This is a genomic window from Nioella nitratireducens, from assembly GCF_001879715.1.
Lineage (GTDB): Bacteria > Pseudomonadota > Alphaproteobacteria > Rhodobacterales > Rhodobacteraceae > Nioella > Nioella nitratireducens.
On the sequence record NZ_MNBW01000003.1, the window covers coordinates 1 to 110281 of the forward strand.

General features: G+C 63.8%; 113 protein-coding genes and 1 tRNA gene (1 of these 114 cut by a window edge). 61 read left to right on the forward strand and 53 right to left on the reverse strand.

Translation table 11 applies throughout. The features are described from left to right. The 5 genes from BKY27_RS02930 to BKY27_RS02950 form a co-directional block, all read right to left on the reverse strand. Positions 1 to 451, reverse strand: a 451-nt coding sequence (locus BKY27_RS02930; protein WP_146636155.1) for a helix-turn-helix domain-containing protein, incomplete at its 3' end; no start/stop codon positions are given. A gap of 215 nt (positions 452 to 666) precedes the next feature. Continuing rightward, the gene (locus BKY27_RS02935) at positions 667 to 1014 is read right to left on the reverse strand and encodes an SH3 domain-containing protein (protein WP_071672953.1); all 348 of its coding nucleotides are present in this window, start codon (positions 1012 to 1014) and stop codon (positions 667 to 669) included. Beyond that, positions 995 to 2383: a dihydrolipoyl dehydrogenase gene (lpdA, locus tag BKY27_RS02940; RefSeq protein WP_071672954.1), complete on the reverse strand. Its 1389-nt coding sequence runs from the start codon at positions 2381 to 2383 to the stop codon at positions 995 to 997. The genes BKY27_RS02935 and lpdA overlap by 20 nt, the downstream gene beginning before the upstream one ends. A gap of 163 nt (positions 2384 to 2546) precedes the next feature. Further along, on the reverse strand, positions 2547 to 3554 hold the full coding sequence (locus tag BKY27_RS02945) for a glycosyltransferase family 2 protein (protein ID WP_071672955.1): 1008 nt from the start codon (positions 3552 to 3554) through the stop codon (positions 2547 to 2549). Continuing rightward, the gene (locus BKY27_RS02950; RefSeq protein ID WP_071672956.1) at positions 3551 to 4558 is read right to left on the reverse strand and encodes a glycosyltransferase family 2 protein; all 1008 of its coding nucleotides are present in this window, start codon (positions 4556 to 4558) and stop codon (positions 3551 to 3553) included. Before BKY27_RS02950 ends, BKY27_RS02945 begins: the two co-directional genes overlap by 4 nt. Before the next feature lie 360 nt (positions 4559 to 4918). On the opposite strand from BKY27_RS02950, the gene BKY27_RS02955 reads away from it, so the two are divergent. Beyond that, positions 4919 to 5512, forward strand: coding sequence for a hypothetical protein (locus BKY27_RS02955; protein ID WP_146636157.1), 594 nt, complete (start codon positions 4919 to 4921; stop codon positions 5510 to 5512). Here the strand turns inward: BKY27_RS02955 and BKY27_RS02960 are convergent. The 7 genes from BKY27_RS02960 to mdh form a co-directional block, all read right to left on the reverse strand. Beyond that, positions 5454 to 5864, reverse strand: a complete 411-nt coding sequence (locus BKY27_RS02960; RefSeq protein WP_071672958.1) for an MAPEG family protein — start codon at positions 5862 to 5864, stop codon at positions 5454 to 5456. The genes BKY27_RS02955 and BKY27_RS02960 overlap by 59 nt on opposite strands. Then, a complete protein-coding gene (locus tag BKY27_RS02965; protein ID WP_071672959.1) occupies positions 5861 to 6247 on the reverse strand; it encodes an MAPEG family protein in 387 nt (128 codons plus the stop codon). The genes BKY27_RS02960 and BKY27_RS02965 overlap by 4 nt, the downstream gene beginning before the upstream one ends. Positions 6248 to 6331: 84 nt before the next feature. Continuing rightward, on the reverse strand, positions 6332 to 7831 hold the full coding sequence (odhB, locus tag BKY27_RS02970; protein ID WP_071672960.1) for a 2-oxoglutarate dehydrogenase complex dihydrolipoyllysine-residue succinyltransferase: 1500 nt from the start codon (positions 7829 to 7831) through the stop codon (positions 6332 to 6334). A gap of 3 nt (positions 7832 to 7834) precedes the next feature. After that, a complete protein-coding gene (locus tag BKY27_RS02975; protein ID WP_071672961.1) occupies positions 7835 to 10798 on the reverse strand; it encodes a 2-oxoglutarate dehydrogenase E1 component in 2964 nt (987 codons plus the stop codon). 141 nt (positions 10799 to 10939) lie between these two features. Then, a complete protein-coding gene (gene sucD / locus BKY27_RS02980) occupies positions 10940 to 11824 on the reverse strand; it encodes a succinate--CoA ligase subunit alpha (RefSeq protein WP_071672962.1) in 885 nt (294 codons plus the stop codon). Positions 11825 to 11828: 4 nt separating this feature from the next. Then, a complete protein-coding gene (sucC, locus tag BKY27_RS02985) occupies positions 11829 to 13022 on the reverse strand; it encodes an ADP-forming succinate--CoA ligase subunit beta (protein WP_071672963.1) in 1194 nt (397 codons plus the stop codon). Between the two features lie 255 nt (positions 13023 to 13277). Beyond that, positions 13278 to 14240: a malate dehydrogenase gene (mdh, locus tag BKY27_RS02990; RefSeq protein ID WP_071672964.1), complete on the reverse strand. Its 963-nt coding sequence runs from the start codon at positions 14238 to 14240 to the stop codon at positions 13278 to 13280. 422 nt (positions 14241 to 14662) lie between these two features. Here mdh and BKY27_RS02995 point away from each other — a divergent pair, with 422 nt between their 5' ends. The 14 genes from BKY27_RS02995 (at position 14663) to BKY27_RS03055 (ending at position 26678) form a co-directional block, all read left to right on the forward strand. Beyond that, positions 14663 to 15520 carry an HpcH/HpaI aldolase/citrate lyase family protein gene (locus tag BKY27_RS02995; RefSeq protein ID WP_071672965.1) on the forward strand — a complete coding sequence of 286 codons (858 nt, stop codon included), beginning with the start codon at positions 14663 to 14665 and terminating at the stop codon, positions 15518 to 15520. Positions 15521 to 15556: 36 nt separating this feature from the next. Further along, complete coding sequence (locus BKY27_RS03000) at positions 15557 to 16108, forward strand: NnrU family protein (RefSeq protein ID WP_071672966.1); 552 nt, start codon at positions 15557 to 15559, stop codon at positions 16106 to 16108. 4 nt (positions 16109 to 16112) lie between these two features. Next, positions 16113 to 16316, forward strand: a complete 204-nt coding sequence (locus BKY27_RS03005; RefSeq protein WP_071672967.1) for a DUF1737 domain-containing protein — start codon at positions 16113 to 16115, stop codon at positions 16314 to 16316. Positions 16317 to 16319: 3 nt separating this feature from the next. Continuing rightward, entirely contained in the window at positions 16320 to 17351 is a 1032-nt protein-coding gene (locus tag BKY27_RS03010; RefSeq protein WP_071672968.1) for a MaoC family dehydratase, read from the forward strand. Positions 17352 to 17588: 237 nt separating this feature from the next. After that, complete coding sequence (locus tag BKY27_RS03015) at positions 17589 to 17999, forward strand: hypothetical protein (RefSeq protein ID WP_071672969.1); 411 nt, start codon at positions 17589 to 17591, stop codon at positions 17997 to 17999. A gap of 171 nt (positions 18000 to 18170) precedes the next feature. Then, positions 18171 to 18554: a succinate dehydrogenase, cytochrome b556 subunit gene (sdhC, locus tag BKY27_RS03020; protein ID WP_071672970.1), complete on the forward strand. Its 384-nt coding sequence runs from the start codon at positions 18171 to 18173 to the stop codon at positions 18552 to 18554. Positions 18555 to 18568: 14 nt separating this feature from the next. Further along, positions 18569 to 18940: a succinate dehydrogenase, hydrophobic membrane anchor protein gene (gene sdhD / locus BKY27_RS03025; RefSeq protein ID WP_071672971.1), complete on the forward strand. Its 372-nt coding sequence runs from the start codon at positions 18569 to 18571 to the stop codon at positions 18938 to 18940. Positions 18941 to 18964: 24 nt separating this feature from the next. Next, positions 18965 to 20773: a succinate dehydrogenase flavoprotein subunit gene (gene sdhA / locus BKY27_RS03030; protein ID WP_071672972.1), complete on the forward strand. Its 1809-nt coding sequence runs from the start codon at positions 18965 to 18967 to the stop codon at positions 20771 to 20773. A gap of 12 nt (positions 20774 to 20785) precedes the next feature. Then, a complete protein-coding gene (locus BKY27_RS03035) occupies positions 20786 to 21565 on the forward strand; it encodes a succinate dehydrogenase iron-sulfur subunit (protein ID WP_071672973.1) in 780 nt (259 codons plus the stop codon). 540 nt (positions 21566 to 22105) lie between these two features. Next, the gene (locus BKY27_RS03040; protein WP_071672974.1) at positions 22106 to 22831 is read left to right on the forward strand and encodes a ZIP family metal transporter; all 726 of its coding nucleotides are present in this window, start codon (positions 22106 to 22108) and stop codon (positions 22829 to 22831) included. Positions 22832 to 22958: 127 nt separating this feature from the next. Next, positions 22959 to 23102: a hypothetical protein gene (locus tag BKY27_RS20090; RefSeq protein WP_158514955.1), complete on the forward strand. Its 144-nt coding sequence runs from the start codon at positions 22959 to 22961 to the stop codon at positions 23100 to 23102. A 174-nt stretch (positions 23103 to 23276) separates the two neighbouring features. Beyond that, on the forward strand, positions 23277 to 24425 hold the full coding sequence (locus BKY27_RS03045) for a WD40/YVTN/BNR-like repeat-containing protein (RefSeq protein ID WP_071672975.1): 1149 nt from the start codon (positions 23277 to 23279) through the stop codon (positions 24423 to 24425). A 75-nt stretch (positions 24426 to 24500) separates the two neighbouring features. Beyond that, positions 24501 to 26120 (forward strand): FAD-binding dehydrogenase, encoded by a 1620-nt coding sequence (locus tag BKY27_RS03050; RefSeq protein WP_071672976.1) that lies wholly within the window; start codon positions 24501 to 24503, stop codon positions 26118 to 26120. A gap of 111 nt (positions 26121 to 26231) precedes the next feature. Then, positions 26232 to 26678 carry a YtoQ family protein gene (locus BKY27_RS03055; RefSeq protein WP_071672977.1) on the forward strand — a complete coding sequence of 149 codons (447 nt, stop codon included), beginning with the start codon at positions 26232 to 26234 and terminating at the stop codon, positions 26676 to 26678. Here BKY27_RS03055 and BKY27_RS03060 read toward each other — a convergent pair whose 3' ends face one another. Continuing rightward, a complete protein-coding gene (locus tag BKY27_RS03060; RefSeq protein ID WP_071672978.1) occupies positions 26679 to 27377 on the reverse strand; it encodes a glutathione S-transferase family protein in 699 nt (232 codons plus the stop codon). Between the two features lie 121 nt (positions 27378 to 27498). Here BKY27_RS03060 and mscL point away from each other — a divergent pair, with 121 nt between their 5' ends. After that, a complete protein-coding gene (gene mscL, locus BKY27_RS03065; protein WP_071672979.1) occupies positions 27499 to 27930 on the forward strand; it encodes a large conductance mechanosensitive channel protein MscL in 432 nt (143 codons plus the stop codon). Here the strand turns inward: mscL and BKY27_RS03070 are convergent. Then, positions 27927 to 28259: an AzlD domain-containing protein gene (locus BKY27_RS03070; protein ID WP_071672980.1), complete on the reverse strand. Its 333-nt coding sequence runs from the start codon at positions 28257 to 28259 to the stop codon at positions 27927 to 27929. The two genes, mscL and BKY27_RS03070, sit on opposite strands and share 4 nt — an antisense overlap. After that, the gene (locus tag BKY27_RS03075; protein WP_071672981.1) at positions 28256 to 28957 is read right to left on the reverse strand and encodes an AzlC family ABC transporter permease; all 702 of its coding nucleotides are present in this window, start codon (positions 28955 to 28957) and stop codon (positions 28256 to 28258) included. The genes BKY27_RS03070 and BKY27_RS03075 overlap by 4 nt, the downstream gene beginning before the upstream one ends. A gap of 109 nt (positions 28958 to 29066) precedes the next feature. Between BKY27_RS03075 and mobA the strand changes: the two genes are divergently transcribed. Beyond that, the gene (gene mobA, locus BKY27_RS03080) at positions 29067 to 29675 is read left to right on the forward strand and encodes a molybdenum cofactor guanylyltransferase MobA (RefSeq protein ID WP_071672982.1); all 609 of its coding nucleotides are present in this window, start codon (positions 29067 to 29069) and stop codon (positions 29673 to 29675) included. A 146-nt stretch (positions 29676 to 29821) separates the two neighbouring features. Here the strand turns inward: mobA and BKY27_RS03085 are convergent, their stop codons facing one another. From BKY27_RS03085 to argH, 4 genes are all read right to left on the reverse strand, one after another. Next, the gene (locus BKY27_RS03085; protein WP_071672983.1) at positions 29822 to 30856 is read right to left on the reverse strand and encodes a hypothetical protein; all 1035 of its coding nucleotides are present in this window, start codon (positions 30854 to 30856) and stop codon (positions 29822 to 29824) included. A 36-nt stretch (positions 30857 to 30892) separates the two neighbouring features. Beyond that, positions 30893 to 31363 (reverse strand): transcription elongation factor GreA, encoded by a 471-nt coding sequence (gene greA, locus BKY27_RS03090; protein WP_071672984.1) that lies wholly within the window; start codon positions 31361 to 31363, stop codon positions 30893 to 30895. A 113-nt stretch (positions 31364 to 31476) separates the two neighbouring features. Next, the gene (locus tag BKY27_RS03095) at positions 31477 to 31632 is read right to left on the reverse strand and encodes an argininosuccinate lyase (protein ID WP_071672985.1); all 156 of its coding nucleotides are present in this window, start codon (positions 31630 to 31632) and stop codon (positions 31477 to 31479) included. Further along, positions 31629 to 33020 (reverse strand): argininosuccinate lyase, encoded by a 1392-nt coding sequence (gene argH, locus BKY27_RS03100; protein ID WP_071672986.1) that lies wholly within the window; start codon positions 33018 to 33020, stop codon positions 31629 to 31631. Before argH ends, BKY27_RS03095 begins: the two co-directional genes overlap by 4 nt. Positions 33021 to 33049: 29 nt before the next feature. On the opposite strand from argH, the gene BKY27_RS03105 reads away from it, so the two are divergent. Next, positions 33050 to 33607 carry a TlpA family protein disulfide reductase gene (locus BKY27_RS03105; protein WP_071672987.1) on the forward strand — a complete coding sequence of 186 codons (558 nt, stop codon included), beginning with the start codon at positions 33050 to 33052 and terminating at the stop codon, positions 33605 to 33607. 5 nt (positions 33608 to 33612) lie between these two features. Here the strand turns inward: BKY27_RS03105 and BKY27_RS03110 are convergent, their stop codons facing one another. Beyond that, the gene (locus BKY27_RS03110) at positions 33613 to 34185 is read right to left on the reverse strand and encodes a DNA-3-methyladenine glycosylase I (RefSeq protein ID WP_071672988.1); all 573 of its coding nucleotides are present in this window, start codon (positions 34183 to 34185) and stop codon (positions 33613 to 33615) included. A gap of 128 nt (positions 34186 to 34313) precedes the next feature. Here BKY27_RS03110 and BKY27_RS03115 point away from each other — a divergent pair, with 128 nt between their 5' ends. The 3 genes from BKY27_RS03115 to phbB all read left to right on the forward strand — a co-directional run bounded on the left by BKY27_RS03115 (position 34314) and on the right by phbB (position 37371). Beyond that, on the forward strand, positions 34314 to 35153 hold the full coding sequence (locus tag BKY27_RS03115; RefSeq protein ID WP_071672989.1) for an EAL domain-containing protein: 840 nt from the start codon (positions 34314 to 34316) through the stop codon (positions 35151 to 35153). 157 nt (positions 35154 to 35310) lie between these two features. Continuing rightward, positions 35311 to 36486, forward strand: coding sequence for an acetyl-CoA C-acetyltransferase (locus BKY27_RS03120; RefSeq protein ID WP_071672990.1), 1176 nt, complete (start codon positions 35311 to 35313; stop codon positions 36484 to 36486). A gap of 162 nt (positions 36487 to 36648) precedes the next feature. After that, a complete protein-coding gene (gene phbB / locus BKY27_RS03125; protein ID WP_071672991.1) occupies positions 36649 to 37371 on the forward strand; it encodes an acetoacetyl-CoA reductase in 723 nt (240 codons plus the stop codon). 227 nt (positions 37372 to 37598) lie between these two features. Here phbB and BKY27_RS03130 read toward each other — a convergent pair whose 3' ends face one another. The 3 genes from BKY27_RS03130 to BKY27_RS03140 all read right to left on the reverse strand — a co-directional run bounded on the left by BKY27_RS03130 (position 37599) and on the right by BKY27_RS03140 (position 38848). Further along, the gene (locus tag BKY27_RS03130) at positions 37599 to 37763 is read right to left on the reverse strand and encodes a YdcH family protein (RefSeq protein WP_071672992.1); all 165 of its coding nucleotides are present in this window, start codon (positions 37761 to 37763) and stop codon (positions 37599 to 37601) included. Between the two features lie 114 nt (positions 37764 to 37877). Next, positions 37878 to 38630, reverse strand: coding sequence for a tRNA1(Val) (adenine(37)-N6)-methyltransferase (locus BKY27_RS03135; protein WP_071672993.1), 753 nt, complete (start codon positions 38628 to 38630; stop codon positions 37878 to 37880). Continuing rightward, positions 38630 to 38848, reverse strand: coding sequence for a putative signal transducing protein (locus BKY27_RS03140; RefSeq protein WP_071672994.1), 219 nt, complete (start codon positions 38846 to 38848; stop codon positions 38630 to 38632). The genes BKY27_RS03135 and BKY27_RS03140 overlap by 1 nt, the downstream gene beginning before the upstream one ends. 56 nt (positions 38849 to 38904) lie before the next feature. On the opposite strand from BKY27_RS03140, the gene BKY27_RS03145 reads away from it, so the two are divergent. Then, positions 38905 to 39906 carry a polyprenyl synthetase family protein gene (locus BKY27_RS03145; RefSeq protein WP_071672995.1) on the forward strand — a complete coding sequence of 334 codons (1002 nt, stop codon included), beginning with the start codon at positions 38905 to 38907 and terminating at the stop codon, positions 39904 to 39906. A 74-nt stretch (positions 39907 to 39980) separates the two neighbouring features. Here the strand turns inward: BKY27_RS03145 and BKY27_RS03150 are convergent, their stop codons facing one another. The 3 genes from BKY27_RS03150 to BKY27_RS03160 all read right to left on the reverse strand — a co-directional run bounded on the left by BKY27_RS03150 (position 39981) and on the right by BKY27_RS03160 (position 44269). Beyond that, on the reverse strand, positions 39981 to 40814 hold the full coding sequence (locus BKY27_RS03150) for a 4-(cytidine 5'-diphospho)-2-C-methyl-D-erythritol kinase (RefSeq protein ID WP_071672996.1): 834 nt from the start codon (positions 40812 to 40814) through the stop codon (positions 39981 to 39983). Further along, positions 40811 to 42511, reverse strand: coding sequence for a tetratricopeptide repeat protein (locus tag BKY27_RS03155; RefSeq protein WP_084667833.1), 1701 nt, complete (start codon positions 42509 to 42511; stop codon positions 40811 to 40813). Before BKY27_RS03155 ends, BKY27_RS03150 begins: the two co-directional genes overlap by 4 nt. 108 nt (positions 42512 to 42619) lie before the next feature. Next, positions 42620 to 44269 carry an electron transfer flavoprotein-ubiquinone oxidoreductase gene (locus tag BKY27_RS03160; RefSeq protein ID WP_071672997.1) on the reverse strand — a complete coding sequence of 550 codons (1650 nt, stop codon included), beginning with the start codon at positions 44267 to 44269 and terminating at the stop codon, positions 42620 to 42622. A gap of 185 nt (positions 44270 to 44454) precedes the next feature. Here BKY27_RS03160 and BKY27_RS03165 point away from each other — a divergent pair, with 185 nt between their 5' ends. Continuing rightward, on the forward strand, positions 44455 to 44757 hold the full coding sequence (locus tag BKY27_RS03165) for a DUF2834 domain-containing protein (protein ID WP_071672998.1): 303 nt from the start codon (positions 44455 to 44457) through the stop codon (positions 44755 to 44757). Positions 44758 to 44901: 144 nt separating this feature from the next. Here the strand turns inward: BKY27_RS03165 and BKY27_RS03170 are convergent, their stop codons facing one another. Then, entirely contained in the window at positions 44902 to 45879 is a 978-nt protein-coding gene (locus tag BKY27_RS03170) for a quinone oxidoreductase family protein (RefSeq protein ID WP_071672999.1), read from the reverse strand. Positions 45880 to 46016: 137 nt separating this feature from the next. Between BKY27_RS03170 and lysA the strand changes: the two genes are divergently transcribed. Together lysA and BKY27_RS03180 are read left to right on the forward strand one after the other, a co-directional pair. After that, the gene (lysA, locus tag BKY27_RS03175) at positions 46017 to 47282 is read left to right on the forward strand and encodes a diaminopimelate decarboxylase (RefSeq protein WP_071673000.1); all 1266 of its coding nucleotides are present in this window, start codon (positions 46017 to 46019) and stop codon (positions 47280 to 47282) included. A gap of 132 nt (positions 47283 to 47414) precedes the next feature. Further along, positions 47415 to 49946: a TIGR02302 family protein gene (locus BKY27_RS03180; protein WP_071673001.1), complete on the forward strand. Its 2532-nt coding sequence runs from the start codon at positions 47415 to 47417 to the stop codon at positions 49944 to 49946. A gap of 118 nt (positions 49947 to 50064) precedes the next feature. Here BKY27_RS03180 and BKY27_RS03185 read toward each other — a convergent pair whose 3' ends face one another. Beyond that, positions 50065 to 50817 (reverse strand): zinc-ribbon domain-containing protein, encoded by a 753-nt coding sequence (locus BKY27_RS03185; RefSeq protein ID WP_071673002.1) that lies wholly within the window; start codon positions 50815 to 50817, stop codon positions 50065 to 50067. Between the two features lie 296 nt (positions 50818 to 51113). Here BKY27_RS03185 and BKY27_RS03190 point away from each other — a divergent pair, with 296 nt between their 5' ends. The 4 genes from BKY27_RS03190 to BKY27_RS03205 are packed head-to-tail and all read left to right on the forward strand — an operon-like array spanning position 51114 to position 54023. Further along, entirely contained in the window at positions 51114 to 51791 is a 678-nt protein-coding gene (locus BKY27_RS03190) for a cell division ATP-binding protein FtsE (protein ID WP_071673003.1), read from the forward strand. Then, entirely contained in the window at positions 51788 to 52690 is a 903-nt protein-coding gene (locus tag BKY27_RS03195; RefSeq protein ID WP_071673004.1) for a cell division protein FtsX, read from the forward strand. The genes BKY27_RS03190 and BKY27_RS03195 overlap by 4 nt, the downstream gene beginning before the upstream one ends. Beyond that, positions 52687 to 53418 carry a lysophospholipid acyltransferase family protein gene (locus BKY27_RS03200; RefSeq protein WP_071673005.1) on the forward strand — a complete coding sequence of 244 codons (732 nt, stop codon included), beginning with the start codon at positions 52687 to 52689 and terminating at the stop codon, positions 53416 to 53418. The genes BKY27_RS03195 and BKY27_RS03200 overlap by 4 nt, the downstream gene beginning before the upstream one ends. Beyond that, complete coding sequence (locus BKY27_RS03205) at positions 53415 to 54023, forward strand: pyridoxamine 5'-phosphate oxidase family protein (RefSeq protein WP_071673006.1); 609 nt, start codon at positions 53415 to 53417, stop codon at positions 54021 to 54023. Before BKY27_RS03200 ends, BKY27_RS03205 begins: the two co-directional genes overlap by 4 nt. Positions 54024 to 54140: 117 nt before the next feature. Here the strand turns inward: BKY27_RS03205 and BKY27_RS03210 are convergent, their stop codons facing one another. The 13 genes from BKY27_RS03210 to BKY27_RS03270 all read right to left on the reverse strand — a co-directional run bounded on the left by BKY27_RS03210 (position 54141) and on the right by BKY27_RS03270 (position 66473). Beyond that, a complete protein-coding gene (locus BKY27_RS03210; protein WP_071673007.1) occupies positions 54141 to 54536 on the reverse strand; it encodes a DUF2147 domain-containing protein in 396 nt (131 codons plus the stop codon). A gap of 29 nt (positions 54537 to 54565) precedes the next feature. Next, positions 54566 to 55426 (reverse strand): TauD/TfdA family dioxygenase, encoded by an 861-nt coding sequence (locus tag BKY27_RS03215; RefSeq protein WP_084667835.1) that lies wholly within the window; start codon positions 55424 to 55426, stop codon positions 54566 to 54568. An 11-nt stretch (positions 55427 to 55437) separates the two neighbouring features. Further along, positions 55438 to 56244 (reverse strand): SDR family NAD(P)-dependent oxidoreductase, encoded by an 807-nt coding sequence (locus tag BKY27_RS03220; RefSeq protein WP_071673008.1) that lies wholly within the window; start codon positions 56242 to 56244, stop codon positions 55438 to 55440. Then, positions 56241 to 57665 carry an AMP-binding protein gene (locus tag BKY27_RS03225; RefSeq protein WP_071673009.1) on the reverse strand — a complete coding sequence of 475 codons (1425 nt, stop codon included), beginning with the start codon at positions 57663 to 57665 and terminating at the stop codon, positions 56241 to 56243. Before BKY27_RS03225 ends, BKY27_RS03220 begins: the two co-directional genes overlap by 4 nt. Beyond that, complete coding sequence (locus BKY27_RS03230; protein ID WP_084667836.1) at positions 57665 to 58300, reverse strand: thermostable hemolysin; 636 nt, start codon at positions 58298 to 58300, stop codon at positions 57665 to 57667. Before BKY27_RS03230 ends, BKY27_RS03225 begins: the two co-directional genes overlap by 1 nt. Positions 58301 to 58753: 453 nt before the next feature. Continuing rightward, a tRNA-Gln gene (locus BKY27_RS03235) sits at positions 58754 to 58828 on the reverse strand. 73 nt (positions 58829 to 58901) lie between these two features. Next, complete coding sequence (locus BKY27_RS03240) at positions 58902 to 60230, reverse strand: mechanosensitive ion channel domain-containing protein (RefSeq protein ID WP_071673011.1); 1329 nt, start codon at positions 60228 to 60230, stop codon at positions 58902 to 58904. A 202-nt stretch (positions 60231 to 60432) separates the two neighbouring features. Next, entirely contained in the window at positions 60433 to 61266 is an 834-nt protein-coding gene (gene kdsA, locus BKY27_RS03245) for a 3-deoxy-8-phosphooctulonate synthase (RefSeq protein ID WP_071673012.1), read from the reverse strand. 3 nt (positions 61267 to 61269) lie between these two features. Beyond that, on the reverse strand, positions 61270 to 62937 hold the full coding sequence (locus BKY27_RS03250) for a capsule biosynthesis protein (RefSeq protein ID WP_071673013.1): 1668 nt from the start codon (positions 62935 to 62937) through the stop codon (positions 61270 to 61272). Continuing rightward, positions 62915 to 63574 carry an ABC transporter ATP-binding protein gene (locus BKY27_RS03255; protein WP_071673014.1) on the reverse strand — a complete coding sequence of 220 codons (660 nt, stop codon included), beginning with the start codon at positions 63572 to 63574 and terminating at the stop codon, positions 62915 to 62917. The genes BKY27_RS03250 and BKY27_RS03255 overlap by 23 nt, the downstream gene beginning before the upstream one ends. A 212-nt stretch (positions 63575 to 63786) precedes the next feature. Beyond that, the gene (locus BKY27_RS03260; RefSeq protein WP_071673015.1) at positions 63787 to 65049 is read right to left on the reverse strand and encodes a Na+/H+ antiporter NhaA; all 1263 of its coding nucleotides are present in this window, start codon (positions 65047 to 65049) and stop codon (positions 63787 to 63789) included. 60 nt (positions 65050 to 65109) lie between these two features. Beyond that, a complete protein-coding gene (locus BKY27_RS03265; RefSeq protein WP_071673016.1) occupies positions 65110 to 66141 on the reverse strand; it encodes a permease in 1032 nt (343 codons plus the stop codon). Continuing rightward, positions 66138 to 66473, reverse strand: a complete 336-nt coding sequence (locus BKY27_RS03270) for an ArsR/SmtB family transcription factor (RefSeq protein ID WP_071673017.1) — start codon at positions 66471 to 66473, stop codon at positions 66138 to 66140. Before BKY27_RS03270 ends, BKY27_RS03265 begins: the two co-directional genes overlap by 4 nt. 162 nt (positions 66474 to 66635) lie before the next feature. Here BKY27_RS03270 and BKY27_RS03275 point away from each other — a divergent pair, with 162 nt between their 5' ends. Together BKY27_RS03275 and BKY27_RS03280 are read left to right on the forward strand one after the other, a co-directional pair. Then, positions 66636 to 67229, forward strand: coding sequence for a uracil-DNA glycosylase family protein (locus BKY27_RS03275; protein WP_071673018.1), 594 nt, complete (start codon positions 66636 to 66638; stop codon positions 67227 to 67229). After that, on the forward strand, positions 67226 to 68014 hold the full coding sequence (locus BKY27_RS03280) for an SseB family protein (RefSeq protein ID WP_071673019.1): 789 nt from the start codon (positions 67226 to 67228) through the stop codon (positions 68012 to 68014). Before BKY27_RS03275 ends, BKY27_RS03280 begins: the two co-directional genes overlap by 4 nt. Positions 68015 to 68127: 113 nt before the next feature. On the opposite strand, the gene BKY27_RS03285 is transcribed toward BKY27_RS03280, so the two are convergent. From BKY27_RS03285 to BKY27_RS03310, 6 genes are read right to left on the reverse strand one after another with little or no spacing between them, the layout of a single operon-like run. After that, positions 68128 to 69060 (reverse strand): 2-hydroxyacid dehydrogenase, encoded by a 933-nt coding sequence (locus tag BKY27_RS03285; RefSeq protein WP_071673020.1) that lies wholly within the window; start codon positions 69058 to 69060, stop codon positions 68128 to 68130. 10 nt (positions 69061 to 69070) lie between these two features. Further along, complete coding sequence (gene rodA, locus BKY27_RS03290) at positions 69071 to 70210, reverse strand: rod shape-determining protein RodA (RefSeq protein WP_071673021.1); 1140 nt, start codon at positions 70208 to 70210, stop codon at positions 69071 to 69073. Next, complete coding sequence (gene mrdA / locus BKY27_RS03295; RefSeq protein WP_071673022.1) at positions 70207 to 72153, reverse strand: penicillin-binding protein 2; 1947 nt, start codon at positions 72151 to 72153, stop codon at positions 70207 to 70209. The genes rodA and mrdA overlap by 4 nt, the downstream gene beginning before the upstream one ends. Next, positions 72150 to 72683 (reverse strand): hypothetical protein, encoded by a 534-nt coding sequence (locus BKY27_RS03300; RefSeq protein ID WP_071673023.1) that lies wholly within the window; start codon positions 72681 to 72683, stop codon positions 72150 to 72152. The genes mrdA and BKY27_RS03300 overlap by 4 nt, the downstream gene beginning before the upstream one ends. After that, a complete protein-coding gene (gene mreC / locus BKY27_RS03305) occupies positions 72676 to 73608 on the reverse strand; it encodes a rod shape-determining protein MreC (RefSeq protein WP_071673024.1) in 933 nt (310 codons plus the stop codon). The genes BKY27_RS03300 and mreC overlap by 8 nt, the downstream gene beginning before the upstream one ends. A gap of 39 nt (positions 73609 to 73647) precedes the next feature. Then, complete coding sequence (locus tag BKY27_RS03310; protein WP_071673025.1) at positions 73648 to 74688, reverse strand: rod shape-determining protein; 1041 nt, start codon at positions 74686 to 74688, stop codon at positions 73648 to 73650. 291 nt (positions 74689 to 74979) lie between these two features. On the opposite strand from BKY27_RS03310, the gene BKY27_RS03315 reads away from it, so the two are divergent. Next, complete coding sequence (locus tag BKY27_RS03315) at positions 74980 to 75957, forward strand: acyltransferase family protein (protein WP_084667837.1); 978 nt, start codon at positions 74980 to 74982, stop codon at positions 75955 to 75957. An 88-nt stretch (positions 75958 to 76045) separates the two neighbouring features. Here BKY27_RS03315 and BKY27_RS03320 read toward each other — a convergent pair whose 3' ends face one another. After that, positions 76046 to 77617: a 2-isopropylmalate synthase gene (locus tag BKY27_RS03320; protein WP_071673027.1), complete on the reverse strand. Its 1572-nt coding sequence runs from the start codon at positions 77615 to 77617 to the stop codon at positions 76046 to 76048. 272 nt (positions 77618 to 77889) lie between these two features. On the opposite strand from BKY27_RS03320, the gene BKY27_RS03325 reads away from it, so the two are divergent. Both BKY27_RS03325 and BKY27_RS03330 read left to right on the forward strand, forming a co-directional pair. Continuing rightward, entirely contained in the window at positions 77890 to 78561 is a 672-nt protein-coding gene (locus BKY27_RS03325) for an SDR family NAD(P)-dependent oxidoreductase (protein WP_071673028.1), read from the forward strand. Next, positions 78558 to 80087, forward strand: coding sequence for a cryptochrome/photolyase family protein (locus BKY27_RS03330; RefSeq protein WP_146636158.1), 1530 nt, complete (start codon positions 78558 to 78560; stop codon positions 80085 to 80087). The genes BKY27_RS03325 and BKY27_RS03330 overlap by 4 nt, the downstream gene beginning before the upstream one ends. A 1-nt stretch (position 80088) precedes the next feature. On the opposite strand, the gene BKY27_RS03335 is transcribed toward BKY27_RS03330, so the two are convergent. Continuing rightward, complete coding sequence (locus BKY27_RS03335) at positions 80089 to 81552, reverse strand: 2-isopropylmalate synthase (protein ID WP_071673029.1); 1464 nt, start codon at positions 81550 to 81552, stop codon at positions 80089 to 80091. Positions 81553 to 81782: 230 nt separating this feature from the next. On the opposite strand from BKY27_RS03335, the gene BKY27_RS03340 reads away from it, so the two are divergent. The 6 genes from BKY27_RS03340 (at position 81783) to BKY27_RS03365 (ending at position 87948) form a co-directional block, all read left to right on the forward strand. Beyond that, positions 81783 to 83444, forward strand: a complete 1662-nt coding sequence (locus BKY27_RS03340; protein WP_071673030.1) for an NAD+ synthase — start codon at positions 81783 to 81785, stop codon at positions 83442 to 83444. Further along, positions 83431 to 84018, forward strand: a complete 588-nt coding sequence (locus BKY27_RS03345; protein WP_071673031.1) for a hypothetical protein — start codon at positions 83431 to 83433, stop codon at positions 84016 to 84018. The genes BKY27_RS03340 and BKY27_RS03345 overlap by 14 nt, the downstream gene beginning before the upstream one ends. A gap of 210 nt (positions 84019 to 84228) precedes the next feature. Next, complete coding sequence (locus BKY27_RS03350) at positions 84229 to 84780, forward strand: 2OG-Fe(II) oxygenase (protein ID WP_071673032.1); 552 nt, start codon at positions 84229 to 84231, stop codon at positions 84778 to 84780. Positions 84781 to 84869: 89 nt separating this feature from the next. Then, on the forward strand, positions 84870 to 85313 hold the full coding sequence (locus tag BKY27_RS03355; RefSeq protein WP_071673033.1) for a MarR family winged helix-turn-helix transcriptional regulator: 444 nt from the start codon (positions 84870 to 84872) through the stop codon (positions 85311 to 85313). Beyond that, entirely contained in the window at positions 85310 to 86410 is a 1101-nt protein-coding gene (locus BKY27_RS03360) for an HlyD family secretion protein (RefSeq protein ID WP_071673034.1), read from the forward strand. Before BKY27_RS03355 ends, BKY27_RS03360 begins: the two co-directional genes overlap by 4 nt. Next, positions 86407 to 87948, forward strand: a complete 1542-nt coding sequence (locus BKY27_RS03365; protein WP_071673035.1) for a DHA2 family efflux MFS transporter permease subunit — start codon at positions 86407 to 86409, stop codon at positions 87946 to 87948. The genes BKY27_RS03360 and BKY27_RS03365 overlap by 4 nt, the downstream gene beginning before the upstream one ends. Positions 87949 to 87951: 3 nt before the next feature. On the opposite strand, the gene soxR is transcribed toward BKY27_RS03365, so the two are convergent. After that, complete coding sequence (soxR, locus tag BKY27_RS03370) at positions 87952 to 88401, reverse strand: redox-sensitive transcriptional activator SoxR (RefSeq protein ID WP_071673036.1); 450 nt, start codon at positions 88399 to 88401, stop codon at positions 87952 to 87954. A gap of 79 nt (positions 88402 to 88480) precedes the next feature. Here soxR and BKY27_RS03375 point away from each other — a divergent pair, with 79 nt between their 5' ends. After that, positions 88481 to 88861: a VOC family protein gene (locus tag BKY27_RS03375; RefSeq protein ID WP_071673037.1), complete on the forward strand. Its 381-nt coding sequence runs from the start codon at positions 88481 to 88483 to the stop codon at positions 88859 to 88861. 19 nt (positions 88862 to 88880) lie between these two features. On the opposite strand, the gene BKY27_RS03380 is transcribed toward BKY27_RS03375, so the two are convergent. Together BKY27_RS03380 and BKY27_RS03385 are read right to left on the reverse strand one after the other, a co-directional pair. After that, the gene (locus BKY27_RS03380; protein ID WP_071673038.1) at positions 88881 to 89288 is read right to left on the reverse strand and encodes a metallopeptidase family protein; all 408 of its coding nucleotides are present in this window, start codon (positions 89286 to 89288) and stop codon (positions 88881 to 88883) included. 40 nt (positions 89289 to 89328) lie between these two features. Continuing rightward, a complete protein-coding gene (locus BKY27_RS03385; RefSeq protein ID WP_071673039.1) occupies positions 89329 to 90246 on the reverse strand; it encodes an MBL fold metallo-hydrolase in 918 nt (305 codons plus the stop codon). 124 nt (positions 90247 to 90370) lie between these two features. Between BKY27_RS03385 and BKY27_RS03390 the strand changes: the two genes are divergently transcribed. From BKY27_RS03390 to BKY27_RS03400, 3 genes are all read left to right on the forward strand, one after another. Further along, positions 90371 to 91633, forward strand: coding sequence for a SulP family inorganic anion transporter (locus tag BKY27_RS03390; protein ID WP_071673040.1), 1263 nt, complete (start codon positions 90371 to 90373; stop codon positions 91631 to 91633). A 72-nt stretch (positions 91634 to 91705) separates the two neighbouring features. Next, positions 91706 to 93028, forward strand: coding sequence for a glutamate--tRNA ligase (gltX, locus tag BKY27_RS03395; RefSeq protein WP_071673041.1), 1323 nt, complete (start codon positions 91706 to 91708; stop codon positions 93026 to 93028). Positions 93029 to 93114: 86 nt separating this feature from the next. Next, on the forward strand, positions 93115 to 94512 hold the full coding sequence (locus BKY27_RS03400; protein WP_071673042.1) for an MATE family efflux transporter: 1398 nt from the start codon (positions 93115 to 93117) through the stop codon (positions 94510 to 94512). A 105-nt stretch (positions 94513 to 94617) separates the two neighbouring features. Here BKY27_RS03400 and BKY27_RS03405 read toward each other — a convergent pair whose 3' ends face one another. Continuing rightward, complete coding sequence (locus BKY27_RS03405) at positions 94618 to 95103, reverse strand: GFA family protein (protein WP_071673043.1); 486 nt, start codon at positions 95101 to 95103, stop codon at positions 94618 to 94620. A 224-nt stretch (positions 95104 to 95327) separates the two neighbouring features. On the opposite strand from BKY27_RS03405, the gene rplO reads away from it, so the two are divergent. The 17 genes from rplO to BKY27_RS03490 form a co-directional block, all read left to right on the forward strand. Beyond that, positions 95328 to 95801 carry a 50S ribosomal protein L15 gene (gene rplO / locus BKY27_RS03410; protein WP_071673044.1) on the forward strand — a complete coding sequence of 158 codons (474 nt, stop codon included), beginning with the start codon at positions 95328 to 95330 and terminating at the stop codon, positions 95799 to 95801. A 129-nt stretch (positions 95802 to 95930) separates the two neighbouring features. Continuing rightward, positions 95931 to 97301, forward strand: a complete 1371-nt coding sequence (gene secY, locus BKY27_RS03415; protein ID WP_071673045.1) for a preprotein translocase subunit SecY — start codon at positions 95931 to 95933, stop codon at positions 97299 to 97301. Then, complete coding sequence (locus BKY27_RS03420) at positions 97298 to 97939, forward strand: adenylate kinase (protein WP_071673046.1); 642 nt, start codon at positions 97298 to 97300, stop codon at positions 97937 to 97939. The genes secY and BKY27_RS03420 overlap by 4 nt, the downstream gene beginning before the upstream one ends. Before the next feature lie 271 nt (positions 97940 to 98210). Further along, entirely contained in the window at positions 98211 to 98579 is a 369-nt protein-coding gene (rpsM, locus tag BKY27_RS03425; protein WP_071673047.1) for a 30S ribosomal protein S13, read from the forward strand. A gap of 15 nt (positions 98580 to 98594) precedes the next feature. Next, positions 98595 to 98984 (forward strand): 30S ribosomal protein S11, encoded by a 390-nt coding sequence (rpsK, locus tag BKY27_RS03430; RefSeq protein WP_071673048.1) that lies wholly within the window; start codon positions 98595 to 98597, stop codon positions 98982 to 98984. A 113-nt stretch (positions 98985 to 99097) separates the two neighbouring features. Next, complete coding sequence (locus BKY27_RS03435; protein WP_071673049.1) at positions 99098 to 100114, forward strand: DNA-directed RNA polymerase subunit alpha; 1017 nt, start codon at positions 99098 to 99100, stop codon at positions 100112 to 100114. Between the two features lie 134 nt (positions 100115 to 100248). Further along, complete coding sequence (rplQ, locus tag BKY27_RS03440) at positions 100249 to 100665, forward strand: 50S ribosomal protein L17 (protein WP_071673050.1); 417 nt, start codon at positions 100249 to 100251, stop codon at positions 100663 to 100665. Positions 100666 to 100996: 331 nt separating this feature from the next. Continuing rightward, positions 100997 to 101608, forward strand: coding sequence for an autoinducer binding domain-containing protein (locus BKY27_RS03445; RefSeq protein ID WP_071673051.1), 612 nt, complete (start codon positions 100997 to 100999; stop codon positions 101606 to 101608). 60 nt (positions 101609 to 101668) lie between these two features. Further along, positions 101669 to 102256 (forward strand): acyl-homoserine-lactone synthase, encoded by a 588-nt coding sequence (locus BKY27_RS03450; protein ID WP_071673052.1) that lies wholly within the window; start codon positions 101669 to 101671, stop codon positions 102254 to 102256. A gap of 59 nt (positions 102257 to 102315) precedes the next feature. Further along, positions 102316 to 103632, forward strand: coding sequence for a replication-associated recombination protein A (locus BKY27_RS03455; RefSeq protein WP_071673053.1), 1317 nt, complete (start codon positions 102316 to 102318; stop codon positions 103630 to 103632). Positions 103633 to 103663: 31 nt separating this feature from the next. Beyond that, positions 103664 to 104044 carry a fluoride efflux transporter CrcB gene (gene crcB / locus BKY27_RS03460; RefSeq protein WP_071673054.1) on the forward strand — a complete coding sequence of 127 codons (381 nt, stop codon included), beginning with the start codon at positions 103664 to 103666 and terminating at the stop codon, positions 104042 to 104044. Continuing rightward, positions 104041 to 105090, forward strand: coding sequence for an RluA family pseudouridine synthase (locus BKY27_RS03465; RefSeq protein WP_071673055.1), 1050 nt, complete (start codon positions 104041 to 104043; stop codon positions 105088 to 105090). The genes crcB and BKY27_RS03465 overlap by 4 nt, the downstream gene beginning before the upstream one ends. Continuing rightward, complete coding sequence (locus BKY27_RS03470; protein ID WP_071673056.1) at positions 105087 to 105770, forward strand: HAD-IA family hydrolase; 684 nt, start codon at positions 105087 to 105089, stop codon at positions 105768 to 105770. The genes BKY27_RS03465 and BKY27_RS03470 overlap by 4 nt, the downstream gene beginning before the upstream one ends. Next, positions 105767 to 106480 carry an ATP12 family chaperone protein gene (locus BKY27_RS03475; protein WP_071673057.1) on the forward strand — a complete coding sequence of 238 codons (714 nt, stop codon included), beginning with the start codon at positions 105767 to 105769 and terminating at the stop codon, positions 106478 to 106480. Before BKY27_RS03470 ends, BKY27_RS03475 begins: the two co-directional genes overlap by 4 nt. Positions 106481 to 106714: 234 nt before the next feature. Beyond that, positions 106715 to 107731, forward strand: a complete 1017-nt coding sequence (locus BKY27_RS03480) for an amino acid ABC transporter substrate-binding protein (RefSeq protein WP_071673058.1) — start codon at positions 106715 to 106717, stop codon at positions 107729 to 107731. A gap of 149 nt (positions 107732 to 107880) precedes the next feature. Then, the gene (locus BKY27_RS03485) at positions 107881 to 109419 is read left to right on the forward strand and encodes an amino acid ABC transporter permease (protein WP_071673059.1); all 1539 of its coding nucleotides are present in this window, start codon (positions 107881 to 107883) and stop codon (positions 109417 to 109419) included. Position 109420: 1 nt separating this feature from the next. Beyond that, positions 109421 to 110281 carry the 5' portion of an amino acid ABC transporter permease gene (locus tag BKY27_RS03490; protein WP_071673060.1) on the forward strand. Its footprint extends 444 nt past the window's final position, so the window shows 861 of its 1305 coding nt (coding positions 1-861); its start codon is at positions 109421 to 109423; the stop codon falls past the right edge of the window.

Below are 110281 nucleotides of genomic sequence, written 5' to 3' on the forward strand. Positions count from 1 at the left end.
GATGGCCGGTGCGCTCGAACTTGCCGAGGCGTTTGATATCGAGGTGGATCATGTCGCCGGGATGCTCACGTTCATAGCGCCGCACCGGCTCGGCAGGCTCCAGATCGCGCAGGCGGCTGAGGCCCGCCCGGCGCAGCACCCGGCTCACCGTCGCAGGCGAAACGCCGGTCTTGGCAGCAATATGCGCCCCCGTCAGGCGTTCACGGCGCAAGGAAATGATCCGCTCCGCGACATCCTCAGGCGTCGGATTGCGCAGAGAATGCGGCCGCGACCGGCGGTCCCGCAAACCGCTTCGGCCCTCCTGTTCATATCGTCGCCACCACTTCGCAGCGGTCTTGGCAGAACAGCCGCAGACGGCCCCGGCTTGCGAAAAGGCCATCCCGGCTGCGATCATCCCAACAAGCCGCTCTCGACCCAAAGGCGTCAGTCTGGTATTCTGATGCACGTTCATTCGATCCCTCCGAACAGTGTTGAAGCTTGGTAACTCCAACCAACTCGGTCAGGATCGAATGGACAACCTGTTGAAAGCTCACATCTAGAGCATGTCGCGCAAATGTGGGGACAGGTATTGCGCTCCTCTGACCCGCTGATCAACCGGACACGGCCACATAGCCGGACGCCGCAAACTCCCTCGGCGTCCGGCTTCTTTTTGGGAACGGGGCACAGTCAAAACGGGGCCAGGCACATGTCGGGCACCCAGCCCTCTTGCCCGCTGGCCATTCGGCAGCGCGACCAACCCAGCCGATGAGCGAGCGGCGACAGCGAGTCGCCGGGGACCACAGTCAATTCGGTCGTGTCGAAGTCTTCGGTGATGGTGCCGCCCGCGACGATCTGCGCCGGAACCCATCCGCCAAGGCCATTTGCGGCCACGACCCATTGCCAGCCGGGGTATTCGTCATCGACCCGACCGGGGGTGACCCGCTGCCCGGCAGTGACGGACAGCGCGGGGGAGTAGGTCGCGCGCCAAGGCTTGATGACGCGCAACCGGGGGGTATCAGGCGTGGATTGCGCCATCGCCACAGGCCAGTGCCGCTTCACGCACCGCCTCGGAGAAGGTCGGGTGGGCATGGCAGGTCAGGGCCACGTCCTGCGCAGAGGCGCCGAATTCCATCGCAACGCAGATTTCGTGGATCAGGTCGCCCGCCGCCGGGCCAATGATGTGGCAGCCCAGAATCCGGTCGGTTTCCTTGTCGGCGAGGATCTTGACGAAGCCTTCGCCCTGGAAAACGGCCTTGGCGCGGCCATTGCCCATGAAGGAGAACTTGCCGACCTTGTAGGCGCGGCCCTCGTTCTTGAGCTCTTCTTCCGTCTTGCCGACGGTGGCCACCTCTGGCGCGGTATAGATCACGCCGGGGATCACGCCGTAATTCACATGGCCATGCTTGCCTGCCAGAACCTCGGCCACTGCCATGCCTTCATCTTCGGCCTTGTGGGCCAGCATCGGGCCGGGGACGGCATCGCCGATGGCATAGATGCCCGCGATGTTGGTCGCCCAGTGGTCGTTGATCTTGATCTGGCCGCGCTCGGTCTTTTCGATGCCAAGGGCGTCGAGGCCCAGACCCTCGGTATAGGGTTTGCGACCAGTTGCGACCAGAACAACGTCGGCATCGACCTGATGGTCGCTGTCATCCTTGCGCAGCTTGTAGTTGACCTTGGCCTTGGTCTTGAGCGTTTCGACGGACTGCACGGCGGCGCCCATGATGAAATTGAGGCCCTGCTTTTTCAGGATACGCTGGAAGCTCTTGGCCACTTCGGCGTCCATGCCGGGGGTGATGTTGTCGAGGAATTCGATCACCGTCACCTCGGCCCCGAGGCGGGCATAGACCGAACCGAGTTCAAGGCCGATGACGCCCGCGCCGATCACCACCATTTTCTTGGGTGTTTTGGGCAGGGCCAGCGCGCCGGTGGAGGTGACGACGATTTTCTCGTCGATTTCCACGCCGGGCAGCGAGGTGGGTTCTGACCCGGATGCGATCACGATATTCTTGGCCTCGTGCACATCGTCACCGACCTTGACCTTGCCAGCCTCGGGGATGGTGGCCCAGCCCTTGATCCAGTCGACCTTGTTCTTCTTGAACAGGAACTCGATGCCCTTGGTGTTCTGGCCGATCACGTCATCCTTGTAGGCCAGCATCTGGTCCCAATCGACGGAGGGGGATTTGCCCTTGAGGCCCATCTTGGCGAAGTTGTGCTCGGCCTCGTGCAACTGGTGGCTGGCATGGAGCAGCGCCTTGGAGGGGATGCAGCCCACGTTCAGGCAGGTGCCGCCAAGCGCGTCGCGGCCTTCGACGCAGGCGGTCTTGAGGCCCAGTTGCGCACAGCGGATCGCGGACACGTAGCCGCCGGGGCCGCCGCCGATGATGATCACGTCATAACTTGCCATATTGAACCTCCTTGGGTGTCTTTCCGGGCATGTTCCCCTAGGGAATGAGGGCCAAACCCCGCCACGTCAACCGTAAAGAAAAAACGGCCCCAAAAAACGGGTCGGTTTTTCGGGCACATTTTCGAGAGGCCGCAATTTTGTGATCACAAAGCGATATTCGTGATTATTCGGCCGCATCGGCGGCGTCTTCCTCGAATGGCGGGGCTGTCCATTCCGCGATTTTCTCGGGCGTGAGTATCCGGTCGCGCCGGTCGTAGAACCAATGCAGGGCGGCCTGTTCGAGATGGTAGAGGATCAAGTCCTCGCGCAGTTCCTCCAACTCTTCCCCTACCTTGGGCAGAAGCCGAAGGATCGAGGTGTCTTCGACTTCGTTGCGGTTGCAGCGGTGGTAGAAGATCGAGTCCTTGAAGTATTTGCCGAGACCTTGCGTATTCGCTGCGCCCCGGTCGTTCTTCATCAGGAAGGTATCGTCGGAGCGGATGGCGTAGTGATTGATCTGGGCGTTGTCCCAGGTCAGTTCGGTCCGGTCCATCTTGCGGTGGCGTTCATGCGGTGGCTTGAAAAGCGAGTCGGACGTGATCTGCACCCCGCGCGTGTTGTGGTTGCGCACCTTGGGGTGGGTGGGATGTTTCGGCATGTGGATCGACACGGCGGAGAATTTGCGCGCCTTGAACATCGCCTTGTGCAGGCAGGAGTTCCACGCCGGTTCCGCCTTGGCCATGGTGAAATTCTCGGTCACCAGCCCGCCGGGCCATGTCTGGTGCCCGTTATTGCCGAAGAGGCGCCAGGCGATGGCGATGGATTCCGTGGGGGGGATCAGGTCGAGCAGGTCATCGACATGCCCCTCGCCGCAGGTGACGTCGAGAAATTCGTCGCTGTCCACATGCAGGCACCATTCGGCGAGCACCAGATCATCGACGTCTTCGCGCGCGATGCGAAGGGATTCCATCTGGGGCCGCCCCGCCCCGCGCCAGTCGTTGCGCAGGTGGCGGACATAGCCCATCTGTTCCAGCCGATCGAGCATCAGGTCGGTGCCGTCGGTGCAGTTGTTGGTCACGATCACCGCCTTGTCGAAGCCGATCACGCGGTAATAGGCGATCCATTCCAGCAGAAACATGCCCTCGTTGCGCATACAGGACAGGACGACCTTGTCGCCGTGGCGGCTGGTCATGCGGCGGCCCTTCCTTGTGCGGCACCCTCTTGGGGGAGGGTCCATTCGGCGATGCGTTCTGGCGTCAGCACGCGGGTGCGGCGATTGTCCCACCATATCTGGGCGGCGCGTTCCAGCGTCGCCAGCAGGGGGTCTGTGCGCATGTCATCCAGCCGGTCCTGCACTTCGGGCAAGTGGCGCAGGATCGACTGATCCTCGCGCCGGTTGGTGTTGTACCGGCGATGGAAGGTCGAGTTGAGATAGCGCTTGGTGCCGCCCCGGTCGGCCCCGTCGCCACGGTCGTTCTTGAGCAGGAAGATATCTTCGGACTTGACCGAGTAGTGATTCACGCAGGCGCCGTCCCATGTCAGTTTGGTCCGGTCCATGCCCCGGTGGCGTTCATGCGCCATGGTGAACAGCGCGGTGGTGTCGATGGCCTCGCCCAGTGCGTTGCACTGGCTGGCGTCGGGACGCAGGGGATGCTTGGGCATATGCACCGTCATCGCCTGAAACTTGCGCGGCTGGAACAGGGCCTTGTGAAAGGCGGTGGACCAGAAGGGTTTCTTGTCACAGGCAGTGAAGCGTTCCAGCACGTTGCCGCCGGGCCAGACCTTGTGGCCGTTGTCACCGAAGGGGCGCCACGCGATGGCGCAGGCGTCGAAGGGATGCACCACCTCGATCAGGTCGTCGATCCGGTGTTGGCCGTGAAAGATGTTGAGAAATTCGTCACTGTCCACATGCAACAGCCAGTCGGCCCCGGCGACTTCGGGGATGTCTTCCTTGGCCATGCGCAACCCGTGGATCTGCGGGCTTTCCTTGCCGTAGCGATCGTTGCGGAAATGGGTGACGTGGCCCAGTTCCTGCAAGCGATCGAGCATCAGGTCGGTGCCGTCGGTGCAATCGTTGGTCAGGACCACGAGGTGATCGAAGCCGAGGCTGCGGTAAAAGGCGACCCATTCCAACAGGAAGAGCCCCTCGTTGCGCATACAGGACATGACGGTGCGGGTGCCGAAGCGGCTGTTCATGGGCGTCGCCCCCAAAATGACTGCTCTTGTCGCGCTCTAGCAGGCGCTTTGGGCAAGAGTATGCCGATTGGGTGACGAAAGGGCAAACGAAAGCGGATTGTTTCCCGTGGGTAAATTATATTTCGCAAATTTGCATTTTCTCGCAATTTGATTAGTATCTATGGCGTTTTGTGTGGGGGCGAAATGCGCCATATTGAAAGTAACTGTGTGTGCCTGTGTCCGGCCCGAATTGCGCGGGGCCTTTTTCTGGCGACGGGGGCGATGGTTCTGCTGGGGTTGGGGGCGGATCTGGTTTTTCTATCAGATCCACGTAACCCATTGATCTTGCTTGCAATGGAATTGTTCAACCCGGACCGTGAGATGAATATATTTTCATGGTACAATACCGGGCTATTGCTGCTGAACGGGGTATTCCTGTTCGTTGTTGCGGCCTTGTGGCGGCGGAATGACCGCATGTTGGCACGCGGGTTGACCCTGTTGGGGGGACTGTTCCTGTTGATGTCGCTGGATGAAATGGTGTCGATCCATGAGCGGGTCGGACGAGAGCTGGGCATGCTGCTGTTGGGCCGCGAGGTGGTGTACCTGTGGCTGTTTCCGGCGGCTGTGGTCGTGGTCATCACCGTGGCGATCCTGCTGCCGATGCTGTGGCGTATGCCCCGCCGGGTGATGACGATCATGGGGATCAGCGGCGTGGTCTATTTGCTTGGCGCCATGGGCATGGAGGCGTTCGGCTGGCACCTGATAGAAAGCCGGGGACAATGGGGGATCGACTACCTGTTCTCGACATGGGTCGAAGAAAGCCTAGAAATCACGGGGCTGACCATCTTCCTTTTCGCGCAGACCCTTGCGGGGGCGGCGTCGGGCCATTCGCTGGTCTTCGGGTCGCGGGTGGCCCTCAGGCTAGAGCCGCAAGCAGCATCAGCACCGTCGCGCCAAGGCCAACCGCCCAAATGATCGAACGTCCCGGCACCCAACCAAAGGCATAGGCGGGGACGTAGAGGATGCGGGCGGCAAGGTAGACCCATGCACAGGTTTGGGTGAGCAGCGAGGATTGCCCGCCGCGTGTCACCACGAGGACGGCGATGGTGAACAGGATAAGCCCCTCGAAATGGTTGCTCATGGCGCGATGCAGGCGGCCGGTGCGGGGGCTGACCTGATCCATCAACGGTTTTTGCAGGTGCTCGGGGTCACGGGGGGAGAGGGTCTTGGCGGTGCCGAGTTCAAGGTTCGCGGGGATCGCCATGAGGACGATCTGCACGACCTGCCAGAGCGCGGCGAGGGCGAGGACGGTGAGTTCGGGGGTCATAGCAACTGAATGAGCATAAGCCCGAGGCCGGAGAGCGAGACAAAGAAAACGACAGATCTGATCAGAGGAACACCCGAAACATAGACCGGGATATAGACAACGCGCGCCCAGAACCAAACCGCCGCGCCAAGCGCCGTCGTTTCATTTCCTGCATCTGCGACGGTCACGGCCAGGGCAAGGGCAACGAAGGCGACATAGGTTTCCAGATAGTTTCGCAGCGCCTTTTGGAGGCGTTCCGCCAAAGGGTTTTGTTCGCGATCCTCATCGCGAGGGCCAAGCGCCCATCCGATCCCCTTGGACAGGTCCGAAAAAGTAGCCTGCACAAGGACATGGGCAATCAACAGAACGACCGAGTAAGCGAGATATGTAAGTTCGGGGGTCATGACGGTGCCTATCAACAAAGGAGGGCGGGGAACCCCCCGCCCTTGCAATAGATAGATAAGGGGTGATGACAGTCCACCCTTCTCTTACAAATCCATCAGCAACCGCCGCGGATCTTCCAGCGCTTCTTTCACCCGCACAAGGAACGTCACCGCGCCTTTGCCGTCGACGATGCGGTGATCGTAGGACAGGGCCAGATACATCATCGGGCGGATCACGATCTCTCCGTTCACGACCATCGGGCGGTCCTGGATCTTGTGCATCCCGAGGATACCCGATTGCGGCGGGTTCAGGATCGGCGAGGACATGAGCGAACCGTAAACGCCGCCGTTCGAGATGGTGAAGGTGCCGCCCTGCATTTCTGCCATGGACAGTTTGCCGTCACGGGCGCGGCGGCCTTTTTCACCGATGGCCTTCTCGATCTCGGCAAAGGACATGCTGTCGGCATCGCGGATCACCGGCACGACCAGACCCTGCGGGGTGCCGGCGGCGACGCCCATGTGAACGAAGTTCTTATAGACGATGTCGGTGCCGTCGATTTCGGCATTGACCTCGGGCACCTCTTTCAGCGCGTGGCAGCAGGCCTTGGTGAAGAAGGACATGAAGCCCAACCGCACGCCGTGCTTCTTCTCGAACTGGTCCTTGTACTGGTTGCGCAGGGCCATCACCTCGGTCATGTCCACCTCGTTATAGGTGGTCAGGATCGCGGCGGCGTTCTGCGCGTCCTTGAGGCGCCGGGCGATGGTCTGGCGCAGGCGGGTCATCTTGACCCGTTCCTCGCGCGAGGCATCTTCGGCGGCGACGGGCGCGCGCGGGGCGGCTGCCGGGGCCGGGGCCGATGCGGCGGGGGCCGGGGCGGCGACGGCCTTGAGCACGTCTTCCTTCATCACGCGGCCATCGCGGCCCGTACCCTGAACCTGATCGGGCGAGAGACCCTTTTCAGCCATCAGCTTTTCCGCCGAAGGCGCGTTTTTCACGTCGCCGTCCGATGCGGCAGCAGCCGGGGCCGGGGCTTCGGCTGCCGGGGCAGAGGCCGACGCGCCACCGATCACGGCCAGCTTGGCCGAGGCATCCACAGTGGTGCCTTCGGGGGCCACGATTTCCGACAGCACGCCCGAGGCAGGGGCCGGAACCTCGACCGACACCTTATCGGTTTCCAGTTCGCACAGCATTTCGTCCTGGGAGACGCTATCGCCAACCTTCTTGAACCATGTCGAGACGGTCGCCTCGGTCACGGACTCGCCAAGCGTCGGCACCATCACGTCGACGGCATCGCCACCACCCTGTTCAGCGGGCGCAGCCGCCGGGGCAGCCCTGGATGTGGTGGCGGGGGCGGGCGCAGCGCCCTCCCCGGATGACAGTGTGGCCAGCAGAGCATCGACGCCGACGGTTTCGCCCTCGGCGGCCACGATCTCGGCAAGGGTTCCGGCGGAGGGCGATGGCACTTCGACCGTCACCTTGTCGGTTTCCAGCTCGCACAGCATTTCATCGACGGCCACGGCATCGCCCGGCTTCTTGAACCAGGTGGCGACGGTGGCCTCGGTGACACTTTCGCCCAGTGTGGGCACGCGGACTTCTACGGACATTCCTTATTTCCCCTCGATGGTAAGCGCGTCATTCACGAGCGCGGCTTGCTGTGCTTTGTGCTGGCTGGCCAGACCCGTCGCGGGCGAGGCCGAGGCGTTGCGCCCGGCATAGATCGGTCGCTTGTGATCGGCGCCGATCCGGCCGAGCACCCATTCGATATTCGGCTCGACGAAGGTCCAGGCGCCCTGGTTCTTCGGCTCTTCCTGGCACCAGACGACCTCGGCCTGCTTGAAGCGCTCCAGTTCCTTGACCAGCGAGAGCGCGGGGAAGGGATAGAATTGCTCCAGACGCATCAGGTAAACGTCGTCCAGACCACGCGCGTCACGCTCTTCCAGCAGGTCGAAATAGACCTTGCCCGAACACATCACCACGCGCTTGATCTTGTCATCGGACACCAGTTCGGTGTCCGAGTTGCCATATTGCGCATCGTCCCACAGCACGCGGTGGAAGCTGGACCCGGTGGTCATCTCTTCTGCCTTGGACACGGCCATCTTGTGGCGCAGCAGCGATTTCGGCGTCATCAGCACCAGCGGCTTGCGATAATCACGATGCATCTGGCGGCGCAGGATGTGGAAGTAGTTGGCCGGCGTCGTGCAGTTGGCGACGATCCAGTTGTCTTCGGCGCACATCTGAAGGAAGCGTTCCAAACGGGCCGAACTGTGTTCCGGCCCCTGACCTTCAAAGCCGTGCGGCAGCAGGCAGACAAGGCCCGACATCCGCAGCCATTTGCGTTCGCCCGAGCTGATGAACTGATCGAACATGATCTGCGCGCCGTTGGCGAAATCGCCGAACTGGGCTTCCCACAGGACCAGAGCGTTCGGTTCGGCCAGCGAATAGCCGTATTCGAAGCCGAGCACAGCGTATTCCGACAGCATCGAGTCGATGACGTCGTAATGCGCCTGCCCCTCGCGGATATGGTTGAGCGGGTAGTAGCGGTTTTCGGTTTCCTGGTCGATCAGGCCAGAGTGGCGCTGGCTGAACGTGCCGCGGGTCGAGTCCTGCCCGGCCAGCCGCACCGGGTAGCCCTCGGTCAGCAGGCTGCCGAAGGCGATCGCCTCGGCGGTGGCCCAGTCAAAGCCCTCGCCGGTTTCGAACATCTGCTTCTTGCTGTCCAGAAGTCGCCCGACCGTTTTGTGCAGGTTGAAGCCATCGGGCGCGGTGGTCAGCGCGCGGCCCACTGCGGCCAGCGTTTCCGGCTTGATGGCGGTTTCGCCACGCTGGTATTCCTCGCCCTGTTTGTCGAGATGCGACCAGCGTCCGTCCAGCCAGTCGGCCTTGTTGGGCTTGAATTCCTTGCCGGCCTCGAACTCTTCGTTCAGGTGGCTCTGGAAAGCGGCCTTCATGTCCTCGATCTCGCCCTCGGGGATCAGGCCGTCCTTGACCAGCCGGTCGGTGTAGATCTGAAGCGTGGTCTTCTGTTTCTTGATCTTCTTGTACATGATCGGGTTGGTGAACATGGGCTCGTCGCCCTCGTTGTGACCAAACCGGCGGTAACAGAAGATGTCGATGACCACGTCCTTGTGGAATTTCTGGCGGAACTCGGTGGCGACCTTGGCGGCGTGAACCACGGCCTCGGGGTCGTCGCCGTTGACGTGGAAGATCGGCGCCTCGACCATCAACGCGATGTCCGTCGGGTAGGGCGACGAGCGCGAGAAGTGTGGTGCGGTGGTAAAGCCGATCTGGTTGTTCACGATGATATGCATGGTGCCGCCGGTGCGGTGCCCCCGCAGACCCGACAGGCCAAAGCCCTCGGCCACAACGCCCTGACCGGCAAAGGCCGCGTCGCCGTGCAACAGCACCGGCAGAACCGACATGCGATCGGGGTCGTTCAACTGGTCCTGCTTGGCGCGGGCCTTGCCCAGAACCACCGGGTTCACCGCCTCAAGGTGCGAGGGGTTGGCGGTTAGCGAGAGGTGCACCGAATTGCCGTCGAATTCGCGGTCGCTGGAGGCGCCGAGGTGGTATTTCACGTCACCCGAGCCATCGACGTCCTCGGGCTTGAAACTGCCGCCCTGAAATTCGTTGAAGATCGCGCGATAGGGCTTTTGCATCACGTTGGCCAGCACCGACAGGCGGCCCCGGTGCGGCATGCCGATGACGATTTCCTTGATGCCCAGATTGCCGCCACGCTTGATGATCTGCTCCATCGCGGGGATCAGGCTTTCGCCGCCGTCAAGGCCGAAGCGCTTGGTGCCCATGTATTTGACGTGCAGGAATTTCTCGAAGCCCTCGGCCTCGACCAGCTTGTTCAGGATCGCCTTTCGCCCCTCGCGGGTAAAGCGGATTTCCTTGTCGAAGCCCTCGATCCGCTCCTTGAGCCACCCAGCCTCTTCGGGGTTCGAGATATGCATGTATTGCAGCGCGAAGGTGCCGCAATAGGTGCGCTTGACGATGTCGACGATCTGGCGCAGCGAGGCGACTTGCAGCCCCAGCACATTGTCGATGAAGATCGGACGGTCCATGTCGGACTCGGTGAAACCGTAGGATTTCGGGTCGAGTTCCGGGTGCTTGGAGGGATCGCGCATCCCCAGCGGGTCCAGGTCGGCGGCCAGATGGCCCCGGATCCGGTAGGCGCGGATCAGCATCAGCGCGCGCAGGCTGTCCAGAACCGCCCGCTTGATCGCCTCGTCCGAAACCTCGACGCCCTTTTCCGCGGCCTTGTCCTTGATCTTCTTGCCCGCGCTCTTGGCCTCTTCCGGCTCGGGCGCCCATTCGCCGGTCAGCGCGCCGGTCAGGTCGTCGTTGGGTTGTGGCGGCCAGTCACGGCGCATCCAAGATGGCCCGGCGGCCTCGGCCTGCACATCCGATCCGGTATCGCCAAGCGCGCGGAAAAACTCCTGCCACGCCTGATCGACCGCGTTGGGGTCGTTGGCATACTGGGCGTAGAGCTGTTCCAGATATTCCGCGTTGGCCCCTTGCATGAAGGAAGAGGCGTGGAAGAGGTCATTGGGGCTTTGGTCGGTCATGATCTTACCTCTGTCGGGTTGGGACCGTGCGAATGGCCGGTGGAGGGCTTGAGGCAGGAGCGGCGGCGCATCCACTCATCGTCCGGCCTTTATCTTTGTTGTCCGTCGGGCGAGGACAAGGCCCCCGCCCGGCGCGGCCAATCAACCTTTGATCGCTTCCAGCACAGCCTCACCCAGCGTCGCGGGGCTTTCGGCCACCACGATGCCTGCGCGCTGCATGGCTTCGATCTTGTCCTCGGCGCCGCCCTTGCCACCGGCGACGATGGCGCCCGCGTGGCCCATGCGGCGGCCCGGAGGTGCGGTGCGGCCAGCGATGAACCCGGCGGTCGGCTTCCAGCGGCCCTTCTTCTTCTCATCGGCCAGGAACTGCGCCGCGTCTTCTTCTGCCGCGCCGCCGATTTCACCGATCATGATGATCGAATGGGTCTCGTCATCGGCCAGGAACCATTCCAGCACGTCGATATGCTCGGTGCCTTTAATGGGGTCGCCGCCGATGCCGACGCAGGTGGACTGGCCGAGGCCCACATCGGTGGTCTGCTTGACCGCCTCGTAGGTCAGCGTGCCCGAGCGCGATACGACGCCGACCGAGCCACGCTTGTGGATGTGGCCGGGCATGATGCCGATCTTGCAGGCGTCGGGGGTGATGATGCCGGGGCAGTTGGGGCCGATGAGGCGGGACTTGGAGCCTTCCAGCGCGCGCTTGACCTTCATCATGTCGAGCACCGGGATGCCCTCGGTGATGCACACGATCAATTCCATCTCGGCGTCGATGGCTTCAAGGATCGAGTCGGCGGCGAAGGGCGGCGGCACGTAGATGACGGAGGCATTGGCTTCCGTGACGTGCTTGGCCTCATGGACCGAGTCGAACACGGGCAGGTCCAGATGCGTCTGGCCGCCCTTGCCGGGGGTCACGCCGCCGACCATTTTGGTGCCATAGGCAATGGCCTGTTCGGAGTGGAAAGTGCCTTGGCTGCCGGTGAAACCCTGACAGATCACTTTGGTGTTTTCGTCTACGAGGACTGCCATTGATTTACCCTTTCACCGCTTTCACGATCTTCTGCGCGCCATCTTTCAGGTCGTCCGCAGCGATCACGTTCAGGCCCGAGGAGCTGATGATTTCCTTGCCCTTGTCCACGTTGGTGCCTTCCAGACGGACCACCAGCGGAACTTGCAGGCCGACCTCTTTCACCGCGGCGATGACGCCCTCGGCGATGATGTCGCAACGCATGATGCCGCCGAAGATGTTCACCAGAATGCCCTTCACGTTGGGGTCGCTGGTGATGATCTTGAAGGCTTCGGTCACTTTCTCTTTCGTGGCGCCGCCGCCGACGTCGAGGAAGTTGGCCGGTTCCGCGCCGTAGAGCTTGATGATGTCCATCGTCGCCATGGCCAGGCCCGCGCCGTTGACCATGCAGCCGATCTCGCCATCCAGCGCGATGTAGTTGAGATCGTACTTGGAGGCGGCGAGTTCCTTGGGGTCTTCCTCGGTCTCGTCACGCAGGTTGGCGATGTCGGGGTGGCGATAGATGGCGTTGCCATCGAAGCCGAGCTTGGCGTCCAAAAGCTTGAGGTTGCCGTCTTCCATCACGATCAGCGGGTTGATCTCCAGCATCTCCATGTCCTTCTCGACGAAGGCCTTGTAGAGCTGGCCGAGCAGTTGCACGCACTGCTTTACCTGCGGGCCGGTCAGGCCGAGCGAGAACGCGACGCGGCGGCCATGGTAGGGCATGTAGCCGGTGGCCGGGTCGATGGAGAAGCTGAGGATTTTCTCGGGCGTGGAGGCCGCCACTTCTTCGATGTCCATGCCGCCTTCGGTCGAGGCGACGATCGAGATGCGGCTGCTGCCACGGTCGACGAGGAAGGCGAGGTAAAGCTCGCGCTCGATGTCCGAGCCGTCTTCGATATAGATGCGGTTGACTTGCTTGCCCGCCGGGCCGGTCTGGTGCGTGACCAGCGTCTTGCCCAGCATCTTCTTGGCTTCTTCGGCGGCTTCCTCGACCGATTTGGCAAGGCGGACACCGCCCTTTTCGCCGGCCTCAAGCTCTTTGAAGCTGCCCTTGCCGCGGCCACCTGCGTGGATCTGGGCCTTGACCACCCACAGCGGGCCATCGAGTTGCCCTGCGGCGTTCTTTGCGTCTTCGGCCTTGACGACCACGCGGCCATCGCTGACCGGGGCGCCGTATTCGCGAAGCAGTGCCTTCGCCTGGTATTCATGAATGTTCATGAAACTGTCCCATATTGCTACTAGGTCGGGACCGTCTAAGCACAAGTATTGCGTGTAAAGAAACGTCATTCTGCCGCATCTGCGGGCGAGAGCGGAAAAAAGCGCATTTTGTGATCACAGGGCGAAAATGTGTGATCACAAAATGCAAATCCTTGTTCGCAAGGGCGTTCGTCGCCCGAATCAGTCGCAAACAGGCCCTTTCATTACAAACGGGCGGCCCAAGGGCCGCCCGCAAAACTCAGGTCTAGGCCTTGCTCAGGCCAGCGTGTCGTCGATGGCCTTGCAGGCATCGACAAGCCCCTTCACCGCGTCAACCGACTTGGTGAACATCGCCTGTTCTTCCTTCGACAGTTTGATGTCAACGATGCGTTCGACACCGCCGGCACCAATGATGGTGGGCACGCCGACATAGAAACCGTCGAGGCCGAATTCACCGTCACACCACGCCGCGCAGGGCAGCAGGCGCTTTTGGTCTTTCAGGTAGGCTTCGGCCATTTCGATGGCCGAGGTGGCGGGCGCGTAGTAGGCCGAGCCGGTCTTGAGCAGACCAACGATTTCGGCGCCGCCGTCACGGGTGCGCTGCACGATGGCGTCCAGCTTGTCCTGCGTCGTCCAGCCCATGGCCACCAGATCGGGCAGCGGAATGCCGCCAACGGTCGAATAGCGGACCGACGGCACCATGGTGTCGCCGTGGCCGCCGAGAACGAAGGCGGTGACGTCGCGCATGGACACATTGAATTCCACCGACAGGAAGTGGCGGAAGCGGGCGGAGTCGAGAACCCCGGCCATGCCGACAACCTTGTTCGCGGGCAAGCCCGAGAACTGCTGCAGCGCCCAGACCATCGCGTCGAGCGGATTGGTGATGCAGATCACGAAGGCGTCGGGGGCGTTGTCGCGGATGCCTTCGCCGACCGACTTCATGACTTTCAGGTTGATGCCGAGCAGGTCGTCGCGGCTCATCCCCGGTTTGCGGGGCACGCCGGCGGTCACGATGATGACGTCTGCGCCCGCGATGTCGGCGTAGTCGGTGGTGCCTTTCATCGCAGCATCGAACCCTTCGGAGGGGCCGGATTCAGCGATGTCGAGTGCCTTGCCCTGCGGGGTGCCGTCGGCGATGTCGAACAGGACAACGTCGCCGAGTTCCTTGATTGCGGCGAGATGGGCGAGCGTGCCGCCGATTTGACCTGCGCCGATGAGGGCAATCTTGGGTCTGGCCATGAGAATTCGTCTCCGAGCTCAGTTGAAATCGAGGTTGGCCTAGCCTCAGCAGGGGAGTCGCGCAAGGGTATAGCTGCGCGGCGGAAAGACCCATGCGGGCGGTGGGTGGCGCGGGAATCCTGTAACATGTTGAAATGTGGCTATATCTCGCCACAATGCGGCATGTTAAATTGTATGCGACCGTATGCTGAACGGAACATTTCTGCGTGAGACACGCTGAAAACGCGGGCTCGGGCAGCGGAACATGGGGATTTACAGAGGGGCGCCCCCCCTGGCGACATGCTGAAGGCACGGTCTTCGGCAGGCATTCCTGAAAGCGACGCGCGCAACAAAGTTTCGCTACAGCGCGGCACAAAGCAACTTGCATTCGCAGCATTCTTTGTGTTTGGGTGCGCCGGACCTCGGACAGAAGGACGTTTTTCATGGAACAGACCGCGCCCCCCTATCGTTCCGTTCTCTACATTCCCGGCTCGAAAGAGCGTGCGCTGGAGAAGGCCAAGACCCTGCCCGTCGATGCGATCATCTTCGATCTCGAAGATGCGGTCGCGGTGGAGGAAAAGGCCAATGCCCGCGCGACGCTTGCCAATGCGCTGGCGGCCGGGGGCTTTGGTGCGCGCATGCGGATCGTGCGGATCAACGGGCTTGACACCCAGTGGGGCGATGCCGACGCCAAGGCGGTCGCCAAAATGGATTGCGACGCAGTACTGTTGCCCAAGGTGGAAAGCGCGCGCCAGGTCGATGCGCTGGCGGCTCTTGTGGGGGGCAAGCCGATCTGGGCGATGATGGAAACCCCGCGCGGCATGTTGAACGCGGCTGAAATTGCCGCCCATCCGCAGATGCAGGGCTTTGTCATGGGAACGAATGACCTTGCCAAGGAAATGAACACCCGGTTCCGGGCCGACCGGTTGCCGATGATGGCGGGGCTTGGCCTTAGCCTGCTGGCGGCCAAGGCGGAAGGCATCGTGATCGTCGACGGCGTCTACAATGCATTCAAGGATGATGAGGGGCTGGCGGCCGAATGCGCGCAGGGCCGCGACATGGGATTTGACGGCAAGACCCTGATCCACCCCGCGCAGGTTGCCATCGCCAACGCCGCCTTTGGCCCGTCCGAGGCCGAGGTCGATCTGGCCCGCCGCCAGATCGCCGCCTTTGAAGAGGCCGAGGCATCGGGGCAGGGTGTCGCGGTTGTCGATGGCAAGATCGTCGAGAACTTGCATGTGGTCACCGCCAAGTCCACTTTGGCCAAAGCGGAGGCCATTGCCCTGATCGAGGCTGGCTGACGCGATAACCCAGCCAGCTTTCACGGAGACGCGCGCATGTATTTTACCCTCTTGGTCCTTGGCCTTGCCCTGTGGTGGGCGGCCCACCTTTTCAAACGAATTGCCCCTGACGCCCGAGCCAAGCTGGGCAATGGCGGCAAGGGTCTGGTCGCGCTGGTGCTGCTGGCCAGCGTCGTGCTGATGGTCATCGGCTTTCGCGGAACGCCCTATGTCAACGTCTGGATGCCGCCCGCGTTCGCCACGCATATCAACAACCTGCTGGTTCTGGTCGCGCTTTTCCTGTTCGCGGCAGGCGACGCCAAGGCGGCGATCACCAAGAACATGCGCCACCCGATGCTGGCCGGCATGAAGACATGGGCCGTCGCCCACCTGATCGTGAATGGCGATCTGGCCTCGATCATCCTTTTTGGCGGCCTGCTGGCCTGGGCCGTGGTCGAAGTCATCACCATCAACCGGGCAGAGCCTGAATGGGCGGGGCGCGAGGGCACCTCGATGAAGGGCAATATAATCGCGCTCGTGGGCGCCATCGTCGTGATGGGCATCATCGGCTTCATCCACACCTGGCTCGGCCATCCGCCGTTCGGGTGATCGGATGCGGCTGTACCGTCTGTTGACCGGCAAGCGTAGCTCGGTCTTTGGCCACACGGTCACGGCGGCTTTGAAAGCGGGGTGGTCGCTGCGTGGTGACCCCTCTTACGCCTTTCACGCGGCGGCGGGCGTGATGCTTTGCGCCCACGCCGTGGTGAAAGTCGCCCCCGGCCCCTATTCCCCCGACCCCAAGCTTGGAGACCAGTAAGCGATGGCCAAGACAAACCCCGGTAATTTTTTCGAGGATTATTTCATTGGTCAGCGGATCGACCACGCGGTGCCGCGCACCGTGTCGGGGGGCGAGCGGGCGCTTTATCATGCGCTCTACCCCGCCCGTCACGCGCTGCACTCCTCGGATGAGTTTGCCCGGGCTTGCGGTCTGGCCGCCTCGCCGCTGGATGATCTGGCCGCGTTTCACGTGGTCTTCGGCAAGACGGTGCCGGACGTGTCGCTGAATGCGGTGGCCAATCTGGGCTATGCCGAAGGGCGGTTTCGCAAACCGGTCTATCCCGGTGACACGCTGCGGTCGGTGTCAAAGGTGATCGGGCTCAAGCAGAATTCCAACGGAAAATCCGGCGTGGTCCATGTCCGAACCGAGGGCCTGAACCAGCGGGACGAGGTGGTGCTGGACTATGTGCGTTGGGTGATGGTGCGAAAGAACGACCCGAACGCCCCGGCCCCGGAAACGGTGATCCCCGACCTGGACAAGGTGGTTCCGGCCGAGAGCCTCGTGATCCCGGAAGGCCTCGATTTCACCAACTACGACTTTACCCTCGCGGGTGAGCCGCATCGGTGGGGCGATTACGAGGTGGGCGAGATCATCGACCACGTGGACGGCGTCACCATGGAAGAGGCCGAGCACATGATCGCCACGCGCCTGTGGCAGAACACCGCCAAGGTTCATTTCGACGCCACCTTCCGCCCCGATGGCCAGCGGCTTATCTATGGCGGGCATGTCATTTCGATGGTGCGGGCGCTGTCCTTCAACGGGCTGGCCAATGCGCAAATCATCGCGGGGATCAACGCGGGTGCCCATGCCAACCCCTGTTTCGCGGGCGACACCGTCAAGGCGTGGACAGAGGTGCTGGACAAGGCCGAGACGCCCGCCCCCGGTGTTGGCGCGCTGCGGCTGCGGCTGGTGGCGACCAAGGGCGGCACGCCGGGGCAGTTGCGCGGCGAGGATGGGAAATACCTGCCCGAGGTGTTGCTGGATCTGGATTACTGGGTGCTGATGCCGGTCTGATGCGACCTGCCCGCCAATCCTGCCCTTTGCGAGTGATGGTTTGCGTCGCCCCGCAATCGCCGCGGGGCGGGGGCGATTCTGGCAGCAGTATGACCCTGCGCGGGAATTTTGCCGGAAACGGGGCGGGCGTCGAGACCCAGAGTGTTGCCCGCATCGCAACATATGCGGCGCATTAATGATTGATTAGTGGATGAGTTTCGTTAACCTATCCAAAAGGACAGGTTAAAGGGCCCCTCCATGTATTCGCTTTCTGTCGCACTCTATTATCTGGCGGCCTTGGGGACCATTTTCATGGCTTCCCGCTATCTGTTTGGCACCTTGCCCACGCCGTATCATCAGGAAATCATGCGCAGGTCGGCGGGGGAAATGCCCCAGATCGTCGATACGATCCTGCAATCGCACGGGCGAGCGCTTGGCGCTGCCCTGCTGGCCAGTGGCGTGTCGATCTATCTGTTCGCGGACATGATCCAGCCAGACTCCAGTTTCATTGTCCGGGTGCGCCCGGTGCTGGTCGGACTGATCATCGGAACGCCGATCACCGTCTATACCCGGCGGCTGGAAGTGCAGACCGGTGTCACCGCGCCATGGCGGGTCTCTTTGGTTCTTCTGGCGGTGCTGCTGGCGGGATTTGCGGTTTCGTTTTTGTGATCACACTAGGAAATTTCGTGATCACAAAATGAGTTTCTGCGTCGATTAGACCCAAAAAACTGTCCCGTCTGGCCGACCTTTTCACGTCTGGGCAGGTGACTCTGCGAAAAATCCCGCTATGCATATAGGGTAAGAAGCATTCACCTAGCACAACCTGAAAGGGTGTTCGCCATGGCTGACGTGAACCGGGGCAACCGGCCCCTGTCCCCGCACCTCCAGATCTATCGCAAGCAGCTCAACTCTGTGACCTCCATCATCAACCGTCTGACCGGTATCTCCCTGCTCGGGGGTGCGCTGCTGGTGGTCTGGTGGCTGATGGCAGCGGCCTCGAGCGCTGAATATTTCGCCTTCGTCGACGGGCTGATGACTTCGGTCCTCGGCGACATCGTGATGACGCTCTCGCTGTTGGCGCTGTGGTATCACGCGCTGGCCGGTGTGCGGCACCTCGTATGGGACATGGGCTTTGGCCTTGACCCCGAGGCGTCCGACAAAATGGGCTGGGGCATCATCATCGGCACCGTCGCCTTCACCTTCCTGACCATCATCGCGATCTGAGGAGGCCCGATCCAATGGCATTCATGACCGACCGCAAACGCGTGATTGGCCTCGGCTCGGCCAAATCGGGCACCGATCACTTCTGGAAGACCACCGTGACCTCGGTCGCGCTGCTTGTTGTCGTCCCGATGTTCCTGTTCACGTTCGGGCCGCTGCTTGGCGCCCCCTATGAAGAGGTGATCGCCACCCTGTCGCGTCCCTTCCCCGCCGTCTCGGCAGCCCTGATGCTGATCGCCGGCTTCTACCATTTCCGTTTGGGCATCCAGATGGTGATCGAAGACTACATGGAGGGCCTTTCGCGAAAGGTCGCCATCGTCGTCATGGCCTGCGTCAGCTACGGGCTGATGGCCCTTGGCCTCGTATCGCTCGCCCAGATCGCGCTTTAATTCAGGGACAGGAGATCAGAAAGAATGACCGCGTCCTACGACATTACCCATCACACCTATGACGTCGTGGTGATCGGCGCTGGCGGCTCGGGCCTCCGCGCGACCCTCGGCATGGCAGAACAGGGGCTCAAGACCGCCTGTATCTCCAAGGTGTTCCCGACCCGCTCGCACACCGTGGCGGCACAGGGCGGAATCGCCGCGTCACTGTCCAACATGGGCCCCGACCATTGGCAGTGGCACATGTACGACACCGTGAAAGGCTCGGACTGGCTGGGCGATACCGACGCCATGGAATACCTCGCCCGCGAAGCCCCCAAGGCGGTGTATGAACTGGAGCATTACGGCGTTCCGTTCAGCCGCACCGAAGATGGTACGATCTACCAGCGTCCCTTCGGCGGCCACACCACCGAGTTCGGCGAAGGCCCCCCGGTGCAACGCACCTGCGCCGCCGCCGACCGCACCGGCCACGCCATCCTGCACACGCTTTATGGCCAGTCGCTCAAGCATAACGCGGAATTCTACATCGAGTATTTCGCCACGGACCTGATCATGTCCGAAGATGGCCAGTGCCAAGGCGTCGTAGCGTGGAAGCTTGACGATGGCACCATGCATGTCTTTTCGGCCAAGATGGTGGTTCTGGCGACCGGCGGCTACGGCCGCGCTTATTTCTCGGCCACCTCCGCGCACACTTGCACCGGCGACGGCGGTGGCATGGTGGCCCGCGCGGGCCTGCCGCTTCAGGACATGGAATTCGTGCAGTTCCACCCGACCGGCATCTACGGCTCGGGCTGCCTGATCACCGAGGGCGCCCGTGGCGAAGGCGGCTACCTGACCAACTCGGAGGGCGAGCGGTTCATGGAACGCTACGCGCCGACCTACAAGGATCTGGCGTCGCGCGACGTGGTTAGCCGTTGCATCACCATCGAGATCCGCGAAGGGCGCGGCGTAGGGCCGAACAAGGACCACATGCACCTGCACCTCAACCACCTGCCGCCCGAGGCGTTGGCCGAACGGCTGCCGGGTATCTCGGAATCGGCCCGGATCTTCGCCGGTGTCGATGTCACCAAGGAACCGATCCCGATCCTGCCCACCGTGCACTACAACATGGGCGGTATCCCCACGAACTACTGGGGCGAGGTTCTGAACCCCTCCGCCGACGAACCCGACGCCGTGGTGCCCGGCCTGATGGCCGTGGGCGAGGCCGGTTGCGCGTCGGTGCACGGGGCCAACCGCCTCGGCTCCAACTCGTTGATTGACCTCGTGGTCTTTGGCCGGGCCGCCGCGATCCGCGCTGGCAAGGTGGTCGATCCCGAGGCGGCGAACCCGACCTTGAACCAGGCCTCCATCGACAAGGCCCTTGGCCGGTTCGACGGTATCCGCTACGCCAACGGCTCAACCCCGACCGCTGAACTGCGGCTGGAGATGCAAAAGACCATGCAGGCCGACGCCGCCGTCTTCCGCACAGACAAGACGCTGGCCGAAGGCGTCGAGAAGATGACCGCCGTGGCGGGCAAGCTTAACGACATCAAGGTCACCGACCGGTCGCTGGTCTGGAACTCTGACCTGATGGAAACGCTGGAACTGACCAACCTGATGCCGAACGCATTGGCCACCATCACCGGGGCCGAGGCGCGCAAGGAATCCCGCGGCGCCCACGCGCACGAGGATTACCCCGACCGCGACGACAAGGCATGGCGGGTCCACACGATTTCCCGTGTCGATGGCAATCGGGTCGATCTCAGCTATCGCCCGGTGCACCTTGATCCGCTGTCCACGGCGGAAGAGGGTGGCATTGATCTCAAGAAAATCGCGCCCAAGGCGCGGGTCTATTAAGGAGACGGAGACATGGTTCAATTCACGCTTCCGAGAAACTCCAAGATCATCACCGGCAAGACCTGGCCCAAGCCGGACGGTGCCACCAATGTTCGCAAGTTCCAGATCTATCGCTGGAACCCGGATGATGGCAAGAACCCGCAGGTCGATACGTATTTCGTCGACATGGACGCTTGCGGGCCGATGGTTCTGGACGCGCTGATCAAGATCAAGAACGAGATCGACCCGACGCTGACCTTCCGCCGGTCCTGCCGCGAAGGCATCTGCGGATCTTGTGCGATGAATATCGACGGGATCAACACGCTGGCCTGTATCTACGGCATGGATGAGATCAAGGGCGACGTGAAGATCTACCCGCTGCCGCATATGCCGGTCGTCAAAGACCTGATCCCCGATCTGACCCATTTCTATGCGCAGCATGAATCGATCATGCCGTGGCTGGAAACCAAGACCTCGGCCCCGGAACATGAATGGCGCCAATCCATCGAGGACCGCAAGAAGCTCGACGGGCTTTATGAATGCGTGATGTGCGCGTGCTGTTCGACGTCGTGCCCGAGCTACTGGTGGAATGGCGACCGCTACCTTGGCCCCGCCGCGCTGCTGCACGCGTATCGCTGGATCATCGACAGCCGCGATGAGGCAACCGGCGAGCGTTTGGACGATCTGGAAGATCCGTTCAAGCTGTATCGCTGCCACACCATCATGAACTGCGCCAAGACTTGCCCCAAGGGCCTGAACCCGGCCAAGGCCATCGCGTCGATCAAGAAGATGATGGTCGAGCGTCAGCTTTGATCGCATCGCATGTGTGAAGAGGGGCCGGCGAATACGCTTTGCCGGCCCCTTTTTCATGGTCCATCAGAGGCGTGGTATGGGGCCCCTTGCCCCTGCGCGGACCTGGGATATCCTGCGGGTCCATGACCGGAAGCGATGCATATCTGCCAAATTGGGTACGGGATGTCCTGCCGCAGCAGGATCCGCTTGTTGCAGCGGGGCTGGCCCTGTTCGCTACAGCGCTTTGGCTTGGCATCGGTTGGTGGCTGCTGCGGCGGGGTCGCCGAAAACCGCGCCTGACCAGCGTCGAGACGACATCTCGGCAAGCTGCAATACCGCAGGGTCCGCGTGCTTGTCATTGGGCGGTCGACCCAAGCCGTAGACTGGCTCGCCACCCGCTTTGGGTCTGTTCAGCCTGTGGCGCCGAAGCCTTCACTCAGGACGGTCAGCCGCCGAAAGAATGCAAACGCGGCCTCATGCCTTCAGCTTTGTAAGGCCAGCGCTTGTGGTCTTTCCCATCTCTTGCCTATAAATTGAATCCACCCCTCTTGGACGCATGAAATGCCCCAGATTACCGACAGCCTGACCCTCGCGCTCCTCTATTCCACGCTGGCGGGCATGGCGATTCCGCTTGGCGGTTTTCTGGCACAGATCGAACATATCCGGCCCCGCTGGATGGAAAACGAACTGCGCCACTCCGTGATTGCCTTTGGCGGCGGGGCGCTCGTGTCCGGGGTAGCCCTGGTGCTGGTTCCCGAGGGGGCGTTACATCTGGCCCCCGGCCACAGCATTGCGTTGTTCGGGATTGGCGGGATTGCCTTTGCCGGGCTCGACGTGATGCTGGCCCGCAGGGGTGGCGGGTCGTCCCAATTGGTGGCCATGCTGCTCGATTTCCTGCCCGAGTCGCTGGCACTTGGCGCTTTGCTGGCCACGGGGTCGGAAACCGCCTTGGTGCTGGCCGGGATCATCTTTTTGCAAAACCTGCCGGAAGGGTTCAACGCCTATCGCGAAATCACCACTGTTTCCCGCCTGCGCCCGCGCCGGGTGCTGCTGTTCTTTTGCCTGCTGGTCCCGATCGGACCTTTGGCCGCGACTCTTGGGCATATCGTGCTGGTCGATGCGCCCGGAACGCTTGGTGGGATCATGCTCTTTGCGGCGGGGGGCATCCTCTATCTGGTGTTCGAGGATATCGCCCCTCAGGCCGTTCTGGCAAACCGTCACGCGCCGCCGCTTGGGGCCGTGGCCGGATTCATGCTGGGGCTGGCAGGGCATCTCACGGTCGGATGACCATGCGTAACCCGTTGAGCGCCATGCAAATCCTGCAACGGGCGTTTGCCGAAACAGGGGGTGTGCCGCGCTGTGGCGAGGTCTATCTTCTGCGTCAAGGGAGGACAGTTTGACGATGAGAAACCCGATGTCCCAGACCTCTGACGCCCCCGCCCAGTTCGACGCCGACGAAGCCCTGCGTCTTCTTGAAGAGTCCCTGTCCTATTACAGCCCCGTCGCGCCCCGGAAAGTGGCGAAGGTGGAATACGAAGACCTGCCGCTCGCCGCGTGATCGGCTCCTACAGCGTGTCCAAGGATCGCTAAGCCGGTTCTCCATTTTGCCCGACATGCACTAGGTTCAGCAAAAGGCGCCCCCCCCCGTGGGGGCGTTTTCGTGTCATCGGGCTAGGGGTGGTGCACAACCAATGGTATAGTGGGGGCCGTGTCCAAAGCGCGGAGCGTATCCATGACGACCACCCTTCTTGTCGGCACCACCAAGGGCGCCTTCCTGATTTCAGCCGATCCCGACCGGCAGGACTGGACTGTCACCGGACCGCATTGCGATCTTTGGCCTATCAACCATGTGGTCGGCGACCCGGAAATCGGCACGATCTGGGCCGGTGGCGGGGGCGAGTGGCAGGGCGCGGGCGTCTGGCGGTCGACCGATGGCGGCGCGACATGGACACTTGCCAAGCTTTCCACCGGACAGCTCGACCAGTGGGCCGCGAACGATGCCGGGTTCGCCGAGATGATCGGCTGGACGGATGAGCCCGTCCCCTTCGGGGACGAATTGCACTCGGTCTGGTCCCTTCATCATGCGCACGGACGCCTTCATGCCGGTGTGAAACCCGGCACGCTGTTGCACAGCCGCGATGGCGGCGAAAGCTGGACCCGGAACGAGGCGCTCGCCAACCACCCCGACCGCGAGGGGTTCACCCCCGGTGCGGCGGGGCTGACACTGCACACGATTCTCACGGATCCGGGCGCGCCGGGGAAAATCTGGCTGGGTATCTCTGCGGCGGGCGTTTTCGCGTCGGACGATGGCGGAACAAGCTGGGACCGTCGCAACCGTCTGTCGAACGCCGAGGCCTGCGGGCCCCACGACCATCCCGCCGCCCCGCGTGACGGGCAGACCGGGTTTTGCGTGCATAACATGGTGCGCGCGGGCGACAGCGGCACGCTCTACCAGCAAAACCACCACGGTGTTTTTCGCAGCCGCGACGGGGGGCGCTCGTGGGATGATATCACCGAGGGGTTGCCCTCGACCTTCGGATTCCCCATCGCGGTAAACCCGCAAGACCCCGAGATGATCTGGACCTTCCCGCTCAACGGCGACATGGCGGGCCGCTACCCGCCCGATGCCGCCGCCGCGGTCTGGCGCTCCTGCGATGGCGGCGCGACATGGCAGGCCACCCGCAATGGCCTGCCGCAAGAGGCGTGCTTTTTTACCGTGCTGCGTCAGGCGATGGCCACAGACACCGAGGATCGGCCGGGCGTCTATTTTGGCACCAACAGCGGCTCGGTCTTTGGCTCGACCGATACCGGAGAGACTTGGGTCGAGGTCGCCCGCCACCTGCCCACGGTCCTGTCGGTCGAGACCCTGACCACCGGGTGACGCAAGGACGCGTTTTGCCTGTGGCGCCGCCCGCGTTAGCCTGCCCGTCAGGGAGGATGCAGCACGGACGCGGATTTGATCATCGTCGGCGCAGGCCTGTCAGGCCTTGTCGCGGCGTGGCACGCGGCGGAACGGGGCCGCAAGGTGTTGCTCCTGGATCAGGAAGGGCCGCAATCGCTTGGCGGGCAAGCGTGGTGGAGCCTTGGTGGCCTTTTCATGGTCGACACCCCCGAACAGCGCCGCCTTGGTCTGAAGGACAGCCGTGCATTGGCCGGGGCCGACTGGATGGGATCGGCCGGGTTCGACCGGCCCGAGGATGACCTGCCCCGGAAATGGGCCGAGGCCTATCTCGACTTCGCCGCCGGTCCGATGCGCGCCTATCTGCACGGGCTGGGGATGCGCTGGTTTCCAGTGGTCGGATGGGCGGAACGGGGTGGGGCGCTGGCCACCGGCCACGGCAATTCGATTCCGCGCTTTCACATCACATGGGGCACCGGACCGGGGGTCGTGCGCCCCTTTGCAGATCGTGTGCGGAGCCATCCCAACATTGCGCTCGCCTTTCGCCACCGGGTGACCGACCTGCTGATCGAGGCAGGCCGCGTGGTGGGCGTGCGTGGCGAAGAGTTGGAACCCGACAGCGCGCGGCGCGGCGCCTCGACCACCCGCGCGGTCGCAGGCGGCTTCACCTACCGGGCGGGCACCGTGGCCGTCACAAGCGGCGGTATCGGCGGCAACCATGATCTTGTGCGCGCGACTTGGCCGGTCGATCGCCTCGGGCCGCCGCCCCAAGCCATGGTGTCGGGCGTGCCGGACTATGTGGATGGCCAGATGCAGCAGATCGCCGCCCGCGCCGGCGGGGCCACGATCAACACCGACCGCATGTGGCACTACACCGAGGGGCTGCGGAATTGGGACCCGATCTGGCCCAACCATGGCATCCGCATCCTGCCGGGGCCGTCCTCTCTGTGGTTCGATGCCTTGGGGCAGCGGATGGAGGCACCCTTCTTCCCCGGCTTCGACACGCTCGGCACCCTGCGCCGCATCCTGTCCACCGGCCACGCGCATAGCTGGTTCATCCTGACCCAGAAGATCATCGAGAAGGAGTTTGCCCTGTCAGGGTCGGAACAGAACCCTGACCTGACCTCGGCCCGCTGGTCGGCGGTTCTGCGCGAGCGGCTGGGGAAAGGGGCTACGCGGGCGGTTGAGGCGTTCAAGGCAGAGGGCGACGATTTCGTGGTGGCTGACAATCTGGCCGATCTGGTTTCGGGCATGAACCGGATCAATCCGGGTCCGGACCTGTCCGTTGACCACATCCGGGCGCAGATCGAGGCGCGCGATGCGCAGTTGGAAAACCGGGTCAGCAAGGATGCGCAGGTGACGGCGATGCGCGGTGCGCGGGCCTATCTGGGCGACAAGCTGATCCGCACCGCCAAACCCCACCGTATCCTCGCCCCCAAGGCCGGGCCGCTCATCGGCGTGCGGCTCAACATCCTGACGCGCAAATCGCTCGGCGGTCTCTGGACCGATCTGACCGGGCAGGTCCTGCGCGCGGATGGCCAGCCGCTACCCGGCCTCTTCGCGGCGGGCGAGGCGGCGGGGTTCGGCGGTGGTGGATACCATGGCTACAACGCGCTTGAGGGCACTTTCCTTGGTGGCTGCATCTTTTCCGGCAAGACCGTGGGCGAGGCGGTGTGATGGCGGGCCTGTCGCGGCCCACGCCGACCGATCCTACGCCCCGGCAGGGTGGCCCCGTGGCCGCAAGCCGGGTATGACACGGGAAAACGCAAGATCACGAGGGGAATAGAGATGCTCAAGGTGTACCTGTCCGGTGAGATCCACACCGATTGGCGCGATCAGATCGTTGCGGGCGCAGAGGGGCTGGATGTCACCTTTTCGGCCCCCGTCACCGATCACGGGGCCAGCGACGATTGTGGCGTGGCGATCATGGGCGCCGAGGCCGACAAATTCTGGCACGACAACAAGGGCGCGAAGCTCAATGCCATCCGCACCCGCAAGGGTATCGCCGAGGCTGACGTTGTCGTGGTGCGCTTCGGCGACAAGTACAAACAGTGGAACGCGGCCTTCGACGCGGGCTATGCGGCGGCGCTTGGCAAATCGCTGGTCGTCATGCACGGCCCCGACCACCAGCACGCGCTGAAAGAGGTCGATGCGGCGGCGCTGGCCGTTGTCGAGCAGCCCGAACAGGTGGTGCAGATCCTTCGCTATGTGCTGACCGGCACCCTGCCGGGCTAGTCAGTCTCGGGGTGGGGTGACAAGCCCCACCTTCACGGCCGGGCGCGCAAGGAACTGCTGCATGTAGCGCTGGCAATTGGGCAGGTCGGCCCAATGCACCGCCTCGCAGGCGCCGTAGACGTCCAGAACGCGCAGCCATGGGGCGGTGGCGATATCGGCGATCGAGTAGTCGTCGCAAAGCCATTCCCGCCCGTCCAGACGATCTTCTATGATCGCCAGCAGTCGCCGCGCCTCGGCCAGATACCGGTCGCGCGGGCGGTGGTCGGGAATGTCGGCCCCAGCGAATTTGTAGAAAAAGCCGAGTTGGCCGAACATCGGCCCGATGCCCCCCATCTGGAACATCAACCATTGCAGAATGTCGTATTTCTGCGCCGGGCTGCTGCCGATCAGATGCCCTGTCTTCTCGGCCAGGTAGATCAGGATCGCGCCGCTTTCGAACAGGCCGACGGGCTGGCCGTCCGGCCCGTCAGGGTCGATGATTGCAGGGATTTTGCCATTTGGATTGAGCGACCGGAAGGCCGGGCTTTTCACCTCCTCGGGCGTCAGCGTCACCTTGTGCGCCTCGTAGGGCAGGCCGAGCTCTTCCAGCGCGATCGAGATTTTCACGCCATTGGGTGTGGGGAAGGCATATAGCTGGATCGCCTGCCGATCGGTGGCGGGCCAGCGGGCGGTGATCGGGAAAGCGGAAAGGTCTGCCATATCGTGTCCTGTAGCGTCAGCCTGTCCCACGCAGTTTTCAAAAGACAGCCGGGGTGGCTTTGTGGCTAAACTTTCCTGCGGGCAGCCGCTGACTGCAACAGGACAAAGGGAACCAGGCACCATGTTACAGGAATTTCAGAAATTCATCTCTCGTGGCAACGTGATGGATATGGCCGTCGGCATCATTGTCGGCGCGGCCTTTACCGCGATCGTGAAATCGCTGGTCGATGATTTGATCCGTCCCCTGATCGGGGTCTTCACCGGTGGGATCGACTTCTCCAACCTGTTCTACACAATCGGTGGCGGCGACTATGACACGCTCGACGCCGCGCGAGAGGCCGGGGCCGCGACCTTTGCCTATGGGGCTTTCATCATGGCAGTGATCAATTTCTTCCTCATTGCCTTCGTCGTGTTCCTGCTGGTGCGGGGGATCAACAAGATCAAGGACGCGGCCAAGGCCAAGGAAGAGGCGACGGAAGAGCCCGCGCCCGCGCCCGGCCCGAGCGAGTTGGACATCCTGATCGAAATCCGGGACTCTTTGAAAAAGGCCTAAACCCCGACCGCTTGCAGCAGGAACAGCGTGCCAAGGCCCGAGACGATGGTCACGATGGCGTCCTTGGTCAAATAGCCTGCCGAAAGGGCGACCAGCGCCGCAGTCAGGCGGGCCGGATCGGTCTGGCCGTCTGTGGCGTCGGGCCATAGTACCATGGGCGTGATCAGCGCGGGCAGAATGCCCACGGCGGTGTAGCGCAGGTGGCGCAGCACCCATTCCGGAAGGTCGCGGTTGCCCAGAAGCCCGAGGAAGGAATAGCGGATCGCGAATGTGCCGAGGCCAAGGCCGACGACAACGACCCAGATGGCGGTGTCGCTCCACCCGGTCATTGCGCCAGCCTCCGTTCCACTTCCGCGCCTACGATCATCGCGCCGGCCCCCGCCAGCAAGATCCACAGGTTATGCGGCACCCATTGCAGCGAGACCGCCAGCACGATCGAGGCCAAGGCAGCCGCGATATGGGCAGGGGTGCGTAGCGCCGGGGCGAAGAACGAAATGAAGGCAATGGGCACTGCGAAATCGAGCGACAAGCCCGCCGGGATCGCATTGCCCAGAACCGCGCCGATCCATGTCACCACATACCACGGCAGGCAGATGACAGTGGCCGTCCCCATGTAATAGGCGACCTTCTGGGGCAATGGCTGGGACGGGTTGCGCTCGTATTCGAGATGCGACAGCGCATAGGTGGCATCGACATTGAAATAGGCGATGAAGATGCGTTGCCAGCTTGGCGCAGGCCCCAGATGGGGGGCGAGCGAGGCCGCATACATCGCCATGCGCAGGTTGACCGCAAGGGCCGAGGCCAGAACGATGATTGTCGGCGCCTGATCCTGCATCAGTTGCACTGCGGTGAACTGCGCCGCGCCCGCGATGACCACGACCGAAAACCCCATTGTCTGCGCCAGGTCCAGCCCAGCATCCCGAGCGACCACGCCGAAGAGCATCCCGAAGGGCAACACGACCAAAAGGAACGGGAGCGATTGTCTCAGACCGCGAAAATACGCGGCGCGGGGGGAAGAGCTGGACATGAGGGGGCCTTGCGATAGAACCTGTCTACGCCCTTAGACCGCCCGACCGGGGGATGCAAATGACTGTTCTGGATGATGAACCATCACGATTGGTGATGGGGGGACTGCCATGAAGCAGCCTCTTGGGCTCATTCTGGCGGGCGGTCGGGCGACCCGCATGGGCGGCGGCGACAAGGGGCGGCTGATGCTAGGGCAACGCACGTTGTTTGCGCGCGTGATCGAGCGGATCGGGCCGCAGGTGGCGGCGCTGGCGCTGAATGCAAACGGCGAGGTGGCGCGGTTCGCAGATCTGGGGCTGCCGGTCCTGCCCGATGGCCTTGCCGGGTTTCCGGGGCCGCTGGCAGGGGTGCTGGCGGGGTTGGATTGGGCTGCCGTTCAGGGGGCCTCACATATCGTGACGGTGGCCGCGGATACCCCGTTCTTTCCCGAAGACCTTGTGCCGCGCCTGTTGTTGGCGTCCGAGACAGAGGGCCAGCCGATCGCCCTGGCTGCAAGCGAGGCAGAGGGTCGTGCGCTGATGCAGCCCACCTTCGGCCTCTGGCCCGTGGCGCTGCGCCAAGACCTGCGGGCCAGCCTGGCACAGGGCGAGCGCAAGGTGCGCCGATGGGCCGGGGGGCATGGTGTTGCGCTGGCACCGTTCCCGGCGGGACGGGTCGACCCGTTCTTCAACATCAACACGCCCGAGGATCTGGCCCGGGCAGAGGCAATGCTGGGGTGAGCCGGTATCAACGGGACGGCGGCGACACCCTGTCGGCATTGCATGGATGCCGCAGGCCAGTCCCCTGACCGGCTTCGTTTGACCTGTTGAACTTTGGCAAAAACGACCGTTTTCGTGACACTCCGAGCGGTGCACACAAGCCGATCCTAATCGAACATTCCCGTCACGCGGCCCATCAGCATAAAGGCGCGGGCGGTGCGAGTGTCGGACATCAGGGCGATTTCCTCGTCGGTGGCGTTCTGCTCGAACTCCACCAGCGTCTTGTCGAACTGCCGCAGGAAGTGGTGCACCGCGTCGCGGAAGACCGGGTCTTGCTTCATCCGACCGGCCGACAGCGCCAGCGAGGATCGGTCGCGGATGCCACCGAGGGCCGCGACGGTCTTGCCCCGGTCGCCCTTGGCAAAACGCCGCCACAGCTCGGGCTTGGCGCGGTCCGGGCGCAGGTCGTCCATGTAGATGCCGTCCTGGCTGAGCAAGGTCAGCACATCCTGCGCCGACCGGATCAGTTTCTTGGTCGAGGGATCGTTCAAGGCCCGGCGCAGAGTGCGGAAGCCTTCCTTGTCGTGCTCGTTCTCGGGAAAATTCAGCGACTTGATGAAATCGGCGATCGAGATCGGATCGGACAGGTCGTCGGCGGGCGCGCCAAGGCCCAGAAGGCTGGGTTGCGGCGGCTCTTCGGTGGCGGTTGCGGCCTGTTTGACCACGGCGGCGCGGTCTTCGGCACTCTCGGACGGGCGGCGCAGGCTGGTGAAGGTCGCCAGCGCCGTCTGGGTGGAACGCTGCGCCTCTGCCAACTCGTTCAGACGTGCGGCCACGGCGGGTTTCATTTCCACCGCGCTACGCTGCTGCTGCACGACATAGGCCGCGCGCATCGCGTCAATCGCGCTTTGCAGGCGGGCCGATTCCTCGCGCATGATCCGGGCGGTCTTGGCCGCCGAGGCCGCGACCCAAATGAGCGCGATCGGCATGAAGGTCGCCAGCATCAGCATGGTGACCTGCAAGGTCGCGCTGTCGCCCATGTCGGCGGCCAGATCGGTGCCGAAAAAGACCCAGCCGACAATCGCCAGCCAGCCCGCCGTCAGCACCAGCGCCACGATTTCCACCGCAGTGATCCGGGGGGTGCCCTGTTCCTGTGAATAAATGCCAAGCTCTAACGAGCCGGGGTGCTTGTCGTCTGCCATAACCACCAAGTTCCGCGTGCAGGCAGACCCACTATACTAGATGTAGGAGACCTTGACGATCTCATAATCCTTGCTGCCCCCGGGTGTCTTCACATCGACACTGTCACCTTCCTCTTTCCCGATCAAGGCGCGGGCGAGGGGCGAGTTGATGTTGAGCAGGCCTTTTTCGATGTTGGCTTCGGCTTCGCCAACGATCTGATAGGTCTTCTCTTCCTCGGTGTCTTCATCGACCAGGTCCACGGTCGCGCCGAACTTGATCGAGCCGGACAGGGTCTTGGGGTCGATCACCTGCGCAAGGCTGATCAGTCCCTCAAGCTCCTTGATGCGGCCCTCGATGAACGACTGTTTTTCGCGGGCCGAATGATATTCGGCATTTTCCGACAGGTCTCCATGCTCGCGCGCCTCTGCAATGGCGGCGATGATGGCCGGACGCTCGACCGATTTGAGATGCTTCAGTTCCGCGTCGAGGGCTGCATAGCCCTTGGGTGTCATGGGGATCTTGTCCATCGAAAATACGCTCTTTGTCCCTGTTTTGTCCGGCGTGCTAGGGCCTGACGATATGGGGCCTCTGCCCGCAGTTCAACGGGAAAGGCTGGAAAATGTGCGGCGGGGTGGCTGATCTAGAGGCTTCCGGAAACGCCCATCTCGACCGTCCCGGAAATGGAAACGCCCGTGGTGGCCGGGGCGGGGCGGCGTTCCGGGTGGGTCGGCGCGCCATCGACGCCACAGGCCGACAGAAGTGCAATGGCCGCAAGGCCAGTGATAAGGCGGATCATGCGAGGGCGTCCTTCCAGCGTCTGACTTGCGTGAGCACCTTTTCGGGTGCCGTCCCACCATAGGACATTCTGGAGGCAACGGAATTGTGCACGCCCAGAACGTCGAACACATCGGCGGTGATCTGCGCATTGACCGAGTGCATGTCGTCAAGGCTGAGGTCGGGCAGGTCGCATCCCTTGTCCTCGGCCAGTTTGACCAGCGCGCCGGTGACGTGGTGGGCATCGCGGAACGGCATGTCGAGCACCCGCACCAGCCAGTCGGCAAGGTCGGTCGCGGTCGAAAAGCCGCTGCCCGCCGCCGCTTCGAGGTTGTCGCGGTTCGCGGTCATGTCGCGCACCATACCCTCCATCGCGGCAAGCGCGAGGGCAAGGTTGTCAGCCGCGTCAAAGACCTGTTCCTTGTCTTCCTGCATGTCCTTGGAATAGGCCAGTGGCAGCCCCTTCATGACGGTCAGCAGGGCGACATTGGCCCCGAGGATGCGCCCGATCTTGGCGCGGATCAGTTCCGCCGCGTCGGGGTTCTTCTTCTGCGGCATGATCGACGAGCCGGTCGAGAACCGGTCGCTGAGGGTCACGAAGCGGAACTGCGCCGAGGACCAGATCACCAGCTCTTCCGCCATGCGGCTGAGGTGCATCGCGCAGATGGTCGCCGCTGCGAGAAATTCCAACGCAAAATCGCGGTCGGACACGGCATCGAGGCTGTTGGCCGAGGGCCGGTCAAACCCGAGCGCCTCTGCGGTCGCGTGCCGGTCGATGGCGAACGATGTGCCGGCAAGGGCCGCCGCCCCGAGCGGACATTCGTTCATCCGCTTGCGCGCGTCCTGAAAACGCGACCGGTCGCGGGCGAACATCTCGACATAGGCCATCATGTGATGGCCCCACGTCACCGGCTGCGCGGTTTGCAGGTGGGTAAAGCCCGGCATCACCCAATCCGCCCCGGCCTCGGCCTGCGCCAGCAGCGCCTGCATCAGGGCAGTAAGGCCCGATATCGTGGCATCCATCTGCTCGCGGACCCAGAGTTTGAAATCCGTGGCCACCTGGTCGTTGCGGCTGCGCGCGGTGTGCAAGCGACCGGCGGCCTCGCCGACGATGTCCTTCAGCCGGGCCTCCACATTCATGTGGATGTCTTCCAGCGCGGTGGAAAACTCAAATGTTCCACCCTCGATTTCTGACAAGACCGTGAGCAGGCCTTCCCGGATCGCCTCGGCATCCTTATCAGTCAAGATACCTTGTGCCGCCAGCATGGCCGCATGTGCGCGAGAGCCGTCGATATCCTGCTTCGCCAGGCGTTTGTCGAACCCGATCGAGGCGTTGATCGCCTCCATGATCGCGTCAGGCCCTGCGGCGAAACGGCCGCCCCACATTGCGTTCGAGCTTTTGGTAGACATGTCTTAACAGTAACCCCGGAGGAAAAAGAATGGTCCGTCATCTGCGACTCGTCCCGCTTTATATGGCCTTGTGCCTCGGTGCAAATACCGTTGCCGCGCAAGACATGCAGGACTTGCTGGCCGGGGACATGCGGGCCATGGCCCTGCACGAGGCCCCGCAGGATGTCACCGACGTTTCTTTCACAGATGCGGACGGCACCGAGATGACCTTGCAGGATTTCGCGGGCGAATATGTCGTGCTGAACTTCTGGGCGACATGGTGCGCCCCCTGCCGCGAGGAAATGCCATCGCTCAACACCCTGCAACAGGAACTGGGCGGCGACAATTTCCGCGTTGTCACCATCGCGTCGGGGCGCAACCCGATCCCGGCGATCAACCGTTTCTTCGAAGAGGTGGGGGTTTCAGACCTGCCGGTCTACCTTGACCCCCGGCAGGGCATGACCCGCGCCATGGGGGTTTTCGGCTTGCCGACCACGGTGGTACTGAATCCCGACGGGCAAGAGATCGGCCGCCTGCGCGGCGATGCCGATTGGGGCGGAGAGGACGCGCTGGCGCTGATGACCGCGCTTATGAGCGATGCAGGCTGACCGTCCTAGGCCAGTGCCGCCACCTTGGCATGACAGGGGCAGGTGGTGATGTGGTCGTTGACCATGCCCACGGCCTGCATGAAGGCATAGGCGATGGTCGGCCCGCAGAACTTGAACCCGGCGGCCTTCAGATCTTTTGAAATCCGGTTGGACAAGGGCGTGTGTGCGGGAACTTCGGCCATGTGCGACCAGGCATTCTGGATCGGGCGCCCATCCACGTAGTCCCACAGGAACCGGTCAAAGCCTTGGTGTGCCTCGATCCGCTGCCACGCCTGGGCATTGCTGATCGTGGCCGCGATCTTGCCGCGATGGCGGATGATGCCGGGGTTTTGCAGCAGGCGGTCGATATCGGGCTCGCCCCAACCCGCGATGACGTGGGGGTCGAACCCGGCGAAGGCGTCGCGGAAACTGTCCCGTTTGCGCAGGATGGTGATCCACGACAGTCCGGCCTGAAACCCGTCGAGAATCAGTTTCTCGAACAGCGCCCGACTATCCCATTCCGGCACGCCCCATTCGGTGTCGTGATAGGCCAGATAAAGCGGATCGTCGCCCGGCCAGCTACAGCGTCCGTCTGTCATCCTCTTGGTCCTCCTGCCAAATCGCCGCTGCGCGGGTGGTTTGCTCAAATTAGAACAAAAAGCGAAGGTTCACCATTGCTTAAGACCCTCGGCTGCATCTTGGCGCCGTCTGCAAACAGGAGGCTGCCATGCGGGGGCGCAAGCGTCGAAATCTGGTCGAGCCGGGGGAGGCCAGCCCCTTGGATGCGGCCATCGCGCAACGGGACCGGGGCACCATGTCGATGGTGCGGGATGCGTTGGAACGGGGCGATACCGTTCTTGCCTTTCAACCTGTGGTGCAGGCGTCCAACCCGGACAGGACCGTCTTTTACGAGGGGCTCATTCGTGTGCTGGATGAAACTGGCCGGGTGATCCCGGCGAAGGAGTTCATGGGCGCGGTGGAAACGCAGGAACTGGGCCGGGAAATAGACTGCGCCGCGCTGCGGGCCGGGCTGCGGGCGCTGCGCCAAACGCCATCGTTGCGCCTGTCGATCAACATGTCGGCCCGCTCGATCGGCTATCCGAAGTGGAAACAGGTGCTCAACCGGGGGCTGTCCGTCGACCCGAATGTGGCGGAACGGCTGATCCTTGAAATCACCGAAAAATCCGCGATGCAGATGCCGGAATTGGTGACCACCTTCATGACCGAGCTTCAGGACAAGGGCATTGCCTTCGCGCTCGACGATTTCGGGGCCGGGCACACCGCCTTTCGCTATCTCAAGGAGTTCTATTTCGACATCGTCAAGATCGACGGGCAGTTTATCCGCAAGGTCCATAGCGACCCGAACAATCAGGTGCTGATGCAGGCGCTGATATCCGTCTCCGAACATCTCGACATGTTCACCGTGGCCGAAGCCGTCGAAACCGGGCAAGAAGCCGGCTGGCTTGCCGCCGCCGGGGTCGATTGCTTGCAGGGGTATTTCTTCGGCGCCCCCAGCCTGACACCGCCGTGGCTGGTCGAGGCGGGCAGAGCCGCCACTGGCGGATAGGTCACACTCTGCGGTTGCACTGCAGTGCAGCATGAGACACCGTGTCAGTTGTGAGGATGCGCCTCGGGCCTTATGACCCTGCGTAACCGTAGCCTTTCCGCCAGACCGGGCGGGGCCTTCCCGCCGGTCGACCCGAACAAACCGAAAGGGATCTGACATGACCAATGTCGTCATCGCCTCTGCCGCGCGTACCGCCGTCGGAAGCTTCCTCGGCTCTTACGCCAACACACCTGCCCACGATCTCGGCTCTATCGTCCTGAACGCTCTGGTCGAGCGGGCCGGCGTCGACAAGGCAGACATCTCCGAAACCATCCTTGGCCAGGTGCTGACCGCCGCCCAGGGCCAGAACCCGGCCCGCCAGGCGCATATCAATGCGGGTTTCCCGCAGGAAAGCGCCGCGTGGAGCATCAACCAGGTGTGCGGCTCGGGCTTGCGGGCGGTCGCGCTCGGCGCGCAGCACATCATGTTGGGCGATGCCTCGATCATCGCCGCCGGTGGTCAGGAAAACATGTCCATGTCCCCCCATGCCGCCATGCTGCGGCAGGGCCAGAAAATGGGCGACATGAAATACATCGACACGATGATCCGCGACGGCCTGTGGGATGCTTTCAACGGCTACCACATGGGCCAGACTGCCGAGAACGTGGCCGAGCAGTGGCAGATCAGCCGCGACATGCAGGACGAATTCGCCGTCGCTTCGCAAAACAAGGCTGAGGCTGCGCAGAAGGCCGGCAAGTTCGCCGATGAAATCACTCCGGTGACGATCAAGAGCCGCAAGGGCGATGTCGTCGTCGAAAACGATGAATACATCCGCCACGGCGCCACCATGGACGCCATGCAAAAGCTGCGCCCGGCCTTCACCAAGGATGGCACCGTGACCGCCGCCAACGCCAGCGGCCTGAACGACGGCGCGGCGGGCGTGCTGCTGATGTCGGCAGATGAGGCCGAAAAGCGCGGGATCGAGCCGCTTGCGCGTATCGCCTCTTACGCGACAGCCGGTCTCGACCCGTCGATCATGGGCGTCGGCCCGATCTACGCAAGCCGCAAGGCGCTGGACAAGGCGGGCTGGAAAGTCGAGGATCTCGACCTCGTGGAAGCCAACGAAGCCTTTGCCGCGCAGGCCTGCGCCGTGAACAAGGACATGGGCTGGGACCCGGCGATCGTGAACGTGAACGGCGGCGCCATCGCCATCGGCCACCCGATCGGCGCCTCGGGTGCCCGCGTTCTGAACACCCTGCTCTTCGAAATGCAGCGCCGCGGGGCCAAGAAAGGCCTTGCCACGCTCTGCATCGGCGGTGGCATGGGGGTCGCGCTTTGCGTTGAACGCCCGTAAGCGCCCTTCGCCAGTGAACGGCATAGGAAGGGCGCCCGCCGTGGCGCCCTTTTTTCTTTTAATTCATCCCGAAAGTGAAAATGCTTGAGTAACAATGTTGCTCAAGCAGCACCGAAAGGATAACAGAGTTACCAATCCATTCTGCCAAAACGGAGGAGTCCCATGGCAAGAGTTGCACTCGTTACCGGCGGTTCGCGCGGTATCGGCGAAGCCATTTCCAAAGCCCTGAAAGCCGAAGGCTACGAGGTCGCCGCGACCTATGCAGGCAATGACGAAAAGGCCGCCGCCTTTTCCGAAGCCACCGGCATCAAGACCTACAAGTGGAACGTGGCCGATTACGAGGCCTCCAAGGCCGGTATCGCGCAGGTCGAGGCCGACCTTGGCCCCATCGACGTGGTTGTCGCTAATGCTGGCATCACCCGTGACGCGCCGTTCCACAAGATGACGCCCGAGCAGTGGAAAGAGGTGATCGACACCAACCTGACCGGCGTCTTCAACACCGTGCACCCGGTCTGGCCCGGCATGCGCGAGCGCAAGTTTGGCCGTGTCATCGTGATTTCCTCGATCAACGGCCAGAAAGGCCAGTTCGCGCAGGTGAACTACGCCGCGACCAAGGCCGGGGATCTGGGCATCGTCAAGTCGCTGGCACAAGAGGGCGCGCGCGCGGGCATCACCGCCAACGCCATCTGCCCCGGCTACATCGCCACAGAAATGGTCATGGCCGTGCCGGAAAAGGTGCGCGAAGCCATCATCGGCCAGATTCCGGCGGGCCGTCTTGGCGAACCGGAAGAAATCGCGCGTTGTGTGGCCTTCCTCGCCTCTGACGACGCGGGCTTTATCAACGGGTCGACCATTTCGGCCAACGGTGCCCAGTTCTTCGTCTGATCCAGTCAGACAGTGCATCACAGGCCTCCGCCATATCGGCGGGGGCCTTTTTCAGTGCTCCGCAGGGGCGGGCCCGTCATGGGGGCGCAAGCGGAAAGTCGCGGTCTTGGCGATGGATTTGGGGAAGAACAGATACCCATCCGATCAAAACTACCGGTGGTGCGTCTGTTTGCGCGCTGCACATGGGCGCCAAAACGCCCATGTGGCTTGATGAAAAATGACTTTGATCAGGCGTCGAGGCGCGCGATCTCTTCCTTGATAAGGAGTTTCTGTTTTTTCAGTTCCCGGATCGTCACGTCGCTGGTGCCGGGACTGCGTTGAACTTCTTCAACTTTTCGCGAGAGGGTCTCGTGCTTTCTCTTAAGCTCCTCAAGGTGAGCGCCTACTGACATTCAAATCCTCCTCTCTCTGCTATGTGACATCGTGATGACAATCGAAGCACAGCTTGCGATTCTTGTCACCTGTAACCTATCTGAAATTGTCGGAATGACGCAGAGGCCCGCCGATCAGACCCAGGGCAAGGCGGCGGCTTCCCGCAGGATACCCTGCGCAGCCTGGGAAAAATCGTCGCCATCCTCTTGATGCTTTGCGCCGTCGTGCAGGATCAGGGGCGGCAATAAAACAAAGGGCGCGCGGCCTCCTTTGCGGCCCCGCAGCAGGACGCGACCGGCCGGGCGGCCAATGCGCGGCACCAGCGGGCGCAGCATCAGCGAACCAAGCCGTGGCACCATCGCGGCCATCATGTCGGGCAGGCGGTCGGCCGCCTGGATCATCGTCAGCCAGCCCTTGGGGGCAAGGCGGCGGGCGGCGACCTCTACCCAGTCTGTCAAGGGCGTTTCCTCGCGCAGGGCGGCCTCGCGGCCCGTGTCCCCGGCGGGTGTTCCGGCCCCGGCGCGATAATAGGGCGGGTTGGCGATGACGTGGTCGAAGTGCTGTTGACGCAAGCTGTCGGGCAGCGCGGCAAGGTCTGCGGTGACGATCCGGGCGCTGTCGCCAAGGTTGCGGTGGGCCAGATCGGCATAGTCGGCCTGCCGTTCGACCCCGGTCAGCGTCAGGTCCGGAACGCGGGCCGACAGGCACAGCGACGCCACGCCCGCGCCGCAGCCCAATTCCAGAACGCTTTGGCCGGGCCGGGCTTCGACGGCGGCGGCCAGCAGAACCGGATCGGTGGCGGCACGGTATCCGTCGCGGGGCTGCCACGCATGGACCCGCCCGCCAAGGAAGGCGTCACGGGTCAGGGCGTTCCGGGCAAAGCCCATCAGGGGCGCCCGAAGGGAATGCCATTGTCGCGCATCGCGCGTTCGGCGGCGATCATGTCGCCCTCGCGCACCATCAGGCGGCGCGGCAATACGCCAAGGGAGCCTTCGAGCACGCTCATATGGACGTCCAACTCGAACACCTCTATACCCTCGCCCGATAAGAGCGCCGAGGCGAAGGCGATCACGGTCGGATCGGTGCTGCGCAACAGTTCTTTCATGCAAGGGCAGATAGGCCCCAAACGCCCGCTTGTCGAGAGAAGGAAACACCCCCGGGATGACCGTCGCAGATACCGCAACCAAACCCCATGACCGCCTTCGAGAGTATCTTGCCGAGGATTTGCAGGCGGTAAATGCACTGATCCGCACGCGGATGGCCTCGGAACACGCACCCCGGATACCGGAAGTGACAGCGCATCTGGTCGAGGCGGGGGGCAAGCGGATTCGTCCGATGATGACCTTGGCCGCGGCGCGGCTTTGCGGCTACGAGGGCGCCTATCATCAGGTGCTGGCGGCAACGGTGGAATTCATCCACACCGCGACGCTGTTGCATGACGATGTGGTCGACGAAAGCGCGCAGCGCCGGGGGCGACCGACCGCTAACCTGTTGTGGGATAACAAATCTTCCGTTCTGGTCGGCGATTACCTGTTCGCCCGGTCGTTCCAGTTGATGGTGGAATGCGGGTCGCTGCGGGTGATGGAAATCCTGTCGAACGCGTCCGCGACGATTGCCGAGGGCGAGGTGTTGCAGTTGACGGCTGCACAGAACTTGGCGACGGGAGAGGACATCTACCGTCAGGTTATCAAAGGAAAAACCGCCGCTCTGTTCGAGGCGGCGACCGAAGTGGGTGGTGTCATCGCGGGCGCGCCCGAGGCACAGGTGACGGCGCTGGCGCGCTATGGCGATGCACTTGGGATGAGCTTTCAGATCGTCGATGACCTGCTGGATTACGGTGGTGCATCAGGCGCCATGGGCAAGAACACCGGAGACGATTTTCGCGAGCGAAAACTGACACTTCCGGTGATCAAGGCCGTGGCCAAGGCGGATGGTGAAGAGCGCGCCTTCTGGCTGAGGACCATCGAGAAGGGGCGTCAGGAAGACGGCGATCTGGACCATGCGATGGCGCTGCTGAAGCGGCATGGTGCGCTGGAAGAAACGCGGGAAGAGGCGTTGCAGTATCGCGATCAGGCCAAGGCGGCGCTGGCGGAATTGCCGAACCATCCGCTGCGCGACATGCTGTCCGATCTGGCCGATTACGTCGTTGCACGGGTCACCTGAGCCGCGTTTTCCGACACGGCTGTCGGTTGTTTCCGACGCTTGTGTCGGTTTTTTCTGACAGGGTTGTCGGAAAATCAGCCGTCCATCAGCGCCGTCGCGGCCACCCACCAGTCGGGATGATCGGCGGCAAGGGCGCGGGCTGCGCGGGTGGCCTGCGCCTCGGTCTCGAACAATCCGAAACAGGTGGCGCCTGACCCGCTCATCCGGGCGAGCGCCGCGTCCTGGTGGCGTAGGGCGGTGAGCGTTTCCATCACGGCGGGGGCGTGCGCGCGGGCGGGCGGTTCGAGGTCGTTACGCTGATGCGCGAGCCACGCGAGGAAGCTGGCGAAATCGGTCCACGCCGGGGCGGCCATTGGCGGGTTGTCCTTGCGTGCGAGCGCGGCGAAAACCGGCCCGGTCGGCACCGACACGCGGGGGTTCACCAGAACCGCGAACACCGGGGGCAGGGGCGGCACCGGCGACAGGCTGTCGCCGATCCCCTGCATCCGTTGCGGCGCGGATGACAGGCAGACGGGAACGTCCGCGCCAAGGCGCAGACACTCGTCGACCGAGGGCAGGCACTGCTCCCAGAGCCGCGCCAGACCGCGCAGGGCGGCGGCGGCATCGGCAGAGCCGCCTCCGATCCCGGCGGCATGGGGCAGGTGTTTATCCAGCGTGATGCGCGCACCGCGCGACGGGCCAAGGAGGGCGGCGGCGCGCAAGATCAGGTTCTCTGGGCCGACCGGCACGCCGCTGGCCATGGGGCCTGTGACGCTGAGCGATATTTCATCGGCCGCTTGCATCCGCAGGTCATCGCCGGTGTCGCGGGCAAAAACGACCAACGAGTCGAGCAGGTGGTAGCCATCCGCCCGTTGGCCGGTCACGTGCAGCGCAAGGTTGATCTTGGCTGGCGCGCGCTCTTCCATCACTCGACGGGCTGCCCCTGTTCCTGTTCCAGAACCGCATCAAGACCGATGTCGAGCTTGAGGCGTATCCGGTCGGCATCGGCGGGGTCAGGGTCGAACGAGAGCGCACGGCTCCATTGGAATTCCGCCTCGCGGGTTCGGCCCACCATCCAGTAGACGTCGCCCAGATGGTCGTTCAGGATCGGGTCATTCGGCGTCAGGGCAAGGGCGCGTTCCATCGGCGCCACAGCATCTTCGTAGCGGCCAAGCTGGAAATAGACCCAACCGAGCGAGTCGACGATATAGCCATTGTCCGGCCGCGCGGCGACGGCGCGCTGGATCATGTCGAGCGCTTCATCCAGATCGCGGCCCTGTTCGATCAGGGAATAGCCAAGGTAATTCAGAACGTTGGGCTGGTCGGGTTCCAATTCCAATGCATGGCGGAAATCGGCCTCGGCGGCATCCCATTGGCCGGTGCGTTCATAGCTGATGGCGCGGGCATAGAACAGGAACCAATAACGCGACTGGTCGGTGTCGATCAGCCCGATCGCGGCGGTATACGCGGCGATGGCGTCGTCGAACTGTTCCTGGCGGCGCAGAACATCGCCAAGGGCGGTGTGCACCGACGCAAGGTCGGGATAGTCGCGGGCAAGGGATTGCAGAACCTCGACGGCCGCTTCCTGACGATCAAGCTGGAACAGGGCTTCGGACCGGCCTTGTTCGGCCTCGACGAAAAGCGGGCTTTCGCGCGGCACGAGGCCATAGACCTCGACCGCCATCTGGTATTGCCGGGCGTCGGACAGGATATTCCCCGCCAGCAGCAGCGATTGGATATGGCCGGGATCAATGGCATGGGCGGCGCGGGCATAGACCAGCGGCAGGGTGGTGCCCGCATCGCTGCCCAAGACGCGGGCCAGCGAAAAGAAGACCTCGGCCATCCCCTGTTCCGGGGTCACGATGAAATCATACGGGCGGGTCGGATCCGCCGCGATCTGGGCGCGCAGTTCGATCAAGCTTTGGTCGGCATCGCGCACAAGGGCCTGATCCAGCAGGGCAAGCGCATCATCGGCCCGATCAAGTTGCACCAGCACCTGTGCGTGGGCCTGAATCCCGCGTGACGAAAGTTGCAGCGGGCCGTAGACCTCGCCCGAGAAGATCGCCATGGCCCCCTCGAAATCGCCGACCGAGGCGCGGGCAAGGCCAAGCTGGTAAGGCACGAGGCCCGCCAGCGGGCTGTTGTCGTCGATCATCGCCTCGAAGGTCTGGCTGGCGCGGCTCATGTCTCCCTCGGCGAGGTAGAGCCATGCTTCGAGCAGCGGGTCGATCAGCGGCCCGGCCCCGGATTGGGCGACGGCGGCCTCGGCGGCGCCAGCAAGGTCGCCTGCGCGAACGCGGTTCACCTGATCGACGAGATTGGCGAAGTCGCGTTCATCGGCATCGTCGGGCACACGGTCGGTATAGCTGCCGGCGCTGTCCCAATCGCCGATGGCGGCGAAGGCCAGCATCGCGTCGCCGATCAGGCGCACGTTGTCGGGGTCGGCCTGTAGCAGGCGTTCGAACTGGCGCGCGGCTTCGCGGTGGTCGCCCGAGATCGCGGCAGACCGGGCCGCCAGATAGGCCCCGGCGAGCCCCGGCTGATCCAGCGGCACTGTCGTTTGCGAGACGGCGGGGGCACCAAGGCACAGGCCCAGGATCAGGGTGAAACGGGACAGCATACGCATTGGAACCTCCTGCTCGGTTTGCGCCCGAGACTAGGTGCGACTGCCCCCGGACGCAATGCGGGGCGCCACCTGGGCGCCCCGTTTTTTGCCGTCCTGTCAGGGAAGTGATCACATGTTGGGATAGTTGGGCCCGTCGCCACCCTGCGGGGTCACCCAGGTGATGTTCTGGCTGGGGTCCTTGATGTCGCAGGTCTTGCAATGGACGCAGTTCTGGAAGTTGATCACGAACTGGTTCTGGCCGTCCTTTTCCACCACTTCGTAGACACCCGCCGGGCAATAGCGCTGCGCCGGTTCGGCGAATTTCGGCAGGTTCACCCCGATCGGCACCGAGGCGTCGGCGAGGTGCAGGTGCGCGGGCTGGTTTTCCTCGTGGTTGGTCATCGAGAAGCTGACATTGGTCAGCCGGTCGAAGCTGATCTTGCCATCGGGTTTGGGGTAGTCGATCGGCTGGTGCTTCGCCGCCTCTTCCGTCGCCGCCGCGTCAGTCTTGCCGTGTTTCATCGTGCCGAAAAGCGAGACACCGAAGAGATTGTTGGTCCACATGTCGAAACCGCCGAAAATCAGCGACGGGGTGAGGCCCCATTTGGACCACATCGGCTTGACGTTGCGGACTTTTTTCAGATCCTTGCCGATGGCACCGGTGCGCACCTCGGTCTCGTAGCTGGTCAGTTCGTCGCCCGAGCGGCCCGCCGACAGCGCCTCGACCGCGGCCTCTGCCGCCGCCTTGCCCGAGAGCATGGCGTTGTGGTTGCCCTTGATGCGCGGCACGTTGACCAGACCCACCGAACAGCCAAGCAGCGCGCCGCCGGGGAAGACCATCTTGGGCATTGACTGGTAACCGCCCTCGGAAATCGCCCGCGCGCCATAGGCCACGCGCTTGCCGCCCTCCAGCAGATCGGCCACCATCGGGTGGTGCTTGAAGCGCTGGAATTCCATGTAGGGGAACAGGTAGGGGTTCTTGTAGTTCAGGTGCACCACGAAGCCCACATAGACCTGGTTGTTGTCGAGGTGATAAACGAACGAGCCGCCGCCCGCGTTCTTGCCCAGCGGCCAGCCCATGGTGTGGGTGACGCGGCCCTCGCGGTGCTTGGCGGGGTCGATCTCCCAGATTTCCTTCATGCCGAGGCCGTATTTCTGCGGCTCATGCCCCGAGGAGAGGTCGTATTTGGCGATGATCTCCTTGGCGAGGCTGCCGCGCACGCCTTCGGAGATGAAGACATATTTGCCGTGCAGTTCCATTCCCGGTTCATAGGCGGGGCCGGGGGTGCCATCGGGGGCCTTGCCGAACTCGCCCGCGACCACGCCCTTGACCTGACCATTGTCGCCGTAGATCAGTTCCGAGCAGGCCATGCCGGGGAAAATCTCGACGCCCATTTCCTCGGCCTGTTCGGCCATCCAGCGGCAGACATTGCCCATCGAGACGATGTAATTGCCGTGGTTCGACATCAGCGGCGGCATCGGCCAGTTCGGCACCTTGACCTTGCCTGCGGGGCCGAGAACGTAGAACTGGTCTTCCTTGACCGGCACGGTGATCGGCGCGCCCTTGTCTTTCCAGTCCGGGATCAGGGCGTCGAGGCCACAGGGGTCGAGAACCGCGCCGGACAGGATATGCGCCCCCACTTCCGAGCCCTTTTCCAGCACCACGACCTCAAGGTCGGTATTGAGCTGCTTGAGCCGGATCGCGGCGGACAGGCCAGCAGGCCCCGCCCCAACAATCACGACATCGTATTCCATCGATTCACGTGTCATTTCGGACATTCCTGCGTATCCTCCGGCTCGGCGCCGCGAGGCGCTTGTCTGGCTGAAAAAATCTTCCAGTTGGGGTAACGCCCCTGTCGTGGCGCGTCAATTGCGACGCAACATCCCTTTGCCCTATCGGTGGCGCAGCCTAACTATGTTTCGTCGCTTGTTAGCGCCAACGGAAACTTTTATCGGAGGCCCCGATGGCTGTTCGCGTTTTGTTCCTTTTGGTCGCCGCCCTCGGCGCGGTGATTCCGATGCGCTTTTTCCTAGCGTGGTTCGGCGAGAACGGGTTTACCATCACGGGCATGGTGGCGGCATGGCACACCAACGCCGCCAGTTCCGGCCTGGTCTGGGACCTGACCATCGCCGCCGGTGCGCTGACGCTCTGGGTGCTGATCGAAACGATCCTCGACCGCAACTGGTGGGGGCTTGTTGCCATCCCCGCGACCTTCTGCATCGGGGTAAGCTGTGGTCTGCCGCTCTATCTCGCTCTGCGCCGTTAACACAGCATTAAGGTTAACGCGCGCCCTGCTGCCTTCTTCTTGGCAAAAATACTCAAATTTCGACGCCAGCCGATCAAGCCGCCGCTCTCCATTCCAGGACATGGCGAACTGGACCGCAGGGTGCCCCCGCGGTCCGCTTTCGCATCACACAGTCAGGATCGTCGATCCGGTCGTCTTGCGGGCTTCCAGCGCGCGGTGCGCTTCGGCCACGTCTTCCAACGGGAAGCGTTGGTCGATGCGGATCGTCACGTCGCCCGCCAGCACCTTGTCGAAAAGCTTTCGCGCCATTTGCTGGCAGGTCTCGTGGTCGGCGATATGTGTGAACAGCGTCGGCCGGGTGATCTTGAGCGAGCCCTTGCCCGCCAGCAGGGTCAGAGGGACCGGGTCCACCGGGCCCGAGGCATTGCCGAAGGAGATCATCATCCCAAGCGGTTTGAGGCTGTCGATCGAGCCTTCGAACGTGTCTTTGCCCACAGCATCCATCACCACGTCAACGCCTTTGCCGCCCGTGAGTTCCCGCACGCGTGCGGCCCAGTCCTCGGTCCGGTAGTTGATGCAATGGGCCGCGCCGTGGTCGAGCGCGAGCTGGCATTTTTCATCCGTGCCTGCCGTGCCGATCAGGGTGATGCCCTCGGACCGCGCCCATTGGCAGGCAATCAGGCCAACGCCGCCTGCCGCGGCGTGAAACAGCACCGTGTCGCCCGCCTTGATCGGGGTGGTGCGGCGGAAAAGATAGTTAACGGTCAGGCCCTTCAGCATCATCGCCGCGCCTTCTTCGAAGGAAATGCCGTCTGGCAGGGGGCAGACCTGGGCCGCGGGCATCACGCGCGCTTCGGCGTAGGCGCCGGGGGGTGTCGCCGCATAGGCCGCGCGGTCGCCGACCTTGAGATGCGTCACGCCCTCGCCCACGGCCTCGATCACGCCCGCCGCTTCCATGCCAAGGACATGGGGCAGCGCCATCGGATAAAGACCGGTGCGCTGGTAGACGTCGATGAAGTTGAGCCCGATGGCCTTGTGGCGGATCAGTACCTCGCCCGGCCCTGGCGCGTTCAGCTCGGTCGTCAGCGGTTTGAATTGCTCCGGCCCGCCATGCGCGTCGATCACCATGGATTTTACGTTCATGGGTGGTCCCTCCCTCCCTCGCGTGAGATTTCGTTGTGACAAGAGCTAAGACGGCGCGCCCCCCAAGTCGAGTATCGCTTTGAATTTTCCGCGCGGGGTGCTACGGCCCCACGGCAATTTGCGCGAAGGCTGACCCGATGGACCATTTCCTGTATCGCAACGGCATCCTGCATGCCGAAGACGTGCCCTTGCCCGAGATCGCGGCACAAGTGGGCACGCCGTTCTACGTGTATTCCACCGCCACGCTGACCCGGCACTACCAGTTGTTCAAGGACGCGCTGGACGGAGTGCCGAACATGGTCTGTTTCGCTATGAAGGCCAATTCCAACCAAGCGGTGCTGAAGGTGCTGGCCGGTCTGGGCGCGGGCATGGATGTGGTGTCGGGCGGCGAGTATGCACGCGCCAAGGCGGCGGGCGTGCCCGGCGAGCGGATCGTGTTTTCCGGCGTCGGCAAGACGCGGGCGGAAATGCGCGCGGCGCTGGAAGGCGGTATCCGCCAGTTCAACATCGAGAGCGAGCCGGAAATGGGGGTGCTGTCAGAGGTCGCCAGTTCCATGGGGGCGACCGCCCCCGTCACCATCCGCGTGAACCCGGATGTGGACGCGCGCACCCATGAAAAGATTGCCACCGGCAAATCCGACAACAAGTTCGGCATCCCGATTTCGCGGGCGAAGGAGGTCTATGCCCTGGCGGCCAGCCTGCCGGGGCTGGAGGTTATCGGCATCGACGTGCATATCGGCAGCCAGTTGGTCGATCTGGAGCCCTTTGAGCAAGCCTATGCCAAGGTGGCCGAGCTGACGCGGATGCTGCGGGCCGAGGGGCATGATATCCGCCGCCTCGATCTGGGGGGCGGCTTGGGCATTCCCTATACCCGCTCGAACGAGGCGCCGCCGCTGCCCACGGACTACGGCGCGTTGATCAAGCGCTGCGTGGCGGGGCTGGATGTGGAAGTGGAGATCGAGCCGGGCCGGTTGATCGCGGGTAATGCCGGGCTGCTGGTGTCGTCAGTGATTTATCTGAAAAATGGCGAGGGGCGCGATTTTCTGATCCTTGACGCGGCGATGAACGACCTGATCCGCCCGTCGATGTACGGTGCCTATCACGATATCGACCCGGTGGTGGAACCGGCGCCGGGCGCCGGGCGTCAGCCCTATGACGTGGTCGGCCCGGTTTGCGAAAGCGGCGATACCTTTGCCAAGGGGCGCGAGTTGCCGCCGCTGGTGTCGGGCGATCTGGTCGCGTTCCGGTCTGCCGGGGCCTATGGCGCGGTGATGTCGTCGGAATACAACACCCGACCGCTGATCCCGGAAGTTCTGGTCAAGGGCGATCACGTTGCGGTCATCCGCCCGCGTCCGACATTTGACGAGATCATAAATCGCGATATCGTTCCAGAGTGGCTGTGAGCCGCGCGCCGATCCGGTGTTTCGCCCGTTGCGGGGGAAACATCGGCCGAACACCGCCCGTGACAGCGGGATGAGGCGCGCCGCGACGGTCGGAACTGGCCCCCGAGGGGCCGCGCAGCGTAGAAAGGTCGTATGACCGAACCGACTCTCCCTCCGCAGGTTGCCTTGCAGCGCCTGATCTGGCCCTTGCGCCTGACCCGTCTCGGCATGGCGTCCGAGCGGTTCGTGCGCGCCTTCTGGCCGGTCTGGACGATCTTGCTGGCAGGCGTCGCCGCGCTGGCCTTCGGGGTGGCCGAGGTGTTGCCGCAGAGGGGGGTTTTGGCCGGTATCATCGTGGCCGGTCTGGCCCTGATCTGGGCGCTGGGGGTGGGCCTGTGGCGATTCCGGATGCCGAGCCGGGCCGAGGCGATGGAGCGGTTGGACCAGACCATGCCGGGGCGTCCGCTGACGGCGCTGGCCGACCACCCCGCGATCGGCAGCGACGATCCGGCGACACAGGCCGTGTGGCAGGCGCATCTGGACAGGATGGCGGCGCGCGCCGCCAACGCCCGCGCGCCGGAGCCGGACCTGAGGATTTCAGACCGCGACCCCTATGGCCTGCGTTTCGTGGCGGCGACGGGCTTTGCCATGGCGATGCTGTTCGGCACGCTGGGGCAGGTGGCCGAGGTCGGCGACGCGATGGCCGGGGCGCCGCAGCCGGTGACCGGCGGCCCAAGCTGGGAGGGCTGGGTCGAGCCACCGCTTTATACCGGGCGTCCGTCGCTCTACCTCAACGATATCGTGGCCGACGCGTTCGAAGTGCCCGCCGGATCGCGCATTACCTTGCGGATCTATGGGGACACGGGCCAGATCGGGATCAGCCAGACCTTGCAGCCCGACGCCCCCGTAGAAGACCCCGACAGCCTGTCGCGGCAAGTCACGGTCGAGCAATCGGGCGAGCTGGAGATTTCCGGGACCAACCCGCGCCGCTGGCAGATCGCGATGCTGGCCGACCGGGCCCCGACGGTCGACCTGGCCGAGCCGGTGGCGGGGGTGCCGCCGGGATCGGTGCAGATGACCTATGCCGCGCAGGACGATTACGGGATCGCGGGCGGGCAGGCGGTGCTGACGCTGGACCCGGAGGCCGCCGACCGGCGTTATGGGCTGGCCATCGCGCCCGAGCCGCGAGAGCCCTTGGTGCTGGACCTGCCCTTGCCCTATCGCGGCAGCCGTGCCGATTTTTCCGAAGTGCTGGTCGAAGACCTGTCGCAGCACCCGTTCGCCACACTCCCCGTGCGGTTGGAACTGGCTGTCGAGGATGACGCCGGCCAGACCGGGCGGCGTGTGATCGAGCTGGACCACCTGCCGGGGCGGCGGTTCTTCGACCCGTTGGCCAATGCGCTGATCGAAATGCGGCGCGACTTGCTGTGGTCGCGGGAAAACGCGCCGCGCGTCGGGCAGCTCTTGCGCGCGATCACCCACCGGCCCGAGGGGCTGTTCGAGGATGAGGCGCTCTATCTTGCGGTGCGGGGCGTGATCCGTCGACTGGAAAGTGGCGGCGACAGCCTGTCCGCCGAGCGACGCGACGAGGTGGCCCAGATCCTGTGGGACACCGCCGTGCAGATCGAAGAGGGCGACTTGTCGGATGCACTGGAGCGGCTGCGCCGCGCGCAGGACCGTTTGTCCGAGGCCATGCGGCAGGGTGCGACCGACGCGGAGATCGCACAACTTATGCAGGACTTGCGCGAGGCGATGCAGGATTACATGCAAGACCTCGCCGATAACATGCAGCCCAATGACGGGACCGACCAGCCGGATCAGCAGGGCGAGACCATGGAGCTGACGCGCAACGATCTGGAAGAGATGATGAGCCGGATCGAAGAGCTGATGCAGCAGGGCCGTATGGACGAAGCGCAAGAGATGCTGGATGCGCTGCGCCAGATGATGGAAAACATGCAGATCACCCAGAACGGCAACGACCCGAACGGGCCGCGCACGCCGGGGCAGCAGTCGATGCAGGATTTGCAGGACACGCTCCGCAACCAGCAGGGTCTGGCCGATGAGGCATTCCGCGATTTACAGGAGCGGTTCAACCCGAACGGGCCGGGGGCCGAGCAGCCCGGACCGGATGGCAACCAGCAAGGCGGCCAGCAGGGCGGCGAGAACGATTCCAGCAGCCTGACCGAACGCCAGCGCGCATTGCGCGAGCAATTGCGCCAGCAAGCGCAGGATCTGCCCGGCGGCGGCACGCCCGAGGGCGACGAGGCCTTGCGCCGTCTGGAAGAGGCGGGCCGGGCCATGAACGACGCGATTGGAGAATTGGATCGCGGCGACCTGGCCGAGGCGCTGGACAGCCAGTCCGAGGCGATGGAGGCGTTGCGGGAGGGGATGCAATCGCTTGGCGAGGCGCTGGCCCGCGACGAGGAGGGCGACCCCGGTCAGGGACAGGCCAGCGGCAACATGGATGCCGAGCGCCCCTTGCAAGACCCGCTGGGGCGGCAAGCGGGAAATTCCGGCGCGGTCGGCACGGATGAAAGCTTTGAGCAGCGCGAAGAGGCCTTCCGCCGGGCGCGCGACCTGTTGGACGAAATCCGTCGCCGGTCCGCCGAGCAGGACCGCCCGGATGTGGAACTGGACTATCTGCGCCGCCTGCTGGACCGGTTTGCCAGCGACGCAACCCGCTAACACGACGCGGCGAGGTCGCGTTGCTTTACAGCATCTTCACGCGTCCCGCCCTGACTTTGCCTGACCTGCCCATGTCGCGGCTCGGGCAAACCCGGTTCCGGCGTTTGTGCGACATGCTCTAGCTTCCGCTGCGTTCGGTCAACTGGCCCGCGAGGCCCTGCACCAGATCGTCGAGCTGGAATCGCAATTGGTTGACGGTCTCGACATAGCTGGCGAGCGTCGGCTCGGCTTGCGGCACGGCGGCGGCGATTTCGGGGGCGTAGCTGTAGGTGCCCACGGCCCCGGCGGCCAGAATGACCATCAGGATGAACCCCATGCGAAAGCCCCGGCGGCGGCGCGGGATGACATCCATTGACTCGATGTCGGAGGTGTCGAAATCCTGCGCGTTGCGGTCCGACGTGGCCCGCAGGGTCGAGTTGATTTCCTCGATATCGGGCAGCAATTCGCGGCGCGGCGGGCGGTTCTGCGCTTGGGTGCTTTCGTCGACCGCCTCGCGGATCGCGGCAAGCTCTTCGTCCTCGGTGGTCTCCTGCGGGGGAGTGTCGCCGTGGCTTGGCGCGGGCTCCGGCGCGCTGTCGAGGGCCATTTCCTCTTGTTCTTCCACCGCCGCGGTTTCGGCGGCCGCACGGCGCAGGCGTTCCTCGCGCTCGCGTTCCTCGCGGAAGATGTCCTTGAGGTCGGGGTCGAGATTGCGCCGGGACGTGACCTCGGCGGTGGCGCGCGATGTGCCCGACTCTTCGACCGGGGCACGGTTGCCGGGCTGGAACCACGTGGTGGCACAGTTGGAACACTGCACGTCGCGGCCTTCGGGCGGGATGAGCGTGTCATCCACTTCGTACCGGGCGCTGCAATTGGGACAGGTGAGGCGCATTGGGTTCCCCGTTCGGGCCGTCGCGGATATTGGCGGCTTTGCCTTTGTTGCGGTGGACTTTAGCAACCGCCCCCTGCCTTTCCAAGCCATTGGATTCAGGCCCGGATGTGGGCCGTGGCTTTCGGGTCGACATGGCGGGGGCGGTTTCGATCGCGGTGCTGGCCTGCGACTGGCCCGAAACTGGCCCGAAACCGGCCGAAATCCGCGGTCTTCGGGGGGCTGCCCGGGGCGGGGCGATTGCAACAGGGGCGCGGGTAGGGCATGACAGATCGAGACACGAGCGACGGAGCAGGCTTTTGATCGACTTGAAAGAGGCCGCCTATGGCTATGGCGGCGGAACCCTGCTTTCCGAGATCAGCCTGCGGTTGGCGCCGGGGTCGTTTCATTTCCTGACCGGGCCGTCGGGGGCGGGCAAGACCACCTTCCTCAAGCTGTGCTATGCCGATCTGCGCGCCACGTCGGGCAGCGTCAGCATTTTCGGGCAGGATGCCGCCGGGATGAGCCGCGACGAAATTGCCCATGCAAGGCAGCGGATGGGCGTGGTGCATCAGGATTGCGAGTTCCTTGACCATCTTAGCCTGTGGGAAAACATCGCCCTGCCGCTGACCGTGGCGGGCCGGGGCAGCGCGGCGCAGGACGGAAACCTCAACGATCTGATCGGCTGGGTCGGGCTGGGTGCGCGGCGGGACGCGCTGCCGCAGGAACTGTCGGGCGGCGAGCGGCAGCGGGCAGCGCTGGCACGGGCGGTGATCACCGACCCCGACGTGATCCTTGCCGATGAACCCACCGGCAATATCGACTGGGACATGTCGCTGCGCCTGCTGCAATTGCTGGTGGAACTGAACCGCATGGGCAAGGCGGTGGTGATCGCGACCCACGATCTTGCGCTTATTCGCGCGGCCAAGGCGCAGGTTTCGGCCCGTGTCTTGCGCATCAAGGACGGGCGGCTGCAACTGGCGGGGGCCGATCTATGAGCGCGCTGTCCCGCATTCTCGACGTTCTTCAGGGCGATGCGCAGGCTGACCGGGTGGTGCCCCGGCGCGGGCATTCGGTGCAGTTGACGCTGTTCACGTCGGCGGCGATGGCGTTTCTGGCGGTCTTTGCGATGGCGCTGTCACTGGCCTCGGGCCGGTTGGCCGACCGTTGGTCCGATGCGTTGGCGCGCAGTTCGACCATTCGCATTTCCGCACCGCCGATCGAGATGGACGCGCAGGTCTGGGCGGTTCTCGGGATATTGGAGCAGACGCCGGGCGTGGATTCGGCCCGCGCGCTGACCGAGGATGAGCAACGCGCCCTGTTGGAGCCGTGGTTCGGCCCCGACCTGCCGCTGGAGGATCTGCCGGTGCCGCGACTCGTGGAAGTGATCGAAACGCCGCAAGGCTATGATGCCGAAGGGCTGCGTCAGCGGCTGGCGGCAGAGGTGCCGGGCGCGGTGCTGGACGATCACACCCGCTGGCGGCGCCCGTTGGTGCAGGCGGCGTCACGGCTGCGAACGCTTGGCTGGGTGTCGATGCTGCTGATCCTTGGCTCGACCGCCGCGATGGTGACACTGGCGGCGCAATCGGCGCTGGCAGCGAACCGACAGGTGATCCGGGTGCTGCGGCTGGTGGGGGCGCGGGATGTCTACATCGCGCGGGCCTTTGTGCGGCGTTTTACACTGCGCGCGCTGTCGGGTGCGGCGGCAGGCACAGTTCTGGGCATGATCGCCATCGCGCTGTTGCCGGGGTCGGGCCAACAGGCCGGGTTCCTGACCGGGCTGAGTTTTTCCGGGGGCGAATGGCTGTGGCCGATCCTTGTGCCGTTGTTGTCCGCCATCACCGCCTTTTGGGCCACCCGCGCCGCGGCCTTCAGAACCCTGAGGAGCATGCCATGATCCAATGGATCCGGTCGCTGATATTCATAGGCCAGATGTACCTTATGATGGTCGTGCTTGCGATCTTCTACACACCGTGGGCCATCTTCGACCGGAGCGGGGCGTTTGCCGCTGTTCATGCCTATTGCCGGTGGGTGCGGTGGAGCGCCCGCTGGATGGTTGGCCTGAGGTCCGAGGTACGAGGCGAGGTGCCCACGGGCGAGGTGCTGATCGCGTCCAAGCACCAGAGCTTTTTCGACATCATCCTGATCGTCTCGGTGGTGCCGCGGCCCAAGTTCATCATGAAATCCATCCTGAAATATGCGCCGATCCTTGGCTGGTATGCACAGCGTATCGGCTGCGTGCCGGTAGATCGGGGCAAGCGCGCGCAGGCCATTCAGCAGATGATTCAAGGCGTGAAATCGGGCGGGCAGGAGCCGGGGCAGTTGATCATCTACCCGCAAGGCACCCGCGTCGCGCCGGGGGCGGATCGGCCCTACAAGATCGGTCCTGCGGTGCTGTACGAAGAGACCGGGCAAACCTGCGTGCCGGCGGCCACCAATGTGGGGGTGTTCTGGCCGCGCCATGGCATTCTGCGCAAGCCGGGGCTGGCGGTTGTCGAATTCCTGCCGCCAATCGCGCCGGGCCTGTCGAAGGACGGGTTCATGACCGAGCTGAAAGAGGCGATTGAAAGCAACTCCAACCGGCTGATGGCCGAGGCGGGGTTTCACGTCGAGGGGCGGGAATGAAGCTGATCGAGGATATCGCGGCGCTGGAAGAGATTTATGACCGCGCCCCGGCCCCGGCGGCGATGCGCAAGGTGGCGGGACAGATGACGCCGCATTATCGCAAATGGATCATGTCGGCGCGGTTTTGCATCCTGTCTACGGTCGGCCCAGAGGGCACCGACGCCAGCCCGCGCGGGGACGATGGCCCGGCGGTTCTGGAACTGGACCCGAGCCATCTGGCGATGCCCGACTGGCGCGGCAACAACCGCATCGACAGCTTGCGCAATATCGTGCGGGACGGCCGTGTTTCGCTGATGTTCATGGTGCCGGGATCGGCCAATGTGGTGCGGGTCAACGGGCGCGCGGTGCTGACCGATGACCCCGATATAGTCGCGCGGTTCGAGCGGAAGGGCCAGCACCCGCGCAGTGTGATCGTGGTCGAGATCGCCGAGATCTACAGCCAGTGCGCGCGCGCGATCCTGCGCGCCGACCTGTGGAATGGCCGCGATGAAAGCGGCGGATTGCCAACGATCGGGGATATCCTGACCGAGATGACCGAGGGCGAATTCGACGGAAAGAGCTATGACGCGGATTGGCCCCAACGGGCGCGTGACAGCCTGTGGTAAATCCCATCCCCGGCGCATGACCGACCGGGGATGGGGCGACCTCTCTTGGGGAGAGAGGACGCTCTTGCGACAGGGCCCGGCGATTGCTTTGGGGTCTGGGCACGCCGCAAGGAGGGGTCAGTTGGCGCGGGTCCAGGTGCCGCCGTTGCGGCAGATCAGACCGCCCAGCACACAGCCATTCACCGACATCGTGCTGCCCGCCAGTTGCAGGCGGGACATGTATTCGCGGTCGCGGTCGGGGGCATAAATGCGGCCCTCGTACTGGCCTTCGCCTGCCGGGGTCAGATCCCAGACGATCTGGCGACCGATGGTGTCGGGGGTGATCTGCTGGCCCTGTGCGTTCTGGGCGCGCACCAGTGTGCCGCAATAGCTGCCGCCGCATTGGGCAACCTCGACAAAGCCGATATCGCCGTGGTCATCGGGCGAGGTGCGCCACATGCCTTCGATGGGATCGGCAAGGGCGGGGGCGGCCAGCAGGGCGGCAAGGGTGGCGATGAGGGCAAATTTTTTCATGACATTTCCTCCGGTTGTTGGGGGGCAGCTCAGACGCTGCCCATTCCGATAAAGAGTTGACGGTTGGCATCGACGATGGCGCGGCGGCCATGCATCACGCGGGTGTTGTCGATCACGGCGACGTCGCCGTCCTGCCAGTTGATTTCGTGGGTGTGGGTCTCGGCCAGATCGCGCAGGGCCTCGATCTCGACAGGGCTGACCTCGTCTGCGTCGCCGAAGCGGTAGCGGGGCGGGGCATAATTGTGGGACGGTCCCAGCACCGCGTTGGCAAAGGCCGCGCCGCCCGAAAGGGACGAGCCGCGCACCGGCGCGACTGTCAGCCGATAGGTGATGCCGCCATCGTCGCACATGTCGAAATCCTGATTGGGGATTGCGGCGCGGAATTCCTCGACATGGCGGGCGGTGACCTCGGACGGATCGCTGATCGCCGGGTGTTCATTGGCGAGGTAGCGTTTCCACAGCTCTTCCGGCAGGTAGCGTTCGACCGTCATCGGGCGTTGCCAGCGAGCGCGGGTGGCGTCATCCATCGAGTCCAGCACCGCGCGGCCATCGCAGATCGTGGTTTGCGAGCCTTCAAAGGCCGCAACCGGGCTGTAGAAGGCCACCACGTCCGGGCAGACCGGGGTATTGCCGTTCTCTATATGCAGCCCGATGGGGCCAAGCCCGGCATCGACCTTTTGCGTGTTCGCGTCGCCATAGTCGCGGGCCGGGTCGAAGGTGATCTTGCGGCAGAGCGCGCGGGTCAGGGTGCTGAAGGCGGAAATATCCACGTCGAAGCCGCGCAGGAGGGTCCAGCCGTCGCGGTCCAGATCCCTGCGGATACGGGCCAGAACGGCGGGGTCTGTCAGGGATTGGCCTTGGGTGTCGGGGCGTTGGATGTTGTAGCACATGGAACGGTCACTCAGCTTTTGGCGTCTTCGGGCAGGGTGGACAGGGCGGCCTTGGCCGCCGGGGCGTGGGCTTGCTTGATCAGGGCGCGGTCAATCAGCCGGGGGCTGAGGGCCTGCACCAGAACGAAAAGCCGTTCGGCGAGACCGGGATAGACAGTGCGCCGCCCCGCCCGGATGCCGCGCCATGCGCGGGCGGCGACCTTTTCGGCCGGGTCCAGCACCATCGAGAACGGTTCGACCAGTGCGGCGAATTCCACCTCGGCGGCGGTGCGGGTGGCGCGCGGCGCGATGTAGCTGACGGAGATGCCGTCACCCGCCAATTCCCGGCGCAGCGCATCCGAGAGGCCGCGCAGGGCGAATTTGCTGGCCGAGTAGACGGTGAAGTAGGGGAAGGCGATATCGCCGAAGACCGAGCCAATGTTCACCACCCGGCCCCGCGTGGCCCTGAGCGCCGGGATCAGGTCGCGCGTCAGCAGGATCGGGGCCAGCAGGTTGGTTGAAATCATCGCGGCGGCGGCCTCGTCCGGCAGGTCGGTCAGGCGCCCGGCGCGAAGGGCACCGGCATTGTTGACCAGCACGTCCAGACGCGGGCCGATGGCCGCGGCAATGCGGGCGCGATCTTCGGCGCGGGTGATGTCGGCAGGCAGGACAGTGGCGGCGTCGGGGCCGATCAGGGCGGCGGTGTCGTCCAGCGTGGCACGGGTGCGCCCCACCAGAATGACGTGCCAGCCATCGTCGGCGGCCTCTTGCGCGAGGGCGCGGCCAATACCGGAACCGGCGCCGGTGATCAGGATGGTGGGGCGGGAGTCGCGGGTCATGCGGGCACCTCTTCACGATAGGTCAGGATATCGCCCGCCTCGGCGGCGGACAGGGGCAACAGGCGGCTGCGGTCGATGCCGCCGCCGAACTTGAGCAAGCCCGGCGCGCTGGCGGGCAGGCGCAGCACGCGGCGGGGGCGGGCATAGGGCGGCAGGTCGGCCAAGGCCGCAGCGATCGAGGCCACGTCCACGGACGCGGCGCAGGCGGCGATGACCGTCAGGCCATGGATCGGGTCCAGCAGCAGCCCGGCGGCGGGAATACGGGGATCGGCGGTCAGCCGGGTTTCCACCCATTCCGGAGAGATGTTGCGGCCCTCGGGCGTTACGATCAGCCAGTCCTTTCGGCCATCGACCACGAGGGCCCCGTCGTCGTTGAAATGGCCAAGGTCGCCGGTGCGCCATGTGCCACCGGCGGGCGGATGGCCCAGATAGCCCTGCATCACGGTGGGGCCGGAGACCACGATTTCACCCGCGTCGATGGTGACATCGAGCATCGGCAGGACGGGCCCAACCGTGCCCTGGCGGGCGGCGCCGGGGCGGTTCATGGCGACCACGGCGCAGCATTCCGACAGGCCATACCCTTCGTACACCGGCAGGCCGAGCGCCTCGGCCCTTTGCAGCAGGGCGGGGGCCGTGGGGGCGCCGCCGACAGCGACGAAGCGCAGGTTGGCAGGTGGGCGGGTGCCGGATTGGTCCAGCGCGGCGACCCAGCGGGCCAGCAGGCCGGGCACCAGGATTGTGGTCGTCGGATCGGCGGCGGCGACCTCGGCCAGCAGGGGGGCGACCGGTCCGCCGAACAGCGTCTTGGCCGCGTCTTCGGCAAAGATCACCTCGGCCCCGGCAAGGATTGGCAGGAAGAGCCCGCAAATCTGTTCCAGAAGCTGCGCCATGGGCAGGATCGAGAAATGCCGGTCGGTCTGGCTGGGGGCGATGACGTCGGCCAGCGCGTTGAGCGAGGCGGCCAGTTGCCGGGCACCGATCACGACACCCTTGGGTCGACCGGAGGAGCCGGACGTGAAGATCACCCGGCTGGCCCCGTCGCGGCACGGCGGCAGCGGACCGGGCATGATCGTGGACAGGACCGGCACAAGGGGCAGGGCGGGGGCCACATCGACATCGCCGACAACGGCACCGATCCCGGCGGCGGCCACGATATGGGCGATCTGTTCAGGCGAGAAGAAGGGTGGAAGATGCACCGCGCAGCGCCCGGCATGGGTGATCGCCAGATCGGCAACCGCGGCGTCGCGGTTGGTGCTGCATGCGATTCCGACGATCGCGGGTGCGTCTGACAGGCGGGCCGACAGGTCGGCGACACACGATTCCAGCCCCCACCACGTCAGGAGGCCTTGGGCGCTGTTCAGGGCCGGGGCATCGGGGCGCAGGGCCGCGTGCCGCGACAGGGCATCGAACAGATGTTGCATCAGGCGGTTTCCTTCCGGGGCACGGGGCGGGCCGCGAGGCGAGGCAGCCCCGCATCGTCATGAAAGGCACAGACCCACGGATCGTTTTCGTAGTAGCGGCCCCAGTCCGACGGGCGCGCCACGCGGGCGGCGCGGGCGGGGTGCAGCAATTCCGCCTGGATGCCGCTGCGCCGGATCAGGCGGCGCACCGTTGCGGTGGCGGTGAACAGGCCCCAGTCGATGTCGTGCGCCCGGCCCCAATCAAAGATCGCACGCAGGGTCGGGAACACCGGAAACGGAGACGATGTGGCAAGCGCGCCGACCTCCAGCACATCGGTCGCGGCGACCGGCAGGCCGGAGCCTGCGGACAGCACCGCTTCGATCGGGCGATCGAGATAGCATTGCGAAAAGAACCCGTCGCTGGCGATCCGGATTCCGGCGGCGCAGACGATCTGCCCGTCATCCGCAAGCGTCACCGCAAAGCGCGGCGGCGTCTGGCGCACGCTTGCGCCGAAGCACCGGCTGAACACCGTTTGAGCATGTGTGACCGCCGCGTCGTAAATGGCGCGCGTGTCGGGGGTGTCTCTTTCGATGACGAAGCTTTCCATCTCTGCCCTCCAATACGGACCGCAGGCCATCGTTCCTGCGTCTGCCATCGAGCTAACGGCAAGGGGCGGGGCGGTTCCATTGACCGAAAGTGAGATGCGGGAAAACCTGCCGCAGGGTAGACCTTGGGTTTATGCGGGTCTTGCGAAAGGTTTAGGCGGCTGAACGGGGAAAATCCGGGTGCATAAACCCCGGTTTATGCCATACGCGTCGCGCTGGCCGGTGGTTGGCTGAGACTGATCGGAGGCTGGTCCGAGATAGGGGCGAGGCTTGGTCCGAGGTGAGTCCGGCAGGCTATTCGCGCGGGGCCTTGCCGACCCTCTGGCCTCGCCCATGCGGGCGCCGCTGGTCCGAACGGAACGGTGCGGCCGCGGCGCAGGCCCCGGCACGCAGGCCCGGCACGGGGATCGTTCGCGTCGGACGCGATGCGTCGGACACAGGCGCCATCTGCCATGCGCCGGGTGGGCGCTGCAGGGGTGTGGGCGGGAACTGCGAAAGGAAATTGGCTGGGGTGGTAGGATTCGAACCTACGATACACGGTACCAAAAACCGATGCCTTACCGCTTGGCTACACCCCAACTGTGACGCGCTAGTTACGCGGGCCTGCGGGGAGGATCAAGACCCTTTGGGCAAAAAAATCATGCGGAAATGTCATTCCTGCGGGGCCTCTCTGGTCAGCAGGTCTTCGGCGGCTGTTTCGGCGCGTTCAGCATCGACGATACGCTGCAAATCCTGCGTATCCTCGGCATCCACGTCCATGGCAACGATGGGGGCGGGGGGCGCCGTGGTGACCGTTTCCGAGTGATCCGGGCGAGCGGTGCCGGGATGCACGACCGCGTCGGTGATCAGTCGGTATGTCGGTTCTGGCAGGGTGATTCCCGCCTCTTCCAGCCGCGCCTTGGCAAGGCGGATCGCCTCGCCGCGGGCCATGAACAGGCCGGTTTCGTGCTGGTTGACCCAGCCCGCGGCGGTGAGGGTGATGGTGCTGTCGCCGACCTCTTCAACCCAGGTCGAGGGGCTTGGCGTGGCCAGCAGGTAGGGCAGTTCCCCGAGCGCGGAGAGAATGATCGCCTGCGCCTCGGCCAGATCTGCATTGGGGTCGATGCCGAGGGTGAAGGTGAAACGCCGCTCGGCATTGCGGGTGTAGTTCACGATCCGCGCGCCGAAGACGGTGGCGTTGGGAATGCGGATATGGTTGCCGTCGAGTGACAGCAGGATGGTCGCGCGGCTGGTCAGGCGGATGACGTGGCCAGTGTCGCCCTCGATCTCGACCAGATCCTTGGGGCGGAAGGGTTGTCGGATCGAGAGCATGATCGAGGCGATGAAATTCTCGACCGTGTCGCGCACGGCAAAGCCGATGGCGAGGCCGACAATCCCGGCCGCGCCCAGAACGGTGGACAACACCGCCGTCAGGTTCAGCAGGTCGAGCGTCAGGACCACCCCGAGCACCACGAAGAAGAGCCGCACCACCTGCCGGTAGATGTCGGCGATGAAGGCATTGGGCGCAATCCGGTCCCACGGGTTTTTCATGCGGGTCAGCAACAGGCCGATCCAGATCACCAGCCCCCCGGCCAGAAGGGCGATCGCCAGGAGCGGTAGGAAGGCGATGAATTGAGCGATCCGGTCCCACATCCGCTCCAGCGCCGGGGTGAGCCGTTCGACCACATCTGTGCTTTCTGTGACCTCGTTCTCGATGGTCACCACGCCTTCGACCCGTGCAACCAGCGTGTTGAGCGCGGCGGCGCTGGTGGCATCGAGCGTGGTGCCGCGCAGGGTGACGATCCCGTCCGAGACGATGACGGTGATATCCCCATAACCGTCGAGCTGTTGCAGGATTTCACGGATGCGCACCGCGATGGCGGCATCCTGCTGGGCCGAACTGGCGACAGTGATGGTGGTGCCGGGTTGGGTTGCGTCCTGCGCGGGGGCAGGAAACGGTGCGGCGAGGGCGAGGCAGAGGATCAGGAGAAGGCGGCGCATGGAAAGGCTCTGTCTGGAATACTTTCCGGAAGCTTAGAGCGCAGCGCGAAAGACGGGAAGGGGCAGGAATACTGTTCGGGGTTTCGCCGCCTTGCGGCGGCGATCCGCGGGGGGCGCTGCCCCCCGCACCCCCCGGAGTACTTGTGCCAAGAAGAAGGAGAGTTTCGCCCAGTGTTCTGACGGATGTGAAGGCGATTGCCTGTCAGACCCGGATCGGGTTGGCTTTCGCTATCTGGTCGATCTGCATCAGGGTGGAAACAAGCCCGTCCATCTGGTCGAGCGGGATCATGTTGGGGCCGTCCGAGGGTGCGGTATCGGGGGCTTCGTGGGTTTCGATGAAAACCGCCGCAATGCCGAGCGAGACTGCGGCGCGGGCCATCACCGGGGCAAATTCGCGCTGGCCGCCCGTGGCGCCACCTTGGCCACCGGGTTGTTGCACCGAATGGGTGGCATCCATCACCACCGGGTAACCGGTCTTGGCCATGATCGGCAGGGCGCGCATATCGGCCACCAGCGTGTTGTAGCCGAAGCTGACGCCGCGCTCGGTCAGCAGGAGGCGGTCATTGCCCGTGCTTTCCAGCTTGGAGACCACGTTGACCATGTCCCACGGGGCGAGGAACTGACCTTTCTTGACGTTGATCACCGCGCCGGTTTCACCCGCCGCGATCAGCAGGTCGGTCTGGCGGCACAGGAAGGCGGGGATCTGAAGGATGTCCACCACCTCGGCCACGGGGGCGCATTGCGCCTCGGAGTGGATGTCGGTCAGGACCGGACAGCCGAGTTTCGCTTTCACGTCTTGCAGGATCTTGAGGCCCGCGTCGATGCCGACGCCGCGCTTGCCTGACAGGCTGGTGCGGTTGGCCTTGTCGAAGCTTGCCTTGAAGACGAATTGCGCGCCCGCCCTGGCGCAGAGCTCGGCCATGCGGCCCGCAATCATCTGCGCGTGGTCGGCGCTTTCCAGTTGGCAAGGACCGGCAATGACCGTGAGAGGCCGATCATTGCCGGTGGTGATCTTTCCGATCTGAACCTGTTTCATGATTTAGGCGGATACCTGTTCTCTGAGGATGGAAGCCGTCATCGACAGCATCAGGTAAATGCCAGAAAAGATCAGGAACGCAAGCATGGTGTTTTCCATCTTGCGCGGGTAGGCGGCCTCGTCCGGGGCGACCGGGTTGACCGAGACGGTCAGGTAGAGCGACTGGCGATCGGCCTCGACACGGGCGGCTTCCATCTGCTGCATGGATTGCGACAGCATCAGTTGCCGGGTTTCCAGATCGGCCTGCGCGACCACCAGTTCCGAGCTGACGCGGGCGAGCGAGGCTTCGTCCGGCTGGTCTTGGGTCATCGAGGACCGCAGGCTGTCGATCAGGGCTTCGAGCCGGGCGATATTGCGCTGTGCAACCTCGACCCGCGTTTCGTTGGGCTGATCCACCGACTGGATCTCGTCGAGACGCAGCCGCTCTTCCTGCAACTGGATCTGGAAGGTCGAGATCTGGTTGAACAGCGAGCTGACCTCGGCGTCGGAGCTGAGGATGCCGGACCGTTCTTGCAGGTTGACCACGCGCGCCTGCGCTGCGGACAGGGCGGCTTCGGCGGTTTCATAGCTTTCGCGGGCGCCTCGCATCTGGTCTTCGCGGACCCGCTGGGTCAGGCTGTCGACCCGCTGCTCGGCATAGCGCAGCAGGGCGCGGGAGAAATCCTGTGCCACGGCCGGGTCGGCGGCCAGAACCTCCATCCGGATCAGGCCTTCGGTCGGATCGTAGCCGATGGTCAGGTTGCGCGAATAGAGGCGGTAGAGATCTTCGGTCGTGGCTTCGGGATCGAGCCGGTTCAGCGGGTCGATATCTGGGGCCGAGAAATGGTCGCGCAGGCCAAGATCGTCATCGAGCAGCAGCATCGCCTCGCGGCTTTCGAGGAAGTTCTGCACCGAGATGGAGTCCTGCACCGTGGCGAAGGTGGTGCCGCCCATCAATCCGGCCAGACCGCCAGCCGACGCGCTGCCCGATTCCGCCTTCTGGATCTGGAACACGGTGGTGGCGGCGTACATCGGGGTGGCGATGGTGTAATAGTAATACCCCACGAAGGCCGTTGGCAGCATCACGAAGACCAGCAGACGCGCGGCCAGCAGGATCAGCCGCTTGCGGCGGCGGCGCGCGATGTCGCGCTGCATGCGCAGGATTTCCTGCGCGCGGTTGGCTTCGTCCGTGCTGGGGGCTGGCATGGCGGGCGGTTGCGCGGGGGCCTGTGTCTGCGGCACGCCGGGCTGGCGCACGGTGGCGGGCAGGCGCTGTGCCTCGGCCTGACGGTCGCCGTCATTGACCACCAGTTCCAGCATGTTCGAGCGTTCGAACGGGTCGATACCCTGACGCCGCAACAGCCGCACCGCGTCGAAATCCGACGCCGGTTGCAGCCCGTGTTTCTGCGCGGTGCGCCGGGCCATGCGCAACTGGCGTCCGGTCAGCCCCTCGGCGCGGATCGCGGCCAGTTCCTGCTCGACACTGACTTGCGGCGGCGCTTGCGTCGCAGCCTGCTGAGCGGCGTCGGCCGCTTGCGCGGCGCCGCTTGTCGGGAAACGCATACTGCCGAAGCCATCGTCGGCGCCCTGTGCGGCGGCGGCGCTTTCGGCGGCGCGCTGGCTTTCCCCTGCCGGTGCAGTGGGACCAGAGCGACGGATGCGGAATTTCTTACCCCTGGGTTTCATAGTCATACAGTCTCTTAGCCTCTTCGAGCGAGTCGAATTGATAGAACTGGCCATCCCGCAAAACGGCGGCGCGGTTCGCAAATTTTTCAAGCGTGTCGGCCTGGTGGGACACGATGACCACCGTGGCTGTCCGCAGGCGGTCGGCCAGGATCGCCCCCGCCTTGCGGTTGAACGCGGCATCGGTGGTACGCGGCATGCCTTCGTCGATCAGGTAGATGTCGAATTCCAGCGCCAGCATCAGGGCGAACTGGAACCGCGCTTTCATCCCCGAGGAATAGGTGCCCAAGGGACGGTCGAAATATTCCTCCAGATCGCAGAGCCAACGGCAGAACGCCTCGACGTAGTCGGGGTCCAGACCATAGAGCTGCGCGATGTAGCGGGCATTCTCGGTGGCCGATAGCTTGCCGATCACGCCGCCCATGAAACCGAGTGGGAAGGAGATGCGGCAAGACCGCTCGATCTTGCCCTCATCGGGTTTTTCCAGACCCGCCATCATGTTGATCACGGTGGTCTTGCCGGTGCCATTGGGGGCCAGAATCCCGAGCGATTGCCCCAGTTCAACACGGAAGGACGCCTGGTCGAGGATGACCTTGCGCTGCGTGCCGGTCCAAAAGGACTTAGAGACGTTAATGAACTCGAGCATGATGCCCCTGTACTGCTATCGGACTGGCCCCCTCTTTGGTTGGAGAGCGTTATCGGAAGGGTTTACCGGACCAATTGGGCGCCATTATGGCCTTGTGGCGTTGGATTTCAAAGCGCTTCGACAGGAAATCGCCCCGATTGAGGCAAGATAAACGGAAAACGGCCCCAGGGATGTCATCCGGGGGCCGTTTCCGGTTTAAAGTTGACGCTTGGTCACACGGGTTTCTTCTGAACCCGAAGCAGTTTTCCCACCGCAATCGAGATTGCGGCCCCGAAAAAGCTGAACAAGGCCCCCATCTTCGCGGCGTCCTGCACGGGGCCCGCGTCGAACGCGACCGAGGCCACGAACAGCGCCACGGTAAAGCCGATGGCCGCCACACAGCCGATAACCACGAGGTCGATGATCCGCATCCCTTCGGGAATGCCAAGGCCAAGCGGGCGCGCCGCGACCCAGCCGAACAGGAAGATCCCGACCGGTTTGCCGATCAGAAGTCCCGCGAGCACCAGCCATGTGGCCGAGTCCATCGACGACATGACAACGCCCGCATTGAGCAGCCCAAAGAGGCCGAGGATCAACTCGACCGGGATCTTCAGCGCGTGTTCGATTTCGTTCAGCAGGTCATGCAGGTGCCGCTCGGCATCGGCGAAAAGGCCAAAGGCGCGGTCGGCATGGGGAATGGTCGGCACGATCGGCAACAGGCCAAGCGCCGGGTGCAGCCCGCTTTCCTGAAAGCCGTACCAGCTCAGGCAGCCCGCGATCAGGTAGGGCCAGAAGCTGAGATGCTTGCGGACCCATGTCGAGCGCGTGCGCAACTGGTCGCCCCGGTCCAGCCGACGCGGCAGCCAGTTGAACACCACGAATACGGAAATGGCGGCGCCAAGGCTGAGCAGCAGCCATTCCGGGGCCAGCGCGCCCGAGGGGTAGAAGATCGCCAGAATCAACAGGCCACCCGCGTCATCTGCAATCGCCAGCAGCAGCAGGAACCGCACCGCCGGGTGCCCGGCACCAAAGACCATGCGCCCCACAAGATAGGAAAAGGCAATGTCGGTGGCGGTCGGAATCGCCCAGCCATTGGCCACGGCGTTGTAGGTTTCCGAACCCATCACCATGGCAAGACCAAGATAGACCGTGATCGGGCCAAGCATACCGCCGAGCGTCGCAAACAGCGGCGTGGCCGCCTTCTTGCCGCGCAGCGATCCGTTTTCCAGGATCACCGCCTCCCACACCTCTTTCGCGGCGATGCCGAAGAAGAAGGCCATAAGCACGTCATTGACGAGATAGTGCAGCGTCAGCACCCGCGTCACATGGCCGTGACCGTCGTCATGCAGGTGGCCGATGAAGAAATTGTCGATCAGCACGAAATCGACGAAATGGTGGTAACTCTCGGCGTTCACGTTCGCCCAGGCGAGGGCAAGAACCGCGCCCCCGATCAGGAACAGCGAATAGCTGGCGATGAAGTTCCAGACGCGATACATGAAGCCCTCCGCTTTTTTGTCCGTGACCAATTAGCGGATGGGATGGCATGGAACAAGCGTTCAGGCCAGCATTCCCCAGACGAGACCCGCAAGGATGGCCCCCGTGACGGCAAAGCCGAGGTAAGCGGCGAAGATCCGTGGCTTGACCAAGGCCCACACCGCAACCGCCGCCGGGATGCTGCTGACCCCGCCCGCGATGACGAAGGCCATGGCGGCACCGGGGCTCATGCCCTGATCCAGAAGCCCCGCGATCAGCGGCACCGCCGCGTAGCCGTTCAGATAGGCAGGCGCCCCGAGGATCGCCGCCAACAGGATCGGCCCGATCCCATCGCCGCCAAGCGCTGTGCCGATCCATGCCGCCGGAACGTAGCGGATCAGCAATGCCTCCAGCAGGTAGGCCAGCAATAGCCACTTCCCTAGGAAAATCAGGTTGTCCCACGCCGCGCGGACAAACAGCGCTCGCCGCTCGGACTCTTGCCAGAAACGCCAGTTGAGGGCGAGCTTTCTGGACCCGCAGCACGATCCGCAGCCAGTGGGAGTTTGCGCCTTGAGCGGATCGACCAGGAACCGCGTGCCCGCCAAGGCCTTTGTCGCGGCGCCGCCCATCAGGCCGATGCAGACGGCGGCCACCGTCTTGGCGATGGCGAATTCCGGACCGATCGCGCCTGCGGTGATCGCGAACATCGCCGGATCCATCAGCGGCGACGCCAGCCAGAAGGCCATCACCGCCGATAGCGGCGCGCCCGCGGCCAGCAGGGCTGCGACAAAGGGGATCACCTGGCAGGAACAGAAGGGCGAGAGCCCCCCAACCAAGGCGCCGACAAGGATCATGCGCGCCTCGCGTCCGGTAAACGCCCCTTCCATCACCCGCTCGGACCCGGTCGCACGCATCACGCCGATGGCCACGACGGCAAAGAGGATGAAGGGCAAGGTATGTGCAAGGCTGGTGACAGCGGCCCGAAGCGATGGCCAGACAGCCTCGGGGTCGAACAGCGCCAAGGCCGCCGCGATCAAGGCGCAGGCCAGCAGCACCTTGTCGATCCGGTCAAACCGCAGGCGGGCGGGCCGCCGGCCCTGTGTGGTGTCAGTCATCTGGTCTCTCCAAACCCGCGTGCGCGCGTGTCGGCGCAGCATTCCTCGACAAGAAACCGCGACAGTCCCTCGACCGCGTCATGATCGACCGAACACAGCACCCGCCGCCCGTCGCGCCGTTGCTGCACCAGCCCTGTCGAAACCAGTTGCTTCAGGTGGTGGGTCAGGACCGATCCGGTCACGCCCACATCCTGCCCCAACTGGCCGATCGGCATCCCCTCGGGTCCGGCACGCACGAGGCGGCGCAAAATCGACAGGCGCTGTTCCGAGCCGAGTGCGGCAAAAACCGTTGCCGCATGGGTCAGGGCGGGGAGGGAGTCATATTGTTTCATGATTCTATTAATATAGAAATTAACGGAGGATGTCCATGTCCCTTCTTCTTTGTAAAAATACTCCGGGGAGCGCGAGGGGCCGCGCCCCTCGCCTCGGTCGCCGCCGGCAGGCGGCGAAACGAGGTCGTTTCAATCCCGTCCCGTCGGAACTATTTTTCGACCATGGAGTTCGAGACCCTGCAACGCCAGATCATTGCGTGCCGCCTGTGTGCCGATCGCTTCGCGGCGACCGAAACCGCCCACGCCCCGCGGCCCGTGCTCTGGGCCGCCCCCGGCGCGCGCATCCTCGTGGCAGGCCAGGCGCCGGGGATGCGGGTGCACCAGTCGGGCAAGCCTTTCACCGACCCCTCCGGCGATCGGCTGCGCGGGTGGATGGGGGTGGATGGGGCCACGTTTTATGACCGGTCCCGCATTGCGATCCTGCCCATGGCCTTTTGCTTTCCGGGCTATGATGCCAAGGGATCGGACCTGCCGCCACCGAAAATCTGTGCGCGGACATGGCGTGCCCATCTGCTGAACCACCTGCCAGATGTGAGGCTGACGCTGTTGGTTGGCGGCCACGCACAGGATTGGCATCTGCGGGGAAAATCCAGCGTCACCGCCCGCGCCGCGGGCTGGCGCGACCATGCGCCCGCGCTCTTTCCCTTGCCGCATCCCTCTTGGCGCAATACCGCATGGCTCAAGAAAAACCCGTGGTTCGAGGCTGAGTTGCTGCCGGTTCTGCGGGCCTGTGTGAAGGACGTGTTGGACAAATGACAGAAACCACCCCGCTCGACGCGGCCCATGCTGCGATGGAGGCCACCCCCGAGGATGACGCCGCGCGGCTGCGCTTCTACGAAAGACTGGCCGATTGTGAACTGTTTCTCGCACTCGAAGGCGAGCCGGGCGAGGACGAGATCGCGCCGCGGATTTTCCCGGTGGACGGCGCACAGTTTGTCCTGGTCTTCGACCGGGAGGAGCGGCTGGCCGCCTTTGCAGAAGGCGTGGCTCCCTATGCCGTGGTCTCGGGTCGCGGGCTGGCGGCGATGCTGGCGGGGCAAGGGATCGGGCTGGCGGTGAACCCAGGGGCTGCCTCGTCGATCCTGATCCCGGCCGAGGCGATCGACTGGCTTGCCGCGACCTTGGCCGAGGCACCGCGGGAGGTCGAGGAAACGCCCGAGGAGATCAGTGCGCCTGCGGGCCTGCCCGAGATCCTGATCAGGGCGCTTGATACCAAGCTGGCCACGGCTGCGGGGCGCGCCCTGTCTGCCTACCTTGTCGGGGTGACTTATCGTGGCGGGCGGCGCTCGCATATGCTGGCCTTCGTCGATCCGGTTCCGGGCGCGGAATCGGCGCTTGCGCGCGCGGCGGGCGAAGCGCTTACCTTTTCGGGCATCGAGGCCGGGGTGATCGACGTGGGGTTCTTCCGCGCGTCCGACCAGGTCTGCGCGACCTTGGCCAAGGCGGGCCTTCGCTTTGACCTGCCCCAGCCCAAGGCCCGGGCCCGCGTGCCGGGATCGGCCCCCGGCATGGACCCGGACAGTCCACCGAAGCTGCGCTGACCCCATCCGGTGTCGTCGCCTGTCGGCGCCGACCCGGGCGGGGGGATCTTCCCCCCGCACCCCCCTGGAGTATTTTTACAAAGAAGAAGGAGCGGGTGTCGGGCCGTGCGTTGTCAGTAGCCCGCGCGGCGATTGACCAGATGCAGGAGCGGCTCGCCTGCCTCGCCGCGCCGGACATTTTCGGCAATGACCTGCGAGGCGGTTTCAGGCCGGGTTTCAGACGCGATATGCGGGGTTACGGTCACGTTAGGATGCCGCCAATAGGGGTGATCCTCGGGCAGCGGTTCGACACGGAACACGTCGAGGGTGGCATGGGCGATCTGGCCGGATTCGAGTGCCGCCAGCAGGGCCTCGTCGTCGATGAGCGTCCCGCGACCGGGGTTGATCACCACAGCCCCCCGCGGCAGGGCGGCGAGGGTGTCGGCGTTCAGCGTGTTTTCCGTGGCGGGGGTGTTGGGCATGAGCAGCACGACGATATCGGCGGTTTTCAGGCAGTCGGTCAGGCCGTCGGGTCCGTGGAAGCTGGTCACGCCGGGGATGGATTTTGCGCTGCGGCTCCAGCCCGTCACGGTGAAACCAAGGGCCAGCAGTACCTCGGCGCAGGCGGTGCCAAGCTCGCCAAGGCCAAGGATCGCCACGGTGCGATCGCGGGCCAGCGGTGGCGCGTTTGGTTGCCACCCCCCCGGCTTGCCCTTGATATGGGCATCCATCCCGAGGTGGTGGCGCAGCACATGGCCCGCCACGTATTCGCGCATCCCCTCGCGCATGCCGTCATCCACCATTCGGGCAAGCGGCACGGTGAGAGTTGGGTTGCCAACCACCGTTTCGACCCCGGCCCAGAGGTTCAGCACCGCCTTGAGCCTGGGAAAGACCGAAAAATCCTGCACATCGCTGTTGGGGGCGTAGACGATATAGTCGACCTGCTGGGGCGCGGCCGTGCAGGTCAATGTCGCGTCGCCCAAGCCTGCCTTGGCCAAGGCCGCCCGCAACGGGGCTTCGTATTGTGCCCACCGGTCGGGATGGGCGGCGAAAAGGATCGTGGTCATGAAGGCTCCTTCAGCGGGGGCGATGGATATGCGCGGACTGAACCAACCCGAAAGCGGCCAGAAGCACAAGCATCGCCGAGCCGCCATAGCTGACCAGCGGCAGCGGCACACCGACGACCGGGGCCAGCCCCATCACCATTGCCATGTTGATGGAGAAGTAGAGAAAAAAGGTCACCGCCACGCCGAGCGTCACCAGAGAGGCGAAGCGGTCTTTGGTCTGAAGCGCGGTCCAGACGCAGAACACGAGGATCAGCAGGTAAAGCCCAAGAAGCGAGGCCCCGCCAACGAAGCCAAACTCCTCGGCCAGCGTGGTGAAGATGAAATCGGTATGTTTTTCGGGCAGGAAATTGAGGCTGGATTGGGTGCCCTGCATGAAGCCGCGCCCGGTCCAGCCGCCGGACCCAAGGGCAATCTGGCTCTGGGTAATGTGATAGCCCGCGCCGAGCGGGTCCGAGGATGGGTCGAGAAAGGTGTCGATCCGCCGATACTGGTAATCCTGCAAAAGCTGCCAGGGCGTGCCGCGCGAGGTGAAGACGGCGGTCACCATCCCGCCTGCCGCCGCGATGACCACCGCGAAATAGGCCCAATGCACCCCGGCAAGGAACATCACCGCGCCGCCGCCCGCCATCAGCAGAATCGCCGTCCCGAGATCGGGCTGGCGCAGGGTCAGGAACACCGGGATCAGGATCAGGACAAGCGGCATCAGGACATAGAGCGGCCGCGAGGTTTTACGCACATCGAGCCAATCGTAATAGGCGGCAAGCAACATCACGAGTGTGATCTTGGTCAGTTCGGACGGTTGCAACCGCATGAAGCCGAGGTCGATCCAGCGCTGCGCGCCCATGCCGACGGTGCCGAACAGTTCCACGAACAGCAGCAGCAGGACCGACAGGCCATAAGCCACGGCCGAAACGTTGCGCCAGAACCAGATCGGGACCATGGCGACCACCAGCATCACTGCGATGCCAAGGCCGAAACGCATCATCTGCGGCGCCGCCCAGGGCCGCAACGACCCGCCGGCAACGGAATAGAGCATCAGGAAGCCGACACAGGCCACCGTGCTGACCAGCAGGATCAGCGCCCAGTTGAGGTAGATCACCTTTCGCAAGCCCGTTGGCGTGGCCTTTTGCGTGTATTCGAGAAAGCTCATGCCCGAATCCGCCCTGTGGTGGCGCGGGGGTCGATCGGCAAGAGGTCCATGGTGTCATGCCGCTCTTCCGCGTCGCGCCGGGCGCTGGCGGGATAGGCCGAAAGCGGGGGCACATCGCCATACATCGCGCGTAACAGCAGGTCGCGGGCAATCGGGGCGGCCACGGCCGAGCCGCCGCCGCCGTGTTCCACCACAACGCTGACGGCATAGCGCGGCGCATCGGCCGGGGCGTAGCCGACAAACAGCGCGTGGTCGCGGCGATTCCAAGGCAGGTCGTCGTTGCTGGTCACGCCGTCGGCCCGTTCGGTGGCGGTGATGTTGCGGACCTGACTGGTGCCGGTCTTGCCGGCGATCTCGTAGCCTTCCGCGACGACGCGGGCGCGAAACGCGGTGCCACGGCGATAGTTGGACACCGACCACATGCCTTCGCGGATCACGTGGAGATGGTCCCGCGCGACCCCCAGATCGTCGGTCGGGCTGAGGCGTTGATCGACGCCGTTGATCGAGCGCACGATTTGCGGCACCACCGGCACGCCGCTGGCGATGCGGCTGGTCATCAGGGCCAGTTGCAACGGCGAGTTCAGCACAAAGCCCTGGCCGATTGAGGCGTTGAGCGTGTCGCCCACCACCCAGTCGGCCCCCCGGTTGGCCCGTTTCCACGCCCGGTCGGGGATCAGCCCTTCGGCCACGCCGGACAGCGGCAGGTCGGGCCGAATGCCAAGGCCGAAGCGCCGCGCCATGGCTGCAATCGCCTCGATCCCCACCTGCTGTGCCAGTTCGTAATAGAACACGTCGCAGGACTGGGTCAGGGAATCCACCATGTTCATCCGGCCATGGCCGCCACGCCGCCAGCAATGGAACCGTCGGGTGCCCAGCTCGATATAGCCGCGGCAGGTGATGGTGTCTTCCGGCGTGATCACCCCGGCTTCCAGCCCCGCGAGGGCCGTCATCATCTTGAAGGTAGAGCCGGGCGGATACAGGCCCTGCACCGTCTTGCTGGCCAGCGGGCGGTAGGGGTCTTCGGTCAGGCGGCTGTAATCGGCGACGGAAATACCGCGCACGAAAAGATTGGGATCGAAGGCCGGGGCCGAGGCCAGGGCCAGGATCTCGCCGGTCTGGGTGTCCATGACCACGCCCGCCGCGCTTTCCCCGGCCAATCGCGCCTGAGCGTAGTTCTGCAACCCGGTGTCGATGGTCAACTGGATGTCGTCACCCGAGGTCGGCGCCGTGCGATCGAGTTCCCGCATCACGCGGCCGGAAGCGTTCACTTCCACGCGGCGGCTGCCCGTCTCGCCGCGCAGGTTCTGTTCCAGCCGTGCTTCAACGGAATAGCGGCCAACCTGAAAATCGGGGATTTGCAGAACAGGGTCCGTGTCCCCGGTGGACTCGAGGTAGTAATCCGAGACCGGGCCGACATAGCCCACCACATGCGCGAAATCGGCGCCGAGTGGATAGACGCGCGACAGGCCCACTTCCGGCGTAATTCCGGGCAACGCGGGGGCGTTCACGGCAACAGAAGAGAACTCTTCCCACGTCAGGCGGTCCGCGATCGTCACCGGCACGAAGGGGGCGCGGGCCATCATCTCGTCCCGAGCGCGGGCAAGGCGGTCCATGTCGATATTGACGATCCGGCTGAGCCGGTCGAGCACCGCGTCCACGTCATCGGCGTTCTCGCGCACCATGACCACGGTGTAGTTCTGTTCGTTTTCCGCCAGAATCCGCCCGTAGCGGTCGTAGATCAGGCCGCGCGCCGGGGGCAGAAGCTGGATGTTGATCCGGTTTTCTTCGGCCAGCAGGCGGAAATCGCTGGCCCGGTCGACCTGAAGATAGCGCATCCGCGCGGCAAGGATGCCGCCGGTCGCCAGCATCAGCCCGCCAAAGATCATCGACCGCCGCGAAATCTTGCGGGCGCTTTCCTCGGTTTCCTTTTGCGAGCGTTTCATGGTCTGCCGGGCTCCAGCTCTGCCGCGGGCAATCTATCCATTCCGAGCAGGAATTTCGAGAATAACACGATGACGGGGTAGATCACGATCGTGGCAAGCCCTTCCATCAGGGTCAGGCCAAGGCTGGGTTGCTGTGCCGCCAGAACCCACAGAACCACCCGTTCGCCGAGGATCATCGCCAGCACGACCCCCGCGATCACCCCCCATTCCACGAGGAAGGGAATTTCGGTCAGGCCAGAGCGGCGATTGCGCAGGAATTCCAATGCCGCCAGCGCCAGCGCGGTCCAGAGGCCGGGCGCGCGCTGCAACAGGAAATCGGCTAGAAGGAACAGGACCAGCACTGCCCAGATCGGGACGGTCGCAGGTTGGCGCAAGCTCCATGCAAGGGTCACGCACAAGATCAGGTCGGGCCCCGGCAGGCCGGGGGTGCCTGTGTCGAGCGGAAGGATCCGGTAAAGGATCACCGAGATCCCGAACAGCAGGTAGATAACCCGATAGGTCCATATCCGTGTGCGGGCGCGATCAGCCATCGGCGGCCTCGGTCCCCTCCACCGGATCACCGGGGGCGACTGGCGGGTCGGTCTGGGTGGGCAGGGGCCACGGCGGCCCGATCAGCCCGCCGGGGTCGGACAGGGCCGTGCCCGGATGGCTGCGCATCACGCGCAAGAAGTTGAGACGCGAGAAATCGGCGGCGGGCCGGGTGCGCAGGCGGTCGTCGCGCCCTACCACGACATGACCCACCAACAGGCCCGGCGGGAACACGCCGCCATCGCCGGATGTCAACACACGGTCGCCGGGCGCAATGTCTTCGGGGGCTTCCAGGAACTCCAGCAGCGGCAGGCCGGTGTTGTCGCCCATCAGCAAGGCTTGCTGCCCCGACGGGGTGACGGTGACCGGGATGCGGCTGGCGGCGTCGGACAAGAGGATCACCCGGCTGGTGTTTTCACCAACGCCCGAAATCCGACCCACCAGCCCCAATCCGTCCATCGTGGCCCACCCGTCGATGATACCATCGCGGGCCCCCACGTTGATCAGCACCGACCGCCGAAAGGGCGAGCCGCTATCGGCCATCACCAGCCCGGTGACATAGGTCAGTTCGGGGTCGAGTTGCACGCGATTGAGATCGAGAAGCCGGGCGTTTTCCTGTTCCAGTTGCAACGCGGCTTCGCGCCAAGACCGCATCTGCTGCAATTCGCGGCGCAATTCCTGATTTTGCTGGTGCAGTCGGGAATAGGACTGGAAATCGTCCACCATCCGACCGAGCGCTGTGACCGGGGCCATGGCCCAATCGAGGTTTGGCACGATCTGGTCGGTGATCGCGCTGCGCAGCCGTTCGACCCGCGGGTTGTCGATGCGCCAGACCAGAACCAAGGCCGCAAGGCACAAGAACAGGATCGTCAACAGCAGGCGCCGGACGGGGCGGATATGGCTGCTATCGGCGCGTTCTCTGGCCATGGGGTCCTTTTGCCCTTGCCGTCGCCGTCGCGCGGCGGATCAGCTATCGTAATCTATGGCGTGGCGCAGAAGGTTCTCGTATTCCAGCGCCTTGCCAGTGCCGAGCGCCACGCAGTTGAGGCTTTCGTCGGCTACGGAAATGGCCAGCCCGGTCTGTTCGCGCAGGGCGAGGTCGAGTTCGCCAAGCAGCGCGCCGCCGCCGGTCAGCATCACGCCGCGGTCGACGATGTCGGCGGCAAGGTCCGGCGGGGTCGCTTCCAACGCGCCCATTACCGCCTCGCAAATCTGCTGCACGGGTTCCGACAGCGCCTCGGCCACCTGGGCTTGGCTGATTTCGGTTTCCTTGGGCACGCCGTTCAGAAGGTCGCGGCCCCGGATCTGCATCGACGCGCCGCGCCCGTCATCGGGCATCCGGGCAGTGCCGATCGAGGTTTTGATGCGTTCGGCGGTCGCCTCGCCGATCAGCAGGTTCTGCTGGCGGCGCAGGTAGGAAATGATCGCCTCGTCCATGCGGTCACCGCCGACGCGGACGGAGCGGGCATAGACGATATCGGCCAGCGACAGAACCGCCACTTCGGTCGTGCCGCCGCCGATATCGACCACCATGGAGCCGGTCGGGTCGGTGATCGGCATCCCCGCGCCGATGGCCGCCGCGATAGGTTCCGCGATCAACCCGGCCTTGCGCGCGCCCGCCGACAGCACGGATTGCCGAATGGCGCGTTTTTCCACCGGGGTCGCGCCGTGGGGCACGCAGACGATGATCTTGGGCTTGGTGAAGGTCGTGCGTTTGTGGACCTTGCGGATGAAGTGCTTGATCATCTCTTCGGCCACGTCGAAATCTGCGATCACGCCTTCGCGCATCGGCCGGATGGCCTGAATGCTGCCCGGTGTCCGGCCCAGCATCAGCTTGGCGTCTTCACCGAAGGCCAGCGCCTTCTTGACCCCGTCCTTGACTTGATAGGCCACCACCGAGGGCTCGTTCAGGATGACCCCTTTGCCCTTGACGTAGACCAGCGTGTTGGCGGTGCCGAGGTCGATGGCCATATCCGCGGAAAAGAGGCTGCCTAGTATGTTGACCATTGGGGGGGTGGGTCCTGCTTTTTGAGCGTGTGTTTCGGGTTGCGCGATCCAGACCGAGACTCAGCCATGGCTGCTCGGCGACCGCATCGCATATAGTCAGGGCCGGTGCGGCAGGTAAAGCCTTGCGACGCAGGAAATCAGCGCAAATCCGCTTGTTCCAACTGCGGGAAATCGGCGCGGCCTGCCCCGACATTGCCCTTTTCCGGCGATGGAATAGACCAGTTCGGGCCTTACCAAACGCAGGAACAGACCAAAAGTCAGCGGACGCGACCCCATTTTGAGAGTGCAGGAATGAGTTTGGCAGACATGGCCCCGGTTTCCCGGAGCACGACCCGCTATGGCGGCATCGACCTTGCGCGGCTCTTGCTGGCGGTGTTCGTGGTGCTGGCTCATTGCGCCGCGTTTCAGGCGATCAGCCCCGAGGCGCATTTCTTCGCCAACAATGGCTTTGCCCGCATCATCGTGCCGTTCTTCCTGATGACCACAGGGTATTTCTACGACAGCCAGATGAAGCGCGGCTTGGGCCCGTGGTTGTGGCGGGTGGGTCGGGTCTATTTGGCATGGACCCTGATCTTCCTGCCGTTCATCCTGTTCTATCAGGAACGCACGGTCTTTCGGCTGGTGATGACCCTTGGTTTCGGGTTCTTTCACCTGTGGTATCTTGCGGCGCTGCTTGGGGGGATGGTGGTGCTGTATTGGGCGCGTGACTTGCGCAACCAGACGCTTTTGATCTTGGCAGCGGGGCTGTTCCTGATCGGCGGCGCGATACAATACGCCGAAAACGAATGGCTCGATTTCGGGGCGTTCCGCAATCACTACGATCTTTTGGTGCTGACGCGGAATTTCCTGTTCTACGGCTTTCCCTATCTCGCCCTCGGGCTTTTGATCCGGCGCACCGCGTTCCTGCAATCGCTGTCCGCACCGGCGCGCGTGCTGTTGATGCTGGGGGCGTTGTTCCTGCTGGTTGCCGAAACATGGGCAGAGATGATCAGTTTCCCGCCCGACGGGTTCTACGACCTGACCGTCTCGGCCTTTGTCCTGACCCCGGTGCTGTTTGTTCTGGTGCGGGACATGCCCTTGGAAATCCCCGGATTCGATCCACGGCGGTTGTCGATGATCATCTATCTCAGCCACCCGCTTTACCTGATCCCCCTGCGGGAATTCGTGACGCCCGATCCGGTTCCCCTGTCTTTGATGACGATGACGCTTACTCTGGCGGCGGTGCCGATCTGGCTGTGGCTGGCGCGGCGGGTGCCAATCCTGCCCTGACTCTTCGGGGGCCCTGGCGTGTCGCCGAAACGGCAACGGCCGCCCGGCAAGGGGCGACCGTCTGAAAACGTGGTCAAGCGGGACGTGGTCAGCCCATGTCCTTGTAGGAGACTTCCCGCCTGTCGGTGCCCGCGCCCAGTTTTTCACGCCGCACGATCAGGCGGTTGAGCGCATTCACATAGGCTTTTACGCTGGCCACGACCGTATCGGTGTCGGCGGATTGGCCTGTCGCGATCTTGCCGTCTTCCTCGATTCGCACGGTCACGGTGGCTTGCGCATCCATGCCTTCGGTCACGGCGCTGACCTGATAGAGCTGCAACGCCGCCTCGTTCGGATAAAGCGCCTTCACCGCGTTGAAGGCCGCGTCAACGGGGCCGTCACCTTGCGCGGTGGCCTGTTTGTCGGCGTCGCCGACCCGCAGGGTGATATCAGCGGATTGCGGCGCTTCGGTGCCACAGATCACGCGCAGGAATTTCAGCTCCAGGTGATCTTCGGTGCCCGCGGCGGCGGCATCGGTCACCAGCGCGATCAGGTCGTCGTCGAAGACCTCTTTCTTGCGGTCGGCCAGCGCCTTGAACCGCACGAACAGGTCATTGAGCTGGTTGTCGATCATGTCGAAGCCCAGATCCTTGAGCTTTGCACGCAGCGCGGCCCGGCCCGAATGCTTGCCCAAGGGCAGCGAAGTGCCAGCAAGGCCCACATCCTCTGGCCGCATGATCTCGAACGTATCGGCCGATTTCAGCATGCCGTCCTGATGGATGCCGCTTTCATGGGCAAAGGCGTTCTTGCCGACGATGGCCTTGTTGGGCTGGACGGCAAAGCCCGAGACGGTGCTGACCCGGCGCGAGATATGCATGATCTTGCGGGTGTCGATTTGGGTGTGCCACGGCATGATGTCGTTGCGCACTTTCAGGGCCATCACGACCTCTTCCAGCGCGGTGTTGCCGGCGCGTTCACCAAGGCCGTTGATGGTGCATTCGATCTGCCGAGCGCCGCCCGCCACCGCCGCCAGAGCGTTCGCCGTCGCCATGCCGAGGTCATTGTGGCAATGGGTGGCAAAGATCACGTCATCGGCGCCGGGCACCTCGTTGATCAGGCGACGGATCAGGTCGGCGGATTCCACCGGTGCGGTGTATCCAACGGTGTCGGGGATATTGATGGTGTTGGCACCGGCCTTGATGGCGATTTCCACGACGCGGCGCAGGTAGTCCCACTCGGTCCGCGTGGCATCCATCGGCGACCACTGCACGTTGTCGCAGAGATTGCGGGCATGGGTCACCGTTTCGTGGATACGGTCAGCCATTTCGTCCATGGTCAGGTTCGGAATGGCGCGGTGCTGCGGCGAGGTGCCGATAAAGGTGTGGATGCGCGGGGAAACGGCGTGTTTCACGGCCTCCCAGCAGCGGTCGATGTCCTTGGGGTTGGCGCGGGCGAGGCCGCAGATCGTGGCGGTTCTGGCCAGCTTGGCAATCTCGGAGACGGCGTTGAAATCGCCTTCGGACGCGATCGGAAAGCCGGCCTCGATGATATCGACGCCCATCTCGTCGAGCAGGGCGGCAATCTCCAGCTTTTCGGCATGGCTCATGGTTGCGCCGGGGCTTTGCTCGCCATCGCGCAGCGTGGTGTCGAAGATCAGTACGCGATCTTTGTCAATCGTCATGATTTTGGTCCTTGGTCTTAGCCAGTTATTCGTGCGTTAACTTTCGGCGCTGGTTCCCCCCTGAGCGGTCGCGCCGAAAGGCACGCTCAGAGGCGGCTAAGGAGAAGAAGAGCGCACAGGTCCGGTCCGCCGGTCGGGGCGGTCAGGGTCACGATATGGCTGTGCGTCGTCATGGTGGGCATATTACGCGTGGGCGCAGGGATGAAAACCCCTTTTTTCGTCCTGCGGGAATCGGATTTGACCCTTGGCCGGGGCGGATTAGTTGCTGTCGCATGACACGGGAAAAATCACTTATCATTGGGGCGTCGGGCGGGATCGGGTCGGCCTTGGACGATGCGCTGGCGACACGCGGCGATGCGGTCACGCGGATGTCGCGCAGCGCCGACGGGCTGGATGTGACGGATGAAGCGAGCGTGGCGCAGGCCTTGGGCGCGCTGGACGACACCTTTGACCGTATCGTCGTTGCAACCGGCGCGTTGCAAATCGACGGGGCCGAGCCGGAAAAAACCATCCGCGCGCTGAACCCTGCCGACATGGCCGCCCAATTCGCCCTGAACGCCATCGGCCCGGCCCTGATACTGAAACATGCCTTGCCGCTGGTGCCGCGCGACCGGCGGTCGGTGGTGGCGGTCCTGTCGGCGCGGGTTGGGTCGATCGGCGACAACAATATTGGCGGCTGGATCAGTTATCGCGCGGCCAAGGCGGCGCTGAACCAGATCGTGCGGACATCCTCCATCGAGTTGAAACGCCTGCGGAAACAGGCGATTTGCGTGTCGCTGCATCCCGGCACGGTGCAAACCAGCCTGACGGGCCCCTATCTGGGGCGTCACAGATCGGTGGCCCCGGACGAGGCCGCGCAGAACCTGCTGCGGGTGATGGACGGGGTGACGGTCGAGGAAACCGGGCACTTTTTCGACTGGGCCGGGAACGAGGTGGCCTGGTGACGCCGCGCCTCGTCCTCGTTCTGGGGGATCAACTGTCGCCCGGCATGGCCGCGCTGAAAGCGGCAGACAAGACGCGCGACGTGGTGGTGATGGCCGAGGTGCGGGGCGAGACCGATTACGTGCCGCACCATCCCAAGAAGATCGCGTTCCTCTTCGCGGCGATGCGAAAATTCGCAAAGCGGCTGGAGGGTGACGGCTGGCGCGTCGCCTATGCCCGGCTGGATGACCCGGAGAACGCAGGCTCTGTCGCGGGCGAATTGCTGCGCCGTGCGCAAGAGGTCGGGGCCGACGAGGTGCTGGCGACAGAGCCCGGCGAATGGCGGCTGATCCAGGCCTTGGAAGACCACCCCCTGACGGTGCGCCAATTGGAAGACGACCGGTTTATCGCGTCGCATCGGGAATTCGGGGCATGGGCCGAGGGGCGGAAAGCCCTGAGGATGGAATATTTCTACAGACAGATGCGCCGCAAGACTGGCCTGTTGATGGGGGGCGCTCAGCCGGAAGGCGGCCAGTGGAATTTCGATCACGACAACCGCAAAGCGCCGCCCAAGGGGCTGGCGGGGCCGGTTCCGCCGAGGTTTGAGCCGGATGAAACCGTCAAGGAGGTTCTCGATCTGGTCGAGGATGCGTTCGGCAACAATTTCGGCGACCTGCGCCCGTTCTGGTTTGCGACCGAGCCCGAGCAGGCAATCCAGGCGCTGGATCATTTCATTGAAAACGCCCTGCCATCCTTCGGCGACTACCAGGATGCGATGGTAACGGGGCAGGATTTCCTGTTTCACGCGGTGCTGTCGGTCTACATCAATGCCGGTTTGCTTGACCCGCTGGAGGTCTGCCGCCGGGCAGAAGCCGCCTATCGCACCGGGGACGTGCCGTTGAATGCTGCCGAAGGGTTCATCCGCCAGATCATCGGCTGGCGGGAATATGTGCGCGGGGTCTATTTCCTCGAAGGGCCGGATTACCCGACGCGCAATACTCTCGGCCACACGCGCAAGTTGCCCGCTGCGTATTGGGGCGCGGACACCCGGATGCGGTGCCTGAAGACCTGCGTCGGCGCCACCCGGCGAGAGGCCTATGCCCATCACATTCAGCGCCTGATGGTGACGGGGAATTTCGCCCTGCTGGCCGGGGTTGATCCGACCGAAGTGCATGAGTGGTATTTGTCCGTCTACGCGGATGCCTATGAATGGGTTGAGGCCCCCAACACGGTGGGGATGAGCCAATTCGCGGATGGCGGGGTCATCGCCTCCAAGCCCTATGTCTCAAGCGGCAACTACATCGCCAAGATGTCGGACTACTGCAAGACGTGCAGCTATTCGGCCAAGGTCAAGACCGGCCCCGATGCCTGCCCGTTCAACCTGCTTTATTGGCATTTCCTGATCCGCCACAAGGACCGGTTTTCGGGCAACCCGCGCATGGCGCAGATCTACCGAACGTGGGAGCGGATGGACGCCGACAAGCGTGAGACGGTGTTGGCGGAGGCCGACGCGTTCCTCGCGCGTATGGAGGCCGGCGACCTCGTCTAGGTCACTCGGTTGCGGTGTCGGGTTCGGCAGCCGGGGCATTGGCCGCTTCGGCCGGGGCTGACGGCGTGTCTGCGCCATCCGTCGGTGTTCCCTCGGGCACGGCAGCGCCGTCTTCCGTGCTGACCAGCCGACCGTCTTCCCACAGGCCCTGCACGATCCGCGCCTCGCGGTCTTGCGTGGCGGCATAGGTCATGGTGCCCGGTCCCTGACGGGTGCCGTTCACGAACTGGCCTTGGTAGACGTCGCCGTTGGCATAGGTCGCCCGACCGTCGCCGTTGATCTCGCCGCCTTGCCACTGGCCGGTATAGGTAAAGCCATCGGGCATCGTCAGTGTGCCCTCGCCTTCTCTCTGGCCTGCGACGAAATTGCCCTCGTAGACCGTTCCGTCGGCGTAGGTCGCAATGCCCTGTCCATGGCGCAACCCGTCCTGCCAACCGCCTTCGTAGCGGTAGCCATCGGTGTAGGTCATCACGCCTTGCCCATGCTGGCGGGCGTTCATGAACTGGCCTTCATAGACCAGCCCGTTGGCGTAGCGCGCAACGCCAAAGCCCTGAATCACCCCGTCGACCCATTCGCCTTCGTAGCTGGAGCCATCGGGATAGGTGATGGTGCCGCGCCCATGCGCAAGGTCGTCGCGGAAGGTGCCTTCGTAGACCGACCCATCGGGGTAGGTCACGCGGCCTTCGCCAGCGATGCGCCCGTCGATCCACTGGCCCACATAGAGGTAGCCGTCCGCGCCGCGGAATTCGCCCTGACCATGGCGGCGATCATTGGCGAAGGCCCCTTCGTAGCGGTCGCCATTGGCATAGCGCACGATACCGGTGCCTTGCCGTTGCCCGTTGACCAACTGGCCCTCGTAGACATCTCCGTTGGGCTGGGTGAGGGTGCCGGTGCCGTTGATCTGGCCATTGTCCCACTGGCCTTCGTAGATCACGCCGTCGGGCATTTCCAACCGGCCCTGACCCTGCCGCTGGCCACCTTCGAAATTGCCGTCATAAACCGCGCCGTCAGGGTAGGTGATCTGGCCATGCCCCTGTTTCAGCCCGTTTACCCACTGGCCTTCGTAGCGATAGCCATTGGGGCTGATCATGGTGCCGGTGCCGTGGTGCAGGGCATTTCGGAAGCCGCCCTCGTAGCGCACGCCGTTGGCGTAGATCGCAACGCCCTGGCCGTTTATGCGCCCCTCGGACCATTCACCTTCGTAGGTCGAGCCGTCGGCGAAGGTGATCGAGCCGACCCCTTCCGGGCGGCCCTCGGCAAAGCTGCCCTCGTAGACCGAGCCATCGGGGAAAACCGCGCGCCCCTGTCCGCGGATTTCTCCGTCGACCCATTCGCCGGTGTATTCATACCCGTTGGGCAGGCGATAGGTGCCGGTGCCATGCTGGACACCGTTGCGGAACGTGCCTTCGTAGATGCCGCCACCCTCGTATTGGTGAATCTCGACCTCGCCCGTGTCCTGCGCCATCGCGCCCCCGGACAGGACCAATGCGCAACAGCCCGCCGCGGCTAGCTGATGAAGGATGCCTCGTACTCCCTGGCTCACCTGTTTGCCCCCTTTGAGGTTGTGCATTGCCCGTCGCCACAGCAAACCTAGTGGAGGGCGCGAAGCCTCGCAATGTCTTTTGGCCCTCGTGGCTTGGCGGCGGGCGGTGATCTGCTAAAAGGCGTCCTCGAAGGCAAGACAGACGAGGCCCCATGTCCGACACTTTCCGAGTCACGCTCGCGCAGTTGAACGCCACCGTTGGCGCGCTGGACGCCAATGCCGCCAAGGCCCGCGCAGCCTGGGCCGAGGCAAAAGCCGCCGGGGCGGATTTCATCGCCTTCCCCGAGATGTTCGTCACAGGCTACCAGTTGCAGGATCTCGTGCAGAAACCTGCCTTCGCCGCCGATGTGCATCGTGTCCTGACCCAATTGGCCAGCCAGTGCGCCGATGGCCCGGCGATCGGGATCGGCGGCCCGTGGCAGGGGCCGGACAAACCGTTCAACGCCTATTTCATCCTTGAGGGGGGCGTGGTGAAGACGCAGGTGCTCAAACATCATCTGCCCACCTACAATGTCTTTGACGAGAAACGCTATTATCACGCTGGCGACCCGCAAGGCCCGGTGCAGATCGGCCCCGTCCGCATCGGCTTTCCGATCTGCGAGGATTGCTGGTTCGAGGATGTCTGCGAGACACTGGAAGAAACCGGGGCCGAGATCCTGATCGTTCCCAACGGCTCGCCCTACCATCGCGGCAAGATGAATGTGCGCCAGGCGGTCACCGTTTCGCGGGTGATCGAGACCGGGTTGCCGCTGGCCTATCTCAATCTCACCGGTGCACAGGACGACCAGGTTTTCGACGGGGCAAGCTTCGTGCTGAACCCCGGTGGCGAGTTAGCCGTGCAGATGCCGTTTTATGACGAAACCCTGACCCATGTCGATTTCACCCGCACCGCCGAGGGCTGGCGTGCAACGATTGGCGAAAAGGCCCATCTGCCCGACGCGTGGGAGGCCGATTATCGTTGCATGGTCGAGGCGGTGCGCGATTACATGCACAAGACCGGGTTCTCCAAGGTGGTCCTCGGGCTGTCGGGGGGCGTCGATTCTGCCCTCGTCGCGGTGATTGCCGCCGACGCCTTGGGGCCAGAAAACGTGCGCTGCGTGATGCTGCCCTCGGAATACACCTCGACCGAGTCGCTGGAAGATGCCGCCAGCGTCGCCGAGCGGCTTGGCACCCGCCTGGATACCGTGCCAATCACCGCCCCGCGCGCGGGCGTGACCGAAGCGTTGGCGGATCTCTTCGCAGGCACCGAACCGGGCATTGCCGAGGAAAACATCCAGTCGCGCCTGCGCGGCGTGATCCTGATGGCGCTCTCCAACAAGTTCGGGGAAATGCTGCTGACCACCGGCAACAAGTCCGAGGTCGCGGTCGGCTATGCCACGATCTATGGCGACATGGCCGGTGGCTATAACCCGATTAAGGATCTCTACAAGACCCGCGTCTTCGAGACCTGCCGCTGGCGCAACGCCAATCACCGCCCGTGGATGAATGGCCCCGAGGGCGAGGTCATCCCTGCGCGCGTCATCGACAAGCCGCCGACCGCAGAACTGCGCGAGAACCAGAAGGACGAGGACAGCCTGCCGCCCTACGAGGATCTGGACGTGATGCTGGAAATGCTGATCGACAAGGAGGCGTCCGTGGCCGACGTCGTCGCCATGGGCTATGACCGCGAGGCGGTGAAGAAAGTCGAACACCTCATCTACATCTCGGAATACAAGCGCTTCCAGTCCGCGCCCGGCGCCCGGCTGACCGAACGCGCCTTCTGGCTTGACCGGCGTTATCCCATCGTGAACAGGTGGCGGGATGAAGGAGAGTGAACTCAAGCACCGCAGAGCGTCTCCGCCGGTCGACGGTTCGAAGCTGCACCTTTCGCCGAACCCGACGACACAAATCGGGCTGACCTGCCTCGGCGCGTTCCTCGCCTATGTGTTGTTCCGCGAGTTGTCGGGACATCCGATGGCCATCCTGCGGGACAACATGGCCGCGCTGCCGATCATTTTGTTGTCACCGGGCGTGGTGCTTGCTGCATTTCTGGCGCCGTTCGGCAGCCCGCGTGTGGAAATTGATGCAGAAGGGGTGTTTGTCCGGCACTGGCGACGTTTCGACTGGAATGAATTCGAGGGCTTCTTGTCCATGAAACGCGGCCCCTTGCTCAACCGGGAAGAGGTGCTGGTCCTGAAGCTTGAGGCGTCCGCCCCGATTCCAGATGCGGGGCCGATCCGAACCCTGTTCAGGTGGGTTTCGCCCGTGTCCAGGCGCTCGCGGCAAATCTCGATAGGTGAGCGCAGTTTTGACGTGTCGATTGCCATACTGGAGAAAGCCATACGCGAAAATTCCGCTCTGGCAGGGCATCAACTTCGTGACATCAAAGGGTGGACCGGGGCAGATTGACCAGAGCGCAGGCCGTTCTGCCCGGCTTCGACCCTCTCCCTTCTTCTTGGCTCAAGCACTCCGGGGGGTCCGGGGGGCAGAGCCCCCCGGCGGGTCGGCGCCAAAGGCGCCGAAATAGCTGTCGCAACCTGACCCCGAGGTCGCATACCGGCGCGACCGCGGGAACCGGGTCCGGCACCGTCTCTCATCCCAAGAGACGCCAGCCCCATCATGATCCACATTCACACCGTTCCCGCCGCCTTCTCGCCGGAAGACTGCGCGCGCATCACCGCCATGGCCGAGGCCGCCCCCACGCAGGACGCGGGTCTCGTGCGCAATGCCACCGACCACAACCTGCGCCGGGCCGATCTGGTCTGGCTGGATGAGGTCGCGGGCAGCGACTGGGTGATGGACCGGATCATCGACCTCGTGCGCGAGGCCAACCGCGCGGTTTACGGCTATGACCTGACCGATTTCGCTGAATCCGCGCAGGTTGCCCGCTACGGCGCCGACCGCGAGGGCCATTTCGACTGGCATTCCGATATCGGCGACGGGCGGCTGGCGGCGAAGCGCAAGCTGACGATGGTGGTGCAATTGTCCGCGCCCACGGCCTATGGCGGCGGCAGGCTGGAACTGATGCCGGGTGCGGGGACCGTCACGGCAGAGCCTGCACAGGGCAGCGCAACGCTGTTTCCGTCTTTCGTGCTGCACCGGGTGACGCCGGTGACCGATGGCGAGCGCCGCTCGCTCACCATCTGGTGCCACGGACCCGCCTTTCGCTAAGCCGATCGGCCTGACGGTGCCTCCTGGGCTTTACATTATACGGACCCATACTATATCGGTCCGTATCTTGAACTCCGGACCCGGCCCTCATGAAATCCATCGCTCTCTTGCTGCACGAATCCGCCACGCTGATGAAGCGGGAGTTCGAACGCTGCGCGCGCCCGAACAACCTGACGCTGATGCAGTGGCGCATGTTGGGCGAACTCTCGCGCGAAGGCGCCATGCGGCAGACGGCGCTGATCGCGGCGTTGAACGCGCCTGCGATGACCGTCAGCGACGTGGCCGAACGGATGGAAAGGGCCGGGTTGATCCGGCGCGAGGCCGATCCCGAGGACAGCCGCGCCAAGTTGGTTGCCATCTCGGCTGAAGGTGAGGCGCTGGCGGCCAAGATGCGCGACATTTCCAACGGGGTGTTCGCCCGCGCCTTTGACGGGATCTCTGCCGACGATCTCGACCGGCTACAGCAGACCTTGGCCCGGATCACACAAAATCTCGACGAGACGCCGGCGACGGCGCAGGACAGGACCGAATGAACGCCGAATCCAAACCGATCAAGCCCGAGGCCGCCGCGCCCGCCCCGCAGCCAGAGACCAACGCCCCCCCGAACCCCGCAAGGAAGAAACGCCGTCGCGGGCTGATGCTGGTCGTTCCCGTCGCCATCGCGTTGGCGGGCGGTGGCGCCTATCTGTTGGGCGGTCGCTATGTCTCGACCGACAACGCCTATGTGCATCAACCGATGCTCTCGATCTCGTCGGACGTGGCCGGGCGCATTTCCGACGTGGATGTGCGCGAGAACCAGCAGGTTGCCTTGGGTGACACGATGTTCCGCCTCGACCCGGAACCCTACCAGATCGCCGTCGATCAGGCAGAGGCGGCGCTGGCCTCGGCCCGGCTGGCGGTGGTGCAGTTGCGCGCCAACTACGCTACGGCAGAAGCGCAGTTGCAGGCGGCAGAGAGCATTCTGGAAGTGCAGACCCGGGAACTGGAACGCCAGCAATCACTGACCGAACGCGGAATCAGCACGTCCGCCGCGCTGGACCAGGCGACGGTTGCGTCGCGCTCTGCCGCCAATAACGTGGATCTGGCGCGCCGTCAGGTCGAGGCCGCTGCGGCGGCCCTCGGCGGCGACCCCGAGATCGAAACCGATGCCCTGCCCAGTGTCCGCGCGGCGCTTGCGCAGCTCGACATCGCACAGCGCAATCTTGCGCATACCGAAATCCACGCGCCAAGCGCCGGGATCGTGTCGCAAGTCGAAAGCCTGAATGTCGGGCAGTTCGTGGGCGCGGGCACCGCAGTCGCCACGCTGGTCGATTCCGATCAGACGTGGATCGAGGCCAATTTCAAGGAAACCCAGCTGGATGGGCTGGAAGTCGGCCAACCGGTCGAAATCACCATCGACGCCTATCCCGGCCTGACCTTGCGCGGCACGCTGGAAAGCTTTGGCTCGGCCACCGGGTCGCAGTTTTCGCTGATCCCGGCGCAGAACGCGACCGGCAACTGGGTGAAAGTCGTGCAACGTATTGCCGTCCGTATCCGCATCGAAGATGACACCGACCACCCGCTGCGGGACGGGATGAGCGCCCATGTCAGCGTCGATACCGGCAACACCCATCTCGCCGACCTGCTATGAGCGCACCGGCCCTGTCCAAACCCAACCTGACCGTGGCGGCGCCCGGCTGGCTGACCGCCTCGATCATGTTGGCCACGATCATGCAGGTGCTCGACACCACGATTGCAAACGTGGCCTTGCCGCACATGGCCTCGTCCCTCGGAGCGACGCAGGAAGAAATCACTTGGGTTCTGACCTCGTATATCGTGTCCTCGGCCATTGCGACGCCGATGACCGGCTGGGTCGCGGACCGGTTCGGGCGGCGGATGGTGTTTGCTGCGGCCATCGCAGGCTTTACCGGCGCGTCACTGGCCTGCGGGATCGCCACCAGCTTGCCGGAAATGATCGTCTTCCGGGTCATCCAAGGGGTGACCGGCGCAGTTCTGATCCCCCTGTCGCAGGCGGTGCTTCTGGACATCAACCCGCGCGAGAAGGTCGGGCAGGCCATGGCCATCTATGGGGCCGGCATCATGGTGGGTCCGATCATCGGGCCAACGCTTGGGGGCTGGCTGACCGAAACCTTCAACTGGCGCTTCGTCTTTCTGGTGAACCTGCCCGTGGGACTGATCGCGTTGCTTGGCGTGCTGGCCTTTCTGCCGCGCGAAACCCCGCGGCACCGGCGTTTTGACATGTTCGGCTTTGCCATGCTGGCCGTTGCGGTCGGGGCCTTGCAACTGATGTTGGATCGGGGGCAGGCGGTGGACTGGTTCGACTCGCTCGAAACCTGGATCTATCTGGCGCTGATGATCTCTGGCGCGTGGGTCTTCGTGATCCATTCCCTTACGGCAGACGACCCGTTCGTGACTCCGGGCATGTTCCGCGACCGCAATTTCGTGATGGGGCTGCTGTTCATCTTCATCATCGGGATGACGATGTTTTCGGGCCTCGCGCTGCTGCCGCCGCTGTTGCAACGGTTGATGGGCTACCCGGTGATCGAGACCGGGATCGTCATGGCCCCGCGCGGGGTCGGGACGATGCTGTCGATGATCATCGTCGGGCGGCTCGTGTCCAAGATCGACCCGCGTTACCTGGTGCTCTTCGGCCTTGGGCTGACGGCATGGTCGCTGCACATGATGACCGGGTTCAGCCTGCAAATGGACTCGCGCCTGATCGTCACCTCGGGCGTGATGCAGGGGCTGGGGCTGGGGTTTGTCTTTGTGCCACTATCGACACTGACCTTCGCCACCATCGACGCCAAGTTCCGGGGCGACGCGACCGCGATGTTCAGCCTTGTGCGAAACGTCGGCTCCGGCGTCGGGATTTCGCTGGTGACGGTGGTGCTGTCGCGCATGTCCAGCGTGAACCACGAAGAGATCGGCTCGGCCCTGACCGCCACGGCGCCCCAAGTGCAGATGCAGGCGCCGGGGCTGGTGCAGGGCTCGCCGCTTTATACCCAGATTTTCGATGGCCTGGTCTCTCAGCAGGCCTACATGGTGGGCTATATCGACAACTTCTTCTTCATGATGCTGTTGACGCTGGCCGTGGTGCCGATCGCCTTCCTGCTGCGGAAACCATCTGCCGCCCCAGCCCCGCAAGAGTCCGCCCCGGCGATCGAATAACGGCTATGGCCCGTCGATGATGTTGCGCGGCCCGGCCCCCCGCCGGGCCGCAGTATCATCGGGGTTGTAGAGCGCGCAGGTCTTGAGCGACAGGCAGCCGCAGCCGATGCAGCCATCGAGCTTGTCCCTTGTGCGTTGCAACCGGGCGATCTGCGCATCCAACGCTTCCTTGAATCGACGGCTGATCTTTTCCCAATCGGCCTTGGTGGGGGTGCGTCTTTCTGGCAGGCTGGCCATCTCGGCACGGATCTCGGTCAGGGAAAGCCCCAACTCCTGCGCGATCTTGATGAAGGAAATCCGCCTTATGTCCGAGCGGCGGAATTGCCGTTGCCCGGCCTCTGTCCGGATGGGGTGCACCAGCCCCTCGGCCTCGTAATAGCGGATGGCCGATACCGCGACGCCAGTGCGCGCGGCGATCTTTCCGATGGGCAACATATCTGCGGCACGGCGCATTGAAAAACCTCTTGAGCTAAAGTCAACTTGAGGAATTAGACCATGCCTCACAGACCCGAATCAAGGAAAGGAAATTTGGATGAGCACCGCATTCCTCGAACATGTGAATGTCACCGTGACCGACCCCAAGGCCACGGCGCAATTGCTGTGTGACCTGTTCGGATGGCGCATCCGCTGGCAGGGCGATGCGATTTCGGGCGGCTACAGCGTGCATGTCGGCAATGATGACAGCTATGTCGCGGTCTATTCGCAGGGCGGAACGATGGACGCGCCCGACCGCTACCGGACGCCGGGCGCGCTCAATCACATCGGCGTGGTCGTCGAGGATATCGACGCAACCGAAACCAAGGTGCGAGAGGCGGGGTTCACGCCATTCAATCATGCCGACTACGAGCCTGGGCGGCGCTTTTACTTTGATGGGCCCGACATGATCGAGATCGAAGTCGTCAGCTACGCCTGAGGGCGGCCTTGCGCACAGGTCATTCCCACCAGCGGTCGATGCGGGCGATATCCGCGTCGGACCAGCCGAAATGGTGCGCCAGTTCATGGACAAGGATATGCGCCACAAGGGTGCCGAGCGGGATGTCCCCCCGGTCGGCCCATTCTTCCAGGATTGCGCGGCGGAACAGCCAGATCAGGTCTGGTCCGTTGGGCTGATCGAACACCGATTTCTCGGTCAGCGGGATACCTTCGTAAAGGCCCGTCAATTCGTAGGGGCTTTCGATCCCGAAAGCGTCGAGCATTTCGTCATTGGCGAAATCCTCGACCCGGATCACGACCTGCCGCGCCGCCTCGGCATAGGGCGGGGGCAGGGCGTCGCGCGCCAGATCGGCGAGACGTTCGACCTCGGCGAGGTCGGGTGGCGAAAGGGGGACCCAGTCGGTCATGCCTGTGTAGATGATCCAGCGCGCGGCATTTGCAAAGAGGTCAGCCCATCAATTGGCCCGATTCTGGCACCCACCGGAAGCCGTCCCCGCGGGTTTCGACAAAACCGATGCCGGGGAAGGGCATGTGATAGCCGATGGCGGGAATGCGGTCGGCGGCAAGCATGTCGAGCACGCGACGTCGGCTGGCGGCGGCCATCTCCTTGTCACTGTCGAACAGCACCTCCCACTCGGGATGGGCCAGCGACCAGACCGGGTGGTTGGCCAGATCGGCAAACAGCATCAGCCGCGCGCCCTGGCTTTCCAGATGATAGCCCATGTGGCCCGGCGTGTGACCATAGGCCTGCACGGAGGTGATGCCGCTGGCCACGTCCTGATCCGGTTCGAGAAAGGTCATGGAGTCGGCCAGCGGGCGCACCTTGGCCTCGAACCCGTCATTCCCGGTGCCTGCCCAGTGGTCGAACTCGGTTCTCCCGGTGACATAGCGCGCATTGGGGAAAGTGACGCCCGCCTCGCCCGACAGCCCGCCGATATGGTCGCCATGCATATGGGTCAGCACCACCGTATCGACCTGCTCGGCGGAATATCCCGCGTCGGTCAGTGCTGCGGTGATGCCTGCCGGGTTCAGGCCGGTGTCGAACAGGATCAACTCGGCCCCCGTATTGACCACGACCGGGGTAAAGTAGAATTGCGAGACGTCGGTCGACAGGAAATTCGCGGCGCTCACCTCGGCGAACTCTTCCTCGGACACGTTGGTCCCGAAAATACCCTGCGGGTTTTCCCGCGGAGTCGTGCCCGCCAGCAGCGTCGTCACTTCGAACCCGCCAAGCGTGAAGCGGCGGTGATGCGCGAAAGACGCGCCCATGCTGGGGGCCTCGGCGCGGGCGGCGCTGGAAAGGGCGCCCAGAAAGGGGGTGGCGAGGGACAATTTCATCATCGTGCGGCGGCTGAATTCGGTCATGTTTGGTCCTCCGGTTGAAATTCTTTGGCAAGAGGATAGGCCGATTTTTCCGGCTGGCGATGTTTTGCGCGCCTGCGACGGCAATGTCCCTTGATCGACCCCGGCCCAGAGAGATAGTTGGCCCATGACCCCCAAATTGCTGACCACCCTGCAAACCTATTCGCGGCCGCTTTTCGTGGGCGACCTGTTGGCCGGTGTGACCGTGGCCATGGTCGCGCTGCCGCTGAGCCTTGCCATCGCCATCGCCTCGGGGGCCGATCCGGCAACCGGCCTGATCACGGCGATCGTCGGCGGGTTCCTGATCTCGCTGTTGGGAGGCAGCCGGGTGCAGATCGGCGGGCCGACCGGGGCCTTTATCGTCGTTGTCTTCGGCGTCATCGCGGCGCATGGACATGACGGGCTGGTCTTGGCAACGCTGATGGCAGGGGGGCTGTTGCTGATTGCGGGGGCGCTGCGCGCGGGCAACCTGATTTCCTACATCCCCGAACCGGTGATCTACGGCTTCACCATCGGGATCGCGATCATCATTGGCACCAGCCAGCTCAAGGATTTCCTGGGTCTTACGGTCGCGGATCTGCCAGCCGAGTTCTTCGACAAGCTGCACGCCCTGTGGCTGTCGCGCGGCTCTTTGAACGTGGCCTCATTGGGGGTCGGGGCGGCGACCATTGTGCTGATCGTTGGCCTGCGCCGCCTGTTTCCGCGTTTTCCCGGTCTGATCGTGGCGGTGGCGCTCACTTCTGGCGCGGCCGTGCTGTTCGACCTGCCCGTCGATACCATCCGCTCGCGCTTTGGCGATCTGCCCGCGACCCTGCCGATGCCGCACCTGCCCGTGATCACCTATGGCCGGCTGGTCGAGCTTTTGCCCTCGGCCTTCGTCATCGCCTTCCTTGCGGGGGTGGAATCGCTCTTGTCCGCGATGGTGGCTGACCGCATGATCAACAGCCGCCACCGCTCCAACGCCGAAGTGCTGGCGCAGGGCGCGGCCAATATCGGATCGGCCCTGTTCGGCGGGCTGCCCGCGACCGGGGCCATCGCCCGGACGGCAACCAATGTGCGCGCCGGGGGCAAGACACCGGTGGCCGGGCTGGTTCATGCGCTCACGATCCTTGTGGTGATGATGGTGGCCGCACCGCTGGCGGGATACCTTGCGATGCCCGCATTGGCCGGGCTGCTGCTGGTCACCGCGTGGAACATGAGCGAGCCGCAGCACTGGCGCCATCATTTGAAATTGCCGGTGCCGGACCTGCTGCTGCTGCTGCTCACCCTTGTCCTGACCGTTGTCGCGGACCTGGCCGTGGCGATCGGGGTGGGGGTCGCCGTTGGTCTTGCGCTGCGGCTGCGCCGCCGCAACGTGCCGCCCGCCGACTGGCATACGCCCGACCGCTGAACATGTGGCCCCATGGACAAACGCCCGCGCTTGTGAAACAGGATCGCCCCGATCCGAAGGAGCTAGAGTCCCATGACCGTCACCCGTTTCGCCCCGTCCCCAACCGGGTATCTGCATGTCGGGAACCTGCGCACCGCGCTGTTCAACTTCCTGATCGCCAAGAAGGCGGGGGGAACGTTTATCCTGCGCCTCGACGATACCGACCCGGAGCGGTCGAAGCAGGAATACGCGGACCAGATCCAGCGCGACCTGGAATGGCTGGGGCTGACTTGGGACAAGATCGAGCGGCAGTCCGACCGGCTGGACCGCTATGCCACAGCTGCCGATGAGCTGCGCGACAAGGGGCGTTTCTACGAGGCGTGGGAAACGCCGACTGAACTGGACCTCAAGCGCAAGAAGCAACTGAACATGGGTCATCCGCCGGTCTATGACCGCGCCGCGCTGAACCTGACCGATGACGATAAGGCCAAGCTGCGGGCCGAGCGGGGGCAGGGCGTCTGGCGCTTCAAGCTCAATCAAGAACGCATCGAATGGACCGACGGTATCCTTGGCGACCTGTCGATTGACGCCGCCAGCGTATCGGACCCGGTGCTGATCCGGCAGGACGGGCAGGTGCTGTATACCATCGCCTCGGTGGTGGACGATACCGACATGGGCGTAACCAATGTTGTGCGCGGCTCGGACCATGTGACCAATACCGCGACGCAAATCCAGATCATGGAAGCGCTCGGGTTTTCCGCGCCGTCCTTCGCCCACCACTCCCTGCTGACCGGCCCGCAAGGCGAGGCGCTGTCGAAACGTCTTGGCACGCTGGCGCTGAAAGACCTGCGCGAAAACGGGGTGGAGCCGATGGCGCTTCTGTCCCACATGGCGCGGCTTGGCTCGTCGCAGCCGATCGAGCTGTGCGAAACAGTGGATGAGCTGGCCGAGGGATTCGACCTGACCCATTTCGGCTCGGCCCCCACCAAGTTCGACGTGGATGACCTCTATCCGCTGACTGCGCGCTACCTGCATTCCCAGCCCGTCACGGCCGTGGCCGACCAGATCGCCGAGATCGGGGTGCCGGCAGAGCTGGCCGAACCGTTCTGGACCATCGCACGCGAAAACATCACCACGCGCCACGACATTGCCGGTTGGTGGCACCTTTTCCGCGACGGCGCGACGCCGCTGATCGAGGAGGAGGACCGGGAGTTCATTGCGCAGGCCTTCGCCCTGCTGCCCGAGCCACCCTATACCGCGACAACGTGGAAAGAGTGGACCGATGCCGTCAAAGCCGAGACCGGCCGCAAGGGCAAGGGCCTGTTCATGCCGCTGCGCAAGGCCGTGACCGGGTTGGAGCGCGGGCCGGACATGGGCGACGTGATGCCCCTGCTTCAGAAAAAGCCCGCTCTCTAAGACCGCAGGCTGGTCTGTGCGCAGGCAGGGGATAGCCTTTGCCTGCCATTGCGCCATATACCCTTGCGACGAACAAGGAGGCGTGAATGGCGACGCAGAACGACCGGGCGGCGTTCCTTGACGGGAACCTTTTTCGCCACATCGCGGTGATGTCGCTGACCTCCTCGCTTGGCCTGATGGCCGTGTTCCTTGTCGATTTCGTCGACATGGTCTTCATCTCGATGCTGGGAAAGGCCGAACTGGCCGCCGCCGTCGGCTATGCTGGCGCGATCCTGTTCTTTACCTCGTCTTTCGGAATCGGCATGGCGATTGCCGCCGGGGCTTTGGTGGCCCGTGCGCTTGGGGCCGGAAACCGGGGCGAGGCGCGGATGCGGGCGACGACGGCACTTGCCTACGGGCTGGCTTTTGGCGCGGTTTTTGCCGCCATTGTCTGGAGCAACCTGGCCGGGTTGGTCAGCCTTGTCGGGGCCAGTGGCGAGACCCATGACCTTGCCGTGGGCTACCTGCAAATCGTGATCCCGAGTGTGCCGCTATTGCTGCTTGGCATGGTTGGCGGGGCGATCCTGCGGGCGCATGGCGCGGCGCGGCGGGCGATGATGGCCACCGTGATCGGCGGCGTGGTGAACGCGGTGCTCGATCCGATCCTGATTTTCGGGTTCGGCTGGGAATTGACTGGTGCTGCGCTGGCCAGCGTGGCCGCCCGGATTGCCATCGGGGTGGCTTCGATCCTGCCGATCCTACGCCACTATGGCGGTCTCGCACGTCCGGGCCCGGCGGAATTCGCAAGGGATTTCAAACCGATATTCACACTCGCCCTGCCTGCGATCCTGACCCAACTGGCGACGCCGATCGGGCAGGCTTATGTCACGCGGGCGATGGCGGAGTTCGGGGAAGAGGCGGTGGCGGGCATGGCCATCGTGGCGCGGCTGACGCCGGTGGCCTTCGGGACGATCTTTGCCCTGTCGGGCGCGATCGGGCCGATCGTGGGGCAGAACTACGGGGCCGGAGATCACCCGCGCGTGCGGCGGGCCTATCTGGACGGCATCCTGTTCACAGCGCTGATCGTCGGGGTCATCACGGCGCTTCTGTTCCTGCTGCGCGGGCCCATCGGGGCGCTTTTCCAGGTCGAGGGCGTGTCGCGCGAGATCCTTTACCTGTTCTGTGGCCCTCTGGCTTTAGCGTGGTTTTTCAATGGGATGATCTTCGTCTCGAACGCAACGTTCAACAATCTTGGCCACCCGTTCTATTCCACCGGCGTCAACTGGGGGCGCCATACGTTGGGCACCATTCCCTTCGTGATCCTGTTCTCGGGATGGTTCGGCGCGGCGGGTGTCCTGATCGGGCAGGCCGTGGGCGGGGTGCTGTTCGGGGGGCTGTCGGCGGCGCTGGCCTTGGGGGTGATCGCGCGCAAGGATCCAGCGAAACCCACGGCACCTTTCCTGCGTCAGGCGCGGTTGATCCAGTTGTTTTACAACCGCCGTTGAGGCCCCAATAGGGCCGTCGCCACCCGTACACCCCCTGTACACCCCCCGTACACCGGGCGTGCAGACAAATCGCCGATCCGGCCCGGTGCCGAGCGCGCGCGCCTCTCAGCGGGTGATGTGACGCACGTCCGACAGAACCACCGGGTCCAGCGGGGCCCCGTCGTCGGTCGCGGCATGTTCGTGAAAGGTGTTGTAGCCGGGCGGTACCAGCGTTCCCCGTTGGGCGGAGTCGAGGAAGATGAACTTGGTGGTGGCTGGCGTCAGCGCGAACCAGTTGGGATCGTCATAGGTCCCGCCGTAGATGCCAAGCTTGTCGGGCCAGCGCTGGAAGGTCAGGTTGGTTTTCGTTCCGCACTCGGCGCAGAAGTGCACATGGACCTCCTTGCCGCTGCCGCCGGACACATGGGTATAGACCTTGGGCGTGCCCCTGGTGACCCGAAACGCGCCGGTGTCGAAGATCGGTTCGATCATCATTTGGCTGCCGGTGGCTCTCTGGCAGAAATGGCAGCAACAGGCCGTCACCCACAAAGGATCACCGTCGGTCTCGTAGCGCAGGGCCCCGCAAATGCACCCGCCGGACTGCTTGCTCATGTCGCGCCTCCTTTTCAGCCAGTGATGGGGCAGGCTAACAGCCGACCCTGATCCGGTCGATGGCAGAAGCGACCGCATCCCGCGCAATGCCAAGGCTTGCAACGGGCCTGCCTCGGGGCTATACGCCCCCGGTGGCCCATATGGGACACAGACTCACAACCAAGAAATGCCGTGTTTGGCCCCGTGATCGCTTCGGGGGTCAGTTCCGGCGAAGGAGAAGCGACATGAAACTGAATGAACTGCGCGACAACCCCGGCGCAACCCCGAAGGCGAAACGCATTGCCCGTGGCCCCGGCTCTGGCAAAGGCAAGACCGCCGGTCGTGGTATCAAGGGTCAGAAATCCCGCTCGGGCGTGGCCCTGAACGGCTACGAAGGCGGCCAGATGCCGCTGTACCAGCGTCTGCCCAAGCGCGGCTTTACCAAGCCGAACCGCAAGCAGTTCGCCGTGGTCAACCTTGGCCTGATCCAGAAATTCGTCGATGACGGCAAGCTGGACGCCACGGTCGCCATCACCGAAGATGCGCTGGTCGCCTCCGGCCTGGTGCGCCGCAAGCTGGACGGTGTGCGGGTTCTGGCCAAGGGCGACGTGTCGGCCAAGCTGAACATCACCGTGACGGGCGCGTCCAAATCCGCCGTTGAAGCGGTCGAGAAAGCGGGCGGCAGCCTGACCGTTGCAGCAGCGGCTGCGGCGGAATAACTCGCCTGTCGGGCCCCGGCCCGATCTTCGCTTGTGAGCGGTAACTGAACCGCTTACATCTGGGCTAAGTTCTTCCCGCGCCGCGAGATCGAACACGATTTCGCGGCGCTGTGCATTGAGAGAGACGCTATGGCATCCGCTGCAGAGCAAATGGCTGCGAACCTGAGCTGGAGCACCTTCGGTAAAGCGACCGAACTGCGCCAGCGCATCCTGTTTACCGTCGGCCTCCTGATCATCTACCGCCTCGGCACCTATATCCCGGTTCCCGGGATCGACGGTGGCGCGTTGCGCGATTTCATGGAGCAGGCCGCAGCCGGTCTGGGTGGGGTCATCAACCTGTTTACCGGCGGCGCGATCGGGCGGATGGGGGTCTTTGCCCTCGGCATCATGCCCTATATCTCGGCCTCGATCATCGTGCAGCTGATGACATCGCTGGTGCCCTCGCTGGAAGCGTTGAAGAAGGAAGGCGAGCAGGGCCGCAAGAAGATCAACCAATATACCCGCTACGGCACGGTGCTGCTGGCAACCTTCCAGGCTTATGGTCTGGCAGTCAGCCTTGAAGCAGGCAGCCTTGTGACCGATCCGGGCTGGTTCTTCCGCGCGGGCTGTGTCGTGACGCTGGTCGGTGGCACCATGTTCCTGATGTGGCTGGGTGAACAGATCACGCAGCGCGGCATTGGGAATGGCGTGTCGTTGATCATCTTCGTGGGCATCATCGCCGGTATCCCCGGTGCGCTGGCCCAGTTCTTTGAAAGCGGCCGCTCGGGCGGCATGTCGGCACCGGTTATCATCGGGGTCATCGCGATGGTTCTGCTGACCCTGACCTTCGTGGTGTTCATGGAGCGAAGTCTGCGCAAGATCCATATTCAGTATCCCCGCCGTCAGGTGGGCATGAAGGTCTATGACGGCGGCACCTCGCACCTGCCGATCAAGGTGAACCCGGCGGGCGTGATCCCGGCGATCTTCGCCTCTTCGCTGCTGCTGCTGCCGACCACGATCAGCACCTTCTCGGGCACGTCGGCCGGTCCGGTCATGACTTGGATCCTGGCCATGTTTGGCCCCGGCCAGCCGCTTTACCTGCTTTTCTTCGGCGCCATGATCGTGTTCTTCACCTATTTCTACACGCATAACGTGTCGTTCAAGACCGAGGACGTGGCCGACAACCTGAAGAGCCAGAACGGCTTTGTGCCCGGTATTCGCCCCGGTCCGAAGACCGCCGAATACCTCGAATTCGTGGTCAACCGCGTTCTGGTGCTCGGATCGGGCTATCTGGCGCTGGTGGTGCTGCTGCCCGAGATCATCCGCACCCAGTTGGGCGTGACGGCATATTTTGGCGGTACGTCGATCCTGATTGTCGTCTCGGTCGGCATGGACACGGTGCAACAGGTTCAGTCGCATCTGCTGGCGCACCAGTATGAGGGGCTGATCGAAAAATCGCAGCTGCGCGGACGCAAGTCCGGCGGCTCCCGCAACAAGCGCAAGGGGCCCGCTCGTCGATGAATATCATTCTGCTTGGACCGCCCGGTGCCGGCAAAGGCACTCAAGCCCGTCTGTTGGTTGAAGAACGCAAGATGGTGCAGCTCTCGACCGGGGACATGCTGCGCGATGCGCAGAAATCCGGAACCGAAATGGGCAAGCGCGTCGCCGAAGTCATGGCACGCGGCGACCTCGTTACCGACGAGATCGTGATCGGCCTGATCGAAGAGCAATTGACCACGAGCAGCGGCAAGGGCTTCATCTTCGACGGCTTCCCGCGCACGCTGGCCCAGGCCGACGCGCTGGAGGCGCTTTTGACCAAGGTCGGCAAAAGCCTGTCGGCCGTGATCGAAATGCGGGTTGATGACGAGGCGCTGGTGGAGCGGATCACGGCGCGCTCGACCTGCGCGTCTTGCGGTGAGGTCTATAACGACAACACCAAGCCGATCCCCGAGGATGGCAAATGCTCGAATTGCGGTGCCACCGAGTTCAAGCGCCGGGCCGACGACAATGAAGACAGCCTGAAGACGCGCTTGATGGAGTATTACAAGAAGACGTCGCCGCTGATCGGGTATTATTATGCCAAGGGCAAGCTGCGCCCCGTCGATGGCATGGGGTCGCTCGCCGAGGTTCGTCACGAGATCGAGATTCAGCTGAACTGATCGTGTTTGCGCGGGGCTGCGCACCGGCCTCGCCGACGACTTGCAGGGCGCAGCGGAAAATCCCTTGACAGGGAAGAGACGCCTCTTGACCCGCTTTGCAAATCAGCCTAGGTGCAGGCTTCCCTTATGGGAATCGCGAGAATAGACGGGACTCGCACCCGCATTTCCCTCGCTGTCATTTGTTCGATGGCCCGCAGGCTGACGCCTCGGGCCTTCGGTTGTGAAAAAAGGTTCTGGGACTACGGAACCGCAACGGAAAAGGAAACCTTACGTGGCACGTATTGCTGGCGTGAACATCCCCACCGCCAAGCGCGTCCCCATCGCGCTGACCTATATCACTGGCATTGGCCCCTCGTCGGCCAAGTCGATCTGCGAAGCCGTGAACATCGACGAATCGCGTCGTGTGAACGAGCTGTCGGACGCCGAAGTTCTGGCAATCCGCGAGCATATCGACGCCAACTTCACCGTCGAAGGCGACCTGCGCCGTGAAACGCAGATGAACGTCAAGCGCCTGATGGACCTCGGCTGCTACCGCGGCCTGCGTCACCGCCGCAACCTGCCGGTTCGCGGCCAGCGCACCCATACCAACGCTCGCACCCGCAAAGGCCCCGCAAAGGCCATTGCCGGTAAGAAGAAATAAGGGAGGGTTCGTATAATGGCTCGTGACAAAAGGTCCCCGAAGCGCAAAGAGCGCAAGAACATCGCCGCCGGCGTGGCGCATGTGAACAGCTCTTTCAACAACACCAAGATCCTGATTTCCGACGTGCAGGGCAACGCCATTTCGTGGTCGTCCGCTGGCACCATGGGCTTCAAGGGCTCGCGCAAATCCACCCCCTATGCCGCGCAGATGGCCGCAGAAGATGCGGGCCGCAAGGCACAGGAACACGGCGTGAAAACGCTGGAAGTGGAAGTGCAGGGCCCCGGTTCCGGTCGTGAAAGCGCACTGCGCGCGCTGGCGGCTGCCGGGTTCAACATCACCTCGATCCGTGACGTGACCCCGATCGCCCACAACGGCTGCCGTCCGCCGAAGCGCCGTCGCGTCTGATTTCCGTATATTTCCAGCGGGCCGTGTGACACCACGCGGCCCGCTGGTTTGTCATTTTGATCCTCGAGCGTTCCGGGCATGGATCCGCCCGCGAACAGGAATGGAGGCGACACATGATCCACAAGAATTGGCAGGAACTTATCAAGCCCACGCAGCTTGCCGTGACTCCGGGCAACGACCCGGCACGCCAGGCGACCGTCGTCGCTGAACCGCTGGAGCGGGGCTTTGGCCTGACGCTCGGCAATGCGCTGCGCCGTGTGCTGATGTCGTCGCTTCAGGGCGCCGCCATCACCAGTGTCCAGATCGACAACGTGCTGCACGAGTTTTCCTCGGTCGCCGGTGTGCGCGAGGATGTGACCGACGTCGTCCTGAACCTCAAGGGCGTGTCGCTGAAAATGGACGTCGAGGGCCCCAAGCGGGTGTCGATCTCGGCCAAGGGCCCCAAGGTTGTCACCGCTGGTGACATCTCGGAATCCGCCGGTATCGAGGTTCTGAACCGCGATCACGTGATTTGCCACCTCGACGATGGGGCCGACCTGTTTGTCGAGCTGACCGTGAACACCGGCAAGGGCTATGTCGCAGCCGACAAGAACCGCCCCGAGGATGCGCCCATTGGCCTGATCTCGATCGACGCGATCTATTCGCCGGTCAAGAAAGTGTCCTATGACGTGCAGCCGACCCGGGAAGGTCAGGTTCTCGACTATGACAAGCTGACGCTGAAACTGGAAACCGACGGCTCCGTCACGCCGGAAGATGCCGTGGCCTATGCCGCGCGCATCCTTCAGGACCAGTTGCAGATTTTCGTCAACTTCGACGAGCCCGAGGCCGCTGGCCGTCAGGACGACGAGGACGATCTGGAGTTCAACCCGCTGCTGCTGAAGAAGGTCGACGAGTTGGAACTCTCGGTCCGTTCGGCAAACTGCCTGAAGAACGACAACATCGTTTATATCGGCGACCTGATCCAGAAGACCGAAGCCGAGATGCTGCGCACCCCGAACTTCGGCCGCAAATCGCTGAACGAGATCAAGGAAGTGCTGTCCGGTATGGGGCTGCACCTGGGTATGGACATCATCGACTGGCCCCCCGACAACATCGAGGACCTGGCGAAGAAGTTCGAAGACAACTTTTGATGGTGGGATGAAATCCCACCCTACCGCATTGCGGTAGGGTGGCCCCCATCGCCCTTGGGCAATTCCGCCCCAATAGGTGAGGGACCGGCACGCACCGGCCCCCGGACAATGTAAAATGTAAGGAGACCCAAATCATGCGTCACGCACGTGGCTACCGCCGCCTTAACCGCACCCACGAACACCGCAAGGCGCTGTTCGCCAATATGGCCGGATCGCTGATCGAGCACGAGCAGATCAAGACGACCCTGCCGAAAGCCAAGGAATTGCGCCCGATCATCGAAAAGATGATCACGCTTGCCAAACGCGGTGACCTGCACGCCCGTCGTCAGGCTGCCTCGCAGCTCAAGCAGGATGCCTATGTGGCAAAACTGTTCGACGTGCTTGGCCCCCGCTACGCCGAGCGTCAGGGCGGGTATGTCCGCGTTCTGAAGGCGGGCTTCCGCTACGGTGACATGGCCCCGATGGCCATCATCGAATTCGTGGACCGCGATGTCGATGCCAAAGGCGCCGGAGACCGCGCCCGCGTCGAAGCCGAAGACGCCGCAGAATAAGCGCCCGGCCCAAAAGCCTGAAACACTAAACCCCGCCAATTTCGGCGGGGTTTTTCGTTTTTGCAGGCAGAAAAAGCAGTGGTGTTAACCCGCTTTCGAAAGGGGCCTGCTACCGTCGCTTTCAAGATGAACGATGAGTCGCTCGATATCCGTGTCGGAAACGGGAGTCTGCCCAAGAAATTCCAACAAATCCCGCCGCGCGGATTGCGGCAGGCGCATAATTCTCAAAAATATATGAGAGTTAATAGCTTGAGACATTCGACACACTGCTTACTACAACGTAATATCACTTTACGGAGCACCGAAAATCCGACAACCTGTCCAAATAGACATGTCCAACAGTAGAGTACTCATATCCTTGCTGGATCAGCTGAACGCCCTTGCCCCGATGGGGTATACAGTGGGGCTACACATCCGTTTCGCGTCGCCTCTTATTTTGAAGAGCACCTATCCCGCCGAATGGCAGGAGGAATACCAGGATAATGCCTATGCGCTGAGAGACCCCTTGGTTTTCTGGGGAATCGGGATCAGTGGGCAAACCAGATGGAGTGAGATCCGATTGCCGGATCCTTTCAGCATCATGGACAAGGCCAAACGGCACGGGCTGCTTTACGGCGCCGTCGTGTCCTGTGGGCCGATTACGTCCCGTTCTATTGTCGGGTGTGCGCGCTCTGACCGTGAATTCACGGATGCCGAGATCGACGCTATCGCCGTGGTGGCCCGTGCCTTGCACGAGGCCGCTGCGCCCCCCACCGAACTGACCAAAGCGCAGATCGAGGCGCTTCGCCTCATCGCCGATGGAGACAGACATACCGCAGCGGCTGCCAAGCTGGGTATTTCCGAGAGCGCGCTTAAGGCGCGCCTGTCGTCCGCCCGCGTTCGCTTGGGTGCGCGAACCACGGCCGAAGCATTGAAGAAAGCGCGGGAATTCCGATTATTATGACAGCACACCCAGTTGCCTCGCGGTGCAGGTTTTACCAACCGCCAACCAGGAGGCACCTCAATGCAAGTCACTACTCTTTCTTTCGAGAACATGCACAACCATGGTGAGCTGTTCGCCAATATGCTGCGCGCACGTCACCAGACCTTTATCGTCCAGAACCGGTGGGACCTTCCCGAAGCCAACGGGATGGAATTCGACCAGTACGACACCCCCGCCAGCCGGTGGGTGACCGTGCATGAAAACGGTTGCGTGATGGCCGGGGTCCGGCTGACGCCGACCACCCATCGCTGCGGCATCTACACCTACATGATCCGCGACGCGCAGCGGGGGCTGCTCGATACGATCCCGGCGGACCTGTTGGACCGCAAGGCACCGGTGGCCAGCCATATCTGGGAATCGAGCCGCGTTTTTGTCAGCCGCGACGTGCCGGCGAAACAGCGCTTTCGGGTGCAGTTGCAGCTGATCTCGGAAATGGTCAGCTCTGCCCGGCAACTGGGGGCGTCCGAGTTGATCGGAATCATCCCCGAGAACTCTCCGCGACTTGCCCGTCGGGTGGGGCTCGACTGCGTTCAGGCGGGCCGCGTGCTGGACTTCGACGGAGAGAAGAGTATCTGCGTCTCGATCAGCATGGCCACGAAAATGCACTGAGCGGGCGGTTATCGCCAGTATGGCTTTTCCCCGACCGCAACCAGACATAGGGTGCGGGCATGGCCGATTTGTTCGACTCTGCCCCGCCCGCCGACCCCGCCGCAGCCGGTCCCCGACCGCTGGCCGATCGGCTGCGGCCCCAAACCCTGTCCGAGGTGATCGGACAAGACCATTTGCTCGGCCCCGACGGCAGCCTGCGGGTGATGCTGGAGGCCGGGTCTCTTGGTTCGCTCATCTTCTGGGGCCCGCCGGGCGTGGGCAAAACCACGATCGCGCGGCTGCTGGCGCAGGAAACGGACCTGACCTTCGTGCAGATCAGCGCGATTTTCACGGGGGTACCGGACCTGCGGAAAGTTTTCGAGGCGGCCAAGCATCGTCGCGCCAATGGTGGCGGCACGCTGCTGTTCGTGGATGAAATCCACCGCTTCAACAAAGCCCAACAGGACGGCTTTCTGCCGCATATGGAAGATGGCACGATTCTACTGGTCGGCGCGACCACGGAAAATCCCTCATTTGAATTGAATGCGGCAGTCCTGTCGCGCTCGCAGGTGCTGGTGCTGGAACGGCTGTCCGAGGCCGATCTGGACCTGCTGATTGCCCGCGCAGAGGCGGATCTGGGCCGGACCTTGCCCCTGACCGAGGATGCCCGCGCGTCCTTGCGCGAAATGGCCGATGGCGACGGGCGCGCAATGCTGAACCTTGTCGAGCAGGTGGCGGCGTGGAAGTCCGACACGCCGCTTGACCCAAAGGCGCTTGGCCAGCGGCTGAGCCGCCGCGCGGCGCAATACGACAAGTCGGGCGACGCGCATTACAACCTGATTTCGGCGCTGCACAAATCGGTGCGCGGGTCCGACCCCGATGCGGCGCTTTACTGGTTCGCGCGGATGCTGGAGGGCGGCGAAGACCCACGGTTCCTTGCCCGCCGGATCACCCGGATGGCGGTCGAGGATATCGGCCTTGCCGACCCGCAGGCGCAAACGCTGTGCATCGACGCTTGGGAAACCTATGAACGGCTTGGCAGCCCCGAGGGGGAACTGGCGCTGGCGCAGGCGGTGGCCTATCTGGCGTTGGCGCCGAAATCGAACGCGATCTACACTGCCTACAAGGCCGCGCGAAAGGCGGCGGCCAAGACCGGATCGGCCCCGCCGCCGAAACACATCCTGAACGCCCCCACCGGGCTGATGAAGGATCAGGGGTATGGGGACGGCTATGCCTATGACCACGACGCCCAAGACGGGTTTTCGGGCCAGACCTATTTCCCCGACGGCATGGACCGCGTGCAATTCTACCAGCCGGTCGAGCGTGGCTTTGAACGGGATCTGGCCAAGCGTGTGGCCTATTTCGCAAAGCTGCGGGCCAAACGGCAGGGCGGTTGACAACCGCCCCGCGAAGCCACAAACCCCGCCCATGTTTGCAACGGTTTTACAGGTCGCCCTTGGCGGCGCTATGGGGGCCTCGCTGCGCTATCTGGCGGGCGTGGGTGTGGTGCGTCTGGTGGGGATGGGAACCTTTCCGCTTGGCGTGATCACGGTCAACATTCTCGGCTCGTTCCTGATGGGTGTCTTCGTGACCATCGCGGCCAATCGCGGATTGACCCATCTGTCGCCGCTGCTGATGACGGGGTTCCTTGGCGGATTCACCACCTTTTCCTCGTTCTCCCTCGAAGCGGTGACGCTGTATGAGCGGGGCGACATGAGTGCGGCGGTTCTTTACGTGGTCGCCTCGGTCGTTTGTTCGATTTTCGGCCTGCTTCTGGGCCTGTGGCTGGCGCGGGGGATGTTCGCATGAGTGGTGTTCAAACCCTGATGGTCGAGGCGGGGGAAGGCGACCAACGGCTGGACCGGTGGTTTCGGCGGCGTTTTCCGCATATCGGGCAGGGCCGGATCGAAAAGATGTGCCGCAAGGGCGAAATCCGCGTCGATGGTGGAAGGGTGAAACCGGCGACCCGCGTGGAAGAAGGGCAAGAGGTGCGTGTGCCGCCGCTGCCGGACGAGGCGGCGCCCAAACCCTTTACCCCGCGCGAGGTCGTGTCCGACGCCGACGCCCGGATGATCCAGTCGGCGGTGATCTATCGCGACGAGCACGTCATCGCACTGAACAAACCCCCCGGCCTGCCGACGCAGGGCGGCAGCAAGCAGACCCGGCATGTCGATGGGCTGGCCGAGGCGCTGAAATTTGGCAACGAGGACAAGCCGCGGCTGGTGCACCGGCTGGACAAGGATACGTCCGGTGTGCTGCTGCTGGCGCGGACACGCGCGGCGGCGGCCAAGCTGACCGAGGCGTTCCGCGCCCGCGACACCCGCAAGATCTATTGGGCCGCCGTCGCCGGCGCGCCGCTGCCGCGCATGGGCACCGTTCGCTTTGGATTGGTCAAGGCACCGGGCCATGGCAAGGCGGGCGAGGGCGAGAAGATGCATTGCATCCACCCCGGTCAGGTCGACAAGACCCCCGGCGCCAAGCGCGCCACGACCGATTACGCGGTGCTGTCGGCCCTTGGCGGGCGGGTCAGTTGGGTTGCCATGGTGCCGATCACCGGCCGAACCCATCAACTGCGGGCCCACATGGCCGAGCTTGGCCACCCGATTATCGGCGATGGCAAATACGGCGGCTCGGGGCAGGAAAACCTTGGCGATGGCTGGGGGGCGCAACTGGGCGGCGAGATCAGCCGCAAGCTGCATCTGCATTCCCGGCATCTGGGCTTTACCCATCCGTTCACCGGCGCCCGGATCAACCTGACCGCACCGTTGCCCGAGCATATGCAACGGACATGGGACACGCTCGGTTGGCACGAGCGCGATGTGCCGGAGGACCCGTTCGACGAGGATCTGCAATGACCGGCCCGCTGCGGCTGGTGATCTTTGATGTCGATGGCACGCTGATCGACAGTCAGGCGCATATCCTTGCCGCGATGGCCGCCGCGTTCGAGGGCGAGGGGATGCTGCCGCCGACGCGCGAGGAAACCCTTGCCATCGTCGGCTTGTCCCTGCCGATTGGCGTGGCCCGGCTGGCGCCCGAGGCGGATGACCTGCTGCAAGGCCGATTGGTCGAGGGCTACAAGGATGCCTTTGCCCGGCTGCGGGTGGAAAACGGGGCCGGGCTGTCGCCCCTTTACCCCGGCGCCCGCGCGGCGCTGGACTGGCTGGCGGGGCAGGACGAGGTGCTGCTGGGGATCGCTACCGGCAAGTCGCGTCGGGGCATGAATCACCTGATCGAGATGCACGGGCTGTCGCGGCTGTTTCAGACGGTGCAGGTGGCCGACGACCACCCGTCCAAGCCGCACCCCTCGATGATCGAGGCCTGTTTGCGTGAAACCGGCGTAGATGCTGAACATGCGGTGATTCTCGGCGACACCGTTTTTGACATGGAAATGGGCCGATCCGCCGGGATTCCGACGCTGGGCGTGACTTGGGGTTATCACCCCGCTGAGCATCTGGCAGAGGCCGGGGCGCGGGTGGTGCTCTCGGATTTCGCGGATCTGGCGCCGACACTGCAAGCGATGTGGGGCGAGCAATGAGCGAGTGGAAAGCCAAACGGTTCTGGAGCGACGCAACCGTCGGCGCAGAGGCTGACGGGTTTGCCGTGCTGCTGGATGGCCGCCCGGTGCGGACCCCGTTGAAGGCCCCGCTGACCCTGCCCACCCGAGACATGGCCGAGGCCGTGGCCGCCGAATGGGCTGCGCAGGACAAGGTGATCGACCCGCTGTCGATGCCGGTGACCCGTTCGGCCAATGCCGCGCTGGACAAGGTCATGGTGCAAAAGGCCGAGGTCGCCGCGATGCTGGCGGCCTATGCGGAAACCGACCTGCTTTGTCACCGCGCCGAGTCGCCCGCCGAGCTGGTTGCGCAGCAAAACAAGGCGTGGAACCCGGTTCTGGACTGGGCCGCGAGCCGTTACGATGCGCCGCTAAAGGTGGTGAGCGGCATCCTGCCCGCCACCCATTCTGACGCCAGCCTTGCCCGGTTCCGCGAAGAAGTGGCCCGGTTCCGGCCCTTCTCGTTGACCGCGCTGCACGATCTGGTGACGCTGTCCGGGTCACTGGTTCTCGGGCTCTATGCCGCAAGTGGCGAAGGCGACCCAGAAACGACATGGCACCTGAGTCGAATCGACGAGGATTGGCAGGTCTCGCAATGGGGCGAGGACGAGGAAGCGACCGAGTATGCAGAAAAAAAACGCGACGCCTTTTTGCACGCGGCCCGTTTTCTGACCCTCGCGCAAGGATCGTGACGAAGAGCATAGCGCCTTGATAACGCTGTTGCGCAGGGAATAGGCAGAGCGCCTGATTGCCCCTGCGTAAACCGACCGGGAGCGGCTTTCCTGGTTCACCACCCTTGACCTGTCCCGTCAGATTTGCCCAATTAAAGGGCGAGGACCGACCTGTGACGGGTCGTTCCCTCCCAATTCAAAGGTCATACTGGCCGAAAAACGCCCATAAGGGCGAACCATCAGGAAGAGGTAAACATGAAAAAATCCGTTCTTCTCGGCACGCTTGCTGTGGCAGGTCTCGCTGCCGGAGTCGCATCTGCGTCGACTCTGGAAGAAGTGCAGGCCCGCGGCGCACTGAACTGTGGCGTGACCACGGGGCTCGTGGGCTTTGCTGCGCCGGACGCGAACGGCGAATGGGACGGCTTCGACGTCGGCGTTTGCCGCGCTGTCGCTGCTGCCGTTCTTGGCGATCCGTCCGCTGTGAACTTCGTGCCCACCACCGGCCAGACCCGCTTTACCGCGCTGGCATCGGGTGAGATCGACATGCTGGCCCGGAACACCACCTGGACCTTCAGCCGCGACGTTGACCTGCGGTTCGAATTCACCGGCGTCAACTACTACGATGGTCAGGGCTTCATGGTTCCCCGCGAACTGGGCGTCTCCTCGGCCATGGAGCTGGACGGCGCGACCGTTTGTATCCAGACCGGCACCACGACCGAGCTCAACCTGGCGGACTTCTTCGCCTCGAACAACATGAGCTACGAGCCGGTTCCGATCGAAACCAACGCCGAAGCGCAGCAGCAGTATCTTGCCGGTGCCTGTGACGTGTACACCACCGACGCCTCCGGTCTGGCCGCAACCCGCGCCACGTTCGAAGATCCGACGGCACACGTGATCCTGCCGGAAATCATCTCGAAAGAGCCGCTCGGCCCGCTTGTGCGCCATGGCGACAACGAATGGGGTGATATCGTTCGCTGGACCCTCAACGCGCTGATCGCGGCTGAGGAACTGGGCATCACTTCTGCCAACGTGGCCGAACTGGCTGCCGGCACCAACAACCCGGAAATCAACCGTATGCTCGGCTCCGAGGGTGACCTCGGCGGCATGATGGGCCTCAGCTCTGACTGGGCTGTGAATGCGATTTCCGCGGGCGGAAACTACGGTGAGCTGTTCGAGCGTAACATCGGTGAGAACACCCCGATCGGTCTGGCGCGCGGCCTGAACGCGCAGTGGACTGACGGCGGCCTGCTCTACTCGCCCCCGTTCCGCTAATATATCCGCACTTGGGAGGGCGCGGCATGGCCGCGCCCTTCTTCCCATTGCACCTCACCAGAGATTGACCACGCGGCCAAAACGCCCCCCAACGGGGTGGCTGGTGGCCCGTTGGTCGCTCCTCCAGCGACAGTCGGGGTTGCCAGCTCATGTCAACAACAACCGAACCACCCGTTGAGTCCTTTCGACTCAGCCAATTGATCTACGACACCCGATACAGGTCCATGACCATTCAGGTTGTCGCGCTCCTCCTCATTGCTCTCGCCTTTTACTGGTTGGGCCACAACATCGTGTCCAACCTGAGGCAGCTCGGAAAGGACTTCGATTTCGGATTCCTCTGGTCCCGTTCGGGCTATGACATCAACCAAAGGCTCATCGAGTATTCCAACAACTCCACCCATGGCCGCGCTGCGCTGGTGGGTATTCTGAACACCATGCTTGTGGCGGCCTTGGGCTGCGCACTGGCAACCATCCTCGGCGTCATCGCCGGTGTCTTGCGTTTGTCCAAGAACTGGATCGTCGCGCGGTTGATGACGGTCTATGTGGAAGGCTTCCGCAACATTCCGCTGCTGCTGTGGATCATCCTGATCTTCGCGATCATGACCGAGGCGACACCGCAACCCCGCGATTTCCGTGGGGACAACCCCGACGCATCCATGATCCTGTTCGACAGTGTTGCGGTCACCAACCGCGGGATCTTTATCCCGTCGCCGGTTTGGGGGGATGGGGCAGGTCTGCTGCTGATCGTCTTCGCCTTGTCGCTGGCGGCCATCTGGGCCTTTCGGCGCTATGCGCACAAACGTCAGGAAGCGACCGGCGACATCCTACCCGTCTTCCCGGTGTCCCTGGGCCTGTTCCTTGTCCCGACGCTGCTGGTCTATTTTGCCTTCTCGGCAGCGATTTCGCGCGATCAATATCCCCTCATGGGGGTCGGCGGCCAACAGGGCGCCACGCTGGAACAGTTCGTGGAAGAGAACAGAAACCCGTCGATCTGTGCGATCCCGGATACCGCCGTGGTCAACCTGTCGACGGAATTGCGCGCCATTGGGCAACGGGCCGACATCGTCTCGGTCAGCAGCGCCGCGCAGATGCAGGAAAGCCTGCAATCAGGCGATTGCGTTCTGGCGGTCATGCCCCCGGATGTCGCGGCCACGATGGCCGGGTCTCTGGACGGTGTCGATCTGGTGACGCTGGGGCAGACGATTGACCGTGGCCGTCCGTTGCAGTTCGAACGCCCGCAGCTTGCCGGGTTCAACTTCGAGGGGGGCATCCAGCTTCGCAACTCGCTTATCGCGCTGTGGTTTGCGCTGTCGCTCTATACCGGGGCCTTCATCGCCGAGATCGTCCGTGCTGGCATCCTTGCGGTCAGCCGGGGCCAGACCGAGGCGGCCTTTGCCTTGGGCTTGCAACCGAGCCGCACCATGAACCTCGTGATCCTGCCGCAAGCGCTGCGGGTCATCATTCCACCGCTCATCTCGCAATACCTGAACCTGACCAAGAACAGTTCGCTGGCCATCGCCGTTGGCTACATGGACGTGCGATCCACCCTTGGCGGCATCACGATCAACCAGACCGGGCGAGAGCTGGAGGGCATGTTGCTGCTCGGCCTGTTCTATCTGGTGCTGTCGCTGCTGATCTCGGGTGTGATGAACATCTACAACACCTCCGTCAAGCTGAAGGAGCGGTGAGATGAACCATTCTCAACCTTTTGTTCGCACCCAGATGCTTGAGGCCAAGGAGCCGCCCCTTGCGGAAAAAGGGGTGGTGAAGTGGATGCGCGAGAACCTGTTCTCGTCTTGGCTGAACGCGTTCCTGACAATCGTGTCGATCCTGTTGATCTACTGGGTTCTGGATCACCTGCTGCCGTGGATGCTGGGTGGAATCTGGAACGCGGATTCGCTGAGCCAGTGCCGGGAAATCCGGGATTCCCTGTATCCAGACGGCCGTGACGTGGCCTGTTGGGCGGTTCTTTCGGATCGCTGGCATCAGCTGTTGTTCGGGTTCTACCCGCCAGAGCTGTATTGGCGTCCGATCCTGACGCTGGTCATGTTCGGAGCGGCCATTTCGCCCATCCTGTTCAACGGCGTGCCGCGCAAGTTGTTCATCCTTACGGCGATTGCCCCGTTCGCGGCTTTCTGGCTGCTGTGGGGCGGGTCTGTCTGGATGCCGGTCGTCGTGGCGCTTGGCTTCGTGATTGGCTGGGCCGTGATGAAATTCGCCTCGATGCCGCTTGGCAGTCTGGTTGCCACGATCCTGACGATCCTCTTGCCTGTAGCCTACTGGCTGTTCCTGGCCGGGCCGCTGGCAGGGGCGCTGGATGCCGCTGTTCCGGTTGGCATCGAGGCGGTGCAGACCGATGATTTCGGCGGCTTCATGCTGGCGCTTGTCATCGGGGTGTCCGGGATTGTCCTGTCGCTGCCGCTTGGCATCGTGCTGGCGCTTGGGCGGCAGTCTGACCTGTTCATCATCAACAAATGCTCGGTGGCCTTCATCGAGATCATCCGGGGCGTGCCCCTGATCGTGTGGCTGTTCACCGCCTCGCTGCTGTTG

Excerpts from the sequence above, each read along its gene's own strand:
- BKY27_RS02935 (WP_071672953.1), bottom strand. The coding sequence starts at position 1,014 with ATGGCGCAATCCACGCCTGATACCCCCCGGTTGCGCGTCATCAAGCCT.
- lpdA (WP_071672954.1), bottom strand. The coding sequence starts at position 2,383 with ATGGCAAGTTATGACGTGATCATCATCGGCGGCGGCCCCGGCGGCTAC.
- BKY27_RS02945 (WP_071672955.1), bottom strand. The coding sequence starts at position 3,554 with ATGACCAGCCGCCACGGCGACAAGGTCGTCCTGTCCTGTATGCGCAAC.
- BKY27_RS02950 (WP_071672956.1), bottom strand. The coding sequence starts at position 4,558 with ATGAACAGCCGCTTCGGCACCCGCACCGTCATGTCCTGTATGCGCAAC.
- BKY27_RS02955 (WP_146636157.1), top strand. The coding sequence starts at position 4,919 with ATGAATATATTTTCATGGTACAATACCGGGCTATTGCTGCTGAACGGG.
- BKY27_RS02960 (WP_071672958.1), bottom strand. The coding sequence starts at position 5,864 with ATGACCCCCGAACTCACCGTCCTCGCCCTCGCCGCGCTCTGGCAGGTC.
- BKY27_RS02965 (WP_071672959.1), bottom strand. The coding sequence starts at position 6,247 with ATGACCCCCGAACTTACATATCTCGCTTACTCGGTCGTTCTGTTGATT.
- odhB (WP_071672960.1), bottom strand. The coding sequence starts at position 7,831 with ATGTCCGTAGAAGTCCGCGTGCCCACACTGGGCGAAAGTGTCACCGAG.
- BKY27_RS02975 (WP_071672961.1), bottom strand. The coding sequence starts at position 10,798 with ATGACCGACCAAAGCCCCAATGACCTCTTCCACGCCTCTTCCTTCATG.
- sucD (WP_071672962.1), bottom strand. The coding sequence starts at position 11,824 with ATGGCAGTCCTCGTAGACGAAAACACCAAAGTGATCTGTCAGGGTTTC.
- sucC (WP_071672963.1), bottom strand. The coding sequence starts at position 13,022 with ATGAACATTCATGAATACCAGGCGAAGGCACTGCTTCGCGAATACGGC.
- mdh (WP_071672964.1), bottom strand. The coding sequence starts at position 14,240 with ATGGCCAGACCCAAGATTGCCCTCATCGGCGCAGGTCAAATCGGCGGC.
- BKY27_RS02995 (WP_071672965.1), top strand. The coding sequence starts at position 14,663 with ATGGAACAGACCGCGCCCCCCTATCGTTCCGTTCTCTACATTCCCGGC.
- BKY27_RS03000 (WP_071672966.1), top strand. The coding sequence starts at position 15,557 with ATGTATTTTACCCTCTTGGTCCTTGGCCTTGCCCTGTGGTGGGCGGCC.
- BKY27_RS03005 (WP_071672967.1), top strand. The coding sequence starts at position 16,113 with ATGCGGCTGTACCGTCTGTTGACCGGCAAGCGTAGCTCGGTCTTTGGC.
- BKY27_RS03010 (WP_071672968.1), top strand. The coding sequence starts at position 16,320 with ATGGCCAAGACAAACCCCGGTAATTTTTTCGAGGATTATTTCATTGGT.
- BKY27_RS03015 (WP_071672969.1), top strand. The coding sequence starts at position 17,589 with ATGTATTCGCTTTCTGTCGCACTCTATTATCTGGCGGCCTTGGGGACC.
- sdhC (WP_071672970.1), top strand. The coding sequence starts at position 18,171 with ATGGCTGACGTGAACCGGGGCAACCGGCCCCTGTCCCCGCACCTCCAG.
- sdhD (WP_071672971.1), top strand. The coding sequence starts at position 18,569 with ATGGCATTCATGACCGACCGCAAACGCGTGATTGGCCTCGGCTCGGCC.
- sdhA (WP_071672972.1), top strand. The coding sequence starts at position 18,965 with ATGACCGCGTCCTACGACATTACCCATCACACCTATGACGTCGTGGTG.
- BKY27_RS03035 (WP_071672973.1), top strand. The coding sequence starts at position 20,786 with ATGGTTCAATTCACGCTTCCGAGAAACTCCAAGATCATCACCGGCAAG.
- BKY27_RS03040 (WP_071672974.1), top strand. The coding sequence starts at position 22,106 with ATGCCCCAGATTACCGACAGCCTGACCCTCGCGCTCCTCTATTCCACG.
- BKY27_RS20090 (WP_158514955.1), top strand. The coding sequence starts at position 22,959 with ATGTCCCAGACCTCTGACGCCCCCGCCCAGTTCGACGCCGACGAAGCC.
- BKY27_RS03045 (WP_071672975.1), top strand. The coding sequence starts at position 23,277 with ATGACGACCACCCTTCTTGTCGGCACCACCAAGGGCGCCTTCCTGATT.
- BKY27_RS03055 (WP_071672977.1), top strand. The coding sequence starts at position 26,232 with ATGCTCAAGGTGTACCTGTCCGGTGAGATCCACACCGATTGGCGCGAT.
- BKY27_RS03060 (WP_071672978.1), bottom strand. The coding sequence starts at position 27,377 with ATGGCAGACCTTTCCGCTTTCCCGATCACCGCCCGCTGGCCCGCCACC.
- mscL (WP_071672979.1), top strand. The coding sequence starts at position 27,499 with ATGTTACAGGAATTTCAGAAATTCATCTCTCGTGGCAACGTGATGGAT.
- BKY27_RS03070 (WP_071672980.1), bottom strand. The coding sequence starts at position 28,259 with ATGACCGGGTGGAGCGACACCGCCATCTGGGTCGTTGTCGTCGGCCTT.
- BKY27_RS03075 (WP_071672981.1), bottom strand. The coding sequence starts at position 28,957 with ATGTCCAGCTCTTCCCCCCGCGCCGCGTATTTTCGCGGTCTGAGACAA.
- mobA (WP_071672982.1), top strand. The coding sequence starts at position 29,067 with ATGAAGCAGCCTCTTGGGCTCATTCTGGCGGGCGGTCGGGCGACCCGC.
- BKY27_RS03085 (WP_071672983.1), bottom strand. The coding sequence starts at position 30,856 with ATGGCAGACGACAAGCACCCCGGCTCGTTAGAGCTTGGCATTTATTCA.
- greA (WP_071672984.1), bottom strand. The coding sequence starts at position 31,363 with ATGGACAAGATCCCCATGACACCCAAGGGCTATGCAGCCCTCGACGCG.
- BKY27_RS03095 (WP_071672985.1), bottom strand. The coding sequence starts at position 31,632 with ATGATCCGCCTTATCACTGGCCTTGCGGCCATTGCACTTCTGTCGGCC.
- argH (WP_071672986.1), bottom strand. The coding sequence starts at position 33,020 with ATGTCTACCAAAAGCTCGAACGCAATGTGGGGCGGCCGTTTCGCCGCA.
- BKY27_RS03105 (WP_071672987.1), top strand. The coding sequence starts at position 33,050 with ATGGTCCGTCATCTGCGACTCGTCCCGCTTTATATGGCCTTGTGCCTC.
- BKY27_RS03110 (WP_071672988.1), bottom strand. The coding sequence starts at position 34,185 with ATGACAGACGGACGCTGTAGCTGGCCGGGCGACGATCCGCTTTATCTG.
- BKY27_RS03115 (WP_071672989.1), top strand. The coding sequence starts at position 34,314 with ATGCGGGGGCGCAAGCGTCGAAATCTGGTCGAGCCGGGGGAGGCCAGC.
- BKY27_RS03120 (WP_071672990.1), top strand. The coding sequence starts at position 35,311 with ATGACCAATGTCGTCATCGCCTCTGCCGCGCGTACCGCCGTCGGAAGC.
- phbB (WP_071672991.1), top strand. The coding sequence starts at position 36,649 with ATGGCAAGAGTTGCACTCGTTACCGGCGGTTCGCGCGGTATCGGCGAA.
- BKY27_RS03130 (WP_071672992.1), bottom strand. The coding sequence starts at position 37,763 with ATGTCAGTAGGCGCTCACCTTGAGGAGCTTAAGAGAAAGCACGAGACC.
- BKY27_RS03135 (WP_071672993.1), bottom strand. The coding sequence starts at position 38,630 with ATGGGCTTTGCCCGGAACGCCCTGACCCGTGACGCCTTCCTTGGCGGG.
- BKY27_RS03140 (WP_071672994.1), bottom strand. The coding sequence starts at position 38,848 with ATGAAAGAACTGTTGCGCAGCACCGATCCGACCGTGATCGCCTTCGCC.
- BKY27_RS03145 (WP_071672995.1), top strand. The coding sequence starts at position 38,905 with ATGACCGTCGCAGATACCGCAACCAAACCCCATGACCGCCTTCGAGAG.
- BKY27_RS03155 (WP_084667833.1), bottom strand. The coding sequence starts at position 42,511 with ATGCGTATGCTGTCCCGTTTCACCCTGATCCTGGGCCTGTGCCTTGGT.
- BKY27_RS03160 (WP_071672997.1), bottom strand. The coding sequence starts at position 44,269 with ATGTCCGAAATGACACGTGAATCGATGGAATACGATGTCGTGATTGTT.
- BKY27_RS03165 (WP_071672998.1), top strand. The coding sequence starts at position 44,455 with ATGGCTGTTCGCGTTTTGTTCCTTTTGGTCGCCGCCCTCGGCGCGGTG.
- BKY27_RS03170 (WP_071672999.1), bottom strand. The coding sequence starts at position 45,879 with ATGAACGTAAAATCCATGGTGATCGACGCGCATGGCGGGCCGGAGCAA.
- lysA (WP_071673000.1), top strand. The coding sequence starts at position 46,017 with ATGGACCATTTCCTGTATCGCAACGGCATCCTGCATGCCGAAGACGTG.
- BKY27_RS03180 (WP_071673001.1), top strand. The coding sequence starts at position 47,415 with ATGACCGAACCGACTCTCCCTCCGCAGGTTGCCTTGCAGCGCCTGATC.
- BKY27_RS03185 (WP_071673002.1), bottom strand. The coding sequence starts at position 50,817 with ATGCGCCTCACCTGTCCCAATTGCAGCGCCCGGTACGAAGTGGATGAC.
- BKY27_RS03195 (WP_071673004.1), top strand. The coding sequence starts at position 51,788 with ATGAGCGCGCTGTCCCGCATTCTCGACGTTCTTCAGGGCGATGCGCAG.
- BKY27_RS03200 (WP_071673005.1), top strand. The coding sequence starts at position 52,687 with ATGATCCAATGGATCCGGTCGCTGATATTCATAGGCCAGATGTACCTT.
- BKY27_RS03205 (WP_071673006.1), top strand. The coding sequence starts at position 53,415 with ATGAAGCTGATCGAGGATATCGCGGCGCTGGAAGAGATTTATGACCGC.
- BKY27_RS03210 (WP_071673007.1), bottom strand. The coding sequence starts at position 54,536 with ATGAAAAAATTTGCCCTCATCGCCACCCTTGCCGCCCTGCTGGCCGCC.
- BKY27_RS03215 (WP_084667835.1), bottom strand. The coding sequence starts at position 55,426 with ATGTGCTACAACATCCAACGCCCCGACACCCAAGGCCAATCCCTGACA.
- BKY27_RS03220 (WP_071673008.1), bottom strand. The coding sequence starts at position 56,244 with ATGACCCGCGACTCCCGCCCCACCATCCTGATCACCGGCGCCGGTTCC.
- BKY27_RS03225 (WP_071673009.1), bottom strand. The coding sequence starts at position 57,665 with ATGCAACATCTGTTCGATGCCCTGTCGCGGCACGCGGCCCTGCGCCCC.
- BKY27_RS03230 (WP_084667836.1), bottom strand. The coding sequence starts at position 58,300 with ATGGCAGACGCAGGAACGATGGCCTGCGGTCCGTATTGGAGGGCAGAG.
- BKY27_RS03240 (WP_071673011.1), bottom strand. The coding sequence starts at position 60,230 with ATGCGCCGCCTTCTCCTGATCCTCTGCCTCGCCCTCGCCGCACCGTTT.
- kdsA (WP_071673012.1), bottom strand. The coding sequence starts at position 61,266 with ATGAAACAGGTTCAGATCGGAAAGATCACCACCGGCAATGATCGGCCT.
- BKY27_RS03250 (WP_071673013.1), bottom strand. The coding sequence starts at position 62,937 with ATGACTATGAAACCCAGGGGTAAGAAATTCCGCATCCGTCGCTCTGGT.
- BKY27_RS03255 (WP_071673014.1), bottom strand. The coding sequence starts at position 63,574 with ATGCTCGAGTTCATTAACGTCTCTAAGTCCTTTTGGACCGGCACGCAG.
- BKY27_RS03260 (WP_071673015.1), bottom strand. The coding sequence starts at position 65,049 with ATGTATCGCGTCTGGAACTTCATCGCCAGCTATTCGCTGTTCCTGATC.
- BKY27_RS03265 (WP_071673016.1), bottom strand. The coding sequence starts at position 66,141 with ATGACTGACACCACACAGGGCCGGCGGCCCGCCCGCCTGCGGTTTGAC.
- BKY27_RS03270 (WP_071673017.1), bottom strand. The coding sequence starts at position 66,473 with ATGAAACAATATGACTCCCTCCCCGCCCTGACCCATGCGGCAACGGTT.
- BKY27_RS03275 (WP_071673018.1), top strand. The coding sequence starts at position 66,636 with ATGGAGTTCGAGACCCTGCAACGCCAGATCATTGCGTGCCGCCTGTGT.
- BKY27_RS03280 (WP_071673019.1), top strand. The coding sequence starts at position 67,226 with ATGACAGAAACCACCCCGCTCGACGCGGCCCATGCTGCGATGGAGGCC.
- BKY27_RS03285 (WP_071673020.1), bottom strand. The coding sequence starts at position 69,060 with ATGACCACGATCCTTTTCGCCGCCCATCCCGACCGGTGGGCACAATAC.
- rodA (WP_071673021.1), bottom strand. The coding sequence starts at position 70,210 with ATGAGCTTTCTCGAATACACGCAAAAGGCCACGCCAACGGGCTTGCGA.
- mrdA (WP_071673022.1), bottom strand. The coding sequence starts at position 72,153 with ATGAAACGCTCGCAAAAGGAAACCGAGGAAAGCGCCCGCAAGATTTCG.
- BKY27_RS03300 (WP_071673023.1), bottom strand. The coding sequence starts at position 72,683 with ATGGCTGATCGCGCCCGCACACGGATATGGACCTATCGGGTTATCTAC.
- mreC (WP_071673024.1), bottom strand. The coding sequence starts at position 73,608 with ATGGCCAGAGAACGCGCCGATAGCAGCCATATCCGCCCCGTCCGGCGC.
- BKY27_RS03310 (WP_071673025.1), bottom strand. The coding sequence starts at position 74,688 with ATGGTCAACATACTAGGCAGCCTCTTTTCCGCGGATATGGCCATCGAC.
- BKY27_RS03315 (WP_084667837.1), top strand. The coding sequence starts at position 74,980 with ATGAGTTTGGCAGACATGGCCCCGGTTTCCCGGAGCACGACCCGCTAT.
- BKY27_RS03320 (WP_071673027.1), bottom strand. The coding sequence starts at position 77,617 with ATGACGATTGACAAAGATCGCGTACTGATCTTCGACACCACGCTGCGC.
- BKY27_RS03325 (WP_071673028.1), top strand. The coding sequence starts at position 77,890 with ATGACACGGGAAAAATCACTTATCATTGGGGCGTCGGGCGGGATCGGG.
- BKY27_RS03335 (WP_071673029.1), bottom strand. The coding sequence starts at position 81,552 with ATGGCGCAGGACACGGGCGAGGTCGAGATTCACCAATACGAGGGTGGC.
- BKY27_RS03340 (WP_071673030.1), top strand. The coding sequence starts at position 81,783 with ATGTCCGACACTTTCCGAGTCACGCTCGCGCAGTTGAACGCCACCGTT.
- BKY27_RS03345 (WP_071673031.1), top strand. The coding sequence starts at position 83,431 with ATGAAGGAGAGTGAACTCAAGCACCGCAGAGCGTCTCCGCCGGTCGAC.
- BKY27_RS03350 (WP_071673032.1), top strand. The coding sequence starts at position 84,229 with ATGATCCACATTCACACCGTTCCCGCCGCCTTCTCGCCGGAAGACTGC.
- BKY27_RS03355 (WP_071673033.1), top strand. The coding sequence starts at position 84,870 with ATGAAATCCATCGCTCTCTTGCTGCACGAATCCGCCACGCTGATGAAG.
- BKY27_RS03360 (WP_071673034.1), top strand. The coding sequence starts at position 85,310 with ATGAACGCCGAATCCAAACCGATCAAGCCCGAGGCCGCCGCGCCCGCC.
- BKY27_RS03365 (WP_071673035.1), top strand. The coding sequence starts at position 86,407 with ATGAGCGCACCGGCCCTGTCCAAACCCAACCTGACCGTGGCGGCGCCC.
- soxR (WP_071673036.1), bottom strand. The coding sequence starts at position 88,401 with ATGCGCCGTGCCGCAGATATGTTGCCCATCGGAAAGATCGCCGCGCGC.
- BKY27_RS03375 (WP_071673037.1), top strand. The coding sequence starts at position 88,481 with ATGAGCACCGCATTCCTCGAACATGTGAATGTCACCGTGACCGACCCC.
- BKY27_RS03380 (WP_071673038.1), bottom strand. The coding sequence starts at position 89,288 with ATGACCGACTGGGTCCCCCTTTCGCCACCCGACCTCGCCGAGGTCGAA.
- BKY27_RS03385 (WP_071673039.1), bottom strand. The coding sequence starts at position 90,246 with ATGACCGAATTCAGCCGCCGCACGATGATGAAATTGTCCCTCGCCACC.
- BKY27_RS03390 (WP_071673040.1), top strand. The coding sequence starts at position 90,371 with ATGACCCCCAAATTGCTGACCACCCTGCAAACCTATTCGCGGCCGCTT.
- gltX (WP_071673041.1), top strand. The coding sequence starts at position 91,706 with ATGACCGTCACCCGTTTCGCCCCGTCCCCAACCGGGTATCTGCATGTC.
- BKY27_RS03400 (WP_071673042.1), top strand. The coding sequence starts at position 93,115 with ATGGCGACGCAGAACGACCGGGCGGCGTTCCTTGACGGGAACCTTTTT.
- BKY27_RS03405 (WP_071673043.1), bottom strand. The coding sequence starts at position 95,103 with ATGAGCAAGCAGTCCGGCGGGTGCATTTGCGGGGCCCTGCGCTACGAG.
- rplO (WP_071673044.1), top strand. The coding sequence starts at position 95,328 with ATGAAACTGAATGAACTGCGCGACAACCCCGGCGCAACCCCGAAGGCG.
- secY (WP_071673045.1), top strand. The coding sequence starts at position 95,931 with ATGGCATCCGCTGCAGAGCAAATGGCTGCGAACCTGAGCTGGAGCACC.
- BKY27_RS03420 (WP_071673046.1), top strand. The coding sequence starts at position 97,298 with ATGAATATCATTCTGCTTGGACCGCCCGGTGCCGGCAAAGGCACTCAA.
- rpsK (WP_071673048.1), top strand. The coding sequence starts at position 98,595 with ATGGCTCGTGACAAAAGGTCCCCGAAGCGCAAAGAGCGCAAGAACATC.
- BKY27_RS03435 (WP_071673049.1), top strand. The coding sequence starts at position 99,098 with ATGATCCACAAGAATTGGCAGGAACTTATCAAGCCCACGCAGCTTGCC.
- rplQ (WP_071673050.1), top strand. The coding sequence starts at position 100,249 with ATGCGTCACGCACGTGGCTACCGCCGCCTTAACCGCACCCACGAACAC.
- BKY27_RS03445 (WP_071673051.1), top strand. The coding sequence starts at position 100,997 with ATGTCCAACAGTAGAGTACTCATATCCTTGCTGGATCAGCTGAACGCC.
- BKY27_RS03450 (WP_071673052.1), top strand. The coding sequence starts at position 101,669 with ATGCAAGTCACTACTCTTTCTTTCGAGAACATGCACAACCATGGTGAG.
- BKY27_RS03455 (WP_071673053.1), top strand. The coding sequence starts at position 102,316 with ATGGCCGATTTGTTCGACTCTGCCCCGCCCGCCGACCCCGCCGCAGCC.
- crcB (WP_071673054.1), top strand. The coding sequence starts at position 103,664 with ATGTTTGCAACGGTTTTACAGGTCGCCCTTGGCGGCGCTATGGGGGCC.
- BKY27_RS03465 (WP_071673055.1), top strand. The coding sequence starts at position 104,041 with ATGAGTGGTGTTCAAACCCTGATGGTCGAGGCGGGGGAAGGCGACCAA.
- BKY27_RS03470 (WP_071673056.1), top strand. The coding sequence starts at position 105,087 with ATGACCGGCCCGCTGCGGCTGGTGATCTTTGATGTCGATGGCACGCTG.
- BKY27_RS03475 (WP_071673057.1), top strand. The coding sequence starts at position 105,767 with ATGAGCGAGTGGAAAGCCAAACGGTTCTGGAGCGACGCAACCGTCGGC.
- BKY27_RS03480 (WP_071673058.1), top strand. The coding sequence starts at position 106,715 with ATGAAAAAATCCGTTCTTCTCGGCACGCTTGCTGTGGCAGGTCTCGCT.
- BKY27_RS03485 (WP_071673059.1), top strand. The coding sequence starts at position 107,881 with ATGTCAACAACAACCGAACCACCCGTTGAGTCCTTTCGACTCAGCCAA.